Origin of the sequence: Sphingomonas sp. Leaf257, assembly GCF_001422185.1 — a bacterium.
GTDB classification, from domain to species: Bacteria; Pseudomonadota; Alphaproteobacteria; order Sphingomonadales; family Sphingomonadaceae; genus Sphingomonas; species Sphingomonas yabuuchiae.
Map to the genome: position 1 here is coordinate 55,007 of NZ_LMMH01000035.1, position 111,723 is coordinate 166,729.

Annotated in this window: 107 protein-coding genes, 1 tRNA gene and 1 pseudogene (2 of these 109 only partly in view); 55 read left to right on the forward strand and 54 right to left on the reverse strand. The window is 66.9% G+C overall.

What is annotated here, in order from left to right:
• Window positions 1-586 carry the 3' portion of a class I SAM-dependent methyltransferase gene (locus ASF14_RS18345; RefSeq protein WP_056438649.1) on the forward strand. It extends 284 nt beyond the left edge of the window, so 586 of the gene's 870 nt are visible here — the last part of the coding sequence; its start codon lies beyond the left edge, outside the window; its stop codon occupies window positions 584-586.
• A 100-nt stretch (window positions 587-686) separates the two neighbouring features.
• On the opposite strand, the gene ASF14_RS18350 is transcribed toward ASF14_RS18345, so the two are convergent.
• From ASF14_RS18350 to ASF14_RS18365, 4 genes are read right to left on the reverse strand one after another with little or no spacing between them, the layout of a single operon-like run.
• The gene (locus tag ASF14_RS18350; protein WP_056438971.1) at window positions 687-1,415 is read right to left on the reverse strand and encodes a methyltransferase; all 729 of its coding nucleotides are present in this window, start codon (window positions 1,413-1,415) and stop codon (window positions 687-689) included.
• A gap of 4 nt (window positions 1,416-1,419) precedes the next feature.
• Complete coding sequence (locus ASF14_RS18355) at window positions 1,420-2,058, reverse strand: heme exporter protein CcmB (RefSeq protein ID WP_056438652.1); 639 nt, start codon at window positions 2,056-2,058, stop codon at window positions 1,420-1,422.
• Window positions 2,059-2,066: 8 nt separating this feature from the next.
• On the reverse strand, window positions 2,067-2,657 hold the full coding sequence (ccmA, locus tag ASF14_RS18360; RefSeq protein WP_056438654.1) for a heme ABC exporter ATP-binding protein CcmA: 591 nt from the start codon (window positions 2,655-2,657) through the stop codon (window positions 2,067-2,069).
• Complete coding sequence (locus ASF14_RS18365; RefSeq protein WP_056438657.1) at window positions 2,654-3,073, reverse strand: metallopeptidase family protein; 420 nt, start codon at window positions 3,071-3,073, stop codon at window positions 2,654-2,656. The genes ccmA and ASF14_RS18365 overlap by 4 nt, the downstream gene beginning before the upstream one ends.
• Between ASF14_RS18365 and ASF14_RS18370 the strand changes: the two genes are divergently transcribed.
• On the forward strand, window positions 2,972-3,421 hold the full coding sequence (locus ASF14_RS18370; protein WP_269083257.1) for a 4a-hydroxytetrahydrobiopterin dehydratase: 450 nt from the start codon (window positions 2,972-2,974) through the stop codon (window positions 3,419-3,421). The two genes, ASF14_RS18365 and ASF14_RS18370, sit on opposite strands and share 102 nt — an antisense overlap.
• 168 nt (window positions 3,422-3,589) lie before the next feature.
• On the opposite strand, the gene ASF14_RS18375 is transcribed toward ASF14_RS18370, so the two are convergent.
• On the reverse strand, window positions 3,590-4,591 hold the full coding sequence (locus ASF14_RS18375) for a fumarylacetoacetate hydrolase family protein (protein WP_056438663.1): 1,002 nt from the start codon (window positions 4,589-4,591) through the stop codon (window positions 3,590-3,592).
• A gap of 274 nt (window positions 4,592-4,865) precedes the next feature.
• On the opposite strand from ASF14_RS18375, the gene ASF14_RS18380 reads away from it, so the two are divergent.
• On the forward strand, window positions 4,866-6,260 hold the full coding sequence (locus ASF14_RS18380) for a DEAD/DEAH box helicase (protein WP_056438975.1): 1,395 nt from the start codon (window positions 4,866-4,868) through the stop codon (window positions 6,258-6,260).
• 196 nt (window positions 6,261-6,456) lie between these two features.
• Window positions 6,457-6,723, forward strand: coding sequence for a hypothetical protein (locus ASF14_RS18385; protein ID WP_056438666.1), 267 nt, complete (start codon window positions 6,457-6,459; stop codon window positions 6,721-6,723).
• 180 nt (window positions 6,724-6,903) lie between these two features.
• Here the strand turns inward: ASF14_RS18385 and ASF14_RS18390 are convergent, their stop codons facing one another.
• Window positions 6,904-8,856 carry a potassium transporter Kup gene (locus ASF14_RS18390; RefSeq protein ID WP_056438977.1) on the reverse strand — a complete coding sequence of 651 codons (1,953 nt, stop codon included), beginning with the start codon at window positions 8,854-8,856 and terminating at the stop codon, window positions 6,904-6,906.
• 158 nt (window positions 8,857-9,014) lie between these two features.
• Here ASF14_RS18390 and pdeM point away from each other — a divergent pair, with 158 nt between their 5' ends.
• Window positions 9,015-9,677 carry a ligase-associated DNA damage response endonuclease PdeM gene (gene pdeM / locus ASF14_RS18395; protein WP_056438669.1) on the forward strand — a complete coding sequence of 221 codons (663 nt, stop codon included), beginning with the start codon at window positions 9,015-9,017 and terminating at the stop codon, window positions 9,675-9,677.
• Between the two features lie 160 nt (window positions 9,678-9,837).
• Here pdeM and ASF14_RS18400 read toward each other — a convergent pair whose 3' ends face one another.
• Entirely contained in the window at window positions 9,838-10,587 is a 750-nt protein-coding gene (locus ASF14_RS18400) for an energy transducer TonB (RefSeq protein ID WP_056438671.1), read from the reverse strand.
• Window positions 10,588-10,706: 119 nt separating this feature from the next.
• Between ASF14_RS18400 and nadB the strand changes: the two genes are divergently transcribed.
• The 4 genes from nadB to ASF14_RS18420 all read left to right on the forward strand — a co-directional run bounded on the left by nadB (window position 10,707) and on the right by ASF14_RS18420 (window position 18,477).
• Window positions 10,707-12,284, forward strand: coding sequence for an L-aspartate oxidase (nadB, locus tag ASF14_RS18405; RefSeq protein ID WP_056438674.1), 1,578 nt, complete (start codon window positions 10,707-10,709; stop codon window positions 12,282-12,284).
• 145 nt (window positions 12,285-12,429) lie between these two features.
• Complete coding sequence (locus ASF14_RS18410; protein WP_236697149.1) at window positions 12,430-13,569, forward strand: serine hydrolase; 1,140 nt, start codon at window positions 12,430-12,432, stop codon at window positions 13,567-13,569.
• Window positions 13,570-14,033: 464 nt separating this feature from the next.
• Entirely contained in the window at window positions 14,034-16,808 is a 2,775-nt protein-coding gene (polA, locus tag ASF14_RS18415) for a DNA polymerase I (RefSeq protein ID WP_056438681.1), read from the forward strand.
• 154 nt (window positions 16,809-16,962) lie between these two features.
• The gene (locus ASF14_RS18420) at window positions 16,963-18,477 is read left to right on the forward strand and encodes a lipopolysaccharide biosynthesis protein (protein ID WP_056438684.1); all 1,515 of its coding nucleotides are present in this window, start codon (window positions 16,963-16,965) and stop codon (window positions 18,475-18,477) included.
• A 128-nt stretch (window positions 18,478-18,605) separates the two neighbouring features.
• On the opposite strand, the gene purH is transcribed toward ASF14_RS18420, so the two are convergent.
• From purH to ASF14_RS18440, 4 genes are all read right to left on the reverse strand, one after another.
• Complete coding sequence (gene purH, locus ASF14_RS18425; protein ID WP_056438687.1) at window positions 18,606-20,225, reverse strand: bifunctional phosphoribosylaminoimidazolecarboxamide formyltransferase/IMP cyclohydrolase; 1,620 nt, start codon at window positions 20,223-20,225, stop codon at window positions 18,606-18,608.
• Between the two features lie 236 nt (window positions 20,226-20,461).
• Window positions 20,462-22,204 (reverse strand): heparinase II/III family protein, encoded by a 1,743-nt coding sequence (locus ASF14_RS18430; RefSeq protein ID WP_056438689.1) that lies wholly within the window; start codon window positions 22,202-22,204, stop codon window positions 20,462-20,464.
• Window positions 22,205-22,221: 17 nt separating this feature from the next.
• The gene (gene rpe, locus ASF14_RS18435; protein WP_056438692.1) at window positions 22,222-22,878 is read right to left on the reverse strand and encodes a ribulose-phosphate 3-epimerase; all 657 of its coding nucleotides are present in this window, start codon (window positions 22,876-22,878) and stop codon (window positions 22,222-22,224) included.
• A 33-nt stretch (window positions 22,879-22,911) separates the two neighbouring features.
• Window positions 22,912-24,255 carry an RsmB/NOP family class I SAM-dependent RNA methyltransferase gene (locus ASF14_RS18440; protein WP_443025832.1) on the reverse strand — a complete coding sequence of 448 codons (1,344 nt, stop codon included), beginning with the start codon at window positions 24,253-24,255 and terminating at the stop codon, window positions 22,912-22,914.
• A 68-nt stretch (window positions 24,256-24,323) separates the two neighbouring features.
• Between ASF14_RS18440 and ASF14_RS21015 the strand changes: the two genes are divergently transcribed.
• Complete coding sequence (locus tag ASF14_RS21015) at window positions 24,324-24,485, forward strand: DUF1674 domain-containing protein (RefSeq protein ID WP_076714385.1); 162 nt, start codon at window positions 24,324-24,326, stop codon at window positions 24,483-24,485.
• Window positions 24,486-24,691: 206 nt separating this feature from the next.
• Here ASF14_RS21015 and argB read toward each other — a convergent pair whose 3' ends face one another.
• Both argB and ASF14_RS18450 read right to left on the reverse strand, forming a co-directional pair.
• Entirely contained in the window at window positions 24,692-25,591 is a 900-nt protein-coding gene (gene argB / locus ASF14_RS18445; protein WP_056438695.1) for an acetylglutamate kinase, read from the reverse strand.
• 48 nt (window positions 25,592-25,639) lie between these two features.
• Window positions 25,640-26,293: a queuosine precursor transporter gene (locus ASF14_RS18450; protein WP_082442340.1), complete on the reverse strand. Its 654-nt coding sequence runs from the start codon at window positions 26,291-26,293 to the stop codon at window positions 25,640-25,642.
• Window positions 26,294-26,543: 250 nt separating this feature from the next.
• On the opposite strand from ASF14_RS18450, the gene ASF14_RS18455 reads away from it, so the two are divergent.
• Complete coding sequence (locus tag ASF14_RS18455) at window positions 26,544-27,953, forward strand: M20/M25/M40 family metallo-hydrolase (RefSeq protein WP_056438699.1); 1,410 nt, start codon at window positions 26,544-26,546, stop codon at window positions 27,951-27,953.
• 178 nt (window positions 27,954-28,131) lie between these two features.
• Here ASF14_RS18455 and ASF14_RS18460 read toward each other — a convergent pair whose 3' ends face one another.
• Window positions 28,132-28,596: a hypothetical protein gene (locus ASF14_RS18460; RefSeq protein ID WP_056438703.1), complete on the reverse strand. Its 465-nt coding sequence runs from the start codon at window positions 28,594-28,596 to the stop codon at window positions 28,132-28,134.
• 145 nt (window positions 28,597-28,741) lie between these two features.
• Here ASF14_RS18460 and ASF14_RS18465 point away from each other — a divergent pair, with 145 nt between their 5' ends.
• A complete protein-coding gene (locus ASF14_RS18465) occupies window positions 28,742-29,068 on the forward strand; it encodes a hypothetical protein (RefSeq protein ID WP_056438706.1) in 327 nt (108 codons plus the stop codon).
• 110 nt (window positions 29,069-29,178) lie between these two features.
• Here ASF14_RS18465 and rpoZ read toward each other — a convergent pair whose 3' ends face one another.
• Window positions 29,179-29,523, reverse strand: a complete 345-nt coding sequence (rpoZ, locus tag ASF14_RS18470; protein WP_042486773.1) for a DNA-directed RNA polymerase subunit omega — start codon at window positions 29,521-29,523, stop codon at window positions 29,179-29,181.
• Between the two features lie 147 nt (window positions 29,524-29,670).
• Here rpoZ and ASF14_RS18475 point away from each other — a divergent pair, with 147 nt between their 5' ends.
• Window positions 29,671-30,858, forward strand: coding sequence for a phospholipase D-like domain-containing protein (locus ASF14_RS18475; protein WP_056438987.1), 1,188 nt, complete (start codon window positions 29,671-29,673; stop codon window positions 30,856-30,858).
• 127 nt (window positions 30,859-30,985) lie between these two features.
• On the opposite strand, the gene ASF14_RS18480 is transcribed toward ASF14_RS18475, so the two are convergent.
• On the reverse strand, window positions 30,986-31,600 hold the full coding sequence (locus tag ASF14_RS18480; protein ID WP_056438713.1) for a class I SAM-dependent methyltransferase: 615 nt from the start codon (window positions 31,598-31,600) through the stop codon (window positions 30,986-30,988).
• Window positions 31,601-31,748: 148 nt separating this feature from the next.
• On the opposite strand from ASF14_RS18480, the pseudogene ASF14_RS18485 reads away from it, so the two are divergent.
• Window positions 31,749-32,066 (forward strand): annotated as a pseudogene (locus ASF14_RS18485) (antibiotic biosynthesis monooxygenase family protein).
• Window positions 32,067-32,218: 152 nt separating this feature from the next.
• On the opposite strand, the gene ASF14_RS18490 reads toward ASF14_RS18485, so the two are convergent.
• Window positions 32,219-34,510, reverse strand: a complete 2,292-nt coding sequence (locus ASF14_RS18490; RefSeq protein WP_056438718.1) for a CDC48 family AAA ATPase — start codon at window positions 34,508-34,510, stop codon at window positions 32,219-32,221.
• 262 nt (window positions 34,511-34,772) lie between these two features.
• Between ASF14_RS18490 and ASF14_RS18495 the strand changes: the two genes are divergently transcribed.
• Window positions 34,773-35,663: a LysR substrate-binding domain-containing protein gene (locus ASF14_RS18495; RefSeq protein ID WP_056438720.1), complete on the forward strand. Its 891-nt coding sequence runs from the start codon at window positions 34,773-34,775 to the stop codon at window positions 35,661-35,663.
• Between the two features lie 258 nt (window positions 35,664-35,921).
• Here the strand turns inward: ASF14_RS18495 and rpmG are convergent, their stop codons facing one another.
• Window positions 35,922-36,089, reverse strand: coding sequence for a 50S ribosomal protein L33 (gene rpmG / locus ASF14_RS18500; RefSeq protein ID WP_007407030.1), 168 nt, complete (start codon window positions 36,087-36,089; stop codon window positions 35,922-35,924).
• A 172-nt stretch (window positions 36,090-36,261) separates the two neighbouring features.
• Here rpmG and ASF14_RS18505 point away from each other — a divergent pair, with 172 nt between their 5' ends.
• The 3 genes from ASF14_RS18505 (at window position 36,262) to ASF14_RS18515 (ending at window position 37,790) form a co-directional block, all read left to right on the forward strand.
• Entirely contained in the window at window positions 36,262-36,621 is a 360-nt protein-coding gene (locus tag ASF14_RS18505) for a hypothetical protein (RefSeq protein WP_236697138.1), read from the forward strand.
• Between the two features lie 11 nt (window positions 36,622-36,632).
• Window positions 36,633-37,190 carry a hypothetical protein gene (locus tag ASF14_RS18510; RefSeq protein ID WP_168371568.1) on the forward strand — a complete coding sequence of 186 codons (558 nt, stop codon included), beginning with the start codon at window positions 36,633-36,635 and terminating at the stop codon, window positions 37,188-37,190.
• Between the two features lie 102 nt (window positions 37,191-37,292).
• A complete protein-coding gene (locus ASF14_RS18515; protein ID WP_443025833.1) occupies window positions 37,293-37,790 on the forward strand; it encodes a Dps family protein in 498 nt (165 codons plus the stop codon).
• Window positions 37,791-37,843: 53 nt separating this feature from the next.
• Here the strand turns inward: ASF14_RS18515 and ASF14_RS18520 are convergent, their stop codons facing one another.
• Window positions 37,844-38,572: a Crp/Fnr family transcriptional regulator gene (locus ASF14_RS18520; protein ID WP_056438992.1), complete on the reverse strand. Its 729-nt coding sequence runs from the start codon at window positions 38,570-38,572 to the stop codon at window positions 37,844-37,846.
• Window positions 38,573-38,755: 183 nt separating this feature from the next.
• Between ASF14_RS18520 and ASF14_RS18525 the strand changes: the two genes are divergently transcribed.
• Together ASF14_RS18525 and ASF14_RS18530 are read left to right on the forward strand one after the other, a co-directional pair.
• Complete coding sequence (locus tag ASF14_RS18525) at window positions 38,756-38,941, forward strand: DUF1328 domain-containing protein (protein WP_007407044.1); 186 nt, start codon at window positions 38,756-38,758, stop codon at window positions 38,939-38,941.
• A gap of 7 nt (window positions 38,942-38,948) precedes the next feature.
• Window positions 38,949-40,541 (forward strand): cisplatin damage response ATP-dependent DNA ligase, encoded by a 1,593-nt coding sequence (locus tag ASF14_RS18530; protein WP_056438729.1) that lies wholly within the window; start codon window positions 38,949-38,951, stop codon window positions 40,539-40,541.
• Here ASF14_RS18530 and ASF14_RS18535 read toward each other — a convergent pair.
• Entirely contained in the window at window positions 40,538-41,065 is a 528-nt protein-coding gene (locus ASF14_RS18535) for a DUF2306 domain-containing protein (RefSeq protein WP_056438732.1), read from the reverse strand. The genes ASF14_RS18530 and ASF14_RS18535 overlap by 4 nt on opposite strands.
• 152 nt (window positions 41,066-41,217) lie before the next feature.
• Here ASF14_RS18535 and ASF14_RS18540 point away from each other — a divergent pair, with 152 nt between their 5' ends.
• A complete protein-coding gene (locus ASF14_RS18540; RefSeq protein ID WP_056438735.1) occupies window positions 41,218-41,979 on the forward strand; it encodes a LytTR family DNA-binding domain-containing protein in 762 nt (253 codons plus the stop codon).
• Between the two features lie 132 nt (window positions 41,980-42,111).
• Here the strand turns inward: ASF14_RS18540 and murA are convergent, their stop codons facing one another.
• Window positions 42,112-43,392: a UDP-N-acetylglucosamine 1-carboxyvinyltransferase gene (murA, locus tag ASF14_RS18545; RefSeq protein ID WP_056438739.1), complete on the reverse strand. Its 1,281-nt coding sequence runs from the start codon at window positions 43,390-43,392 to the stop codon at window positions 42,112-42,114.
• Between the two features lie 233 nt (window positions 43,393-43,625).
• Here murA and ASF14_RS18550 point away from each other — a divergent pair, with 233 nt between their 5' ends.
• A complete protein-coding gene (locus ASF14_RS18550) occupies window positions 43,626-44,291 on the forward strand; it encodes a Crp/Fnr family transcriptional regulator (RefSeq protein ID WP_236697139.1) in 666 nt (221 codons plus the stop codon).
• Between the two features lie 31 nt (window positions 44,292-44,322).
• On the opposite strand, the gene ASF14_RS18555 is transcribed toward ASF14_RS18550, so the two are convergent.
• On the reverse strand, window positions 44,323-44,673 hold the full coding sequence (locus ASF14_RS18555) for a thiol-disulfide oxidoreductase DCC family protein (RefSeq protein ID WP_056438746.1): 351 nt from the start codon (window positions 44,671-44,673) through the stop codon (window positions 44,323-44,325).
• A 51-nt stretch (window positions 44,674-44,724) separates the two neighbouring features.
• Window positions 44,725-46,986, reverse strand: coding sequence for a catalase/peroxidase HPI (katG, locus tag ASF14_RS18560; protein WP_056438749.1), 2,262 nt, complete (start codon window positions 46,984-46,986; stop codon window positions 44,725-44,727).
• A 337-nt stretch (window positions 46,987-47,323) separates the two neighbouring features.
• Between katG and ASF14_RS18565 the strand changes: the two genes are divergently transcribed.
• Window positions 47,324-48,271, forward strand: coding sequence for an NAD(P)/FAD-dependent oxidoreductase (locus tag ASF14_RS18565; RefSeq protein WP_236697140.1), 948 nt, complete (start codon window positions 47,324-47,326; stop codon window positions 48,269-48,271).
• 32 nt (window positions 48,272-48,303) lie between these two features.
• Here the strand turns inward: ASF14_RS18565 and clpS are convergent, their stop codons facing one another.
• The 4 genes from clpS to ASF14_RS18585 all read right to left on the reverse strand — a co-directional run bounded on the left by clpS (window position 48,304) and on the right by ASF14_RS18585 (window position 54,716).
• Complete coding sequence (gene clpS / locus ASF14_RS18570; protein ID WP_056438998.1) at window positions 48,304-48,660, reverse strand: ATP-dependent Clp protease adapter ClpS; 357 nt, start codon at window positions 48,658-48,660, stop codon at window positions 48,304-48,306.
• 395 nt (window positions 48,661-49,055) lie between these two features.
• Window positions 49,056-52,349 carry an error-prone DNA polymerase gene (locus ASF14_RS18575; RefSeq protein ID WP_056438752.1) on the reverse strand — a complete coding sequence of 1,098 codons (3,294 nt, stop codon included), beginning with the start codon at window positions 52,347-52,349 and terminating at the stop codon, window positions 49,056-49,058.
• A gap of 161 nt (window positions 52,350-52,510) precedes the next feature.
• Complete coding sequence (locus ASF14_RS18580; RefSeq protein WP_236697141.1) at window positions 52,511-54,064, reverse strand: Y-family DNA polymerase; 1,554 nt, start codon at window positions 54,062-54,064, stop codon at window positions 52,511-52,513.
• Entirely contained in the window at window positions 53,955-54,716 is a 762-nt protein-coding gene (locus ASF14_RS18585) for an ImuA family protein (RefSeq protein ID WP_056438756.1), read from the reverse strand. The genes ASF14_RS18580 and ASF14_RS18585 overlap by 110 nt, the downstream gene beginning before the upstream one ends.
• A 131-nt stretch (window positions 54,717-54,847) precedes the next feature.
• On the opposite strand from ASF14_RS18585, the gene ASF14_RS18590 reads away from it, so the two are divergent.
• A tRNA-Gly gene (locus ASF14_RS18590) sits at window positions 54,848-54,922 on the forward strand.
• A gap of 117 nt (window positions 54,923-55,039) precedes the next feature.
• Here the strand turns inward: ASF14_RS18590 and ASF14_RS18595 are convergent.
• The gene (locus ASF14_RS18595; protein ID WP_056438759.1) at window positions 55,040-55,450 is read right to left on the reverse strand and encodes a diacylglycerol kinase family protein; all 411 of its coding nucleotides are present in this window, start codon (window positions 55,448-55,450) and stop codon (window positions 55,040-55,042) included.
• An 82-nt stretch (window positions 55,451-55,532) separates the two neighbouring features.
• On the opposite strand from ASF14_RS18595, the gene ASF14_RS18600 reads away from it, so the two are divergent.
• Window positions 55,533-56,012 carry a GNAT family N-acetyltransferase gene (locus ASF14_RS18600; protein ID WP_056438761.1) on the forward strand — a complete coding sequence of 160 codons (480 nt, stop codon included), beginning with the start codon at window positions 55,533-55,535 and terminating at the stop codon, window positions 56,010-56,012.
• Here the strand turns inward: ASF14_RS18600 and ASF14_RS18605 are convergent, their stop codons facing one another.
• Entirely contained in the window at window positions 56,013-56,762 is a 750-nt protein-coding gene (locus tag ASF14_RS18605) for an SDR family NAD(P)-dependent oxidoreductase (RefSeq protein ID WP_056438763.1), read from the reverse strand.
• Between the two features lie 194 nt (window positions 56,763-56,956).
• Here ASF14_RS18605 and ASF14_RS18610 point away from each other — a divergent pair, with 194 nt between their 5' ends.
• From ASF14_RS18610 to ribA, 7 genes are all read left to right on the forward strand, one after another.
• A complete protein-coding gene (locus ASF14_RS18610) occupies window positions 56,957-57,160 on the forward strand; it encodes a hypothetical protein (RefSeq protein ID WP_056438767.1) in 204 nt (67 codons plus the stop codon).
• Window positions 57,161-57,239: 79 nt separating this feature from the next.
• Window positions 57,240-57,896, forward strand: a complete 657-nt coding sequence (locus tag ASF14_RS18615; protein WP_056438771.1) for a DsbA family oxidoreductase — start codon at window positions 57,240-57,242, stop codon at window positions 57,894-57,896.
• A 22-nt stretch (window positions 57,897-57,918) separates the two neighbouring features.
• The gene (msrB, locus tag ASF14_RS18620; protein ID WP_056438774.1) at window positions 57,919-58,380 is read left to right on the forward strand and encodes a peptide-methionine (R)-S-oxide reductase MsrB; all 462 of its coding nucleotides are present in this window, start codon (window positions 57,919-57,921) and stop codon (window positions 58,378-58,380) included.
• 233 nt (window positions 58,381-58,613) lie between these two features.
• A complete protein-coding gene (locus ASF14_RS18625; RefSeq protein ID WP_236697142.1) occupies window positions 58,614-59,981 on the forward strand; it encodes a carbohydrate porin in 1,368 nt (455 codons plus the stop codon).
• 67 nt (window positions 59,982-60,048) lie between these two features.
• Window positions 60,049-60,681: a LolA family protein gene (locus ASF14_RS18630; protein WP_443025834.1), complete on the forward strand. Its 633-nt coding sequence runs from the start codon at window positions 60,049-60,051 to the stop codon at window positions 60,679-60,681.
• A 267-nt stretch (window positions 60,682-60,948) separates the two neighbouring features.
• Complete coding sequence (locus ASF14_RS18635) at window positions 60,949-61,731, forward strand: exodeoxyribonuclease III (protein ID WP_056438780.1); 783 nt, start codon at window positions 60,949-60,951, stop codon at window positions 61,729-61,731.
• Window positions 61,728-62,777 carry a GTP cyclohydrolase II gene (gene ribA, locus ASF14_RS18640; RefSeq protein WP_056438783.1) on the forward strand — a complete coding sequence of 350 codons (1,050 nt, stop codon included), beginning with the start codon at window positions 61,728-61,730 and terminating at the stop codon, window positions 62,775-62,777. Before ASF14_RS18635 ends, ribA begins: the two co-directional genes overlap by 4 nt.
• A 184-nt stretch (window positions 62,778-62,961) precedes the next feature.
• Here the strand turns inward: ribA and holA are convergent, their stop codons facing one another.
• Genes holA through ASF14_RS18660 form a run of 4 tightly spaced genes read right to left on the reverse strand, consistent with a single transcriptional unit; the run spans window position 62,962 to window position 67,467 of the window.
• Window positions 62,962-63,981: a DNA polymerase III subunit delta gene (gene holA / locus ASF14_RS18645; RefSeq protein ID WP_056439005.1), complete on the reverse strand. Its 1,020-nt coding sequence runs from the start codon at window positions 63,979-63,981 to the stop codon at window positions 62,962-62,964.
• 13 nt (window positions 63,982-63,994) lie between these two features.
• On the reverse strand, window positions 63,995-64,522 hold the full coding sequence (lptE, locus tag ASF14_RS18650; RefSeq protein ID WP_056438786.1) for an LPS assembly lipoprotein LptE: 528 nt from the start codon (window positions 64,520-64,522) through the stop codon (window positions 63,995-63,997).
• Window positions 64,519-67,020 carry a leucine--tRNA ligase gene (gene leuS, locus ASF14_RS18655; RefSeq protein WP_056438790.1) on the reverse strand — a complete coding sequence of 834 codons (2,502 nt, stop codon included), beginning with the start codon at window positions 67,018-67,020 and terminating at the stop codon, window positions 64,519-64,521. The genes lptE and leuS overlap by 4 nt, the downstream gene beginning before the upstream one ends.
• A 12-nt stretch (window positions 67,021-67,032) precedes the next feature.
• Window positions 67,033-67,467 (reverse strand): DUF3576 domain-containing protein, encoded by a 435-nt coding sequence (locus tag ASF14_RS18660; RefSeq protein WP_056439008.1) that lies wholly within the window; start codon window positions 67,465-67,467, stop codon window positions 67,033-67,035.
• Window positions 67,468-67,698: 231 nt separating this feature from the next.
• Between ASF14_RS18660 and ASF14_RS18665 the strand changes: the two genes are divergently transcribed.
• Window positions 67,699-68,409, forward strand: a complete 711-nt coding sequence (locus ASF14_RS18665; protein WP_201780624.1) for a hypothetical protein — start codon at window positions 67,699-67,701, stop codon at window positions 68,407-68,409.
• Between the two features lie 38 nt (window positions 68,410-68,447).
• Here the strand turns inward: ASF14_RS18665 and ASF14_RS18670 are convergent, their stop codons facing one another.
• Both ASF14_RS18670 and ASF14_RS21020 read right to left on the reverse strand, forming a co-directional pair.
• On the reverse strand, window positions 68,448-68,927 hold the full coding sequence (locus tag ASF14_RS18670; RefSeq protein WP_056438794.1) for a hypothetical protein: 480 nt from the start codon (window positions 68,925-68,927) through the stop codon (window positions 68,448-68,450).
• A 22-nt stretch (window positions 68,928-68,949) separates the two neighbouring features.
• Window positions 68,950-69,501 (reverse strand): thiamine phosphate synthase, encoded by a 552-nt coding sequence (locus ASF14_RS21020; protein ID WP_236697143.1) that lies wholly within the window; start codon window positions 69,499-69,501, stop codon window positions 68,950-68,952.
• 22 nt (window positions 69,502-69,523) lie between these two features.
• Here ASF14_RS21020 and ASF14_RS18675 point away from each other — a divergent pair, with 22 nt between their 5' ends.
• Complete coding sequence (locus tag ASF14_RS18675) at window positions 69,524-70,183, forward strand: YggS family pyridoxal phosphate-dependent enzyme (RefSeq protein WP_056438797.1); 660 nt, start codon at window positions 69,524-69,526, stop codon at window positions 70,181-70,183.
• Window positions 70,180-70,848 (forward strand): HAD family hydrolase, encoded by a 669-nt coding sequence (locus ASF14_RS18680; RefSeq protein ID WP_056438800.1) that lies wholly within the window; start codon window positions 70,180-70,182, stop codon window positions 70,846-70,848. The genes ASF14_RS18675 and ASF14_RS18680 overlap by 4 nt, the downstream gene beginning before the upstream one ends.
• 123 nt (window positions 70,849-70,971) lie before the next feature.
• On the opposite strand, the gene ASF14_RS18685 is transcribed toward ASF14_RS18680, so the two are convergent.
• The 6 genes from ASF14_RS18685 to ASF14_RS18710 form a co-directional block, all read right to left on the reverse strand.
• Window positions 70,972-71,898: a ParB/RepB/Spo0J family partition protein gene (locus tag ASF14_RS18685; protein ID WP_056438804.1), complete on the reverse strand. Its 927-nt coding sequence runs from the start codon at window positions 71,896-71,898 to the stop codon at window positions 70,972-70,974.
• The gene (locus tag ASF14_RS18690) at window positions 71,895-72,686 is read right to left on the reverse strand and encodes a ParA family protein (RefSeq protein WP_056438807.1); all 792 of its coding nucleotides are present in this window, start codon (window positions 72,684-72,686) and stop codon (window positions 71,895-71,897) included. Before ASF14_RS18690 ends, ASF14_RS18685 begins: the two co-directional genes overlap by 4 nt.
• The gene (gene rsmG, locus ASF14_RS18695; protein ID WP_056438811.1) at window positions 72,683-73,297 is read right to left on the reverse strand and encodes a 16S rRNA (guanine(527)-N(7))-methyltransferase RsmG; all 615 of its coding nucleotides are present in this window, start codon (window positions 73,295-73,297) and stop codon (window positions 72,683-72,685) included. The genes ASF14_RS18690 and rsmG overlap by 4 nt, the downstream gene beginning before the upstream one ends.
• The gene (mnmG, locus tag ASF14_RS18700) at window positions 73,294-75,129 is read right to left on the reverse strand and encodes a tRNA uridine-5-carboxymethylaminomethyl(34) synthesis enzyme MnmG (protein ID WP_056438813.1); all 1,836 of its coding nucleotides are present in this window, start codon (window positions 75,127-75,129) and stop codon (window positions 73,294-73,296) included. The genes rsmG and mnmG overlap by 4 nt, the downstream gene beginning before the upstream one ends.
• 81 nt (window positions 75,130-75,210) lie before the next feature.
• Window positions 75,211-76,497, reverse strand: coding sequence for a tRNA uridine-5-carboxymethylaminomethyl(34) synthesis GTPase MnmE (gene mnmE / locus ASF14_RS18705; RefSeq protein WP_056438816.1), 1,287 nt, complete (start codon window positions 76,495-76,497; stop codon window positions 75,211-75,213).
• An 8-nt stretch (window positions 76,498-76,505) separates the two neighbouring features.
• Entirely contained in the window at window positions 76,506-76,730 is a 225-nt protein-coding gene (locus tag ASF14_RS18710; protein WP_042486898.1) for a DUF6489 family protein, read from the reverse strand.
• Window positions 76,731-76,800: 70 nt separating this feature from the next.
• Here ASF14_RS18710 and ASF14_RS18715 point away from each other — a divergent pair, with 70 nt between their 5' ends.
• The gene (locus ASF14_RS18715) at window positions 76,801-77,502 is read left to right on the forward strand and encodes a dienelactone hydrolase family protein (RefSeq protein ID WP_056438819.1); all 702 of its coding nucleotides are present in this window, start codon (window positions 76,801-76,803) and stop codon (window positions 77,500-77,502) included.
• A gap of 107 nt (window positions 77,503-77,609) precedes the next feature.
• Here ASF14_RS18715 and ASF14_RS18720 read toward each other — a convergent pair whose 3' ends face one another.
• The gene (locus ASF14_RS18720) at window positions 77,610-79,184 is read right to left on the reverse strand and encodes a lysine--tRNA ligase (RefSeq protein ID WP_056438822.1); all 1,575 of its coding nucleotides are present in this window, start codon (window positions 79,182-79,184) and stop codon (window positions 77,610-77,612) included.
• Between the two features lie 332 nt (window positions 79,185-79,516).
• Here ASF14_RS18720 and ASF14_RS18725 point away from each other — a divergent pair, with 332 nt between their 5' ends.
• Window positions 79,517-82,252: an ATP-dependent DNA helicase gene (locus tag ASF14_RS18725; protein ID WP_056438824.1), complete on the forward strand. Its 2,736-nt coding sequence runs from the start codon at window positions 79,517-79,519 to the stop codon at window positions 82,250-82,252.
• Complete coding sequence (locus ASF14_RS18730) at window positions 82,249-82,782, forward strand: SixA phosphatase family protein (RefSeq protein WP_056438826.1); 534 nt, start codon at window positions 82,249-82,251, stop codon at window positions 82,780-82,782. Before ASF14_RS18725 ends, ASF14_RS18730 begins: the two co-directional genes overlap by 4 nt.
• A 72-nt stretch (window positions 82,783-82,854) precedes the next feature.
• Here ASF14_RS18730 and ASF14_RS18735 read toward each other — a convergent pair whose 3' ends face one another.
• Both ASF14_RS18735 and ASF14_RS18740 read right to left on the reverse strand, forming a co-directional pair.
• Window positions 82,855-83,382, reverse strand: a complete 528-nt coding sequence (locus tag ASF14_RS18735; protein WP_056438828.1) for a YceD family protein — start codon at window positions 83,380-83,382, stop codon at window positions 82,855-82,857.
• The gene (locus tag ASF14_RS18740; RefSeq protein ID WP_056438831.1) at window positions 83,379-83,912 is read right to left on the reverse strand and encodes a ubiquinol-cytochrome C chaperone family protein; all 534 of its coding nucleotides are present in this window, start codon (window positions 83,910-83,912) and stop codon (window positions 83,379-83,381) included. Before ASF14_RS18740 ends, ASF14_RS18735 begins: the two co-directional genes overlap by 4 nt.
• Window positions 83,913-84,059: 147 nt before the next feature.
• Here ASF14_RS18740 and ASF14_RS18745 point away from each other — a divergent pair, with 147 nt between their 5' ends.
• Window positions 84,060-84,551 (forward strand): outer membrane protein assembly factor BamE, encoded by a 492-nt coding sequence (locus ASF14_RS18745; RefSeq protein ID WP_056439014.1) that lies wholly within the window; start codon window positions 84,060-84,062, stop codon window positions 84,549-84,551.
• Window positions 84,552-84,905: 354 nt separating this feature from the next.
• Here ASF14_RS18745 and rho read toward each other — a convergent pair whose 3' ends face one another.
• The 3 genes from rho to hemE all read right to left on the reverse strand — a co-directional run bounded on the left by rho (window position 84,906) and on the right by hemE (window position 87,907).
• A complete protein-coding gene (gene rho / locus ASF14_RS18750; protein ID WP_042486922.1) occupies window positions 84,906-86,162 on the reverse strand; it encodes a transcription termination factor Rho in 1,257 nt (418 codons plus the stop codon).
• A 264-nt stretch (window positions 86,163-86,426) separates the two neighbouring features.
• The gene (locus ASF14_RS18755; RefSeq protein ID WP_056439017.1) at window positions 86,427-86,888 is read right to left on the reverse strand and encodes a CopD family protein; all 462 of its coding nucleotides are present in this window, start codon (window positions 86,886-86,888) and stop codon (window positions 86,427-86,429) included.
• Window positions 86,888-87,907: a uroporphyrinogen decarboxylase gene (hemE, locus tag ASF14_RS18760; RefSeq protein ID WP_056438833.1), complete on the reverse strand. Its 1,020-nt coding sequence runs from the start codon at window positions 87,905-87,907 to the stop codon at window positions 86,888-86,890. Before hemE ends, ASF14_RS18755 begins: the two co-directional genes overlap by 1 nt.
• A 318-nt stretch (window positions 87,908-88,225) precedes the next feature.
• Here hemE and ASF14_RS18765 point away from each other — a divergent pair, with 318 nt between their 5' ends.
• The 11 genes from ASF14_RS18765 (at window position 88,226) to ASF14_RS18815 (ending at window position 95,076) form a co-directional block, all read left to right on the forward strand.
• The gene (locus ASF14_RS18765; RefSeq protein WP_056438836.1) at window positions 88,226-89,044 is read left to right on the forward strand and encodes a pyruvate, water dikinase regulatory protein; all 819 of its coding nucleotides are present in this window, start codon (window positions 88,226-88,228) and stop codon (window positions 89,042-89,044) included.
• A complete protein-coding gene (locus ASF14_RS18770; RefSeq protein ID WP_082442343.1) occupies window positions 89,041-89,628 on the forward strand; it encodes a Maf family protein in 588 nt (195 codons plus the stop codon). Before ASF14_RS18765 ends, ASF14_RS18770 begins: the two co-directional genes overlap by 4 nt.
• Window positions 89,628-90,440, forward strand: coding sequence for a shikimate dehydrogenase (gene aroE, locus ASF14_RS18775; protein ID WP_056438839.1), 813 nt, complete (start codon window positions 89,628-89,630; stop codon window positions 90,438-90,440). The genes ASF14_RS18770 and aroE overlap by 1 nt, the downstream gene beginning before the upstream one ends.
• A gap of 10 nt (window positions 90,441-90,450) precedes the next feature.
• Window positions 90,451-91,044: a dephospho-CoA kinase gene (gene coaE / locus ASF14_RS18780; RefSeq protein WP_056438843.1), complete on the forward strand. Its 594-nt coding sequence runs from the start codon at window positions 90,451-90,453 to the stop codon at window positions 91,042-91,044.
• A gap of 7 nt (window positions 91,045-91,051) precedes the next feature.
• Entirely contained in the window at window positions 91,052-91,747 is a 696-nt protein-coding gene (gene dnaQ / locus ASF14_RS18785; protein ID WP_056438847.1) for a DNA polymerase III subunit epsilon, read from the forward strand.
• 55 nt (window positions 91,748-91,802) lie between these two features.
• Window positions 91,803-92,393 carry a ribosome hibernation-promoting factor, HPF/YfiA family gene (gene hpf, locus ASF14_RS18790; RefSeq protein WP_056438849.1) on the forward strand — a complete coding sequence of 197 codons (591 nt, stop codon included), beginning with the start codon at window positions 91,803-91,805 and terminating at the stop codon, window positions 92,391-92,393.
• A gap of 64 nt (window positions 92,394-92,457) precedes the next feature.
• Entirely contained in the window at window positions 92,458-92,928 is a 471-nt protein-coding gene (ptsN, locus tag ASF14_RS18795) for a PTS IIA-like nitrogen regulatory protein PtsN (protein ID WP_056438851.1), read from the forward strand.
• The gene (locus ASF14_RS18800; RefSeq protein ID WP_056438854.1) at window positions 92,912-93,370 is read left to right on the forward strand and encodes a PaaI family thioesterase; all 459 of its coding nucleotides are present in this window, start codon (window positions 92,912-92,914) and stop codon (window positions 93,368-93,370) included. The genes ptsN and ASF14_RS18800 overlap by 17 nt, the downstream gene beginning before the upstream one ends.
• 5 nt (window positions 93,371-93,375) lie before the next feature.
• Window positions 93,376-93,717: a DUF1491 family protein gene (locus ASF14_RS18805; RefSeq protein WP_056438857.1), complete on the forward strand. Its 342-nt coding sequence runs from the start codon at window positions 93,376-93,378 to the stop codon at window positions 93,715-93,717.
• A gap of 155 nt (window positions 93,718-93,872) precedes the next feature.
• On the forward strand, window positions 93,873-94,526 hold the full coding sequence (locus ASF14_RS18810) for a cell wall hydrolase (protein ID WP_056438860.1): 654 nt from the start codon (window positions 93,873-93,875) through the stop codon (window positions 94,524-94,526).
• A 61-nt stretch (window positions 94,527-94,587) separates the two neighbouring features.
• Window positions 94,588-95,076 carry an MmcB family DNA repair protein gene (locus ASF14_RS18815; protein WP_056438863.1) on the forward strand — a complete coding sequence of 163 codons (489 nt, stop codon included), beginning with the start codon at window positions 94,588-94,590 and terminating at the stop codon, window positions 95,074-95,076.
• Window positions 95,077-95,238: 162 nt separating this feature from the next.
• Here ASF14_RS18815 and ASF14_RS18820 read toward each other — a convergent pair whose 3' ends face one another.
• Window positions 95,239-96,738 carry a glycoside hydrolase gene (locus tag ASF14_RS18820; RefSeq protein WP_236697145.1) on the reverse strand — a complete coding sequence of 500 codons (1,500 nt, stop codon included), beginning with the start codon at window positions 96,736-96,738 and terminating at the stop codon, window positions 95,239-95,241.
• 205 nt (window positions 96,739-96,943) lie between these two features.
• On the opposite strand from ASF14_RS18820, the gene ASF14_RS18825 reads away from it, so the two are divergent.
• From ASF14_RS18825 to ASF14_RS18840, 4 genes are all read left to right on the forward strand, one after another.
• Window positions 96,944-100,138, forward strand: coding sequence for a glycoside hydrolase family 2 TIM barrel-domain containing protein (locus tag ASF14_RS18825; RefSeq protein WP_056438869.1), 3,195 nt, complete (start codon window positions 96,944-96,946; stop codon window positions 100,136-100,138).
• A gap of 56 nt (window positions 100,139-100,194) precedes the next feature.
• Window positions 100,195-101,760: an alpha-N-arabinofuranosidase gene (locus ASF14_RS18830; protein ID WP_056438872.1), complete on the forward strand. Its 1,566-nt coding sequence runs from the start codon at window positions 100,195-100,197 to the stop codon at window positions 101,758-101,760.
• Complete coding sequence (locus tag ASF14_RS18835) at window positions 101,760-103,109, forward strand: family 43 glycosylhydrolase (RefSeq protein WP_056438876.1); 1,350 nt, start codon at window positions 101,760-101,762, stop codon at window positions 103,107-103,109. Before ASF14_RS18830 ends, ASF14_RS18835 begins: the two co-directional genes overlap by 1 nt.
• Before the next feature lie 295 nt (window positions 103,110-103,404).
• The gene (locus ASF14_RS18840; protein ID WP_056438879.1) at window positions 103,405-104,382 is read left to right on the forward strand and encodes an alpha/beta fold hydrolase; all 978 of its coding nucleotides are present in this window, start codon (window positions 103,405-103,407) and stop codon (window positions 104,380-104,382) included.
• On the opposite strand, the gene ASF14_RS18845 is transcribed toward ASF14_RS18840, so the two are convergent.
• The 6 genes from ASF14_RS18845 to ASF14_RS18870 form a co-directional block, all read right to left on the reverse strand.
• The gene (locus tag ASF14_RS18845) at window positions 104,345-105,028 is read right to left on the reverse strand and encodes a GIN domain-containing protein (protein ID WP_082442344.1); all 684 of its coding nucleotides are present in this window, start codon (window positions 105,026-105,028) and stop codon (window positions 104,345-104,347) included. The two genes, ASF14_RS18840 and ASF14_RS18845, sit on opposite strands and share 38 nt — an antisense overlap.
• Before the next feature lie 38 nt (window positions 105,029-105,066).
• Complete coding sequence (locus ASF14_RS18850) at window positions 105,067-105,816, reverse strand: head GIN domain-containing protein (RefSeq protein WP_056438885.1); 750 nt, start codon at window positions 105,814-105,816, stop codon at window positions 105,067-105,069.
• A gap of 118 nt (window positions 105,817-105,934) precedes the next feature.
• Complete coding sequence (locus ASF14_RS18855) at window positions 105,935-106,468, reverse strand: CarD family transcriptional regulator (RefSeq protein ID WP_042486954.1); 534 nt, start codon at window positions 106,466-106,468, stop codon at window positions 105,935-105,937.
• A 446-nt stretch (window positions 106,469-106,914) separates the two neighbouring features.
• Window positions 106,915-107,256: a ferredoxin FdxA gene (gene fdxA, locus ASF14_RS18860; protein WP_042486955.1), complete on the reverse strand. Its 342-nt coding sequence runs from the start codon at window positions 107,254-107,256 to the stop codon at window positions 106,915-106,917.
• A gap of 29 nt (window positions 107,257-107,285) precedes the next feature.
• A complete protein-coding gene (locus ASF14_RS18865; protein WP_056438888.1) occupies window positions 107,286-107,642 on the reverse strand; it encodes a S4 domain-containing protein in 357 nt (118 codons plus the stop codon).
• 220 nt (window positions 107,643-107,862) lie between these two features.
• Window positions 107,863-110,355 carry a helicase-related protein gene (locus ASF14_RS18870; protein WP_056438891.1) on the reverse strand — a complete coding sequence of 831 codons (2,493 nt, stop codon included), beginning with the start codon at window positions 110,353-110,355 and terminating at the stop codon, window positions 107,863-107,865.
• 221 nt (window positions 110,356-110,576) lie between these two features.
• Here ASF14_RS18870 and ASF14_RS18875 point away from each other — a divergent pair, with 221 nt between their 5' ends.
• Window positions 110,577-111,723 carry the 5' portion of a M23 family metallopeptidase gene (locus ASF14_RS18875; protein WP_056438895.1) on the forward strand. It continues 323 nt past the right edge of the window, so only the first 1,147 of its 1,470 coding nucleotides appear in the window; its start codon is at window positions 110,577-110,579; its stop codon lies beyond the right edge, outside the window.

Consider the following 111,723-nt stretch of genomic DNA (forward strand, 5'->3'; position numbering starts at 1 on the left):
CCATCTGGGCTTCTTCCCTGACATGGCGCCGGTGTGGAGCTGGATGCGCGAGCAGGTCGACGGGATGGCCGAGCCCGAGTGCATGAACCTGTTCGGCTATACCGGTGTCGGCACGCTGGCGATGGCGAGTGCGGGCGCCAAGATGGTCCATGTCGACGCGTCCAAGAAATCGGTCGAGGCGGCGCGCGGCAATGCCATGCTGTCGGGTCTGGGCGATGCGCCGGTCCGCTGGATCATCGACGACGCCGCCAAGTTCGTCGCGCGCGAGGTGCGACGCGGCCGGCGCTATGACGGCATCCTGCTCGACCCACCGAAGTACGGACGCGGGCCGGAGGGCGAGGTCTGGCGGTTGGAAGAGGACCTGCCCGGCCTGATCGCCAATTGCCGCCAGCTGCTGGACGCCGATTCGCGCTTCCTGTTCCTGACGGTGTACGCCGTGCGCATGTCGGCGATGGCGATCGGCGAGATGATGCGCCAAGTCATGGCCGACCTGCCCGGCAAGGTGGAATGCGGCGAACTCGGCGTGCGCGAGGAAGCCCGCGGCCTGACCCTGCCCACCGCCATCTGGGCGCGGTGGAGCCGATAAGCAAAAACCTCCGTTCAGCCTGAGCGAAGTCGAAGGCCGCGCCAGATCATAGCGGCGGGGCATGTGCTTCGACTTCGCTCAGCATGAACGGGGCGGGGGGTTACGGGGCAGCGACCTTGATCAACGCGACCTCATAGGCCGCCACCGCCCCGCCCGCCTCGAACCGCCGGGCGATCCGCCGCATCGCGCCCGGCGGGATCGGACGGTGCCCCTCACGCGGTGTCCCCGCCCCGATCGCCCGGAGCGCGCGCATGAAGTCCGCCGCCGATTCGTGCCGCTGCTCGAACCGCCGGGTCTCGACCGGCCAGCCCAGCGCCTCGACCGACGGATAGACCGGACTCCCCGCCTCATGACCCTCCGCGCGGTGCGCCTCATGCCAGGCTGCGAAGGTCCCTTCGACCAGCGTCGTCACCAGCATCCGCCCGCCCGGCGCCAGCAACCCGGCCAGCCGCCGCAAGCCCGCTTCCAGATCGCCGAACCATTGCACCGCCAGGCTGCTGACGATCAGGTCGAACGGCGCCTCGCCCGACAGATCGGGATACTCGCCATCCATCACCCGCCCGCGCACACCCGGATGCTTGGCAAGGCCCCGCGCCAGCATGGCGGGCGCGATGTCGGTCATCAGCCAGTCGGGATTCACCAATCGCGGCAAGGTCGCAGCCGTCAGAAAGCCGGTCCCGCACCCCACTTCCAGCACGCGCGGGGCGGGTGGTGCCATCGCGACGATCCGTTCGGCCAGCCAGTCGGCGACCTGCCGCTGCACCACCGCATGCGCGTCATAGGCCGAGGCCGCGTCGAAGGCCCGCGCGATCGCTTTCGATTCGGCCATCACCTCAATCACGCACCGATCGGATCGCCGCAGCCGCGATCCACGGCGCGCCCGCGACCAGCATCAGCGAGACCGCCGCCAGCAGCTTCGGCGCACCCATGTCACCGCTCCCCGCTCCGAAGATCAGCAGCGGCAGCGCGAGCGGCAGCAGGAGCAGCCCGGCCAGCCCGCCCGCGCCGCGCAATCCGGCGGTCAGCGCCCCCGTCGCCACCGCCAGCGCCGCCAGCCCGGGCGTGCCGAGCAGCAACCCCGCCTCGACCCGCACCAGCGCCGCCGTCTCCAGTCCGAACAGCCCGGCCGCGACCAGCGCGGCCAGCATCAGCGGCGGCGCAAAGGCCAGCCAGTGGGCGACGATGCGCAGCGCCATCACCAGCGGCAGCGACAGGCCGTGGACGCGAATCTGGTCGAACCATCCCGATTCGACATCGGGCGCGACCAGCCGCTCGACCGGCAGCAGCGCGGCCAGCACCGCCGCGACCCAGATCGCCCCCGCGCCGACGCGCATCAGCACCGCCCGATCCGGCCCGATCGCAAAGGGGAACAACACCACCGCCAGCAGGAAGAAACCACACACCAGCCCCGCCCCGCCCCCGGCATAGCCGCGCCGCACGTCGCGCGCGATCAGGGTCGCCACAAGGGTCATGGCGGCGGTCATGCCGGGACGTGACCGTCCAGCGCGAGTGTCCACGCGTCCGTCAACGCCAGCGGCTGGTGCGTGGTCAGCAGCACCGCGCCGCCCCCCGCACGGTGATCCGCGATGGCCCGCTCCAGCATCGCGACACCCGCGACGTCCAGTCCATTGCCCGGCTCGTCGAGCAGCCAGAGCGGGGCCTCCGCGGCCAGCACCCGTGCCAACCCCGCGCGCCGCCGCTGCCCGGTCGAGAGCAGACGCACCGGCACATCGGCGAGCTTGCCCAGCCCGACCGTATCGAGCGCCGCGGCAGCTCGCCGATCCACCGCCGCCAGCCCGTCGAGCCGCGCCCAGAAGGACAGCGCCTCACCCAGCCGCCGCTCCGTATCGAGCGCGAGATCCTCGGTCGCCAGGGCGATCCGCCCCGACCGGGTGACACGCCCCTCGAACGGCGCGATCAATCCGGCGGCGAGACGCAGGAGGCTCGACTTTCCGATGCCGTTGGGGCCAGTGACGACCACCGCCTCGCCCGCGCCCAAGGCCAGCGACAGTTGCGTGAAGAGCAGCCGCCCGCCGCGCGCGCAGGCAACCTGGGACAGGTCGAGGATCACGCGCGGGCGTCGTCCACGGCGTCTTCCAGCGCGTGCATGTCGTCGTCGGACAGGCCGAAATGATGGCCGATCTCATGGATCGTCACATGCGCGACCAGATCGTCGAGGCGCACGCCCGTCTCGACCCATTCGTCCAGGATCGCGCGACGATACAGATGGATGCGGTCGGGCAGCGCCCCTGAATCCATGCTGCTTTTCTCGCCCACCGGCCGCCCGTGATACAGGCCGGTCAGGTCCAGCGGATGGTCGAGGCCCAGTGCGGCCAGCGTCTCGTCATCGGCGAATTCCTCGACGATCAGGACGACATCGCCCAGATGCGCGGCGAATGCGGCGGGCAGGCGCGCGATCGTATCCCGCGCGATCCGCTCGATCGCCTCGGGACCCGGTGCTTCACCAATCGCGTCTTGCCCGCCCATGGCCGCCGTCTTACCGCTGTGCCGGTCAAAAGAACAAGATACGCCAAGGGGACGATCATGGTGGAACGGCTGAGCGAGCTGGACCGGGACGAGGCGCTGGACGGCCTGACCGAATGGGACTGGGACGAATCGCGTGATGCGATCAGCCGCCGTTTCGTGTTTGCCGACTTCAACGAGGCGTTCGGCTTCATGACCCGCGTCGCCCTTCTGGCGGAAAAGGTGGATCATCATCCCGAATGGTCCAATGTCTGGAACCGGGTCGATATCGTGCTGACCACCCATGACGCAGGGGGGCTGTCGGCGCGCGATATCGACATGGCCGAGGCGATCGACGCTTTGGTGGAGTAAATCCTAGATCCTCCCCATCTCCGATGGGGAGGGGGACCGCCGGGCGTCAGCCCGGTGGTGGAGGGGCGGTGCCGGACGCCTTCGGTGATGGCGCGGCGCGGCCCTGCCCCTCCACCACCGCTTCGCGGCGGTCCCCCTCCCCAAGCACAGCTTGGGGAGGATTTGGGATTATTCGACCGTCTGTTCGATCGCGCCGAAGATCGGGTGGTGGCGGTCGTCCTCCATCCAGATGCGGACCGTGTCGCCCTTTTTCAGGAACGGCGTCACCGCCTCGCCGCCGCGGATCGTCTCGATCATGCGCAGCTCGGCCAGGCAGCTATAGCCGACGCCGCCCTCCGCCACCGGCTTGCCCGGACCGCCGTCCGAATCGCGGTTGGACACGGTGCCCGACCCGATGATCGTCCCCGCTCCCAGCGCGCGGGTCTTGGCGGCATGGGCGACCAACGTGCCGAAATCGAAGGTCATGTCCTGCCCCGCATCCGCCCGACCGAAGGGCTGGCCGTTCAGATCGACCTTCAGAACGCGGTGCAGCTTGCCGTCCTGCCACCAGTCGCCCAGCGACTCCGGCGTCACGAAGACGGGGGAGAAGGCCGAGGCGGGCTTGGACTGGAAGAAGCCGAAGCCCTTGGCCAGCTCGCCGGGGATCAGCCCGCGCAACGACACGTCGTTGGTCAGCCCGACCAGCCGGATCGCCGCCAGCGCCTCCTCGCGGCTCGCGCCTAGGGCCACGTCGCCGGTGACGACGACGACCTCGCCCTCCAGGTCGCAGCCCCAGCTTTCATCGGCCAGCGGAATGGCATCGCGCGGCCCCAGAAACCCGTCCGAGCCGCCCTGATACATCAGCGGGTCATGCCAGAAGCTCTCGGGCAGCTCGGCCCCGCGCGCCTGGCGGACGAGCGCGACGTGATTCACATAGGCCGATCCGTCCGCCCATTGATAGGCACGCGGCAAGGGCGAGGCGGCGTCATGTTCGTGGAAGCGCGCACGCGGGATCGCTTCATGATCCAGGTCGATCGCCAGATTGGCGAGCGCGGGCGCATGCGTCTCCCAATCGTCGAGCGCGGCCTGAAGCGTCGGCACGATATGCCCCGCATCCGCATACCAGGCGAGGTCGCTCGACACGACGACCAGCTTGCCGTCACGACCGTTCTTCAGACTGGCGAGTTTCATGCAGGACTCCTCTTCGCTAACTGGTATCAGATGTAACCATCCGTCCGCGCTTGTCACGCATTGCGGTGGCGATCCTGCCCGAAACTTGACTTTTGGCAATGGCCAGCGCACATGCCCGCCCGTCGAGGCGTCCACTCGCAGCGTGAACGGACCATCTGGTCCCGGCTCCGCCCCGACCCTGTCTTCAGGCTTCCCTTGTCACGCGGGGTGTCATCAACCCCGGCCCGCGCTTGCGGCCTGTCGTGACTCGCGCGCCATGATCGAAAGTAATTCCATGTCCTTTTCCGAACTCGGCCTCGCCGAGCCGCTCGTCCGTGCGCTCGAAGCCAAGGGCTATTCCGAACCCACGCCCATCCAGCGCGACTCGATCCCGACGCTGCTGGAAGGCCGCGACCTGCTCGGCATCGCGCAGACCGGCACCGGCAAGACGGCGGCCTTCGTCCTCCCCTCGATCCAGCGTCTGGTCGAGGCGAACAAGCGCGTCCTGCCGACCCATTGCCGGATGCTCGTCCTTGCGCCGACGCGCGAACTGGCCAGCCAGATCGCCGAAAATGCCAAGGGCTATGCCAAGTTTTCCAAACTGGCGGTCGCGACCGTCTTCGGCGGCACCAGCCTGAACAAGAACCGCCAGGACCTGTCGCGCGGCGTCGATATCCTGGTCGCCACGCCGGGCCGCCTGATCGACCTCGTCGAGCAGGGCTTCCTGAACCTGTCGATGATCGAGATTCTGGTGCTCGACGAAGCCGACCAGATGCTCGACCTGGGCTTCATCCACGCGCTGCGCCGGATCGTGAAGATGATCCCGCGCAAGCGCCAGACCCTGTTCTTCTCGGCCACCATGCCCGCCGCGATCCGCGACCTGGCCGACAAATTCCTCGACAATCCGGCGACCGTCACCGTGACCCCGGTGTCGACCACCGCCGAGCGCGTCGACCAGTCGGTGACCTTCGTCACGCAACAGGAGAAGCAGGCGCTGCTGACCATCCTGCTCGCCGATCCCGCGATCGAGCTGGCGCTGGTCTTCACCCGCACCAAGCATGGCGCCGACCGCGTCGTGAAGCTGCTGGCGGGCAACGGCATCGCCGCCAACGCGATCCACGGCAACAAGAGCCAGGGCCAGCGCGAGCGCGCGCTGGGCGAGTTCCGCTCGGGTCAGACCCGCGTGCTGGTGGCGACCGATATCGCCGCGCGCGGCATCGACATTCCGGGCGTCAGCCACGTCTTCAACTTCGAGCTGCCCAACGTCGCCGAACAATATGTCCATCGCATCGGCCGTACCGCACGCGCCGGTCGTTCGGGCATGGCCATCGCTTTCTGCGCCGAGGATGAGCGTCCGTATCTGAAGGATATCGAAAAGCTGACGCGGCAGAAGATCACCGTCGTGCCGCTTCCCGCCGACTTCGTGAAGCGCGCCGAGACGATCAAGTCGCAGCGCGTGAAGGCCATCGGCGCCGACCCCGCACCGCGCGTCGACCGTCCGCGTGACCCGGCCCGCCCGCGCGCCACGCATCATCCGCGTGCGACGGACTCGCGGGCCCCGCAGGGCCGCCAGCCGCGTCGTCGCGGCGGCGGTGGTGGTGCCGGTGGTCCGGGCGGCGGTCGCGGTCGTGGCGGCCAGGGTCGCCCCGGCGGCGGCGGCGGCGGTGCCGGTCGCGGCGCGCAGGGCTGAACGACTCCTTAGCCCCTCCCGCAGGCGGGAGGGGTTGGGGAGGGCAAAGGGGTCTCACCGAGACCATCGCTTGTGACATACCCTCCCCCATCCCCTCCCGTTTACGGGAGGGGCGTGCCCAGCCGCAGATGCTGGCACCATTCCCCCCTCTCCCGCGTTGAGCGCGTAACGATCCCGCGCATCAGGAGAGGTTGCCATGGATATTGCCCACACCCCCGCCGCCGAACGCATCGCACGCGTGCTGTGCGGTCAGCGGTTGAGCGCCAATGCCAAGGGCGACTCCGAATCCGCCGCCAAGCTGGTCGACGCGCAGTGGCGCGATCATATGGCCGATGCACTGGCCGTGCTGCGGACGCTGCGCGAACCCGATCAGGCGATGGCCGATGCGGGCGATCCGGCGATCTGGGAAAAGATGGTGCTGGTCGCGGTCGAGGCCGCCAAGCCGCCCAAGGTCACGCTCTAGCCCGTATTCCTCCCCATCTCCGATAGGGAGGGGGACCGCTGGGCGCCAGCCCGGTGGTGGTGGGGCAAGACCATGCGGCCTGCTCCATCACCTAAGACGGAAGCGTCGGCCCCTGCCCCTCCACCACTCGGCTATCGCCGAGCGGTCCCCCTCCCCAAGCGAGCTTGGGGAGGAATGGGGTTACACCGTCACCTGCTCGCCCAGCTCCAGTACCTTGCCCGGCGGAATCCGCAGGAACTCGGTCGGGTCGCTGGCATTGCGCTGCAGGAACATGAATAGCCGGTCCTGCCACAGCGGCATGCCCTTTTCCGCCTCGGGCTTCAGCGTGTTGCGGCCGATGAAGAAGCTGGTCTTCATCGGGTCCAGCCCGGTCGTCCTGTTCTCGATGCCCAGATCGCGCGGCAGGTCGCGCGGCACGTCCGGGGTCTCCATGAAGCCATAGGTCAGCGTGACGGTCGCGAAATTATCGTCCAGCCGCTCGACATGGGCGCGGCGCTCGGCGGGCACATAGGGGCGGTCGGCGGTGCGGATCGTCATCACCAGGTTCTGCGCATGCAGCACCTTGTTATGCTTCAGATTGTGGAGCAGCGCGCCCGGTGCCGAGGCGGGGTTGGCGGTCAGGAACACCGCCGTGCCCGGCACCCGCTCCGGCGGGCGCTTGGCCAGCGCGGCGGCCAGATCGGCGAGCGGGATCGCCTGGCGCTTCTCGAAGGCCGACACGATCCCGCGCCCGCGCACCCAGGTATAGATGACGAGGCCGACTCCCGCCCCGACCAGCAGCGGGACCCAGCCCCCTTCGATCACGCGCAGGATATTGGCGCCGAAAAAGACCAGGTCGAGCGTCAGGAAGGGCAGGATCGCCGCCAGCGCGAGCGCCCGCGACCAGCCCCAACGGTGCCGCACGACCAGATAGGCCAGGCAGGTCGTCACGACCATCGTGCCCGTCACCGCGATGCCATAGGCGGCGGCCATCGCCGAGGACGTCTTGAACTGGATCACCAGCACCAGCACGCCGAACAGCAACAGCCAGTTGATCGCGGGCAGATAGATCTGGCCCTGGAAATCGGCCGAGGTCTGACGCACCCGCAGCCGGGGCAGGAAGCCGAGCTGGATCGCCTGTTGCGTCAGCGAAAAGGCGCCGGTGATGACCGCCTGCGCCGCGATGACCGTCGCCAGCCCCGCCAGCACGATCAGCGCCGGGCGAAGCGGTTCGGGCGCCATCAGGAAGAACCAGTCCTGATTGGTGAAGGGCTTGCCGCTCGCCGCCGCCTGTTCGAGCGTGGAAAGGGCAAAGGCGCCCTGCCCCAAATAGTTGAGCGCCAGCGCGGGCAGGACCAGCGAGAACCAGCCGATGCGGATCGGCAGCCGACCGAAATGCCCCATATCGGCGGTCAGCGCCTCGGCACCCGTGACGGTCAGGAACACCGCGCCCAGCACGAACAGCCCGACGACGCCATGGCTGGCCAGGAAGCCGACGCCATAACCCGGCCACACGACCCGCGCGATCGAGGGTTCGTCGGCAATATGCCAGATGCCCAACCCGCCGATGACGAGGAACCAGAGGATACAGATCGGCCCGAACAGCTTCGACACCTGTGCCGTGCCGCGCGATTGGATGAAGAACAGCCCGACCAGGATGACGATCGTGCACATGCGGATCACGCCCTCGTCGAAGATCGACGCGGCGGCGGGAATGGTGCGCAGGCCCTCCATCGCTGACAGCACGGACAGGGCGGGCGTGATGATCGCATCGCCATAGAAGAGCGACGCTCCCGCCGCGCCCAGCACCAGCGCGATGCGCGAACGCGCGCCTGCCGCCCGGCGGGCCAGCGCGGCGAGCGCCAGCACCCCGCCCTCGCCCTGGTTGTCGGCGCGCATCAGGAAGACGACATATTTGATCGTCACGACCAGGATTAGCGACCAGAGCGCGAGGCTGAGCACACCCAGAATCTCGCCCGGGTCGATGCCGTCGCCCGCCGATTGCGCCAGCGCCTCGCGAAAGGCGTAGAGGGGGCTGGTGCCGATATCGCCGAACACGACGCCGATCGCGCCGATGGTCAGTGCCACCAGCGCGGGGTGGCGTTGCACGCCCGCGTCACCCGTGTCGGTCGATGGCGCCGAATGGCCCGTCATCTCGCCCCTCATGTCGGTTGCCGTCCCCGTCATGCCCACCGGAACCCCCTGTGCCAAAAGGACGGCGCGCTTTACGCTTATGCGCGCCTGACGCAAGGGCTTTCGGCGACCGTTCGCAAACGCTTGATATTGCCAGGCGTCAAGCGCATGGGCGTGAAATGGTTCCCTTTTCGTTCGGCGGTCATGCTTTCCAGGCGCTGGCCGATGGCGCACTCTACTGGCCTGCGCGGGGGGCGTTGCTGGTCGCCGATCTCCATCTGGAAAAAGCAAGCTGGTATGCGGGCGGCGGACAGATGCTGCCGCCGTACGACTCGCTGGCGACGCTCAGCGAACTGACCGCGATCGTCACGCGGACGGGGGCGCGGGAGGTCTGGTGCCTGGGCGACAGTTTCCATGACGTGGATGGCTGCGACCGGCTGCTGCCGGAGGCGCGGGCGATGCTGCTGGCGCTGACCGGCTCGACCGCCTGGACATGGATCACCGGCAACCACGATCCGGTGCTGCGCGATCGCTGCGGCGGCGCGGTGACCGAGGAAGCGGCGGTCGACGGCCTCGTCCTGCGCCACGAAGCCGATCCGGCCGAGACGCGGCCCGAACTGTCGGGGCATTTCCATCCCAAGCTGCGGCTGCGGGTGCGCGGCAAGCTGGTCGCGCGGCGCTGCTTCGTGGGCACGGCGAACAAGCTGATCCTGCCTGCCTTCGGGGCGCTGACCGGCGGGCTGGACGTGGACCACCCCGCCCTGCGCCAGGCCGTCGGCCGCCCCGCCGAAGCACTGGTGCCGGTGCGCGACCGGATGCTGCGCTTTCCCGTCGCGGCGTGATCGACCGGCGAATAAGAATGGTTCGCGCGGAGACGCGAAGACGCAGAGGTGGATGTCTGCTTGGCGAAGCCAGAATCTCATCAACCGCTTGAGGTCGTAGGGCCGCTGGCGCGGCAGGTTGCTCCTCTCCGCGCCTCCGCGTCTCCGCGCGAACAAAAGCTCACCGCCCCTCCGGCGGCTCGCGCTCCAGCACCCAATCCTGGCTGACGACGATGATCGAGCGCACCGGCCGCCCGTCGGCATCGCGTGACGGGTCGTAGCGATAGCGTTTCTCGATCAGGCTGCATGTCGTCTCGTCCAGCGCGCGGTTGCCGCTGCTGCGGGTCACGACGCAGCCGCTGACCCGGCCGTCGACATTGACGAAATAGCGCACCGTCACGCTGCCGCTCACCCCCGCCTCGGCGGCCTCGCGGGGATAGTCGGAGTCCTTGATGCGCCCCTTGATCCGGCGCGGCGGGGTTTCGTCGCCATAACCGTCGCCGTCGCCCGACCCGCCGCTGCCCGTGCCATTGCCGATCCCGCCCGCACCGGTGCCGGGACCGGGCTTGTCCGAGGCCCCCTGGCTGGCCTGCGAGCCGGTGCCCGCAACCGGCGCGGCGATCACCGGCGAAACGGGCGGCAGCACGACCACCGGCGGCGGTGCGACCACCTGCGTCGCCTGCGACCGGAGATTGGGCGGCGCGGCGGCACCACGCGGGCGATGGGTCTGGACCCGCTTGGGCTGGATGCGCGGCGGCGGAGGCGGTGCGGGCGGGCGCACGTCGAAGCTGTCCAGCGCCTCGGCCGGGATCGGCAGGGTCGGCGCAAAGCCCAGCCCGACGATCAGCGCATAGCCCATGCCCCCCACGATCAGCGCCGTGGGAATGGCTGCGCGCAGACGGTCGCGCCAATCGGGCCGGGCCAGCGTCATGGAAGACAGGTGGGAAGGCCCGCCCCCGCCCGCAAGCCGCTTAACCCCCTGTCCCCCGCCCCGCGTCCGTGCCACAGGACCGTCATGCAACCCCGATCCGCGCCAGAAGGAGCCCGCGCATGACCGAATCCGATATCCTGATCGTCGGATCGGGCGCGGCCGGGCTGACCGCCGCGCTGAACCTGGCCGACCGTTTCAAGGTCACGGTTCTGGCCAAGGGCAAGATGAACGAGGGCTCGACCGCCTGGGCGCAGGGGGGCATCGCCGCCGTCCTCGAACCCGGCGACACGTTCGACAGCCATATCGAGGATACGATGGTCGCGGGTGCGGGCCTGAACGACCGCGCCACCGTCGAGTTCGTCGTCGAGAACGCCCCCGCCGCGATCGAGCGGCTCCAGAAGCTGGGCGTGCCCTTCGCGACTGAGGGCAATATGCTGCACCTGACGCGCGAGGGCGGGCATTCGCATCGCCGCATCGTGCATGTCGCGGACGCGACCGGCTGGGCGGTGCTCGACGCGCTGCTGAAGGCGGCGGACGCGCATCCCAATATCACCATGGTCCCCGATCAGGTCGCGATCGACTTGGCGACCAGCCGCCACGAGATGCGCTATTCGGGGGCGGGCCATGTCTGGGGCATCTATGCCGTCGACCGGCGCACCGGCCGCGTGGTGCTGCACAAGGCGCGCGCGACGATCCTGGCCACGGGTGGCGCAGGGAGAACCTATCAATTCTCGACCGCGCCCAAGGGGGCGACCGGCGACGGCATCGCCATGGCGTGGCGGGCGGGCGCGCGTGTCTCCAACATGGAGTTCATGCAGTTCCACCCGACCTGCCTCTACAACACCCAGGTCAAGAATTTCCTGATTACCGAGGCGGTTCGCGGCGAGGGCGGACACCTGAAGATCCCCGAGACCGGGCACCGCTTCATGCCCGATCTCGATCCGCGCGCCGAACTGGCGCCGCGCGACATCGTGGCGCGCGCGATCGACCATGAGATCAAGCGGCTGGGCCTGGACTATGTCCATCTCGACATCAGCCACCAGCCGCCCGCCTTTGTCCGCGAGCATTTCCCCAACATCCACGAAAAGCTGCTTTCGCTCGGCATCGACATGACGGTGCAGCCGATCCCGGTCGTCCCCGCGCAGCATTATACCTGTGGCGGCGTCATCGTGGACCGCGACGGGCGCACCGACCTGCCCGGTCTCTATGCGGCGGGCGAGGTCACCCAGTCCGGCCTGCACGGCGCGAACCGGCTGGCCTCCAACTCGCTGCTCGAATGCTTCGTCTATGGCGAGGCATGCGCCAACCATATTGCGCAGCATTGGGACGACCTGCCCCCACCGCCCGCCATCCGCCCCTGGGACGAAAGCCGAGTCACCGATTCGGACGAGGAGGTGGTCATCAAGCAGAATTGGACCGAAATCCGCCGCTTCATGTGGAATTATGTCGGCATCGTGCGCACCACCAAGCGGCTGGAACGCGCACAGCATCGCATCCGCATGCTGACCGACGAGGTGAACGACTATTATGGCCATTTCCGCGTCACGCCCGACCTGATCGAGCTGCGCAACCTGCTCCAGACCGCCGAGCTGATCGTCAACTGCGCGCTCCATCGCAAGGAGAGTCGGGGGCTGCACTATACGCTGGATTACCCCGAGACGCTGGAGGAGGCCGTCGACACGATCCTGATTCCGTGAGGCAAGCCCCGATTCCTCCCCTTGCAGGGAGGAATTTAGAATGTTTCGCGTCTTGTCGTGCGCGTGCGGCCTTTCGTCGCAAGCCCCGGACACGGGGATTTCCCCCACCCGGTCAACACGTAAGGATACCCCTGTGTTGCGGGGTATTGCGGTGACGAAGCGAGTATCGAGCGGCGGGCTGCGTTCATGGCCTGCCGGGTTTCTTCTCTTGGGGCTCGCAGGCTGTGGGGCGGATTCACGCCCCGGCGCGACGTCCCATGCTCCCAGCGTGCCCGATCCCCAGGTGTCGGTATCGATGCCGCTCCCCCCGCCCCGCCCCAGCCGAGCGCCCGCTGCGCCTGCCGGGCTGGTGTCGACGATCAACCGCCTCTCCGCGTCGTTCGCGGGCAAGAAGGGCATTGCAGTACGCGCCGTCGATGACGGCTGGACCGTCGAGGTGGGCGGGCGCCAGCGCCTGCCGCAGCAATCCGTCTCCAAGCTATGGGTTGCGATCACCCTGCTCGACCTTCGCGACCGGGGCCGGGCCCGGTTGGACGAGCCGATCGTCGTGCGACGCGAGGACCTGACCGTCTTCCACCAGCCGATCGCGATGCTGGTCAAGGGCGACGGTTATCACACTACGGTGGGCGAGTTGCTGAACCGCGCGCTGACGATGAGCGACAATACCGCGAACGACCGGCTGCTGACCTATGTCGGCGGACCGCAGGCGGTGCGCGCGATGATCGCCGCCAAGCGGCTGGGCGATATTCGCTTCGGCCCGGGCGAGCGGCTGCTCCAGGCGAAGACGGCGGGTCTGACGTGGCAGCCCGCCTTCGCGGCGGCAGGCGCGTTCCAGGCGGCGCGCAACCGGCTCGATCCGGCGGCACGCAAGGCCGCGCTCGACGCCTATGTCAGCGATCCGCCCGACGGCGCCGCGCCCATCGCCATCGCCGACGCGCTCGCCCGGCTGGCGCGCGGCGAGTTGTTGTCCGAGACTTCGACCCGTATCCTGATCGACACGATGGAGGCCTCGCGCACTGGCCATGCCCGCCTGCGCGCCGCCGTGCCCAGCGGCTGGCAGATCGCGCACAAGACCGGCACCGGCCAGGATTTGGGCCGCCGCAATGCAGGCTTCAACGATGTTGGCCTGCTGACCGCCCCCGACGGCCGCCGCTTCACCATCGCGGTGATGATCGGCGACACGACCGAGGATATCCGCAAGCGCCAACAGCTGATCCAGAACGTCGCGGCGGCGGTGGCCAATGCGGCGGGGCCGCCAAGAGGACCGGTGGCGGTGGCGAACTGATTGCGTACAACTGTCGCAAGATGACTGGCGTTTCCCAACCTCTGACCGATTATATCCAATGGTCATCAGTGCGATAATTGAATGTGTTTGTCGAACCCGAAGAAGCAGAACGCAATCTTTGCGCAGCAATAAGGATTTTGAACAAGCAATCCCGCTAAATTACTATTATTTTGAACAAAATAACTCGATCTTGGATCATCCCTCCCCTTTAGGGGAGGGGCCGGGGGTGGGGCCTTTCCGCAGGCGCAACGCTGATGGAGAGGCCCCACCCCAACCCCTCCCCTGAAGGGGAGGGGCTTGTTTTGGTCACTGCGCCGTCATCACCCGCAAAGCTGCGTTTCTGCATCTTTACTCATGGGCCACCCACAAACCGCGCAATGGCGTGACCCATCGGCCACAGCCCCAAAAAACCGCTACCATCAGGGGCTGTTTACCCTCTCTCTGTTCCGCTAAACCGCGAGCATATGCCCCATCTCTATCTCGTCGACGGCTCCGGCTATATCTTCCGCGCCTATCACCGCCTGCCGCCGCTGACGAACAAGCATGGCGAGCCGGTGGGGGCGGTGTACGGCTATACCACCATGCTCTGGAAGCTGGTGGACGAGATCAATGCCGCCGACGGGCCGACCCATATGGCGGTGGTGCTCGACAAGTCGTCCAAGACCTTCCGCAACGAAATGTACGACCAGTATAAGGCGCACCGGCCCCCGCCCCCGCCCGATCTGGTGCCCCAGTTTCCGATGATCCGCGATGCCACCCGCGCCTTCTCGCTGCCCTGCATCGAGGAGATGGGGCTGGAGGCCGACGACCTGATCGCCTGCTATGCCCGCGCCGCGATGGCGCAGGGGTGGCAGGTCACGATCGTGTCGGGCGACAAGGATTTGATGCAGCTGGTCGAGGATGGCAGCCTCGACATGCTCGACACGATGAACAACCGGCGTCTGGGCGAGGCGTACGTCCAGGAGAAGTTCGGCGTCGGGCCGAAGCAGCTGGGCGATGTGCTCGCGCTGATGGGCGACAGCGTCGATAACGTGCCGGGCGTGCCGGGCGTCGGCCCCAAGACCGCCTCCAAGCTGATCGTCGAGCATGGCGACCTGGAATCCGTCCTCGCCGCCGCGCCCGAGATGAAGAAGGGCAAGCTGCGCGACAACCTGATCGAACATGCCGAGAATGCGCGGCTGTCAAAGCGGCTGGTCACGCTGGAGTGCAATGCGCCGTTGCCGCAGCCGCTGGAGGAACTGGCGCTGCATCCGACCATCCCGGATGCGCCGCTTCGCGCCTTTCTGGAGCATCACGGCTTCCGCTCGCTGATCGCCAAGATGGGCCAGATCACCGACGACGCCGCGCCCGCCCCCGCCGCCGGAGAAGCCGCGCCCGCCGCGCCGATGGACGATGACGAGCCGTGCAATCTCGACGGCTATACGACCGTGCAGGACCTGGCGACGCTCGACCAGTGGGTGGCCGACGCCCGCCACCAGGGCTTCGTCGCGATCGACACCGAGACCAGCTCGACCGACGCGACCCAGGCCGAACTGGTCGGGGTCAGCCTGTGCCTGGCGCCCAACAAGGCGTGCTATATCCCGCTCGGCCATGGCGGCACCGACCTGCTGGCCGAGGTGCCGGTACAGATTCCGGTCGCCGAAGCCTTGGAGCGGATCAAGGCACTGTGCGAGGATCCGTCGGTCCTGAAGATCGGCCAGAACCTGAAGTTCGACATGATCGTGCTGGGCGAGCGCGGCATCGCCGTCGCGCCGCATGACGACACCATCGTCATGAGCTTCGACCTCGACGCCGGGCTTCACGGCCATGGCATGGACGAGCTGGCCGCGACGCATCTGTCGCACACCTGCCTCGCCTTCAAGGAGGTGGTCGGCACCGGCAAGAAGCAGCTCGGCTTCCACGAGGTCGATCTCAAACTCGCCACCCGCTACGCCGCCGAGGACGCCGACGTCACGCTGCGGCTGTGGAAGCGGTTCAAGGCGCGGTTGCCGATGGAGCAGGCGACGCGCGTCTACGAGATGGTCGACCGCCCGCTCGTCCCCGTGATCGCGGGCATGGAGCGGCGCGGGATCAAGGTCGATCGCGACCGCCTCTCGCAGCTCTCGACCGAATTCGCCGGACAGATTGCCGCGCTGGAAGGCGAAATCCATGTGATGGCGGGCACTCCCTTCACCATCGGCAGCCCCAAGCAGCTCGGCGAAATCCTGTTCGACCGCCTCGGCCTGAAGGGCGGGCGCAAGGGCAAGTCGGGCGTCTATTCGACCGACGTGACCGAACTCGAACGGCTTGCCCGTGACGGCGGCGAAGCGGCGGAGATCGTGCGCAAGATCCTGGAATGGCGCCAGCTCTCCAAGCTGAAGAGCACCTATACCGACGCGCTCCAGGCGCAGATCAACCCCAAGACCGGCCGCGTCCATACCAGCTACAGCCTGACCGGCGCGCAGACCGGCCGCCTGTCCTCGACCGAGCCGAACCTGCAGAATATCCCGATCCGCACCGAGGTGGGGCGGCAGTTGCGCGAGGCGTTCATCGCCGAGGACGGCCATGTCCTGATCGCGGCCGACTATTCGCAGATCGAGTTGCGGCTGGCCGCGCATATGGCGGACGTGCCCGCCCTGCGCGATGCCTTTGCCAATGGCGACGACATCCACAGCCTGACCGCGATGGAGCTGTTCGGCGAGGTCAATCGCGATACGCGCGGGCGCGCCAAGACGATCAACTTCGCCATCCTCTACGGCATTTCGCGCTGGGGCCTAGCGGGGCGGCTCGACGTGTCGGCGGACGAGGCGCAGTCGATGATCGACCGCTATTTCGAACGTTTCCCCGGCATCAACCGCTATATCGCCGAGACGCTGTCGAGCGTGCGCGAGAAGGGGTTCACCGAAACCCTGTTCGGCCGCAAGACGCATTTCCCGCGCATCGCCTCGCGCAACCAGGGCGAGCGCCAGGGTGCCGAGCGCGCCGCGATCAACGCGCCGATCCAGGGCACCAGCGCCGACATCATCAAGCGCGCCATGGTCCGCATGGAACCCGCCCTCGCCGCCGCTGGCCTGGGCCATGTCCGGATGCTGCTGCAGGTGCATGACGAACTGGTGTTCGAGGCGCCTGAGGTGGATGCCGAGGCGGCGGGCGCGGTCATCCGCGAGGTGATGGCGGGCGCGGCCGAACCGGCGGTGTCGCTGTCGGTGCCGCTGGGCGTCGAGATCGGCTTCGGCAAGAGCTGGGGCGCGGCACATTGATCCACGCTTCCCTCACCCCCATTCCTCCCCAAGCGCCGCTTGGGGAGGGGGACCATGGCGCCAGCCATGATGGGGGGGCAGCTCGGCCCAACCTCGCGGCCGGTGACACCCCTCCGTCAGGCCTCCGGCCGATTTCGGGGCACTGCGCCCACTGATGGCCCAGACCCAGGACATCGACGCGCTGGCCAAGGGCGGGCGGACCAATATTGCGGGCTTCGTCCTGCGGCTGGCGGCGCGCATCCCCTTTCTGTTCATCGCGGGGCGCATCTATGGCCCCGATCTGGTCGGGCGCTTCGCCATTGCGGTGGTCGTCGTCGAACTGGCGGCGCTGGTCGCGACATTGGGCATGAAGCGCGGGCTGGCACAGGCACTGGCCTCCACCGATCGGCCGCATGTCCATGTGGTCTGGGACGCGATGGCGCTCGCCTTCCTCGCCTCGGTGGCGGCCAGTGCGGTGCTGTGGAGCTTTCCCGAGCTTCTCTACCCCAATAGCGCGATCACCGGGCTGGACCGGTGGCTGCCCTGCATCATCGTCGCCATCGCCTGGTCCGATGTCAGTCTGGCCGCGCTCGCCTATCGCCACAACGTCAAGGCGACCGTCACCGCACGGGCGGTGATCGAGCCCTGGACCATCTCGATCGCCGCCTGGGTCTTTTCCTTCTTCACCATCCGCGACGGCCTCGTCCTGTCCTATGTCGCGTCGATGACGGCGGCGCTGATCGCCAGCCTGGTGCCGTTCCTGCGCAGCTATGGCCTGCCACAGGGTTGGAGCCCCCGCCTTGCCCGCGTCTTCGCGTTGGCCCGCGCCAATGCGCCGCTGGCGGGGGCGGACGCGCTGGAATGGGGCACGCGCAATGTCGACCGCTTCATCCTGGGCGTGATGTTCGAACCGCGCATCGTCGGCATCTATTACATGGCGCAGCAGGTCGCCTCGCTGCCGCAGAAGCTGAAGACCAGTTTCGACCCGATCCTGGGCCCCGTCATCACCCAGAGCCTGGCCAATGGCGACATGGGCGCGATCGCGCGGCAGGTGCGGCAGGTCGCCTTCTGGATCATGGCCGCACAGGGCTGCCTGGCACTGATGGGCTCGATTCCGGGCGAAGGCGTGATGGGCGTGGTCGGCCCGCAATTCGTGTCGGGCACCGCCGCACTCGCCTTCCTGCTGTTCGCCGAGGTGCTGGCCTCGACCGGCGCGGTATGCGAATCGGCGCTGGTCTATACCGCGCGGCACCGCAACCTGATGATCTCGATCGCGATGCTGGGCGTGCAGATCGGCCTGAGCTTCGCGCTGATCCTGGGGATGCGCGCGCTCGGCTGGCCACAGACCTGGGCGGCGGCGGGCCCGGCGGTGGCGCTGGCCATGAGCGTGACCATGACCTCGGTCATCAAGGCGCGCGTGTTGTCGGGCATATTGAAGGCGCCGGTATCGCCGTTCCGCTGGCCTTTGGTTTGGGCGGCCGGTGCGGCGGTCGTGGTCGGGGGCGCGTTCACCCTGCTGCCCAAGCGGCTGGAATGGGCCGAACTGCTGTTCGGCGAGCCCGCCATCGCGGCGACCTATCTGCTGGTGCTGTGGCGCTGGGCCTTTGATCCGGCGGACCGGGCGCTGTTCGGCAAGGCGCCGAGCGCGGAGGAGGCGACGCTGCCCAATGCGGGCGGGATCACACGGTGACCCTCTCCTCCTCTGCAAGGGGAGGTGGCAGTCCGAAGGACTGACGGAGGGGTGTCACCATCGGCGGGGACACCCCTCCACCACCGCTTCGCGGCGGCCCCCCTCCCCTTACAGGGGAGGAAGTGAACTTAATGCCGGAAGTGGCGCATGCCGGTGAAGACCATCGCCAGGCCCGCTTCGTCCGCCGCCGCGATGACCTCGTCGTCGCGGATCGAGCCACCCGGCTGAATCACCGCCGTCGCGCCCGCCTCGACCGCCGCGAGCAGGCCGTCGGCGAAGGGGAAGAAGGCGTCCGACGCGACCGCCGAACCGATGGTGCGGGGTTCCGCCCAGCCCGCCTTTTCGGCGGCATCCTTGGCCTTCCATGCCGCGATGCGCGCCGATTCCAGACGGTTCATCTGGCCCGCGCCGACACCGGCGGTCGAACCGCCCTTGGCATAGACGATCGCGTTCGACTTCACATGCTTGGCCACCGTCCAGGCGAAGCGGCAATCGGCCAGTTCCTGCTCCGTCGGCGCGCGCTTGGTCACGACCTTCAGCATGTCGTCGGTCAGGCGGCCATTGTCGCGGCTCTGGACCAGCAGGCCGCCCGCGATCGACTTCATCATCAGGCCGGGACGCGCCGGGTTGGGCAGCTCGCCCGACAGCAGCAGGCGGAGATTCTTCTTCTTGGCGAAGATCTCACGCGCTTCCGGCGAAGCGTCCGGGGCCACCACCACTTCGGTGAAGATGCCCGAGATCGCTTCCGCCGTCTCGGCGTCGAGGGGGCGGTTGCAGGCGATGATGCCGCCGAACGCCGATACCGTGTCGCAGGCGAACGCCGCCTGATAGGCCTCCAGCAGCGTGTCACCGCTCGCCACGCCACACGGGTTGGCGTGCTTGACGATGACGACGGTCGGCGGACCGTCGAGGAATTCGCTGACCAGCTCCAGCGCGGCATCGGCGTCGTTGAGATTGTTGTAGCTCAGCGCCTTGCCCTGCAACTGCTCAGCCTGGGCGATGCCCTGACCGCCCTTTTGCGGCAAATAGAGCGCGGCGACCTGATGCGGGTTCTCGCCATAGCGTAGCGTTTCGGGATGCTTGGTGAAGGCGAGCGGCAGCGTTGCCGGGAACGCCTCTCCCTGGTCGACGAAGCCGAACCACTGCGCGATCGCCGAGTCATAGGCGGCGGTGGCGGCGAAGGCCTTGGCGGCCAAGCGCTGGCGGGTCTTCAACGTCGAGGCGCCGTCATTCGCGGCCAGATCGGCGAGGAAGTCGGCATAGTCGGCGGGATCGGTCAGGATCGAGACATAGCCATGATTCTTGGCCGCCGAGCGGACCATGGACGGGCCGCCAATGTCGATATTCTCGATGATTTCGGGCCGCTCCGCGCCCTTCGCGACGGTCTGCTGGAAGGGGTAGAGGTTGACCACCACGAGGTCGATCGCGCCGATGCCATGCTCGGTCATCGCGGCGGCATGGGCGGGGTCGTCGCGCACCGCGAGCAGGCCGCCATGCACCATCGGGTGCAGCGTCTTGACCCGGCCGTCCATCATCTCGGGGAAGTTGGTGACTTCGGAAATATCGCGCACCGGCAGGCCCGCATCGCGGATCGCCTTGGCGGTGCCGCCGGTCGAGACAAGATCGACCCCGCGCTCGGCCAGCGCACGGGCCAGGTCGATGACGCCGGTCTTGTCGGACACCGACAGCAGCGCGCGGCGGACCGGCACCAGATCGACGGAGGGAGCGGAGGGGAGCGAAACGGCCATCGGGCAGCGGGTCCTACATGCTGAAGGGGAGTTTGCGGACCCGATAGACTCCGATTCGCCGAAGCGCAAAATGTGATTCGGGGAAGCGTCATTCCTCCCCTGCAAGGGGAGGTGGCAGGCCGCAGGCCTGACGGAGGGGTGTCACCGATCGTTGGGGCAGTCTTCCCTCTCGAATGGGGACACCCCTCCACCATGCTTCGCATGGTCCCCCTCCCCTTGCAGGGGAGGAATATGGGTCACAACGCCCGCTTGAATGCCCAGCTGACATGCGCGCCGCCCGCGGGCGTTTCGCCGGTCACGACCAACTGCTGCGTCGCCACCGGCCGTCCGGTGCCGTCGATCCACAGCGACTCCTCGATGGTCAGCGAACCGCCGCGACAGCGGAACTGCCACAGCGCGCCGTCCTCCAGCCGCAGGATCGCCTGGCCGCTCTCGGCCGTCACCATCGCCTCCACCCCGTCGCCCAGATGGAAGCGCAGGGCGAAGACCGTGCTGCCCGCCTGCCGCTTGCGCCCCTCGGGCAGCAACGCATCCTCGCCGCGCAGTTCGCGGCCGTCGCCGGTCAGCAGCAGCTGGCGGCGATGGGTGAAGCCATAGCGACGGACATAACCGTCATGGCTCGCCTCGATCCGGCTGGCCGCGTCCGACTCCTGGCGACTGAGTTCCACCTCGGCGACGCCGCGTCCCAGCGTGCCGTCGGCATGGATGGCGGTGGAGTTGCTGTCGCCCAGCGTCATCGTCGAATGCGCCGCCGTGGTGCGCAGGCCATGGGCCAGGCTGGCGGGCACCTGCGCCACGGTGGCGCGCGCGCCGCCGCAATTGACGACGATCCGCTGCGCGCCATCCGAAAACTCGAAGGCCAGGGTCGAGGCGCAGCCGCCCTCGATCGCGCGGGCGATCGGTGGGGGTGCGGCGTCCATGACCAGCACCGCCTGCGCCGCCGCCAGCCGCTGATAGCCCCAATCGCCCGCCTGGCGCAGCGGCCGGGTGCGCACGCCCGATGCCTCGATCACGGCGGCGATCCGCTCGGGCGTTTCGGGGCCGGAGCCCTGCCAGCTCGACAGCGCCCGGTCGCCATGCATGACCCCGAGCAGCGCCGAGATCATCCGCTGCAACCGCGTCTGGAACTGTTCGGGAAAGGCCAGGCCGCGCGCGTCATAGACTTCGCGCATCATGGTCAACAGCATCACCGCGTCGAGCTGTACCGCCGGACTGCGCGCGATCACGCCGCCATCGGGAAACAGCCCGGTATCGAGCGCGCGGGCCAGCCCCGCCTCACCGAACGCCTGGCGCGGATCGCCCCCGGCCAGCAGCAGCCCGGCCGCGATCACCCCGCACCATGCCGCGATGCGCGCAACGCCCGGCGGGGCCTTGTCGGCGCCGCGATCGAGATGCCGCGCGCCTCGCGCCATCGTGTTGAGCACGCGCGAGCGATAGACGAGGTCGTCGGACGACAGGATCAGCGGCGCATGCGCGGTCCAGAACAGGATGCGCCGCCCCCAGAGATCGGGTCGCCAGGCGACGGCATCGACCGTCTCGGCAAAGGCGTCGAGCCAGCGGCCCATCAGATACTCGGCGATCGGCGCACCCTGCGCCCGGGTCGCGACGGTCGAAAGGTCGCGCAGCCAGGCAAAGCTGTGCAGATGATCGGCAAAACCCGTCGACCAGTCGGGCCGGGCGAAATCGATCGACTCGACCCCCCGCTCCTCGCCCCGCCAGTCGAGCACCCCGCCGAGCAGCGCATGACCGCGCTCGATATCGCCCAATACGGGGTCCTCGGGCACCGCCATCAGCTTTAGCGGATGCCGCCCCTTCAGCCGCAGCGAATGCAGCGGCGTGCGCCAGGTCAGCCGGTGAAGATGCTCGCTGAGCCGATCCGCGAGCGACAGGCCGCCGCTCTGGACGCGGACCAGGCGTTTGCCTTCCTCGATGCTGTCGGCGGCGATACGGGCCTCTTCGGCCCCCATGCGATCGCGCATTTGAGTCAACGGCCCGCTCAACCGCGCAGAGCGGCGATGTTCGCGGCGTAATGCTCCGGGCCACCCCGGAAGGCGGCGGTGCCCGCGACCAGCGCATCGGCCCCGGCCTCGATACAGCGCTTGGCCCAGGCCGGATCGACCCCGCCATCCACCTCCAGGTCGATGGCGCGGCCCGAATGCTCGATCATCTTGCGGATCGCCGAAATCTTCTTGAGCTGGCTCTCGATGAAGCTTTGCCCGCCGAAGCCGGGGTTCACGCTCATCACCAGGACCAGGTCGACCATGTCGATCAGGTAATCCAGCATCTTGGCGGGCGTGGCGGGGTTCAGGACGACACCGGCGCGCTTGCCCAGCCCCTTGATGTGCTGGATCGTGCGGTGGATATGCGGCCCCGCCTCCGGATGGACCGTGATCGTGTCCGCCCCGGCCTCGGCAAAGGCGTCGAGATAGGCGTCGATCGGCGAAATCATCAGATGGACGTCGAACGGCTTGGTCGTGTGCGGGCGCAACGCCTTCACCACCGCCGGGCCGATGGTGATGTTGGGCACGAAATGCCCGTCCATCACATCGATGTGGATCCAGTCGGCACCAGCGGCGTCGATGGCCCGGACTTCCTCGCCCAGTTTGGCGAAATCGGCGGACAGGATGGAGGGTGCGATACGGACGGGGAGCATGGCATTTGTCCTTAACGCCATATCGCGCCCAAGTCAGCCTTTGCGTTGCAGCCGCGCGATGAAGAACCCGTCGAGCCGCCCTTCCTTTGCGAGCATCGTCGGCAGGGTGCGGATCGTGCCCTGCTCGGTGATCCCCGGCCATTCGCCGGCGATCGGCGACAGCGCATAATCGGGGCGCTCGGCCAGGAAGGCGGCGATCTGGCGCTCGCCCTCTTCGGGCTCCAGCGAGCAGGTGGCATAGACCAAGGTCCCGCCGGGCTTCAGCCAGTCGGCGGCGCGCGCTAGGATCACGCGCTGCAACGCGGCCATCTCGGCGATGATCGCGGGGCGGACGCGGTAGAGGACGTCCGGGTGACGGCGGAAGATGCCGCTGGCGCTGCACGGCGCGTCGACCAGGATCGCATCGACCGGTTGCTTCGGGCTCCATTCGCGCAGGTCGGCGGTGACAACCTCGGCGGACTGGTTGGTGCGCTCCAGATTCTCGGCGAGTCGGGCAAGGCGCGACTCGGACTGGTCGATCGCGGTGACGGTCCAACCGGCGGCGGCGAGTTGGAGCGTCTTGCCACCCGGTGCGGCACACAGGTCGAGCACATGGCCCTTGCCCTCGCCCAGCAGCCGTGCGGGGATCGAGGCGGCGAGGTCCTGCACCCACCAGGCGCCCTCGTCGAAACCCTGCAACTCCATCACCGCGCTACCCGAAGGCAAACGCACATGACCGGGCAACAGGCTGATCCCGCCCAGCTTTTCCGCCCATTCCCCGGTCGCGGACGGATCGGCCAGCGTCAGGTCGAGCGGCGGCGGCGCGGCGATGGCATGGGCGGCGGCCTCGACCATCTCCTCGCCCCAATTCTCTTCCCAACGGGCCTCGGTCGTGTCGGGCAGAGCGGGGATTTCGGGGAGCAGCACGCCGCTCTTGGTGATGGTGCTGAACACGCCGTGGACCAGCTTGCGCGGGCCGCCATCGACCAGCGGCAGCACGGTCGAGATCGCGGCGTGCGGCGGCGTGCCCAGCGCCAGCACCTGGACGAGCGCGATGCGCAGGGCGAAGCGCGCCTTGGCATCGTCGGGCAGGCGCTGCTTGGTCGCCGAGTCGATCAGCGCGTCGAGATCGGGCAGGCGGCGCAGCGTCTCCGCCGCGATGGCGTGCGCCAGACCCCGGTCAGGCCCGCCCGGCAGCGCACGAGTCGCCGAGGCGAGTGCGGCCTCCAGCGGCTCGCCCCGACGCAGCACCGCGTCGAGCAGCCGGATGGCGGCGCGGCGGCTCGCGGTCCCCAGCGGCTCGGTCGGGCGCTGCTGCCGCCCGCGACGGTCCTCGCCCTTGGGGCCACCACGACGATCGGGACGGCCACGGGTCGGCGATTGGGAAGGACGTGTCACTTGGCAAAACTCCTGTCAGCCCCGACATGGGCTGCAATATTCCGTCCCCTTAGTCGAAAGGACCGCTCATGGGCCAGCGCCCCGACCATGTGAAGCCGCCCGCCTATCTCTCGCAGAACCCGCCCGTGCCGCAGCCCGAGGCCAAGCCGGAGCCGCAGGACGACCCGTTGGGGAAGAATCCGGTGCGCTATGGGGATTGGGAATTGAAGGGCGTGGCGGTCGATTTTTGAGGGTGAGACCTTACCCTTCTTCTTTTAAGCCCCTCCCGCAGGCGGGAGGGGKTTGGGGAGGGCACGGAGCCTCGCAGAGACCATCCCCTGTGACTTTCCCTCCCGCTTGCGGGAGGAGAGCGGCCAAAGGCCAAGTGAGCCTTACTCACCCCCGTTCAGCCTGAGCGAAGTCGAAGGCCACGCCCCGACCTCACCTCAAGCAAAAATCACCGCCGCACCAAAGTCCCCGCCCCCTGCTTGGTGAAGATCTCCAGCAGCATCCCGTGCGGCACGCGCCCGTCCAGGATCACCGCCGCGTCCACGCCCGCTTCCACCGCGTTGACGCAGGTTTCCAGCTTGGGGATCATCCCCCCCGAAATCGTCCCGTCACTGCGCAGTTCCGCGATCCTGGCCGGGTTGAGGTCGGTCATCAGCTCGCCCTGCTTGTCGAGCACGCCCGCGACATCGGTCAGGAGGAAGAAGCGCGACGCACCCAGCCGCGCGGCGATCGCGCCCGCCATGGTATCGGCGTTGATGTTATAGGTATGCCCATCCAGCCCGATGGCGACCGGCGCGATGACCGGGATGATGCCGTCGGCGCACAGGCTTTCGATCAGGCGCGGATCGACCGCGACCGGCTCGCCCACGAAGCCCAGGTCGACATGCCGCTCGATTCCCTTCAGCGGATCGGCCTCGCGGCCCTGGATCTTCTCGGCGATGACGAGGCCCGCATCCTTGCCCGAGATGCCGACCGCGCGGCCCCCGGCGGCGGAGATCCAGCTGACGATTTCCTTGTTGATCGAACCCGCCAGCACCATCTCGGCGATCTGCGCGGTTTCGCGGTCGGTGACGCGCAGGCCGTTGACGAACTGCGATTCGACGCCGAGGCGCTTCAGCATCGCGCCGATCTGCGGACCGCCGCCATGGACCACGACCGGGTTGATGCCGACCGCCTTCAGCAGCACCATGTCCTCGGCGAAGTCGCGCTGCCGCTCGGGATCGCCCATGGCGTGGCCGCCATATTTCACCACGAAGGTCTTGCCCGCGTAACGCTGAAGATAGGGCAGCGCCTCGGTCAGCGTCTCGGCCTTGGCGAGCAGGGCGGCGTCGGGATCGTGGTTGGTCATGGCGGCCCTTTATCGCGGGTCGGGAGCGGGGAAAACCGGCAATATGGGTCAGGCGCGGTCCAGCCGCCGCCCCAGCCCTACAAAGACATAGATCAACGGCGGCACCAGGATCGCCGACAGCGTGACCTTGGCGATCATCTGCCCCACGATCAGCGGGCCGACGGGAAACTCGCCGTAAAAGGCGATCGTCACGAACAGCAGCGTATCGACCACCTGGCTGAGCATGCTGGCGATCGCCGCGCGCAGCCAGAGCAGCTTGCTCCCCTCGCGTCCTTTCAGGGCTGCGAAGATGGTGACGTTCAGCGTCTGCGACACGCCGTAGGCGACGATGCCCCCCATCCAGATCCGCCAGGTCGATCCCAGCACCAGCTGGATGGCATCGCGATTGGCCGGGATCATCTCCGGCGAGGCGGGCAGCTTGTAGACGACGAAGGAGAGAACCAGCGACACCAGCAGCGGCACGAAGCCCACCCGCACCAGCCGTCCGGCGGTGGCGGGGCCGTGCAGCTCGGCCACCGCGCTCGACGTGACGACCAGCAGCAGGAAGGCGAAGATGCCCGCCTCGACCGCCAGCGGGCCGAGTGCCACCTGCTTGTTGCCCAGCACGCCCGCGATACAGACCATGCCGCCATAGAAGATCGACAGGGCAAAGAGCGAAGGCGAAATCAGGCGGGGGCGAGCGGAAATGTCGGGCTGGTCCATCGGCGACTGCTAGCGCGAAAACGATCCGGGGCAAAGGATTAGGAGCGTCTCATCCCTCCCCTGGAAGGGGAGGTGGCAGGCTGGAGGCCTGACGGAGGGGTGTCGCCCCTCTCGATAGCGGGACACCCCTCCGACGCGCTGCGCGCACCGCCTCCCCCCCTTGCAGGGGAGGAATTGGCAAGCTCAACCGCTTGCACCGCACCCCGTGACACGCTCTATTCCCCGCCGACACAGAAAAGAGGGGGATCACATGCGGTTGGCAAAATGGCTCGGCGGGGTGGCGGCGGCACTGGCGATTCCCGGGGCGATGCTGCCCGGCATCGCGGCGGCGCAAGGGAGGCCCGACCAGAAGGCGTTCTTCGACCTGTACAAGCAACTGGTCGAAACCAATACCAGCCTGTCGGTCGGCAGCTGCACCCAGGCCGCGGGCCAGATCGCCGACCGGCTGAAGGCCGCGGGCTACAAAGACTCCGACATCACCCTGTTCTCGGTGCCCGAACATCCCAAGGACGGCGGCATCGTTGCGGTCCTGCCCGGTACCGACAAGAAGCTGAAGCCGATGCTGCTGCTCGGCCATCTCGACGTGGTCGAGGCCAAGCGCGAGGACTGGACGCGCGATCCGTTCAAGCTGATCGAGGAGGACGGCTTCCTCTATGGCCGCGGCACCGTCGACGACAAGGCGATGAGCGCGGTCTGGGCCGACACGCTGATCCGCCTGAAGAAAACCCCGCCCAAGCGCACGATCAAGATGGCGCTGACCTGTGGCGAGGAAACGACCTTTGCCTTCAACGGCGCGGAATGGCTGGCCAAGAACAAGCCCGACCTGATCGCCGCCGAATTCGTCCTGAACGAGGGCGGCGGCGGGCGGCTCGACTCGGACGGCAAGCGCGAGTTGCTGGCGGTGCAGGTCGGCGAGAAGGCGGCGCAGAACTATACCTTCCTCGCCACCAATCCGGGCGGGCATAGCTCGCAGCCGACGCCGGAAAACGCGATCTACGAACTCGCCGATGCGGTGAAGGCGGTGCAGGGTTATGAGTTTCCCATCCACCTGACCGACACCACCCGGGCCTTCCTGACCGCGACCGCGCAGAAGGTCGGCGGCCAGCTTGGCGATGCGATCACCCGGCTGCTCGCCAATCCGGACGACAAGGCAGCGGATGCGATCGTCAGCCAGGACAAGGCGCTGCACTCGACGCTGCGCACCACCTGCGTCGCGACGCTCCTCCAGGCGGGCCATGCCGAAAACGCCCTGCCCCAGCGCGCGACGGCCAATATCAACTGCCGCATCTTCCCCGGCGAGACGGTCGACGGCACGCTGGCCCGGCTGAAGGAGCTGGCGGGCGCCAAGGTCACCGTCACCGCCAACCAGCCGGTGCGCCCGACCGCGATTCCGCCCAAGCTCGATCCGAAGATCATCGGCCCGATGAAGACGCTGGCGGCCAAGCATTTCCCCGGCGTGCCTTTGGTCCCGATGATGTCGACCGGGGCGACCGACGGCATCTTCTTCCAGACGATCGGCATTCCCGTTTACGGCGCGCCGGGCATCTTCATCGAGAAGGACATGTCGGGCATCCACGGCCTGAACGAGCGGATTCGGGTGACGTCTCTCTATGACGGGCGGGATTATCTCTACGATCTGGTGAAGGCTTATGCGTATTGAGTGAAACGTCGTCGCCCGTGCCCGGCGGGCGGCGGTTTTTCACATCGAGCCGGGGGATGCGCGTGCTCCCCATCCGAAAGTGCAACGGTTTGCACGTCCAGGCAGGGTCGGCATGCCCATAGGCCTGTCTTCCCCCCGCCCCTCGGATAGGGGAGAAGGGGTGGATCGCGCCGTGGCCCTAACCGGGGCGGGTCGTCGTCCAGCAGGGTTTCAGCATCGCGCGCGTCCGGTTCACCCATTCGGCCAGCGGCGTGCCGGCATTCGAATCGACCTCGACCGGAAACCCGATTTCCGAGCCGTAATGCGCCCGAAAGCGGACCCGATAGCCCACGCCGTCCAGGATCAGGTCCGCCGGGTCGCTGGGCAGTGACGGCGTCGGCATGGGGATGGATCGCAAATGGCGGACGGCTTCGGCCGCGCCGGGACATGTCCGGCTGTCGGCCCATGTGATGACGGTCGGCTTGCCGTGTCGCCGTAAGGTCATGCGCAGGATGCGGGGATCCGCCATGCTGCTGGCCTCGTCGCGAAGAAACGCGACGGTTTCCGAACTATAGGCAAGGGACGGCTCATAGGTCATGTCCGCCCAGACATCATCGGGTAACGGCCCGGCGATGCTGGCTTGCAGGATCAATGCTGCGATCATCTCGGCTCTCCCGTTCCTTCAACCGCTGGGGCGTCGCGCCCGTCGCAAGCTGCCAATTGGCTGAACGCCACCGCCATGCTTCGTTCAGATCAAATGCCTCAATATCCGCAACATACGGGAGCGAATACGTTTCGAGGAACTGGCAATGAAGATGCTCAAGACCGGATTGCTGGTGGCCCTGGCCGGTGGGGCGATGCTGACGGCCACCGCCGCCGGCGCGCAGGACTGGCGTTATGACGGCTATGCCGCCCAGCAGGCGCATCAGGATGCCCAGTATCGCGCCTATCAGGCGGGCCGGGACCAGCGCGCGGCCGACGAAGCCGCTTATTATGGCGATTACCGCGCCGCCAACGCCTATGCGCATGATGCCTCGATCCGCCGGTCGGAGGCCAAACAGGCCGCCCGCTTCGCGCATGAGGCGAAAAAGGCGCAATATTGGGATTCGTGGCGGCATCACGGCTGGGGCTGGTAAGCCCCGCCCCCGACGCGCAACGGAAAAGGGGCCGACGCTGGGTTAGCGTCGGCCCCTTTTTGCTGTGCGATACACTGGGCGATCACGCCGGGCGATCGGCCCGCAGCCGATCAGCCGTCGTAATCGGCACCCAGGTTCTGGTTGCGCGGCGGAGCGGCGGCGGTCAGGCGCAGCGCCTCGGCCGAGGCCTGCAGGCTGCCGACGTCATCCGCCTCGTCCTCGTCGTCGATCTGGACGCGCTGCAGGCTGTTGACCACGGCTTCTTCCAGATGGGTCGGACGGACCGTTTCCTCTGCGATCTCGCGCAGCGCGACGACCGGGTTTTTGTCGCGATCGCGGTCGACGGTCAGATCCGCCCCGCCCGAAATCTGACGGGCCCGCTGCGCCGCGAACAGCACCAGATCGAAACGGTTGGGAATCTTGTCGACGCAATCTTCGACGGTGACGCGCGCCATGCGTGTGTCCTTCGCAAATAATGCTGGGATGAAAGCGTGCCGCCTAGCAGCAAAGGCCACCCAAGTCAAAAGCCTTGGACTTGCAACACCCCCGCCCCCTGGGTCGTTACGTTTTCGACAGGATCACCTACCCCAAGGAGCCGCGCCATTTCCGCCCCCCATCCGACCGAGCAGCCCGGTTTCCAGGTCGATGGGCAGCGGCTGACCCTGCTCGACACAGGGCCACGGCGACTGGAGGCGGTGCTGGCGCTGATCGACGGGGCGCAGGTCTCGTTGCGCATCCTCTATTATATCTATGCCGATGACGAAACCGGGCGGCGGGTCCGCGACGCGATGATCGCGGCAGCCCGGCGCGGCGTCTCGGTGTCGGTGATCGTCGACGGCTTCGGGGCGGGCGCGGACGAGGCGTTCTTCCGCCCCCTGGTCGAGACGGGTGCGCGGCTGTCGCGGTTCGAGCCGCGCTTCGGCCGCCGCTATCTGTTGCGCAACCATCAGAAGCTGGCGCTGGCGGATGCCGGAGGGCCCTCCCCCTCGATCATCATCGGCGGCTTCAATATCGAGGATGATTATTTCGGCACCCCCGCCGACCAGAGCTGGCGCGATCTGGGCCTGTTGGTCGAGGGTTCGGCGGCGGCGCGGATGGCGGGATATTTCGATGCGCTGTTCGCCTGGACGGAAGATCCCAAGGGGCGCCTTCGCGACCTGAACAAGGCGCTGGCGCATTGGAGCGAGTCGAAGGGTAGATTGCGCTGGTTGATCGGCGGGCCGACCCGGCGGCTGTCGCCCTGGGCGCGAACCGTGCGCGACGATATGCGGCGGGGGCGACGCATCGACGTGATCGCCGCCTATTTCACGCCCAGTCCCACCATGCTCCGCCGCCTCGACCGGGCGGGGCGGCGCGAGGCCGAGGTGCGGATCGTGACGGCGGGCAAGTCCGACAACGAGGCGACGATCGCCGCCGCGCGCTTCACCTATGCGGGCCTGCTGCGCAAGGGCGTGCGGATCTTCGAATATCAGCTGACCAAGCTGCACACCAAATTATACGTGATCGACGATGCGGTGCATGTCGGCTCGGCCAATTTCGACATGCGCAGCCTGTTCGTAAATCTGGAACTGATGCTCAGGGTGGAGGACGCCGCCTTTGCGGCCCATGTCCGCGCCTATATCGACGGAGAGGTCGCGCGGTCGGAGGCGATCACCCCCGACTGGTACAAGCGGAATACCGGTTGGTTCCAGCGGCTGCGCCAGTTCGCGGCATATCTGCTGATCGCGGTGATCGATCCGTCGGTATCGCGGGGGCTGAACTTCGGGATCGAGTCGCCGGACGGGGACTAAAATTCCTCCCCTGTAAGGGGAGGTGGCAGGCCGTCAGGCCTGACGGAGGGGTGTCCCGCTATCGAGAGGGCGACACCCCTCCACCAGCTTCGCTGGTTCCCCTCCCCTTACAGGGGAGGAATGGGTGTCAGTCCTTCCAGGCCCAGTAGAGCTGCGCCGGGGGCACGTTCCACCATTCCATGTCGTGGTCGATATTCGACCAGTGCGGAACCAGGAAGTCCTTCACCTTGGGGCTGAACTGATAGACCAGGAACGCGCCGCCGGGGCGCAGCACGTCATGCGTGCCTTGCGCGATCGCCGGACCGACGCCGGGCGGCAAGGTCGAGAAGGGCAGGCCCGACAGGACATAATCGGCATGGTCGAAACCATGATCGCGCACGATCTTCTGCACGTCCGCCGCCGACCCGTTCACCGCCTTGAAGCGGGAGTCGATGATCGTGTGGCGCAGATAGTCGCAGAAATCGGCATTGGTATCGATCGCGATCAGCGTCGCGTCGGGCGCCATGCGCTCCAGAACCGGGCGGCAGAAGGTGCCGACGCCGGGGCCATATTCGACGAACAATTTGGTGTTGGCCCAATCGACGGGGGCCAGCATCTTGCGGATCAGCTTGCCCGACGACGGAATGATCGAGCCCACCATCACCGGATGCTTCAGGAACTGCTGAAAGAACATCTGGCCGGGCGACGGATAACCCGTGGCATCGGTGCGGGACTTGCGCGCGGCGGTGGTCGAGCTGGGCATCGAGTTCCTGTCGTTCGTGATCCCCGCGTAAGGGACGCGCGAGGGAAACCCCCTCGTCGCACAGGTGCCGAACGACTTTCAAGCTATTGGGTTGCGCGGGCGCGGTGCATTCCGTCGCAAAGCGGACTCGATCGACGGGGAATTTGGCATGGACCGGACAGGGCAGATCGCGGTGATTTTCGTGTCGACGCGGACGGAGAGCGATCCGGCGGGCTATGCCGCGGCGGCAGAGGCAATGGACGCCCTCGCCGCCGGGCAACCGGGTTATCGTGGCGTCGACAGTGCGCGCGGGGCGGATGGGATCGGGATCACCGTCAGTTGGTGGGCAGACGAAGCCAGCGCCTTGGCGTAGCGGGCGCACCCGGACCATGCCGCGATCCGGGACCGGGGGCGGGCGGAATGGTATTCGCGGTATGAGGTGGCCGTGGCGCAGGTTGGGCGAAGTTATGCGTGGGACCAAACTTAGCCGTTTGGAATCCAAAGCGCGCCGCAAGCACGCCCCTCCCGCAGGCGGGAGGGGATGGGGGAGGGCAAGGGGTCTCACCGAGACCATCGCTTGTGGCACAGCCCCCACCCCAAACCCCTCCCCCCTGCCGGGAGGAGGGGCTTAGGCTTCCGTTACGGCTGCTTGTCCCCTCGCGGCGTCAGCATGCCCGGCGCGATGAAGCCGATCGGCTGGATCGCCGCCGCCTCCTGCTTCAGCTTGGCGGCGATCTGTTCGTAATCGCGCTCCATTTCCGGGGTCACGCTTGCCCGCGCCTCGGTCAGCGCCTCGTCGAAGGCCGCCATATCGACCTGAGTCGCGCCCAACGACTTGCGCAGCGCGATCAGGCCCGCCCGGCGCACCACGTCACCCAGATCGGCACCGGTGAACCGGTCGGTCCGCGCCGCCACGTCATCCAGATCGACATCCTCGGCCAACGGCATCTTCGCGGTCTGGATGCCCAGGATACGCCGCCGCCCCGCCTTGTCGGGCACGCCGACATAGATGAGTTCGTCGAACCGCCCCGGGCGCAGCAGCGCGGGGTCGACCAGATTGGGCCGGTTGGTCGCGCCGATGACGACGACCGACTGCAACTCCTCCAGCCCGTCCATCTCGGCCAGAATGGTGTTGACCACCCGCTCGGTCACCTGCGGCTCACCCAGCCCGCCGCCACGCGCCGGGACCAGCGAATCCAGTTCGTCGATGAAGATCACGGTCGGCGCCACCTGCCGCGCACGGGCGAACAGCCGGGTGATCTGCTGCTCGCTCTCGCCATACCATTTGGACAGAAGGTCGCTCGACTTGGTGGCGATGAAATTGGCCTGCGCCTCGCGCGCGACCGCTTTCGCCAACAGCGTCTTGCCGGTACCGGGCGGGCCATAGAGCAGGAAACCCTTGGCGGGCCGGATGCCCAGGCGCCGAAACGCATCAGGGTCCTTCAGCGGCAGTTCGACGCCTTCCTTCAGCTTCATCTGCGCGGTGTCGAGCCCGCCGACATCCTCCCAGCGCACGGTCGGCGCCTGCACCATCACCTCGCGCATCGCCGAGGGCTGGACGCGCTTCAGCGCCTCCAGGAAATCCTCGCGCGTTACCGATAGCGTATCCAGCACTTCGGCCGGGATCGTCCGTTCCTCCAGGTTCAGGCGCGGCATGATCCGCCGCACCGCCTCGATCGCCGCCTCGCGGGTCAGCGCGGCCAAATCCGCGCCGACAAAGCCGAAGGTGGTGCGCGCCAGCTCGTTCAGATCGACCTTGTCGCCCAGCGGCATGCCGCGCGTATGGATGCCCAGAATCTCGCGCCGCCCGCGCTCGTCGGGCACGCCGACCACGATCTCGCGGTCGAACCGACCCGGCCGCCGCAGCGCCTCGTCGATCGCTTCGGGCCGGTTGGTTGCGGCGATGATGACCAGGTTCGCGCGCGCTTCCAACCCATCCATCAGCGTCAGCAGCTGCGCGACGAGCCGCTTCTCCGCCTCACCCTGCACCCGGTCGCGCTTGGGGGCGATCGAGTCGATCTCGTCGATGAAGACGATCGAGGGGGCGGACTTGGTCGCCTCCTCGAAGATCTCGCGCAGCCGCTGCTCCGACTCGCCATAGGCCGAGCCCATGATCTCAGGGCCGTTGATCAGGAAGAACTGGGCATCCGACTCATTGGCGACGGCACGGGCCAGCCGCGTCTTGCCGGTGCCGGGCGGCCCGTGGAGCAGCACGCCCTTTGGCGGCTCGACGCCCAGCCGCTCGAACAATTCGGGATAGCGTAGCGGCAGCTCGACCATCTCGCGCAGCTGGTCGATGGTCGAGGCCATGCCGCCGATATCGTCATAGGTGACGTCGGCGCGCCTCGCCTCGCGCGGCTCCTCATATTCGGGACGCAGCTCGACCTCGGTATTCTCGTCGATATGGACGACCCCCTTGGGGCTGGCCGCGACGACCGCGAGGCGGATTTCCTGCAACGCATAGGCGGGCGCGTTCATGAACTGCGCGACACCCGGCGGCATGTTGGTGACCCGTTGCTGCCCCGCCGTGGCGACCACATCGCCCTGGCAGAGCGGCCGGTTGAAGAAGGTCCGCTTCAAAGCCTGGGCCGAGCCCTGAAGCCGCAGATTCTGTTGCGCAGGGGCAAAGACGACACGGGTCGCAGGCTTCGATTCGACCTTGCGCACCTCGACGAAATCGCCCGAGCCGACGCCCGCATTGGCGCGCTGCAACCCGTCGATGCGGACGAGGTCCAGCCCTTCATCCTCGGGATAGGGGGCGACCGCGCGCGCCGGGGTGGCCTGTTTGCCGACGATCTCGACCACGTCGCCTTCGGTGATGCCCAGCGCCGCCATCAGGCTGCGCGGGACATGGGCGAGGCCCCGGCCCGAATCCTCGGGGCGGCTATTGGCCACCTGTATCTTGCGGGTCGGCGCGTCGCTGTCGGCCATGATCGTCCCTTGGCAAAGTGTCTGAAACACGAAAGCGCGGGACGTGGGGGCGGGTTCCGGCCCGCAAAAGGGCGGACGGCCGAGCCGAGGCAAAAAAAAGGGCCGATCGAAACGACCAGCCCGTGAAAGTTTTTAGGAGAGGATGCCTGAAAGGCCCGTTCCTTTTGCGGTGCGACACGTTATGTTGCAAGTGCGAAAAGCTTGGTTATGATTGCAGTTTGTGCAATCCTCTGCCCAATAGGTCAACGAGTACAGGTACGCCATGCGCAGGCTCCCCCCGCTGGGTGCGATCGAAGCATTTGTCCAGGTCGTACGCCTGGGCTCCATCAAGGCGGCGGCCGAGGAACTGGCGCTGTCGGCGCCCGCGCTCAGCCGCCGGGTGCAGACGCTGGAACGCTTTGTCGGCAAGCCGCTATTCGCCCGGCGGCACCAGGCGATGGTGCCCAATGAAGAGGGCCAGCGCCTGATGGAGCAGATCGCGCCGCTGCTCGACCAGTTGTCGGATGCGGTGGAGGCGATGACCAGCGGACAGGAAGTGTTGCGCCTGCGCCTGGGCGTGCTGCCGCTCTATGCGTCGCAGCGGCTGTTCCCGCATATGGGGCTGCTACGTGCGGCACATCCCGAACTGCATCTGGATATCGACACCGCCGGGCACGGCATCGCACGGCTGGGCGAAGGACTGGACGCGGTGATCGCGCTGGGCCGCGACATCGACCCCTCGCTCTACGCCAAGCGGCTCGACCGCAACAAAGTCTATGTCATCGGCGCCAAGCGGCTGCTCGAAGGCCCCGATCCGCTGCTCCGACCCGAGCAGATGAACGGCATGACCGCGCTGCTGCACCGCGAAATGCCCGACGCCTTCACCGCCTGGTGCCAGGTCGCAGGACTGACCGATATCAAGCCCAAGGCGATCGACTTCTTCGACTCGGGCGGCCTGATGCTGGAGGCGGTGGCGCAGGGCCTCGGCGTCGCCTTCATGCACGCCAGCCATTTCGAACATGCGCATGATCCGCGTCTGGTCCGGCTGTTCGATATCGAGGTCGACAGCCCATACAGCCACTGGTTCGTCTGCCGCCCGCGTGCGCTTCAGCTGAAGTCGGTGAAGCTGTTCCACGACTGGCTGATCGCCACGCTGTACCCGGAAGCGGCGTAAAGGCACGAATTGGCGTTCCGCCGCTCGCCACAAGCACGCCCCTCCCGCAAGCGGGAGGGGATGGGGGAGGGAAAGCCACGAGCGACGGTCTCGATGAGACTCCTAACCCTCCCCCCGACCCCCTCCCGCCTGCGGGAGGGAGAGCGCGCGTGGCGGACCTAGGCACTCAGACCAACGACAAAAAGCCGCGCGTCCTGTCGGACGGCGGCTTCACGCCTTCAAGACTTACGGGGCGACCCCGGGGCCGCCGCCCGCAAATTACTTGATCTTGGCTTCCTTGAACTCGACATGCTTGCGCACGACCGGGTCGTACTTGTTGAAGCTCAGCTTCTCGGTCTTGGTGCGCGGGTTCTTCTTCGTGACGTAAAAGAAGCCGGTATCAGCCGAGCTGACGAGCTTGATCTTGACGGTGGTCGGCTTGGCCATGACCTGGTTCCTGTATGCGTGAAAAAGCGAAAGCGGCAGCCGGAGCCGCCGCTATATAAGGGCCGCCCATGGCCCATGGGCCTGCCTGAGTCAAGCATTTCACCCGATTTAAGCCCCTCTTTACGGCCAAGGCCCTATGGAAACCGTGCTGCTTCCCGCTATCGGGGCGGGCATGAGAGGGATGACCATCACGATGGAGCCGGGCGAATCACTTCATGCGGGCATCAGCTCCACCGAGATTCGCGACCAGCTCTGGGCCCGAATCGCCGCGCTCGACGTGTCCGCCCCCTATGCGCGGGCGGCCGAGTTGATCGACGGGGTGGAAGCGATTCGCCGTATCGCCCATCGCCACGGGCTGGTCCCCGCCGTCACCGTCACCCATTTCATCGGCCGCGCGCTCATGCGGCAGGGCGAACCCGCGCCCGTCCATGGCTGGTTCGCGATCCTGAGCGACGCCATCGCCAGCGAGCGGCAGGATTGGCAGACCGCCAACGCCTTTGCAGAGGCCTGTTCGGTACGTCTGGCCAGCTGATGGATGCGCTGATGATCGTCCTGGTCGCCACGCTGGTGTCACAGGCGGGCGGGCGGCTCAGCGGTTTTGCCGAAAGGCTGGCGGAACGGACGGACAGCGCCCTGCCGGTCCTGGCGGGGGTCCTGCTGGCGCAAGGGTTGCTGGCGGCGGTGGCGATCCGCATCGGGATATTGCTGGGGCCGCAGGTGACACCTGAGGCGCGCAGCCTGTTGCTGGCGGTTGCGCTGGTGCTGGTGGGCCTCGGCATGATGGGGCGGTTGCCGCGCGCCGGTTCGCCCTTCGGCTCGGTTCGCCTAGGGGTGTTCGGCACCGCCTTGTTGGGGGCGGGCACGATCCTGTTGATGGAATCCGGGCTGGTGCTGGTCGCGGTCGCCGCCGCACGCTCTCCCCTGCCCTGGGCGGCCTGGCCGGGCGCGATGCTGGGGATGCTCGGCGCGTTGATACCGGCGATCCTGCTGGGCGCGCGTGAGTGGCGCAGGCTGGCGTGGCGACCGATCCGGATGACGGGCGGCGCAATCATGATCCTGATCGGCATCGTCATCGCGCTTTCTGCCAAGGGATTGATCTAGGCGGTCGATCAGACAGCGCAGGCTTTGTACATGGACAGCGAGGGAGCCATTGGGCCATCGGATCGTTAACGCAACGATTCCTCAGACAGCGGGAGCATGTCCATGTCCGATATCAATCCGGCGCTCGATACGCCGACCGACCTCAATCGCAACGCCACCGCCAGCGTCGCCGACGCGCTGAATGGCGCGCTGGCCGATTGCTATGCGCTTTATCTGAAGACCAAGAATTTCCACTGGCACGTCTCTGGCCCGCATTTCCGCGATTATCACCTGATGCTCGACGATCAGGCCGCGCAGATCCTGGGCGTGACCGACGCCATTGCCGAGCGCGTGCGAAAGACCGGCAACGTCACGCTGCGCTCGATCGGCGACATCGCGCGCCGTCAGACCATCGTCGACAATGACCGCGAATTCGTGTCGGCCGCCGACATGCTGGTCGAACTGCGCGACGACAATCTGAAGCTGGTCGAGCGCTTCCGCACGGTCAAGGACGCGGCCGAGGAGGCCAAGGACAACGCCACCAGCGGCATCGTCGACGAATGGACCGATCAGGCCGAGGAACGCGCCTGGTTCCTGTTCGAGGCCGGTCGGAAGGGCTGACCGCCCTCCCCGACCCGATACGAAAAGGCCCCGGTCGATACCGGGGCCTTTTTTTATAGCGGCGCGGGCAGCCATGCCGGTTCGAACTGCGGGCACCGGGGCGGCAGCGGCGAGATTTCTTGCAGGGCGGGCAGGTTCAGCAGGCGCACCCGGTGCCCCTCACGGGAGATGATCCCATCGGCTTCCATGCCCCGGATCGTACGGTTGACGTGCACCGCGGTCAGGCCGAGCAGATCGCCCAGCACCTCCTGGGTCAGCGGCAGATGGAAGCTGTCATCCTGCACCATTCCAATCGGGCTGAGCCGCGCATGGAGATCGACCAATAGCCGCGCCAGCTGTTCACGGGCCGAGGCGTTGCCGGTCACGGCCAGCACATCCATCAGCGCCAGCCGCTCCATCTGTACCGCGATGGTGAACAAGGCGGCCAGACGTGGGGCCTGGGTAAAGAGTTGACCGAAGCGTTCATAGGGCACGAAGGCCGTCACCGCCTCGGTAATCGCGGTCAGCGTGTCGGCGGCCTGGGGCAGGACCATGCTGGGCGTGCCCAATATGTCGCCGGGCAGATGAATCTTCTGGATCAGCCGATGCCCGCTGCGCAGCAGGATGGACGAGCTGATCCAGCCGCGCACATGCAAATGGAAGCCCCCCGGTGCATCGCCTTCCCGCTGGAAAGTCTCACCGCGCCGCCGCACGACCTCGGCATCGCCCAGGGTCGTCAGGTGCCGTTCTTCAGCGGGGGTCAGGCGGCACATGGCCTGAAAGCGGTGGATCGGATAGGACATGATGACCGGCCTTTCACACGGCACCGCCGCGCTTGCCAATGACTTGGGGTAAGATTGGAAATCGGTGTCGATGGGGATGACCGGCCCTGCCCCGCGTTCCGAACCGGCCCATCCGATCATCCGTAACCGGAACACCGACCCTCCCCGCCAGTTAACCCCTTATCAGGTCAGGAGGATTACCCCATGCTCAAGCTTGCCATCACCTTCCTCGTCGTCGGATTGATCCTGGGGGCGCTCGGTTTCGGGGGCATTGGCGGCGCGTTCGTCGGGATCGCCAAGATTCTGTTCTTCATCGCGATCGCGCTGTTCGTGATCTTCCTCGTACTCGGGCTGGTCGCGGGCAAGTCGGTGAAGAACGCGATCGACTGATCCCCCGATGCGCGAATTCGCGGCGTTGCTCGATGCGCTGATCTATACGCGCTCGCGCAACGCCAAGCTGAAGCTGGTCGCGGATTACCTTGCCGCCACGCCCGATCCCGACCGGGGTTGGGCGATGGCAGCGTTGACGGGCGATCTCGACCTGCCGGGCGTCAAGCCCGCGCTGATCCGCGCGCTCATCGAGCAGCGGGTGGACCCCGTGCTGTTCCGCATGAGCCGTGATTATGTCGGCGACACCGCCGAGACGGTCGCCCTGCTCTGGCCCGCGCCCGACCGGCCGCTCGATCCCGAACCGCTGTCGGTCAGCGATGTGGTCGAGCGGCTGCGGCACCTGTCGCGTTCCGACGCGCCCGCCGCGCTGGCCGATATGCTCGACCGATCGACCGCCGAGGAGCGGTTCGCGTTGCTCAAGATGGCGACGGGGGGCTTGCGCATCGGCCTGTCCGCTCGGCTTGCGAAGACCGCCTTCGCCCAACATTTCGGATTGGATGTCGAGGCGGTCGAGGAGGTCTGGCACGGCCTGTCGCCGCCTTATGCCGAGCTGTTCGCCTGGGGCGAGGGCACGGGCGCGCAGCCGACACCCGCCGATGTGCCGGTCTTCCGCCCCTTCATGCTCGCCCATCCGCTGGAGGATTTGCGGGTCGACCTGACCGACTATGCCGCCGAATGGAAATGGGACGGCATCCGGGTACAGATCGTCCATGTCGCCGGGCAGACGCGGCTCTACAGCCGGACCGGCGACGATGTGACGCACGCCTTTCCCGAGGTGGCGAGTGCCTTCGACGCGGTCGGGGCCGTGGACGGCGAGCTGCTGGTCAAGGGCGAGCATCAGGGTGGCACGCTGGAGGATGGCGGCGGCGCGGCTAGCTTCAACGCGTTGCAACAAAGGCTCGGGCGCAAGACGGTGTCGGCGAAGATGCTGGCGGAGTATCCCGCCTTCGTCCGGCTCTACGACATATTGGTCGACGGGACCGAGGATATCCGCGCTTTGCCTTGGACCGAGCGGCGCAAGAGGCTGGAGGGGTTCGCCGCAAAGCTCGACCCCGAGCGGTTCGACGTCAGCGCGGTGATCGAGGCGGAGGACTTCACCGCGCTGGAGGCTTTGCGCGCTACCGCGCGCGATGCCGCGATCGAGGGGGTGATGCTCAAGCGCCGCGATTCCCCCTATAGCGGCGGGCGGCGCGTCGGCCTGTGGTACAAATGGAAGCGCGATCCGCTGACCGCCGATTGCGTGATGATGTACGCGCAGCGCGGCAACGGCCGGCGATCGAGCTATTACAGCGATTACACCTTCGGCTGCTGGACCGAGGAGGGCGAGTTGCTGCCGGTCGGCAAGGCCTATTCGGGGATCACCGACGAGGAATTGCGCCAGCTCGACCGGTTCGTACGGGCGCATACCGTCCACCGCTTCGGTCCGGTGCGTGAGGTGGAAAAGACGCTGGTGCTCGAGATCGCGTTCGATTCGATCCACGATTCGAAGCGGCACAAGTCGGGCGTCGCCATGCGCTTCCCCCGCATCGCCCGCATCCGCACCGACAAGCCCGCCGCCGAAGCCGACCGGGTGGAGACGCTCAAGCGGCTGGTGACTTAACCGAACAGCCACGTCCCCATCACCCGGCCGGGCAGGAAGGCGAAGGAGCCCGCACCGATCAGACCGGTGAGATACAGGCTGACCATCACCTTGCGATGCGTGTCGATCCGCCCGGCCCGCGCCGCCGCGATCGCGCGCCATAGTCCGATCAGCGTGACGGGCACGAAGATATGGATGAAACTGAATTGCCCGTGATTCAGGTCACGCAGCGCCAGGGCGGAAAGGGCCGCGACCACCATCAGCACCGCCCAGAGCTTGCCCAGCATCCGGTGCCGCGCATCCCCTTTGCGCGCCAGCAGGACATAGAGCCCCAGTGGCAGGGCGGGCAGGACCGAGCCGAGATGAATCAACACCGCCACGTCATGCGTCCGCGCCAGGGTCGGCGAGAGCCCGAGCGCGCCGCGCGCCATGGCGACCACCGCCATCAGCGACAGCGTGCCCCCTGCAAGCAGGATCGCGGCGCGGGCGGCGGGCGAGCTATCGAGAGGGCGGCGGTTCGGGGTAGCGATCGAAAGGCTGGTCATCGGTCGAAATCCTGATCGAAAAAGGGTCGTCCCTTTCCTGCCGCCACATCGATCCCATGCCAGCCCGGCTGCGTGGATCGGTGGCTTCCCTTCGTGGACCGGCCGATTTGCCATTTCGCGAAGCGCCAATTGGCCATAGGCACGAGGCCGTGATGCCCCGCTCGCGCCGCATAGTGATCGATATCGCGCTGATGATCGGCGTCGGACTGCTGCTCGCGGTGCTGGGACCGTTCGGCACCTTCGACGCGCGCTTCGCCTATCGGCTGATCTATTGGATCGCGCTGATGCTGGCGGGCTATGCACTCTACAAGCCGATGATGGCGGGCTCGCTGGCCTTGGCGAAGCGGCTCCATTTCCCCGAAGTGGCGGGCTGGGCCACGGCGGCGATTCTCGCCAGCGTGCCGATGAGCGTCGTCGTCTGGTGGGTCGGACGTATGGGTCTGCCGCTGCGTTGGCCCGACGCGGATCAGGCGCTGCTGCTCTATGGCAATGTGCTGGTGATCGGGGGGTTGGCCAGCCTGTTGCTCTGGTATGGACAGAAGCGACGAAGTGTTACGTTGGAACCAGCCGTCCCCGAACCCGCCCCGCCGATCACGACGCCCCGCCCCGCGCTGCTCGACCGCCTGCCGCCCGGTTTCGGGCCGGATATCGTCGCGCTGGAGATGGAGGACCATTATCTGCGCGTCCATGGCGCCTATGGATCGGAACTGATCCTGCTGAGGATGCGTGACGCGGTGCAGGAGGTCGCGCCGCTGATCGGCGCGCAGGTGCATCGGAGCTGGTGGGTGGCGCGGAGTGCCGTTCGCGAGACGCATCGCGAGGGTCGTGGGGTGCGGCTGGTCCTGACCGGCGGGGTCGAGGCGCGGGTATCGCGCGCGATGGTACCGGTGCTGGAAGCCGAGGGCTGGTGGTAGCGGCTTTAAATTCCTCCCCTGCAAGGGGAGGTGGCAGTCCGTAGGAATGACGGAGGGGTGTCCACGCTGCTGCTGACACCCCTCCACCACCGCTTCGCGGCGGTCCCCCTCCCCGTGCCGGGGAGGATGAAATCAGTCGCCGACGCGCTCGATATCGGCGCCGACGGCCGACAGCTTCTCTTCCAGACGCTCGTAACCGCGGTCGAGATGGTACACGCGGGCCACCGACGTCTCGCCCTCGGCCGCCAGACCGGCGAGGATCAGGCTCATCGAGGCGCGCAGGTCGGTCGCCATCACCGGAGCGCCGGTCAGCTTGTTCACACCCTTCACCATCGCGGTACGACCATGGACTTGGATGTCCGCGCCCATGCGCGCCAGCTCGGGCACGTGCATGTAGCGATTCTCGAAGATCGTCTCGGTCAGGGTGCTGGTGCCCTCCGCCTTGCACAGCATCGCCATGAACTGCGCCTGCATGTCGGTGGCGAAGCCCGGATAGGGCGCGGTCGACAGGGTCAGCGGCTGGAGCGGACCATCGGCCTTCACCCGGATCGAATCCCGGCTTTCCTCGACCGTCACGCCCGCTTCGGTCAGCGCGGACAAGGTGGCGCGCATATCCTCGGCACAGGCGCCGACCAGCTCCAGGTCACCGCCGGTGATCGCGGCGGCACAGGCGTAACTGCCCGCTTCGATCCGGTCGGGCATCACCGAATAGGTGGCGCCGTGCAGCCGGTCGACACCCTCGATGGTCAGCGTCTCGGTACCGACGCCGTCGATCCGCGCGCCCATCGCGATCAGCAAGCGGCACAGGTCGACGATCTCGGGCTCGCGCGCGGCATTGCCCAGCACCGAGGTGCCCTTGGCCGTGACGGCGGCCATCAGCGCATTCTCGGTCGCGCCGACCGACACCACCGGGAAGGTGTAACGTCCGCCCGACAGGCGGCCGCCGGGCGCGCTGGCCTTGACGTAACCGGCGGTCAGTTCGATCTCAGCGCCGATCGCCTCCAGCGCCTTCAGGTGCAAATCGATCGGGCGGTTGCCGATCGCGCAGCCGCCAGGCAGCGACACCCGCGCCTCGCCCGCGCGCGCCAGAATGGGGCCGAGCACCAGGATCGACGCGCGCATCTTGCGCACGATGTCGTACGGCGCCTCGGTCGAGAAGAGCTGGCCCGCGCGGATCGTCATCACCCGGCCGAAATCTTCGGGACGTGTCCCCTCGACACGGGTCGATGCGCCGATCTGGTTCAGCAGATGGCCGAACCCGTCGACATCGGCCAGACGCGGCAGGTTGCGCAGCGTGACCGGTTCGTCGGTCAGGATCGCGCAGGGCATCAGGGTGAGCGCGGCGTTCTTCGCGCCCGAGATCTTCAGGCGGCCCGACAGCCGGTTGCCGCCGCGAATAAGGATACGGTCCATAGACCCGTCCTCCTAGCGGACGTGGCGGGCATCGCCAAGGGTCGTGCCCGTCCCCCATGGCCAAAGAGCACGAAAAGCAAAGAAAAGGGCCGGTTGATCGATATTAATGCGTGGTCGCACCCTTGATGGCTAAGGCGTTCGTCCGCTCCGGGGATGAGGTGTCAGTGTCAAATTGCGGGCTAGCTGATCGCCTGAACAAATGGGTTTCGTTGACCCCGGCCGAACGAGAGGCCTTGGCACGGCTGGAGGATCGACCAAAGACGATCCGGCGCGGTGCGGTGTTGATGGAGGAACAGGCGCGCAGCGACGAGCTGTTCGTCGTGCAGCAGGGCATGTTGATGTGCTATGTGCTGCTCGATGATGGCAGCCGCCAGGTGGTGCGCTTCCTGTTTCCCGGCGATCTCTTCGCGCTGTCGGCGCTGGTCTATGGCCGTTCGCCCGATACAGTGGTGGCAGTCTCCAATGCGGTCGTCTGTCCCTTCGACCGGGGCCAGATCGCGGGACTGGCGACCCGGCATCCCCGCCTGTTCAGCCTGATCCTGGTGCTCAACCAGATCGAGCGGGTCATCACCACCGACCGGCTGGCAGGTCTCGGCCGTACTTCGGCGCGGGTGCGGGTGGCGACGCTGTTGCTGTCGCTACGCGGCCAGATGCGCCAGGCGGGCATGGAGGTGGCCGCATCCTTCGCCCCCGGCCTGACCCAGGAGGAGATGGGCGACGCGATCGGGCTGACCGCCGTCCACGTCAACCGGATGCTGCGCCAGCTGGAGGACGATGGGCTGATCAAGCGCGAGGGCGGGCGTGTCCACCTGCTCGACGAAGCACAGCTGGTGCGCGAAGCGGGCTATATCGACCGGTTCGAGGGGCTGGACCTCAGCTGGCTGCCACCGGGGCATTGAGGCATTCCTTCCCCGAAAAGGGGAGGAATGGTCAGGGTCCCGCCCAACGTTGCAGGCGCGGTCGAACCTTCAGGAAGCGTCGATAGCCGCGCTCCAGCAACGCCAGCATCCAGGGCCAGCGTGCCGCCAGACCCAGCGGCCGGAGGAGCGGGATCGCCCGCCACATCGCGGCAAAAGCCGCCGCACCCGACAGCATCCGGCCATCCTCCCGCGCGTGAAAGCGCGCCAGCAGCCTGTCACGGTCGATCGGGCACTGGTCAGGCCCCCGCCCGCCGATCGCGACGAATTCGATCCGGCGACGCCGATCCAGCCGCCGCATCACCGCGATCTCGCGGCGACACAGCGGACAGGCGGCATCATACCAGACGGTGACGGTCGTCATGCCCTTCCCTCCGGCAAGGGCGGCCCGATCACGACCGGGCCGCCTCCACCATCAGAAAAGATCGGCGGTCATCACCTTGTTCCACACCTTCACGAAGTCGCGGACCATGCGGGGATGGCCGTCCTCGGCAGCGTAGAATTCCGCGATGTTGCGCAACTGCGAGTTGGCCCCGAAGACCAGGTCGTTGCGCGTGGCGGTGTAGCGCGGCTCGCCGCTGTCCCGGTCGTCCAGTGTGAAGCGCAAACCCGCCTCGTCCTGCTTGGTCCAGACATAGTCCATGCTGGTCAGCACGCGGAAGAAGTCGTTGCTCAGCACGCCCACCCGGTCGGTGAACAGGCCCGCCTCGCTCTCGTCCCAATTCGCCCCCAGCGCGCGCAGGCCGCCGGTCAGCACCACCCATTCGGGCGCGCTGAGCTTCAGCAGCGCCGCCTTGTCGAGGAACAGTTCCTCGGGGGCGACGCGGCCCGCCGTCACTTCCGCGAAGTGATCGTCGACATAGTTGCGGAAACCATCGACCACCGGCTTCAGCCATTCGAAGCTGTCGGCATCGGTCAGTTCGTCGGTGGTGTCGCGACGCCCGGCGGTGAAGGGCACCTCCAGCGCGATGCCCGCATCCGCCGCCGCCTTCTCGACCGCCGCCGTGCCGCCCAGCACGATCAGGTCGGCCAGCGACACGCGCTTGCCGCCGGTCGCCCCGTCGTTGAACGCGCCCATGATCTCGCGGAGCTTGGCGATGACGGGCACGGTGCGGCGATTGATCGCCCAGTCCTTTTGCGGGGCGAGGGCCAGACGCGCACCATTCGCGCCGCCGCGCTTGTCGCTGTCACGATAGGTGACGGCGGCGGAAAAGGCGGTGAAGGCCAGGTCCGACACCGACAGGCCGCTGTCCAGGATCCGCTGCTTCAACGCCCCGATGTCGGCGGCGTCGATCAGTTCGTAATCGCGCTCGGGGATCGGGTCCTGCCACAACAGGTCCGGCTCGATCGTGACCTCGGGGCCGACATAACGCTCGCGCGGCCCCATGTCGCGGTGGGTCAGCTTGTACCACGCCTTGGAGAATTGCTCGGTGAAATAGTCGAAGTCGGTCAGGAACCGCTCGCAGATGGGGCGATAGACCGGATCGACCTTTAGCGCGATGTCGCTGGTCATCATCATCAGCGCATGGCTCTTGCCCTCGATATGCGCGTCGGGGGTGCGCGGCGCGTCACCGCTGACCGGCGTCCATTGCAGCGCACCCGCCGGGCTGCGCGTCTGTTCCCATTCCAGGCCCAGCAGGTTTTCGAGATAGCTGTTGTCCCACTGGGTCGGATTCTGGGTCCAGCTGCCCTCGATACCGTTGGTCATGGTGAATTCGGCATTGCCGGTGCCCTCGGGATTGTGCCAGCCCAGCCCCATCTCCTCGATTGCGGCGATTTCGGGCGGCGCGCCGATGCGGTCGGCCTTCACCATGCCATGGCTCTTGCCGAAGGCATGGCCGCCCGCGATCAGCGCCACCGTCTCCTCGTCGTTCATCGCCATGCGGGTGAAGGTGATGCGGATGTCGCGGGCCGAGGCCATCGGATCGCCGCTGGCATAGGGGCCTTCGGGGTTCACATAGATGAGCGACTGGTGCGAGGCGGCCAGCGGCTGCTCCAGATCATAGTCCGCATCACCATTCTGCCCGCGCCAGCGCTTGTCGCGGTTGACCATCTCGTCGAACGAGTCGACCTGGGTCATGTCGAAGACCTCCGGACCCCAATAGGTCGCGTCATCGGCCTCCCATGCATCCTCGCGCCCGCCACCGAAACCATAGGTCGGCAGCCCCATGATCTCGAGCGAGCAATTGCCGGTCAGGACGATCAGGTCGGCCCAGGACAGCGCCGCACCATATTTCTGCTTGATCGGCCAGAGCAGGCGACGCGACTTGTCGACATTGCCATTGTCCCACCAGCTGTTGATCGGCGCGAAACGCTGCATCGCCTCACCCGCCCCGCCGCGCCCGTCGGCGATGCGATAGCTGCCCGCCGAGTGCCACGACATGCGGATCATCTGCGGCCCGTAATTGCCATAGTCGGACGGCCACCACGCGACCGAGCTGGTCAGGAAGCGCTTGATCTCGGCCTTCAGCGTATCGAGGTCGATCTTGGCGAAGGCGGCGCGATAGTCGAAATCCTCGCCCAGCGGATTGGCACGGGGGCCGTGGCGGTGCAGCTGCTCGACGCGCAGGCGGTTGGGATACCATTCGGCCAGCGTCGGCGGCGTGGTGAAGGCACCCCCGATCCGGTCGCCGCCAAAGGGGCACTTGCCTTCGAGTACCGTCTTATAGTCTTCCATGCCGCAAGCTCTCCGGGTTCATCTGGTAAAAAAGGCTGGGCGCGCAAAGACTTGGCAAGCCAACAGGCTTACCGGCACGCCCATCGGGCGGGGTCATGTCGCGTCTGTCATGGACATGGACGGCCTTAGGTCTTCCCCTGAGCGGAAGGGACCGCCGCTCGTCATGCCCCACAACGTCGGGCATCTCCGGTCGATCCTTGGTCGGACCACCAGGCACCCAAAAATTTTAGCATGGATCAACCCGTATACTTGGCGGAATCGGGGGGCGGTTCACCGATGAGACGGATCGATCCCCGGCCCGGGGCGTATCGTCGGATTGCACGCGATGCGGCGAATCATGAAGGAACGGGATATGGCCGGATCGGCGGCGATCGTCGGCGCGGGGATAGCGGGTCTGGCCTGCGCCTCACGCCTGACCGAGGCGGGATGGCGGGTCACGCTGTTCGACAAGGGGCGCGGCCCCGGCGGCCGCATGGCGAGCAAGGTAGTGACGGCGCAAGGTGCCTGCTTCGCCTTCGATTATGGCGCACAATATCTGACCGCGCGCGACCCGGCCTTCGTCGCGCAAGTCCGGGACTGGGAGCGGCAGGGTGTCGCCGCGCCATGGCCCGCCATGGGCGATGACGCCTGGGTCGGGGTGCCGGGGATGAATGCGCTCGTCATGCATATGGCGGCGGCGCTCGACATTCGCTGGTCGACGCATATCCGCGCGTTGCGCCGCGATGCGGACGGATGGCGGCTGGACCATGACGAGATGGCCGAGGGGCCGTTCGATGTGGCGGTCCTGGCGCTCCCCGCCGAGCAGACGGCGGGACTCGCCGCACCGATCGACCCGGCGCTGGCCGAACTGGCCCGCGCGCATCCGTCCGATCCATGCTGGACCGTGCTGCTGGGGTTCGACGCCGGCTTCTCGGCACCGGATATCCTGTCCGCCGCCGATCCCATCGACTGGGCCGCACGCAACAGCGCCAAACCGGGCCGCAAGGGCGGCGAAGCCTGGACGATCCATGCCACGGCCGACTGGTCGCGGCGCCATGTCGAAAGCGACCGCACCTCCGTCACCGCCTCACTGCTACGCGCGCTGGAAGAACGGGTGGGCACCCTGCCCGTGCCGGTCCATGCCACCGCGCATCGTTGGCGTTACGCGCGGTCGGGCAAGGCCGGTGTCGGGGCTTATCACCAGGCCGATACGGGGCTGGCGGCCTGTGGCGACTGGATGATCGCGCCACGGGTGGAAAGCGCCTGGCTCTCCGGGCGGCAGGCGGCGGATCTGGTAATGGCGTAGTCCTCCCCTTGCCGGAGAGGAGTGAACAGGAGTTACGCCTTCTCCAGCGTGCACTGAAGCGGATGCTGGTTGGCGCGGGCGAAGTCGATCACCTGCGCCACCTTGGTCTCGGCCACCTCATAGGAGAATACGCCGCACACCCCCACGCCGCGCTGATGGACGTGCAGCATGACGCGGGTCGCATCGTCCATGCTCATGCGGAAGAAACGCTGCAGGCACAGCACGACGAATTCCATCGGCGTATAGTCGTCGTTCAGCATCAGCACGCGGTACGGCGTCGGCTGCTTGGTGCGCGTCCGGGTCCGCGTCGCGACGCCCAGGCCGGTGCCCTCGTCATCGCCGTGATCGGGGCCATGATCGGGCCCTTGTCCGGGACCATTGCCGGCCATTCCCAGAGGATGGGTGAAGGTGTCGCTGTTCTGGGCCATGACGGTAAAATATGGCATGGCGGGGGGTAGGCACAAGCCCTTGGGGACAGCGTCGATCGTATAAATCGGCACTTTTGGGTGGGAATGTCCCACATCCTTCTTCTCTGCAAAACAGGGCGAGCCTACCCTTCCCTCGCCCCTCATTGAGGGGAGAGGGTTGCGCAGACTTGGTCTTTGCGGAAGCAAAGACTTAGTGGGAGCTGGGTGAGGGGTGAGCGCGCGGAAGGCGCGCGCGAGCCGGAGGCTCGCTCAACCCCTCACCCAAGCTGCGCTAGCCAGCACGCTGGCAAGCTCCGCTAACCCTCTCCCCTGTCCAGGGGAGAGGGAATGCAAAACAAGCCGAATCGCAATCGCCCCTAATGAAAGTCGCGCGAGCGGGGTAGCAGGCGGATATCGCGGGGATGAACCCCGCGCTGCGCCGTAGCCCCACGCGGATCGTGCGAGCGGGTGGCGGCGGCGGGCACGTCCTCCAGCCGGGTCAGCATCGCGCTGCGATCCTCGACCCCTGCGGTCATCAGGTGGATCACGCCCTCCTCGCTGCGCTGGACGACGCCGTGGATCAGCATCAGCCGCGAGGCCATCACCGCGCGCCGGTTCGCCTCGAAATCGCGCGCCCACATCAACGCGTTGACGATGCCCGTCTCGTCCTCGATCGTGACGAAGATGGCATTGCCCTTGCCGGGTCGCTGGCGGACCAGCACCACCCCCGCTACCTTAGCCCGCCGCCCATCGGCCAGATGGCCCAGATCGGCGGCAGACAGGATGCCTTCGCTTGCCAGCTCGCGGCGCAGGAACGCCATGGGATGGCCTTTCAGCGACAGCCGCGTCGCGCGGTAATCGGCGCTGACCTGTTCGGACAGCGGCATGGGCGGCAGCGTGACATCGGGTTCGGCAGCCATTTCGGGGGCCTCCATCGCGGCGAACAGCGGCAATTGCGCCGACTTCATCCGCCGCGCCTCCCACTGCCCCTCGCGCCGTCCGCGGCTCAGCGAGCGATAGGCGTCGGCCTGTGCCAGCAGGTCGAGCGCACGGCGTGGCAGCTGCGCCCGGATCGCGACCGACTCGATGGTCTCATAGGGGGCGTGATCCGCAATTCCCTTGCCCCAGGCCTCGCGAAAGGCATCGACCTGCCGAAAGCCCAGCCGCAGTGCGAAGGCTCCGTCCTCCCGCCGCTCCAGCCGATTGTCCCAGCCGCTGGAATTCACATCAACCGGTCGCACCTCGACCCCGCCATTCTCGCGCGCGTCGCGGACGAGCTGCGCGGGCGCGTAGAAGCCCATGGGCTGGGCGTTCAAAAGCGCACAGGTGAAGATCGCGGGCTGATGGCATTTCAGCCAGGCGGAGACATAGACCAGCCGGGCGAAGGACAGCGCATGGCTTTCGGGAAAGCCATAGGAGCCGAATCCCTCGATCTGCTTGAAGCACCGCTCGGCGAATTCGGGCTCGTACCCGCGCGCGACCATGCCGCCGATCATCTTTCGCTGGAATCCGTCCATTCCCCCGACCTTGCGGAAGGTCGCCATGGCGCGGCGAAGCTGATTGGCTTCGTCGGGGGTGAATTTGGCGGCGGTGATGGCGAGTTTCATCGCCTGTTCCTGAAATAGCGGCACGCCGTACGTCTTGCCGAGCAGGGTGCGCAGTTCGTCCGCCGGACCATGATCGGGATGCGGCGAGGGATAGGTCACCGCCTCCTTTTGTGCCCGCCGCCGCAGATAGGGATGGACCATGTCGCCCTCGATCGGCCCCGGACGCACGATCGCGACCTGCACGACCAGATCGTAGAATTCGCGGGGCTTCAGCCGGGGCAGCATGTTGATCTGCGCGCGGCTTTCCACCTGGAACACGCCGATGCTGTCGCCCCGTTGCAGCATCTTGTAGACGGCCGGGTCCTCATCCTGCGCCAGCGTGTCGAGGTCGGGACGGGCCAGGCCGTTCGCCTCCATCAGGTCGAACGCCTTGCGGATGCAGGTCAGCATGCCCAGCGCCAATATGTCGACCTTCATGATCTTCAGCTCGTCGATATCGTCCTTGTCCCATTCGATGAAGGTCCGCCCCTCCATCGCGCCGTTGTGGATCGGCACCGTCTCGTCGAGCCGCCCTTGGGTCAGCACGAAGCCGCCGACATGCTGCGACAAATGGCGGGGCGCGCCCAGCAGCCGGTCGACCAGGGTGCGCAGGCGGGCGATCTCGGGATTGTCGGGGGAGAAGCCCGTTTCGTGGAATCGCTTCTCCTCGAACTGTTTAGAAAAGCTGCCCCAGACGGTGCTGGTCAGCCTTTGCGTGACATCCTCGCTCAGCCCCAGCGCGCGACCGACCTCGCGCACCGTGCTGCGCGGGCGGTAATGGATGACGGTGGCGGCGATGGCGGCGCGGTGGCGACCATAGCGGTCATAGATATACTGGATCACCTCCTCGCGCCGTTCATGCTCGAAATCGATGTCGATATCGGGCGGCTCGCGGCGCTCCTCCGATACGAAGCGCGAGAAGAGCAGGTCATATCGCACCGGATCGACCGAGGTGACGCCCAGGACCCAGCAGACCGCCGAATTGGCCGCCGATCCGCGCCCCTGGCAAAGAATGGGCGGGTCCACCGTCCGCGCGAAGCGGACGACGTCATGCACGGTCAGGAAATAATGCGCATATCCGCACCGGCGGATCAGCCCGAGTTCCTCGTCCAGCAAGGCGCGCAGCTTGACCGGAACGCCCCCCGGATAGCGCTTCACGGCTTCGCGCCGGACCAGTTCCTCCAGCCAGTCCTGTGCGTCCCAGCCCTGCGGGATCGGCTCGTCAGGATATTGGTAGGAGATATGATCCAGACGGAAGGTAATCCGCTCCAGGATCGCCATGCTCTCCACCACCGCTTCCGGCCGGTCGGCGAACAGGCGTGCCATCTCGACACCGGGTTTCAGATGCCGCTCGGCATTGGCCGCCAGCCGCCGTCCCCCGGTGCGGACGGTCAGCCCTTCGCGGATGCAGGTCAGTATATCCTGTACCGGACGGTCCGCAGGCGAAGCGGACAGTGCATCGGTGGTGGCGAGCAGGGGCACGCCCCGCACCTCGGCCAGCGCGGCATGCGCCATCAGCCGCCGCCGGTCCGCCCCCGATCGCGGCATGGTCACGCCCAGCCACACCCGCCCCGGTGCCGCCGCCACCAGCCGGTCGAGCGTCGCCGCCAGCCCCGGATCGGCGCGCCTGGGGGGCAGCATCGCGTCCGTCATCGGCTCGCAGGGCCGCGCACTCGACTTGGGGAGCACGATCAGCAGCAGATCCTCGGCATGGCGGATCAGGTCGCCCAGTCCCAGGATACAGCCGCCCTTGCGCGCCCGCTTGTTGCCCGTCGTCAGCAACCGGGTCAGCCGCCCCCAGGCCGTCCGGTCGATCGGATAGGCGACGATATCCGGCGTGCCATCGGCAAAGACGAGGCGCGCGCCGACGACCAGTTCGAAAGGCCGCATCCGGTCACCGAGCGTCTCGCGGATTTCCCGCAGCGCCCGGTAGGCCCGCACCACCCCCGCCACCGTGTTGCGGTCGGCAATGCCGATTCCGTCCAGCCCCAGCACGATCGCCTGCTGAACCATCGCCTCCGCCGAGCTTGCGCCGTCGAGGAAGGAATAATGCGTCGCCGCGACCAGTTCGGCGAAGTCGGACATTTACCCTTTTCCCCCCCTGCAAGGGGAGGTGGCAGTCCGAAGGACTGACGGAGGGGTGTCACCATCGGAGAGGATGGATGCCCTCGCAACCGGTGACACCCCTCCACCATGCTGCGCATGGTCCCCCTCCCCTTGCAGGGGAGGAATATCGGCCCGTCCCCTCACGCGAACAGCCCATGCACATACCAGCGCGGCCGCTCGGTCTCGGTGTAAAGGCCATGGCGGAAGATCCAGAAGCGCCGCCCGCGCACATCCTCGACCCGGTAATAGTCCCGTGTCGGCGGCGCCATGTCAGCGCGGCGCCACCATTCGCCCGCGATCCGCTCCGGTCCTTCCGCGCGCGCCACGTCGTGCATCTTGCGCCGCCAGCGAAACCGCGCCGGTGGGCCATCCGGCGTCTCGGCAGCGAGCGATTCGATCGGCTGGGGCGGGTCGAACAGGTGAATCGGCCGCAAGGGCGGCTCGCCCGGCTCGGGCCGGGTCCATTCGGCCTTGGGCGCGGGATCGGTCGCGGGCAGCAGCAATTCGGCCTGTTCGGGCATATGGCTGTCGCGGGGATGGATCCGCCGCACCCGCTCGCGCCCCAGCCGCGTGCCCAGCCGATCGATCAGCGCCGCCACCGCCTCCGACTTGGCCTCGCCGCCCTCCAGCCGAAGTTGCACCGCGTCCAGCTTCTCGGCCAGCCCGACATCCAGCCGCATCAGGTCATATCCGAAACCGGGGTCGAGCGGATCGGCCAGCGCCTCGATCCGCTCGCGGAACAACCGCAGCAGCACGGCCGGATCGCGGGTCGGCTGCCCCGTCTCGACCCGCAGATGCTGCACCTCGCCATCCGAACGGAACAGCCGCGCGTCCCAGCGTCGCCCGCCCTCGTGCCGCTCCTCCAGCACGCGCGCCGCCTCTCCCGTCAGTTCCTCCAGCACGCCCAGCATATGCTCGGTCCGCGCCACCGGCTCGGCAAAGCGCCGCTCCACCCCGATCGGCGCGGCGACGGTGCGGGGGGTCAGCGGGCTGTCCTCCTCCCCGGTCAACCGCCGCAGTGCCGTCGCCGCCTCCCGCCCGAAGCGCGCCGCGATCGTCGCCATCGGTCGCGCCAGTACGTCGCCGACCGACTTCAGCCCCGCCGCGATCAGCGCCGCGCCGGCATCCTCATCCAGTTCCAGCGCCGCGACGGGCAGGCGACGGATCGCCCCCATCTCGTCGGGCGCCGGTGCCCCCGCATGCCGCGCCAGCGCGCGCGCCGCCTCGGGCGTATCGCCATAGGCCAGCCGCACGGTCAGTCCCCGCCGCGCCATCCGCGTCTCGATATCCTCGGCAAGGCCCCGCTCGCCGCCAAACAGATGATCCGCCCCGCCCGAATCGAGCACCAGCCCTTGCGGCGGATCGAGCGCCACCGCCGGGCTGTAGCGTCGCGCCCCCTCGGCCAGCCGCTCCAGCCAGTCGGCATCGGCGGCGGGGTCGTGCGGGAATATCTCGACCTCGGGCACCCGCGCGCGCGCATCGGCCAGCGTCAGCCCGACCGACAGCCCCGCCGCCGCCGCCTGGGCGTTCAGCGCCGCCAGGCGAATCGCGCCGCCGACCGATTCGGCAAAGGCGATCGGCGCCTCATCCCGCGCCACGAACAGGTGCGGGCGCCGGGCCCGCAACCGCTCGATCGGCAACCAGGGGAAGACGAGCGCCAGATAGCGGCGCGGGGTCGAAGCTTTGCGTGTCACGGTTCCACTCCACGCGCCACCGGGCGCCCGCGGGCCCTCCCCTTCGGCGCAGCAATTCCAGATCATAGGCCGGTGCCCCCGGTGCCTCCGCCGCCAGCGCCCGCGAGGGGGCCGACGCGACCGACCAGCGGGTCGCTGCCGCGCTGGGCACGACCTGACCGCCGACGCGCAGCACCAGCATCAACACACCCGAGGCTTCGGCCGCCAGCATCAGCCGCCGCGACGCGGTCAGGTCCAGCCCGCGCATCGCCCCCCAGCCTTCCGCGATGACCGTGCCCAGCCCCGGACAGCGCGCGCCATCGGCGGCGGCACGCAGCAGCGCGGCATCGTCGGCCACCACCACCACGACCAGATCGGCGGGGTCGAGTCCCATCGCGACCAGCCCCGGCCCATGGAGTCGCCCGCCCTGCCGCTCGGCCGCCTCGGTGCGCAGCCACAGGATCGGCCGCGCCCCCACCGTCAACGCACAGCCCAGCGCCAGCCCAGCGCCGCTCGCCGCTTCGCCTTCCGAAAGCGCATGGATCTCATGGAGTTGCGCAACCGCCAGCCGAACCTCGAAGCCCCGTCCCGAGTCCATCCCGCCATCATCGCCCGGCACCACCAGAGCGGCGGCGCGGCGCAGACGGTCGATCAGGGCAAAGGGCTCCTCCATATATGTTCTTGTAATGTTCTATGGCCGGAGTCGCCAGCCGTAAAAAAATTGAAAAAAGTGCTTGCCGGATTCGAAACCCACATCTAATAGCCCGCCTCACCCCAGCCGGTCAGCCGGTTCGGAACGCCAGAGCGGGCGTAGCTCAGGGGTAGAGCACAACCTTGCCAAGGTTGGGGTCGAGGGTTCGAATCCCTTCGCCCGCTCCAGCGATCTCTTGTGAGAGATCGCCTTCGTCGCCAAGCGACGTCTTCCCAAATTGACCCGATTGATGCTGATAGGCATGGCGCCATCGCATCTTCAAACCGGCTCACAGCCGGATTTTGCTATTCTCTGATTATGCGACTCAGCAAGATCGGACCGAACGTCAGCAGACCAATCACGATCGCCGCCATCGAGGCTATCAGTACCCCTCCCGCTGCCAAATCCTTCACGCGCCCAATCGCCGGATCGAAATCAGGGTTCAGATGGTCACAGAGATCCTCAATCGCGGTATTGATGGCCTCAGCGATCCAGACCAATGCCATCGCCAGCACAATCCATCGCCAATCCTCCAATGATATGCGCAGGGTAAATCCCAGGACGATGACGATCACAGAAGCGGCAAAGTGCAACCAGGCATTATGCTCGTCCCACACCAACCAGCGCAGTCCGCGACCAGCATAGACAAAGCTTTTGAGACGGGCCCGCACATTGAAACCTGTTGGGGCGCAAGGCGGCTCATGAGGATTCAGCATAGCCAATATGTTGCACCATCCCAAAATGGCTGCAATCCAAGTCCGCCTCGTAGCCCTGTCACCCGGTCCTGACGTTCATTCCATGATTCGCCCCGCCCTTCCCGAAGACGCTCTCGCCATCGCCGCGATCGTCCTGCCGGTAATCCGGGCAGGTGAGACCTATGCGCTCGACCCGGCAATGTCGGAGGACGCCGCACTCGCCTATTGGTTCGGCGGCGACAAGACGGTCTTCGTGTTCGAAGAGGACGGCGCCGTCCTCGGCTCCTATTACCTCCGCGCCAATCAGGCGGGTGGCGGGGATCATGTCGCCAATGCGGGCTATATGACCGGCCCCGCCGCGCGCGGGCGCGGGGTGGCGCGGGCGATGGCGCTGCATTCCTTCGACGAAGCGCGGGCGCGGGGCTTTGCCGCGATGCAGTTCAACTTCGTGGTCGCCAGCAATGAGGCCGCCGTGCATCTGTGGACGGCGCTGGGCTTCGCCACGGTCGGAAGGGTGCCGGAGGCGTTCCGGCACCCAATTTTGGGCCTCGTCGATGCCTTGGTGATGCACCGCCCCCTATGATCAGCCCGCCCGCGCGACCTGGAACCCTGCAAAGGACTGGCTGACCGGCATCAGCTCCAGCCGGTTGATGTTGAGGTGCGGCGGCAGTTCGGCGACCCAGAGCAACGTCGCGGCGATATCCTCGGCGGTCATCGGGTCGGAACCCGCATAGAGCGCGTCCGACGCCGCCTGATCGCCGCCGGTGCGGATGGTGGTGAACTCGGTCTCGACCATGCCCGGCTCGATCGAGGTGACGCGCACCCCCTTGCCGTGCAGATCCGCGCGCAGGTTGAGCGAGAATTGCTTCACGAACGCCTTGGTGCCGCCATAGACGTTGCCGCCGGTATAGGGATAGTTCGCCGCCACCGAGGACAGGTTGATGATCGCCCCGCGCCGCGCGATCAGGCGAGGCAGCAGCCGATGGGTGATGGTGATCAGCCCGTCGATATTGGTCGCGATCATCGTCCGCCACTGGGCCAGATCGCTGTCCTGGGCGGTCTTGGTGCCGAGCGCGAGGCCCGCATTGTTGATGAGCAGGTCGATCTCGGCGAATTCCGGCGGCAGGCCGCCCAGCGCGGCGTCGAGCGCCTCCTCGTCGGTGATATCGAAGGCCAGCGGATGAAAGGCCGCACCCAGCTCGTCGGCCAGCGCCTGGAGCCGGTCGGCGCGGCGGCCCGTCCCGATCACCCGCCATCCGGCCGCGACAAAGGCACGCGCGGTGCCCGCACCGATTCCGGCGGTCGCCCCCGTCACCAGAACTGTCTTCGTCATCCGTCCAACTCCCTCTCAAGCGGTTTGCCTGCTGGTATCCGGCGGGGCCGGACATGGCAAAGCGTACGCGGTGCACAAGGCGGCAAGACCGGCCTCTGTTCCCGCTCCTTATCCAAGCACCCGAAATACCGGGCTTTTCCCGGATGGCCGGGATATCTGGATGGCGGCATGATCGGCCCCGGGAGAAGACAGGCATGGACTATCGACCAGGCCAGCCGCGACGAATCGCCAGTGACCGTTCGCGCGGCCCCTTCCCCCGTGCACAGGGCGGACAGTGTGATTTCCGGCCCGCGCTGACCGGCGCAGCGACCGAGGCGGATGGCGCCATGACGGTTCGCGCCATCTATCCTTGCCCGGAAGACGAGGCGGTGGACGGCTGGGTCCGGGTCCGTTGGTAGCACCACGGTTGCGGGGGCCGGATCGCCCTCCCACATAAGCGGGGCGGCCGCCTTGGGGTCGCATCAGCCAGGACTCCCCATGCCCCGCCGCCTTCGTATCGATTTCGTCTCTGACATTTCCTGCCCCTGGTGCATTATCGGACTGCGCGGGCTGGAGATCGCGCTGGAGCGAGTGGGCGATACGGTCGAGGCGGACATCCATTTCCAGCCCTTCGAGCTGAACCCCGCCATGGCGCCCGAGGGCGAGAATATCGTCGAGCATATTGGCCGCAAATATGGCGCGACGCCCGAACAGTCGGCCGCCAACCGCGCCAATATCCGCGAGCGGGCGGCCTCGGTCGGCTTCACCATGGCGATGGCCGATGATGCGCGCATCTATAACAGCTTCGACGCGCACCGGCTGCTCCACTGGGCGGAGATGGAGGGGCGGCAGGCGGCGCTGAAGCACGCGCTGTTCGACAGCTATTTCACGCGTGGCGAGGATATCTCGAACCATGACGTGCTGATCGCCGCCGTGAGCCGCGCCGGGCTGGACACCGACGAGGCCCGCGCGATCCTGTCGTCCGACCGCTATGCGACCGAGGTGCGCGAGGCGGAGCGGCTGTGGCAGGGACGCGGCATCCAGTCGGTGCCCGCCATCGTGATCGACAATCGCTATCTCATCTCGGGCGGACAGCCGCCCGAATCCTTCGAGCAGGCGCTGCGCCAGATCGCCGCCGAACCTGCTGCTGCCTGATTTTACGGAAAGGACAGTCCCCATGGCCGACACCCGTTATGCCAAGACCGAGGAAGCGCTCGCGAAGCTGACTCCCGAACAATATTATGTGACGCAAGAGAGCGGCACCGAGCGCCCCGGCACCGGCGAATATCTCCACACCCGCGAGCCGGGTCTGTATGTCGACATCGTCTCGGGCGAGCCGCTGTTCGCCTCGGCCGACAAGTTCGATTCGCATTGCGGCTGGCCCAGCTTCACCCGGCCGATCGAGCCCGCCCATGTCAACGAACTGCGCGACACCACGCACGGCATGGTCCGTACCGAGGTCCGCTCGGCGCATGGTGACAGCCATCTGGGCCATGTCTTCCCCGACGGCCCGCGCGATCGCGGCGGTTTGCGCTATTGCATCAATTCCGCCTCGCTGCGCTTCGTGCCGCTCGGGGATATGGAGGCGCAAGGATATGGCGATTATGTCGACCAGGTCCGCGCCGCCGAGCAGGGCTAAAATTCCTCCCCTGCAAGGGGAGGGGTGTCACCGCTGGCGAGGTTCGCCCACCTCACCGACCGGGACACCCCTCCGTCGGTCCTACGGACTGCCACCTCTCCTTTCAGGGGAGGAATCCGCATTGACGTTTACGGCACCTTTTGCCCGTCCGATCGTTTGGCCTCCGCAACGATAAGGTTCGGGAAACAGGGGCAATGTTGGCGACGATGATCTGGGGTTGGGCTCCGCTATTGATGGCGGCACCATTGGCGCCCCAGCAGACCACCGATCCCGTCCCCACCGCCGCCCGCATCACCCCCGATGCCGCAGAGGGCGATACGCAGCGCACGCCCACCCGCCGCCGCCCGGTCCGCCCCTCCGACAGTGCGCCTTCGGCGATCACCGCCGACACGAGGCGCACGCCGCCGCCGGGGATCATCGGCGACTGGCACGACATCCGCACCCGCCTGAACGAGCGCGGCATCACCGTCACCGCGCGTTACGCCTCGGAAAGCGCCGCCAACGTCACCGGCGGGCGCAAGACGCTGTTCCGCGAGACGGGCCAGTTCGACGCGGGCGCGCTGTTCGATCTGGAAAAGGTGATGGGGCTGAAGGGCGGGGCATTCCAGGCCACCCTCACCTATCGCCGGGGCCGTAACCTGAGCGACGACGCGAATCTCGGCACGCTGCAACAGGTGCAGGAGGTCTATGGTCGTGGCCAGACGCTGCGCCTGACGCAATTCTGGTATGAACAGCGGATCGGCGAGCGGTTCGAGCTGAAGCTGGGCCGCACCAATCCGGGCGAGGATTTCGCGATCTTTTCCTGCCACTTCATGAACTTGAGTTTCTGCGGCGCGCAACCGGGCAATCTGGTCGGCGACTATTGGCAGAACTGGCCGGTCAGCCAATGGGGTGCCCGGCTGCGCTACGAACCGCGCGACGACCTGTATGTTCAGGGCGCGGTCTATGAGATCAATCCGCGCAACCTCGACAATGATTTCTTCATCGGCCACTTCAAGGGCGCGACCGGCGTGCTGGTCCCCGCCGAAATCGGCTGGATCCGCAATGCCAGTGCCGGTCGGATCGGGTCGTACAAGCTGGGCGGCTGGATCGCGACGGCCGATGCGCCGGACGTGTTCCTCGACATGAACCGCAGACCCGTGGCGATCACTGGCCTGGCCCCGCTGGAACGCAGCAGCCGCTACGGCGTGTACGTCAACATCCAGCAGCAGCTCACCGGCAAGACCAAGGACGGCAAGGCGGAAAACGGCCTCAGCGTCTTCCTGAACGCCACCCAGGCCGACCGCGCGACCAGCATCACCGACAACCAGGTCGCAGCCGGGCTGTTCTACAAGGGGCTGGTCCCCGCCGTGCCCGGCGATGTGCTGGGCTTCGGCGTGGCGCGGACCCATGTGAACGGGCGCGTCGCGGACGGACAGCGGCTCGATCCCACCCGACCCGCCGTGCAGGGCTCCGAATATGCCGCCGAAGTCTATTACAGCATCCATCCGGCGGAGTGGCTGGAGATGCGGCCCAACCTCCAGTTCGTCCACCATCCCGGCGGCTATGCGCAGGCGGATGACGTCACCATATTGGGGCTGAAGGCCGCCTTCACCCTGTAACGCCCCTGATTCACGACCCGTTCAATAGGCGGCGCGCAAGGACAGGCGTGCCCAAAGGAGTGATTTGATGATCCGTTCGATGATGGCGTCCGCCCTGCTGGCGCCGACCGCCATGGCGATGGTCGCCGCCCCCGTGCCCGCCCTGGCGCAGGCCAGTGGCGATCTGGCGGCGGTGCAGCGTCACCTGCAATCGGTGCAGACGATGACCGCCGACTTCACCCAGACCGACCGCGCGGGCAAGGTGCTGACCGGCACGCTGACCATGAAGAAGCCGGGCAAGATTCGGTTCCAGTATGAAAAGGGCGTGCCCCTGTTGATCGTCGCCGATGGCGGCGCGCTGACCTTCATCGATTATTCGGTCAAGCAGGTGCAGCGCTGGCCGATCAAGAACTCGCCGCTGGGCGTGCTGCTCGACCCCAGCCGCGACATCGGTCGTTATGCCAAGGTCGTGCCCAGCGCCGACCCGCGCCTGCTCTCGGTCGAGGCGAACGATCCCAAGCATCCCGAATATGGCAAGATCACCCTGGTCTTCGCCCGCGATGCCGCCGCGCCGGGCGGGCTGATGATGCAGGGCTGGGTCGCGCTCGACAGCCAGAACAACCGCACGACGATTCGCCTGTCCAACCAGCGTTTCGGCGTGCCGGTGGACGACAAGGCGTTCCGATTCAACGATCCCCGGAGGACGGCGGCGCGTAACTGAACGCTGGCGGACCGTTTCATTCATCCGGGCGACAGGTTCGCTGCCCTATCAAGGCGTTGCGGTTGAGGGGCCTTCGAGATTCCCCCCTGTTGCTCGGACGAGCACCCTCATCCCGCCTGCGTGACGAACGCTAGGTCGGCCCTCGCTCCATGCCCCCGGAGCGGGGGCCTTTCCGTTTCTGGACTCCCATCATTCCTTCCCTGCAAGGGGAGGAATGCGGGGCAGGTAATCTTGTCTCACTCCCCTGCCCCCGCTACATCGCATCCCGTGAAAATCGCCTCCTGGAACATCAACTCGGTGCGTTTCCGCGCCGCGATCGTCGAGCAATTCCTGAAGGAAGCCGCGCCCGATGTGCTGTGTCTTCAGGAGACGAAGGTCGTCGATGACGACTTCCCGTTCGAGCTGTTCCGCTCGCTCGGCTATGATCACATCATCATCCATGGCCAGCGGATGCACCACGGCGTTGCGATCGTCGCGCGCGTGCCCATCGCCGAAGACGACCGCCTCGACTGGCAGGCCAATGCCGAGGCGCGGCATGTCGGCATCCGCCTGCCGAACGGCGTGCGGCTGGAGAATGTCTATATCCCGGCGGGCGGCGACGTGCCCGACCGTGAGGTGAATCCGAAATTCGGCCAGAAGCTCGATTTCCTCGGTCGTATGATCGAATGGTCGGGCAAGCTCGACTGCCCGACGATCCTGACCGGCGACTTCAATATCGCCCCGCTCGAATCGGACGTGTGGAGCCATAGGCAATTGCTCGACGTGGTCAGCCATACCCCCATCGAGGTGGAGACGCTGGCGAGGTTGCAGGCGTCGAACGACTGGGTCGATCTGGGCCGCCACTTCATCCCCGCGCCGCAGCGGCTCTATACCTGGTGGAGCTACCGCGCGAAGGACTGGGCGGCGTCGGATCGCGGGCGGCGGCTCGACCATATGTGGGCGACGCGTGACGTGGCCGACAAGGCGGTGGCGCATCAGGTGTTTGAGCCGTGCCGCAGCTGGCTGAAACCCTCCGACCATATCCCGATCATGACGGAATTCGATTTTTGAGCGCCGATCCCAAAGCGGCGGCCCGCGCGATCGATGCGCTGCGCCGCGGCTGGCCGATCGCGATTGCGGGCCAGCCGCTGCTGGCGGTCGAGACGGCCGATCCGCTGCGCCTCGCTGCCTTCGATCCGGAGGGCCAGGCGCCCGTCCTGATCTCGGCGGGGCGCGCGGCGACGTTGAAGCTGACCAACCAGCTGGACGCGGCCGATCCCGACGCCGCCGTGCTGGTCGAGCGTGCACCCTGGGTCGACTTCGCCGCCGCGACCGCCCTGGCCGATCCGCAATTCGATCTGGCGACCCCGCTGAAAGGCCCGTTCCGCGCCCTCCCTTTGCCCGACCCGGCGGTCGCGGCGGCGGCGATCCGGTTCGCGCGGATCGCCGGGATGCTGCCCGCCTTCTTCCTCGGCGGTACCGGTGTCGAGGCGGAGATTTCGCTCGCCGACATCGCCGCGCATGAAAATGCCGAGGCGCTCGCTATCGCCACCCGCGCCCGCTTGCCCGTGGCGGGAGCGGAGGATGCCGAGATCGTCGCTTTCCGCTCGCCCCATGCGGCGGGCGAGCATGTCGCGCTGCTGATCGGCCAGCCCAACGGCCAGCCGCCGCTCGTCCGACTGCACAGCGAATGCCTGACCGGCGATGTGCTGGGCAGCCTGAAATGCGATTGCGGGCCGCAGCTTCATGCCGCGATCCATGCCATTGCGACATCGGGCTGGGGCATATTGCTCTATCTGCGGCAGGAGGGGCGCGGGATAGGGCTGGTCAACAAATTGCGCGCCTATCAGCTTCAAGATCAGGGCTTCGACACGGTCGACGCCAACACGCGTCTAGGCTTCGCGATCGATGCGCGGGACTTCGGCGTGGCGGCGCGGATGCTGACCCTGATGGGGCAGGACAAGGTGCGGCTGTTGACCAACAATCCGGCCAAGGTTGCGGGACTGGGAGCCGCAGGGGTGCAGGTGATCGAGCGGGTCGCGCACAGCCTGCCGCCCAATCCGCATAACGAACGCTATCTCGCGACCAAGCGCGATCGGACGGGACACCAGCTTTAAGGAGCGCGTCGCGCTCTTTCAGAAGAATGGTTCGCGCAGAGGCGCGGAGGCGCGGAGATGAATCGCTCGCGGTTAAATGAAACTGCTTTCACTGCGGTTGCGATGAGAGGGCCGCTGTCGCGGCAAGCCAGACACCTCTGCGTTCTCCGCGCCCCCGCGCGAACATCATATCTTCTTCTAAACCTTACCCCCGCCGCGCGATCCCTTGGGCGATGATCGTCGCCTCCGCCTCGGCCAGCACCGATCCGGCATTGCCCGGCGCCATTACCGCGCGTTCGGCCGCCCGGATTCGCGCCATCGCGCGGGCCAGCATCGCGGGGGTCCAGCGACGCAGCGCACGCGCGGTCTTCGCCTCGTCGCGGAAGAAGACGCGGTGGCGCTTCATCACCGCGTCGACCGGCTCGCCCGCATCGACATCGGCTCGCATCTCGGCCAGCCCGACCAGCCGCCGGGCCAGCGCACGCAGCCAGGGAATGGGCGAGGCCCCGCCCTCGTCGAGCAGCGCCAGTTCGCCGCCCAGATCGCCCACGCGTCCCTCGACCACCGCCTCGACCGCGTCGCCCATCTCGACCTCGCCCAGATCGGCGCCGATCGCATCCATCGCCGCGTGATCGACCTCGCGCGGGCGATCCGGCGCGGCGTCGAGGTAAAGCGCCAGCTTCTCCAACTCGCGCATCATCACCGAACGGTCGGCGGCCGCCGCTTCGACCAGTCGCGCCGGTACGCCCGCCGCCAGCCGCAAGCCCATCTCGCCCCCGATCGTCGTCGCCAGTCGCTCCGCATCGGCGGCGGTGGGCGCATAGCAGCCGAACGCCATCGCGCGCGGCGAGTCGAGCGCCAATTTAACGATCTTGGCGGTCGTCTTGACCGTGGGGGCGATGGCGACGACCGGATTGCCCGCCGACTCGGCCTCCAGCAGCGCGGTAAACGCCGCCAGCCCTTCCTCGCCGACGCTGGCGATACGGATATGGCGCGGGCCGCCGAACAGCGACATGGCCGCCGCTTCGTCGGTCAGGCGGGCAGGATCGCTTTTCAGCGTGGCCGAATCCAGGTCGATCCGCTCGGCATCCTGCCCCATCGCCTTGGCAAGGATCCGCGCCAGTTCGCCCGCCCCCGCCTCGTCGGGGCCATGGAGCAGGTAGAGGCGGATATCGGCGGAAGGACGCCCCAGCGCCTGTCGGATCTGGTTGGCGTTAGCCTTCACGACCGATGCGCTTTCACGGGCGGGCGGGTACCATCGCCTCGCCGGGCCGCGACCGGGCATAGGTAGCCAGCCGCGCGACGATCTCGTCCGCAACGATCACCGACAGCCGCTCCAGCGCGGTGTTTTCCGCCGCGATGGTCGCATATTCGGAGCGGACCACATCGATCCCGGCATCCGATCCGGCAGTGGAGTCGACGAGCACCGCGTTGCTCGTCTGGTCGACCAGCTGATAGCGCGCGCGCAGGATACGCCGTTCGCGCACCACCGAGTCGTCGCGCCGCACGCCAAGCCCACGAATCTGGTCGTCCAGCTTCACGTCCAGCCGGTAACGCGCGGTCCCCGTCTTGCCGCCCAGCCGGTCGTTCAGCGCATTGGCCATCAGCCAGCCCGCCTTCCCCTGAATCGGCGCGACCTCGATCTGCGACAGGGCATTCGCGACCGGACCGGAACCGCCGCCCGCATAGAGCGGATGCAGCCCACAGCCCGACAGACCCAGCGTCAGCGCCAGACCGGCAGCGATCAGGGGAAACGTGCGGTTCATGCGACGATGTTCACCAGACGGTCGGGCACCACGATCACCTTTTTCGGGGTCGCGCCATCGAGCGCGCGGACGATCTTCTCGGACGCCAGCGCGGTGGCCTCCAACTGATCCTTGGGCAACCCCTTGGCGACGGTCAGCGTGTCGCGCAGCTTGCCGTTGACCTGCACCGCGACGGTGACTTCGTCCTCGACCAGCAGGCTCTCGTCGACCGACGGCCAGGCGGCGTCGGCGATCAGGCCATCCTGCCCCATGCCCGCCCAGGCTTCCTCGGCCATGTGCGGGACCATCGGCGCGACCAGCAGCATGGTGGTGCGGATCGCATCGTTGCGGGCCGCCGACGGCTTGGCCTTTTCGATGGCGTTGACCAGCTCGTACAGCTTGGCGACCGCCTTGTTGAAGGCCAGCGCCTCGATATCCGCCGCGACGCCTGCGATGGTCTGGTGCAGCTTGCGCGAGAGCGCCTTGTCCTCGCCCTCGGCCACTTCCGAACCGTCGAACAGACGCCACAGACGCTGGACGAAACGCCACGAACCCTCGATGCCCGATTCCGACCAGGGCAGGTCGCGCTCGGGCGGGCTGTCGGACAGCATGAACCAGCGTACCGCGTCCGCGCCGTACTGATCCACGATCGGCTCGGGATCGACAGTGTTCTTCTTGGACTTGGACATCTTCTCGACGCGGCCGACCGTGATCGGCTGGCCGGTCGCGATCTCGATGCCGTCGCGAATCTCGCCGGGTGCGAGCCAGCGGCCGTCCGAGGACTTGTAGCTCTCGTGCGTGACCATGCCTTGGGTGAACAGGCCCGCAAAGGGCTCCGCCACGTCGATCAGGCCGATATGCTTGAGCGCGCGCGTCCAGAAGCGGGCATAGAGCAGGTGCAGGATCGCATGCTCGACGCCGCCGATATATTGCCCGACCGGCAGCCACTGCTTCACCACCTCGGGATCGAACGGACGATCCTTGGGCTGGCTGGCGAAGCGGATGAAATACCAGGACGAATCGACGAAGGTGTCGAGCGTGTCGGTCTCGCGTCGGGCGGGCTTGCCGCAGCTCGGGCAGTCGACATGCTTCCACGTCGCATGGCGATCGAGCGGGTTGCCGGGGACGTCGAAGGTCACATCCTCGGGCAGGGTGACGGGCAACTGGTCCTTCGGCACCGGCACCGCACCGCAATCCTCGCAATGGATGATCGGGATCGGCGTGCCCCAGTAACGCTGGCGGCTGACGCCCCAGTCGCGCAGGCGGTACACGGTTTGGCCCTGGCCCCAGCCTTCGCCCTCGGCACGGGCGATGACGGCGGCCTTGGCGGCCTCGACATCCATGCCATCGAGCGGACCGGAGTTCACCAGACGCCCGGTACCGGTGAAGGCGGTGTCGCCTTCGAACACCGGCGCGGTGACATCGCCATCGGCGACGACGCGGGTGACGCTCAGGCCGTACTTTCGTGCGAAGTCCAGGTCGCGCTGGTCATGCGCGGGCACGCCCATGACGGCGCCCGTGCCGTAATCCATCAGCACGAAGTTCGCGATATAGACGGGCAAGGTGATGCCGTCGTCCATCGGATGCTGCATCCGATAACCGGTGTCGAAGCCGAGCTTTTCCTGGGTTTCCAGTTCGGCTGCCGTCGTGCCGCCCGCCTTGCAACGTTCGATGAAAGCGGCGGCCTCGGCATTGGTCTCGGCCAGTTCGCGCGCGATCGGATGGTCCGCGGCGATCGCGACGAAGCTCGCCCCGAAGATGGTGTCGGGACGAGTCGAATAGACCTCGATCGGCGTCGCGAAGGGCGCGACGGGGGCGAAGCGGAACTGGAGCCCCTTGCTGCGGCCGATCCAGTTCTCCTGCATCAGCTTCACCTTGTCGGGCCAATGCTCGAGCGTCGTCAGACCCTCCAGCAGCTCGTCGGCGAAGTCGGTGATCTTCAGGAACCACTGGTTCAGCTTGCGCTTCTCGACCAGCGCGCCCGAGCGCCAGCCGCGCCCGTCGATCACCTGCTCATTGGCCAGCACGGTCATGTCGACCGGGTCCCAGTTGACCGCCGATTCCTTGCGATAGACCAGCCCGCCTGCATACAGGTCGAGGAACAGCGCCTGCTCATGCCCGTAATAATCGGGCTCGCAGGTCGCGATCTCACGCGTCCAGTCGAGCGCGAAGCCCAGCCGCTTCAGCTGCGCCTTCATCGTCGCGATATTGTCGCGGGTCCAGCCGCCCGGATGGACGCCCTTTTCCATCGCGGCATTCTCGGCGGGCATGCCGAACGCGTCCCAGCCCATCGGGTGGAGCACCTCATGCCCGATCATCCGGCGATAGCGCGCCAGCACGTCGCCCATCGTATAGTTGCGGACATGCCCCATATGGATGCGCCCCGACGGATAGGGAAACATCTCAAGGACATAGGACCGGGGCTTGGGGCTGTGGTCGTCGGCGGCGAAGGTGCGCCGTTCTTCCCAGATCCGCTGCCAGGTCGAATCCGATTTCAGGGCATTGTAACGCGAGGCCATTCGGGTCGTCTTTTACTTCGTGATCGAGGCGCGGCGCAGGTCGCGCGCCTTGGTGAGGATGATGTCTTCCAGCTTCTGGATGGTGGCCGCCTGCACCGGCGCCTCCACCCACTGGCCGCCGCGATTGACTTCGCGCAGGGCGGTCACGCGCAGCGCATCGGCGCGCAGATCCTGGTCGAGGATGGTGACGGTGACCTTCATCCGCTCGGTCGGGACCTGCGGATTGACGTACCAGTCGGTGACGATGACGCCGCCGTTGGAGTCGGTCTCGGCCAGCGGCATGAAGCTCAGCGTGTCGAGGCTGGCGCGCCACAGATAGGAATTGACGCCGATCGTGGTAATCTTCGACGCGGCCAGATCGCCCTGCGGGCGCTCCTTCTTGCCGGCACAGGCGCCGAGCGACAAAGCGGCGATTACCGCGAACGCGGTGGCGGAACGGCGAAGCATCGGCATTATCCTGACTGCGATGAAGGACGGGAATAAGGGTTGCCTATAGCCTCTACAGGGGTGCCGACACCCCGGCAAGCGCCGGGACGCCATGGACGATACGACCGATTCTGTGGAAGTTGCGCAACACTCGGACAAGATTCGCGACGGCGAGCGTAACAATGGGATCGCTCACGCTCGATTCCATGTTAGGAGCAATCTTGCAAAAGGGTCTTATAAAAGGGGTGGACCGTGTCGTTCGGGCGTATCGTGATCGGAATCGCAATCGGGGCGCTCGCCGCCACGACCGCGATGGTCGCGCCCGCCATCGGTGCGGTCGACCAGAATAAGCATCCGGTCAAGTCACGGGGATTCAGCCTGCTCGGCCGTGGCGGTTTTACCCCGTCCGCTGCAGACCCCCGACTCGCCGCCATCTTCGCCAAGAGCGGACTCGATGCGGGTGACCTGCGCTTCACCCCGGCGGAGAGCCAGCGCGGCGTCAACCGCCCCGTGACCGTCGCGGTGCGCGCGCAGAGCAGCCGCACCAACGAGGAACGCGTCGCCGCCAACACCGCGCCGACCGTCGGCTTGGCCCCGATCTCCTATAATCTGGGCGTGTCGGTCGGCTGGAAGCGTGTCGCGCTGTCGGGCGATATCGCGCGTGTCGATCTGGCCGGGCTGCCGGGCAGCCGCGAGAGCGCCGATGTGGCGGTCAGCTATACCGCGAGTCGCTTCACTGGCCGCGTAAAGGCCTCGACCGACCGCCCGATCGACGGCGCACCGAAGATGATTGACATGCCGTCCAGCTACTCGCTCGACATGGGCGGCTCCTATTCGCTGACCCGCAATCTCGATGTGACGGCGGGTGTCCGCTATCGCTCGGATCGTGAGCGTCTGGCCCGGATCGACGACGATCGCCGCAACAGCCAGGCAGTCTATCTGGGAACGGCCTTCCGCTTCTAACTCCTGCTGTTCATCGCGGACCCGGGATGGATTTCCCGTCAGTCTAATTTGACGTCGATCACGGTTACCCCCGCTGGCTCTTGCCCCTTCAAACGTCGGGTAGGCGCGACGCTGGGATTGGTCGGATAGCTTTTCCCATCGAAGCGCAAACGCAGGCGATAGCCGGGCAGGATGCCACCGCCGCTGACCAGCACGCTCAGATCATGCCAACCCTTCGTACCACTGTTCAGAACGCGGATGGGCGGACGCGTGATGCTGATATCGGATATAGCGTGATAGCCGGTCGGCGTCAGTGTCAGGATCGTCAGATCGCACCCACCCGAGCCACATAAGCTGACGTCCTGGTCATCCTCGCGTGCTTGCCTGGCATAGACTAACGCCTCGGGTCGGCCGTCACCGTTCAGATCGCGGAGCGAATAATCATACCGGGTGAGTTTCTGGTCGCGGACATAGGCGGCCAGCCCAGCAGAAATCGGCGTCGGCTCGGCCAAGGCGGCCAGAACCAGCAAAACCATCATGACGTTTCTCCTCGCTCGACCATCATCGCGTGTCTGCACGACCGTTTAATGACGAGCACATGGGATGGGACGAACTCCAGGCATCGATCGCGGCCCAGCCCTGAAACACCCCGCGCAACCGGCGGAAGCGCTGCGCATTCATCCCGCCCAATGCGATTCGCGGCAGACCGAGCCCGCGTCCGATCCACATGGCTCTTGCTAAGCCCAATGCCGGAGCACCCGGATGCGAGCGCGTAGGAAAGACTGGCGAGACGAACAAAAGGTCGGCCCCGGCCTTCCATCCCGCCACCGCTTCCGCCCGGTCATGCGCAGGCCAGCTTCGCAGCCCCCTGCCCCGCCTTGCCTTATGCACACCATCGCCGGGCAAACCCCCTCCCGCGATCAGCAGAACCAGCCCCCGCGCTTTGGCGATTCGCCGGACCCGGCAATGAATCGCACGCCGCTCGGCCGGGGGCGTCGCGTGGTGACGGAACACCACCCCCGATCCGGGCGGCAGCCTGCGCAGCGCGGTCCAAAGCCCCTCCCCCAGCCGCTCGTCGGTCATCAGCCATGTCACGGGGTATCGGTCGGCCATCGGGGGCATTATAGCGCCGGGCATGACCGACGACAGCGTTTCCCGCCTTGCCACCGTCTCCGCCCAGCTTCAGCACGCCGCGAAGCTCGGACAGCACGCGACCCCGACCCTGATCGCGGTGTCGAAGACGCATGATGCCGACACGATCCGCCCGCTGCTGGAGGCCGGACACCGCGTCTTCGGCGAAAACCGGGTGCAGGAGGCCGCCGCCAAATGGCCCGACCTTCGCGCGGCCTATCCGGGCGTCGCGCTTCACCTGATCGGCCAGCTTCAATCGAACAAGGCGGCCGATGCGGTCGCGTTGTTCGATGTGATCCACACGGTCGACCGCCCCTCGCTGATCGCTGCGCTGGCCGAGGCGATGGACAAGAGCGGAAAGCGGCCCGACTGTTTCCTTCAGGTCAATATCGGCGAAGAGGACCAGAAGGGCGGCTGTGCCATCGCCGAGGCCCCTGCGATGCTGGAGGCGGCCCGCAGCGCTGGCCTTCCCATCATCGGCCTGATGGCGATCCCGCCGCATGGGGTGGACGCCGCCCCCTATTTCGCCTTGCTCGCCAAGATGGCGCACGAACTGGGGCTGGCGAAGCTCAGCATGGGCATGTCCGAGGATTATGAGGTCGCCGCGATGCTCGGTGCCAGCCATGTCCGCATCGGCAGCGCCTTGTTCGGAGCGCGCGCATGAGCCGCTTTGCCGCCCTTTTGTTCGATTTCGACGGTGTCCTGATCGACAGCGAATATGAAGGCAATCGCCACCTCGCCGAATGGCTGACCGCCAACGGCCACCCGCATTCTCCACAGGAAGCGATGCACCATTATATGGGGCTGGCGGGCAAGGACTTCATCGCGACGATCGAGGGGCGTATCGGCCACACCCTGCCTGAGAGTTTTTACGAAGCACGCCGGGCCGAGGATGTTCGCGCCATGGCCGAGGGCGTGGCGGCGATCGGCGGCGCGGTGGCGTTCGTGAAGTCGCTCCCCGCCGATTTTCCCAAGGCGATCGTCTCATCCAGCCCGACCGTCTGGATCGACCAGCATCTGCGCCATATCGGCCTGCGCGACCTCTTCGGCGAGCATATCTATAGCGGCCGCGAGCATGTCACACGCGGCAAGCCCGCCCCCGACCTCTATCTCCATGCGGCCGAGCAGCTGGGCGTCCGGATCGAGGATTGCGCGATCCTGGAGGACTCCCCCGTCGGTGCGACCGGCGCGGTGGCCAGCGGCGGCCATGTCATCGGCATGTGTATGGGCACGCATTGCGCCATCGGCCATGACCAGAGATTGCGCGACATCGGCGTCGCTGCGATCGCGCAGGATTATGAGGACGTCCGCCGCGAACTGGGGTTCTGAAGCCCCTCCTCATCCTTCCGTTCACCCTGAGCGGAAGTTGGGGAGTGGGTTCAGGCGGAACCCACTCCCTCAAAAATCAAAGGAAAATTGCGCCGGTCCTAAAAGGATGCTGGCGTATCCCTTTCAAATACCCTCACCTGTCAGGCGCTGGCATACCATGTCCAGCTGATCGAGCGTCGAATAGCTGAGGGTCAGCGTGCCCCCCTTCTCGCCATGCGCGATACGCACCGACAGGCCGAGCAGATCGGCAAGCTGTCCCTCCAGGGCGGCGATATCGGCATCCGCCGCGTCCTGCCCCGGCGGCAGCTTGGCGGCGCCCTTCTCGCCCTCGTCCGACCCCTTACGACCACCACCCTTGGCTTCGCGGGTCAGCTTCTCGGTCTCACGAACGCTCAGGCCGCGCGCGATGACCTGATCGGCCAGCGCCTCGACCTCGTTCGCGCCCAGCAGCGCACGGGCATGGCCCATCGACAGCGCGCCGCTGACCACCTGCCCCTGCACCGTATCGGGCAGTTCGAGCAGGCGCAGCAGATTGGCGACATGGCTGCGCGACTTGTGGACGATCTTGGCCAGCGCCTCCTGGGTATGACCGAACTCGCCCGCCAGCCGCTGATAGGCCTGCGCTTCTTCGATCGCGTTCAGGTCCTGCCGTTGGATATTCTCGATCAGCGCGACTTCGAGCGTCTGGGCATCGTCGAAGTCCCGGACGACGACCGGCACCTCGTGCAACCGCGCGCGCTGGGCCGCACGCCAACGGCGTTCGCCCGCGACGATCTGATAGTCCTTGCCGTGCGGGCGCACGACGATCGGCTGGATCAGCCCGCGCGCCGCGATCGAGGCGGCGAGTTCGTCGAGCGCCGCTTCCTCGAAATGGCGGCGCGGCTGATCGGGATGCGGCTGCAAAGAGCCAACGGGCAGCATCCGCACGCCCCCCTGCGTCGGCTGATCGCCCGGCCGGATCGGCGCTTCGCGCGCGATATCGCCGAGCAAGGCTCCCAGACCGCGGCCCAGACCGGGACGCGGACGCTTTGCCGTGGTCTCGCTGCTCATGCCGCCGCCGCTCCCGGCTGGTGGCCCAGTGGCAGGCGCGCGATCAGCTCGCGGGCCAACGCGATATAGGCCTGGCTGCCGACGCAGCGATGGTCATAGATCAACGCGGGCAGGCCATGGCTGGGCGCCTCCGACAGCCGGACGTTGCGCGGAATCACCGTATCGAACACTACACCCCCCAAAACGGCGCGCACATCGGCCGACACCTGGTCGGTCAGCCGGTTGCGCCGGTCATACATCGTCAAGGCCACGCCCAGGATCGCGAGCCCCGGATTGAATCGCGCGCGAATCCGTTCGACCGTGGTCAGCAGCTGCGACAGCCCCTCCAGCGCAAAGAACTCGCATTGCAGCGGCACGAACAGCGAATCGGACGCCACCATGGCGTTGATCGTCAACAGTCCCAGCGAGGGCGGGCAATCGACCAGCACGATATCCCAATTGCCCTGCGTCCGCCGCAGTGCATGGTCCAGCCGGTGCGTGCGATTTTCGAAATCGACCAGCTCCAGCTCGGCGCCTGACAGGTCGACCGTGGCAGGTACGACGTCCAGACGCGGCACCTGGCTATGCACCACCGCATCGTCGATCCGCGCCTCACCCAGCAGTACGTGATAGCTGGAGAACATCCGCTGGCTGTTGGGAATACCCAGCCCCGTCGAGGCATTACCCTGTGGATCGAGATCGATCAGCAGGACGTTCAGCCCCGTCGCCGCCAGCGCGGTGGCAAGATTGATGGCGCTGGTGGTCTTGCCCACCCCACCCTTCTGGTTCGCGATGGCAACGCAGATCATCGGGCCTCTACTCGGTCGAGGATCACGATCGACGATTCCGCCGAGGTGATACTATGTTCCACGTGAAACACGAAGCGCCATTGCCGCTTAAGGGTCTTGATTTCGCGCTCGTCCAGGCGGCCGCGCGGGAGCAGCCACCGCGTTTCCTGTTTGCCGCAGTGGGCGGCTGCGCGCAAAAGATTTTCGACTGTCGCCACCGCGCGAGCAGAAATAATGTCGGCCCGAAGCGGTACTGTTTGGATCTTCGAAGCATGGACCGTCACCCGGTCCCCCATGCCCAGCCCGTCGACGCATTCCTGTAGGAACTCCGCCCGCTTCTTGCGCGGCTCGACCAGTGCGACCCGCCCAGGCCAGGTGATAGCGACGATCATGCCGGGAAAGCCGCCGCCCGTACCGATATCGATCCACTGGCCATCAGCCCGATCGGCCAGAGGAATCAGCTGTGCCGAGTCGACCGCATGGCGACTCCAGATCGTGCCCATGGTCGAAGGTGAGATGAGGTTCTGCTGATCGTTCTCCACAACCACACGGTCGAGGAACCAGTCGATCCGCGCCGCCGCATCCTCCCCGAACCGCTGTACAGCCCAGTCGCGGGCCTGATCCTCGTTCATGCGGCGACCTTTCGAGCGTAGAGAAGCACTGCCGACAGGGCAGCAGGCGTGATGCCGCGAATACGCGATGCCGCCGCCAAGGAGGCAGGGCGCGCGAGGCTGAGCCGGTCGATCATCTCCTGCGACAGACCGGGGATGGCGGCATAGTCGAGCGCAGGCGACAACAGGATTTGCTCATCGGCACGAAGCCTCGCGACCTCTTCCGCCTGTCGTTCGACATAGGGCGCGTAACGCGCATCCTCCAGCGTCTCGGCCACCACCGCCGGGTCGCAACCCTCCGCTGCGTCGGGCGCAACATGCGCCAGTGTCACACCGTCGAAACGCAGCCATTCATAAGCCGTCCGACGCGCGCCATCCTGCGCGATCCCGGCACCGCTGCGCGACAGATCGGACGCGGTACGCGCCACGGACAACCGCTCGCGCAACGTTGCCTGCTGTTCCTGTCGCTGCCGCCGATGGGCCAGCCGCTCTTTGGAGAGACACCCGGCCGCTTCGGCGATGCCGCCCAGCCGCGTCTCGGCATTGTCCGCCCGCAACGAAAGGCGGTACTCGGCGCGCGCGGTCAGCATGCGATAGGGCTCGGTCACGCCCTGCAACACCAGATCGTCGATCATCACGCCAAGATAGCTCGATGCCCGGTCGAGGATGACAGGTGACAGATCACAGGCGTGTGCCGCGGCGTTCAGCCCGGCGATCAGCCCCTGCCCCGCCGCTTCCTCATAGCCGGTCGTGCCGTTGATCTGACCGGCGCAAAATACCCCCGCCAAAGCACCGAGTGCCAGTCGCGAATCGAGGGCACGCGGGTCGATATGGTCATACTCCACCGCATAACCTGGCAGCGTGATCACCGCCCTTTCCAGCCCCGGCATGGAGGCGATCATCGCTTCCTGCACATCGGTCGGTAGCGAGGTCGACAGGCCGTTCGGATAGACCAAAGGATCGTCCAGCCCCTCCGGCTCCAGAAAGATCTGGTGGCTGTCGCGGTCGGCGAAGCGTTTGATCTTGTCCTCGATCGACGGGCAATAGCGCGGACCGTTCGCCTCGATCGCGCCCGTGAACAGTGGCGAGCGGTGGAAGGCCGCCGCGATGATCGCATGAGTCTGCTCGGTCGTCCGCGTGATCGCGCAGGCGATCTGGGGCAGCGGCCGGGCCGCCGTCATTGGCGACATGGTCCAGGGATCGGTATCTGAAGGCTGCTCGTCCAGCTTGGCCCAGTCGATAGTGCGGCCATCGAGACGCGGTGGGGTGCCGGTCTTCATCCGTGCCATCGGCAAGCCCAGCGCGCGCAACTGCTCGGCCATGCGAGTGGCAGCGCGTTCACCGATGCGACCGCCCAGATGCCGCTCCTCGCCCCGGAACAGTCGTCCGCCCAGGAAGGTCCCGGTCGCCAGCACCACCGCACGAGTAGACAGGATCGTGCCGTCGGCCAGCTGCACACCCGCGACCCGATCGCCGTCGAGAACAAGGGCCTCGGCTTCACCCTCGACGATGGTCAAATTGGGTTGCGCCACGAGCATCGCCTGGATCGCCCCGGCATAACGCCGCCGGTCCGCCTGCACCCGTGGCCCCTGGACGGCGGTGCCCTTGCTGCGGTTGAGCATGCGGTAATGGATCGCGCCCATATCCGCCGCGCGACCGATCAGCCCATCAAAGGCATCGACCTCGCGCACGATATGGCCCTTCCCCAATCCGCCGATAGCGGGATTGCAGGACATGGCGCCCAGGCCATGACGATCGAAGGACAAAAGGGCCGTCCGCGCACCCCGGCGCGCAGCCGCCGCAGCGGCCTCGGTTCCCGCGTGACCACCACCGATCACTACGACATCAAACATGCCCCCGCCCTACCGGAAGGACCGGGCAGCGTCAAAGCGATCCCCACCAACATTCTATGCTTAACGTTCCACGTGGAACAATCACTTGCCGAGGCAGAAGCGCCCGAACAGGGCATCGAGCATCGTCTCGGTCGCACTGACGCCCAGCACTTCCGCCAGCGCCTGTCGCGCGACCCGCAGTTCCTCCGCCATCAGCAGGATATCGTCAGTCGGTGCCGCAATCAGCGCATTGGCGGCGCGGCGGCATTGGTCCTGCTGATGCCGCTTGAATCCGATCGCATCTTCGCGCGGCAGCAGTCCGGTGGCGGTGTCCGCAATTGCGTCCCAGACGCTGGCCACACTGCTCCCCTCATCACGCCGTACGGCCAGCCGCCGCCCCTCAGGCAGTTCTTCCCTCCCCGGCAGATCGGCGCGTGAATGGAGCCAGATCGCATCGCCGCGCGGCGGTGGCGTGTCGGCCATCCACAACAGGATATCCGCCTGAAGGATCGCCTCTTGCGCACGGGTCACGCCGATCGCCTCGATCACGTCATCGGTATCCTCGGCCAGTCCGGCAGTATCGGTCAGCACATAGGCGACCCCGGCGCGCACCACGCTCGCCTCGATCCGGTCACGGGTCGTGCCGGCGATCGGCGAGACGATCGCCGCCTCGCGTTCGACGAGCAGGTTGAGCAAGGTCGACTTGCCGCTATTGGGCGGCCCGGCCAGCACCACGCGGATACCGTCGTGAAGCCGGTCGACCGGCGGCCGCTCGACCACCTCCAGCATGGCGATGGCCAGATCGTGCATCTCGCTTTTGATCCGCGCCACCGCCGCCTGATCGAGCGGCACGTCATCCTCTTCGGCGAAATCGAGCATCGCCTCGATCATCGCCGACAGCATGGCCAGCCGATCCATCCAGCCACGCACCGCCTGGCTCACCCGCCCCTCGACCGCACCGATCGCGGCGCGGCGCTGGCGTTCGGTCTGTGCTTCCAGCAGATCGGCCAGCCCTTCCGCCTCGGCCAGGTCGATCCGGCCATTCAGCAAAGCGCGACGGGTAAACTCCCCCGGCTCGGCACGGCGAACGCCCGGCTGTTCGGCCAAGGCCCGCTCTACCGCCGCGACCACGGCACGACCGCCATGGCAATGCAGTTCGACCAGATCCTCGCCGGTCGCCGTCGCTGGGCCGAGGAAGCACAGCAGCAGCGCCGAATCCAGCACCGCTCCCGCCCCATCCTTTAACGTTCGCAGGCTCACGCGACGGGCCTCGGGCAACCGTCCGCCCAGCCGCTCGGCGGCTGCGAAGGCGGCCGGGCCGCTCACGCGGATCACCGCGATGGCGGCGGGCGGCTGTCCGCTGGAGACGGCGAAGATCGTGTCGGTCATGCTCAGGGTCAGCCCTTCTGCCCCTCGAACATCCGGCGCCACATGGTCATGCTCGCCTCGCCCATCGGTGCCCAATTGCGCATCATCGCCTCGATCATCTCGGGCTTCACGCCGGACTGCATCGTGTCGAGCATCATCTGGACATAGCGTTCGTGGATCGGCGTCAGGTCGGGCAGGCCCATGGCGCGGCGCGCCTCTTCGGGCGTGCAGTCGATTTCCACATTCACTTTCATGCGCCATCCTCCATCACGCGACCAAGAATGGCATAAGGCGTTATCGTCGCGACGACCACAGGAGACCCGCATGACTGCCACCAAGACCATCGCCGCCACCCACGGCGAAGGCCAGTTCAACGCCTATTATGCCGAGCCGGAAGGTCAGCCGACCGCCGCGATCATCGTCATCCAGGAAATCTTCGGCGTGAATGCGGGCATCCGCCGCAAATGCGACACGCTGGCCGAGGCGGGCTATCTGGCCGTCGCCCCCGATCTTTTCCACAAGATCGCCCCCGGCATCGAACTGGACCCCGACGTCCCCAACGAGATGCAACAGGCACTCGACCTGATGGGCCAGTTCGACCAGGACGGCGGCATTCGCGATATCGAGGCGACGATCAAGGCGATCCGCGACGAGCATGGCGCGGACTTCAAGGTCGGCGTCGTCGGCTATTGCCTGGGCGGGCGACTGGCCTTCATGACCGCCACGCGCACCGATGTGGATGCCAGTGTCGGCTATTATGGCGTCGGCATCGACGGCCTGCTGGGCGAGAAGCACGCCATTGCCAAGCCGGTCCTGCTCCACATTCCGCAGGAGGATCACTTCGTCGACAAGGACGCGCAAGCGCGGATGCATGAGGGGCTGGACGATCACCCCAAGGTCACGCTGTATGATTATGCCGGTGAGGATCACGGCTTCGCGACCGAGTTTGGTCAGCGTCGGTCGGATGAGTCCGCCAAGCTGGCGGACGAACGCACCATGGCGTTCTTCGCGGAGCATCTCCGCTAAATAGGAACCACCCTCACCCTTCCCACCCGCGCTGCGGGTGGGCCCCTTCCCTCTCCCATTGGGAGAGGGAGGGAGGCGCGAAGCGCCGGAAGGGTGAGGGTGTATCTTTACGCCGCCTTGGCCAGCGCCTCGGCGATCAGTTTGCGGCTGTTGTCCACACCGTAAAGCGCGATGAAGCTGCCCATGCGCGGTCCTTGCGCCGATCCCAGCAGCGTCTCGTACAGTGCCTTGAACCAGTCGCGCAGCGACGGGAAGGCGTCGGTCTTGCCGATCTCATAGACGATGTTCTGGATGTCCTCGGCGGTCGCCCCCTCGGGCAATGCGGCCAACTGCGCATCCAGCTGGCGCAGCGCCTCCGCCTCATGCGGCTCGGGCGCGCGGCGCTGGAGCGTGGGCGCGACGAAATCGCGGGCATAGGCCAGCGCATGGTCGATCAGCCGGTCGAGCTCGGGATATTTCTCCGCCGACGCTTCCGGAACGTAATTGGCGAGATAGCCCCAGACCTGTTCCTTGGTGGCCTCACCCATCACGCCGACAAGGTTGAGCAGCAGCCCGAACGTCACCGGCAGCTCACCCTCGGGCAGCTTGCCGTCATGGATATGGTGAACCGGATTGCCCAGCTGCTCCTTAAGCGACTGGTTGGGATAGTTGACCCGGAACTGCCAATATTCGTCCACAGCCCGCGGGATGACGCCCATGTGCAGCTGCTTGGCCTTTTTAGGCTCGCGATAGGCGAAGAAGGCCAGGCTCTCTTCCGGCCCATAGGTCAGCCACTGGTCGAGGCTGAGGCCGTTGCCCTTGGACTTGGAAATCTTCTCGCCATGCTCGTCGAGGAACATCTCATAGTTGAAGCCCTCCGGCGGACGGCCGCCGAGGACGCGCGCGATCTTGGACGACTGGGTGACCGAGTCGATCAGGTCCTTGCCCGCCATCTCGTAATCCACGCCCAGCGCGACCCAGCGCATCGCCCAGTCGACCTTCCATTGCAGCTTGGACAGGCCGCCCAGCGCCGACTGGACGATCCGCTCGCCCTCTTCCTCGAAGGCGATCAGGCCTGCCTCGGCGTCGATCACCTCGACCGGCACCTGCAACACGATGCCCGACTTGGGGCTGATCGGCAGGACCGGCGAATAGGTGGCGCGGCGCTCGGCACGCAGCGTCGGGAGCATCACGTCCTGGATGCCCTGGAAATGCTTGAGCACCAGCCGCAGCGCATCGTCGAACCGGCCGGACGTGTAGTACTCCGTCGACGAGGCGAATTCGTAATCGAAGCCATAGCGGTCGAGAAACTGGCGCAGCAGCGCGTTGTTGTGCGCAGCGAAGCTGTCGAACTTCTCGAACGGATCGGGCACCTGGGTCAGCGGCTTGCCGAGATGCTCGCGCAGCATTTCTTGGTTCGGCACATTGTCCGGCACCTTGCGCAGGCCGTCCATATCGTCCGAAAAGGCAATCAGCCGAGTCTTTTGATCCGAAAGCGCGTGGAAGGCATTACGGACCATAGTGGTGCGCAGTACTTCGTTGAACGTGCCGATATGCGGCAGACCCGAGGGGCCATAGCCGGTTTCGAACAGGATCGGCGCACCGCCCGGCTTGCCGTCGGGATAGCGTTTGAGGAGCTTGCGAGCCTCCTCATAGGGCCAGGCCTTGGACTCGAGAGCGGTGGAGCGGAGTTCGTCTGTCATGCTTTTGCCTCTGGCAAGCCGGGGCGTGATGCACAATGTATTTTGCGATTTCCACGGACTGCTCGCCGCTCATGCACAGAGTTATCCACAGGGTGAGTTTGTTCCACGTGGAACAGAGAGGGTGGTATTGCTTGGCCTTCCCTCCCCCATTCCCTCCCGCCTGCGGGAGGGGAGTGCCTAGTTGAAAAGACAAGCGCGCCTCACCCGGTAAGCCCCTCCCGCAGGCGGGAGGGGTTTGGGGAGGGCATCGCCGAGAGCTATTTGCTCAATGGGCCGCTTCAAATTCCCCGAACCCCGTTGCCAACCTGTTCCCACTCCCCCACATCGAAAACGTGACTTCACTCCCCCACCCCGCCCTTCATGCCAGCCATAGCGGTGTGTGGATCTCCACCGGGGGACAGACCCGCGCCGTCTCACGCGGCGAGGCGATCGGGCTGGCGTCCGAAACGCCGGTGATCCTGCTCAACGCGCCGTTGATCGGCCAGCGACTGGGCTATGCCGAACTGTCCGGGCTCGACATCCTCGAACTCTTCGCCTTTCTGCGCCCCGCGCAATTCGCGGTTCCGACGCCGCACGGTCTCGCCCGCGCCTGTGGATTGGAGCCACCGGAAAGCGATGCGGACGTGGCCGCCTTTCTGCTTCAGGCGACCGAAAAGCTGCTCGCCATGCCGGACGGAGCCTGGCCCGAGCGCGAGGGTGCGTGGACCGCTGCACAGAGCCTTGCCCGGCTCCGCTGGCCCTGGGCGCCGCTGATCGGCCCGCGCCTCACCCGGCCGGAGCGCAACGAGCGCTGGCTGTTCAGCGCGCTGCCCGAATGGGAGGAGGACGCCCCCCGCCCCGCCCCGCGCACCATCGACCTGCCGCCGCAGGATTCGGAGGAGCGGCTGCGACGCCTGACCGGCGACGGGGCCGAGGAGCGCCCCGGCCAGCGCGCCTATGCGGCCGCCGTCACCGCCGCCTTCGCACCGCGCGCCGTTCGCGACACGCCCAATATGGTGCTGGCCGAGGCGGGGACCGGTATTGGCAAGACGCTCGGCTATCTCGCCCCCGCCAGCCTCTGGGCCGAGCGGGCGGGCGGCGCGGTGTGGATTTCGACCTATACCAAGGCGCTGCAACGCCAGTTGAGCGGCGAGACCGCGCGCATCTTCCCGGATGCCGTGCTGCGCAAGGAACGCGTCGTCACCCGCAAGGGCCGCGAGAACTACCTGTGCCTGCTCAATCTGGAGGATGCGCTGCAAGGCGGGTTTGCCGGACGCGCGGCGGTGCTGGCGCAGCTGGTCGCGCGCTGGGCGGCCTATAGCGCCGATGGCGACATGGTCGGGGGCGACCTGCCCGGCTGGCTGACCACCTTGTTCCGTCGCAACGGCTCGGCCGCGCTGACCGACCGGCGCGGCGAGTGCGTCTATGCGGGCTGCCCGCATTACCGGAAATGCTTCATTGAGCATGCGGCGCGCGCCTCGGTGCAGGCGGACATCGTCATCGCCAATCACGCACTGGTCATGGTCAACGCCGCACGTGGTCGCGAAACGCAGACGCGGCCAACGCGCTACGTCTTCGACGAGGGTCATCACCTGTTCGACGCGGCGGACTCGATGTTCGCCACCGCGCTGACCGGGTCCGAGACGATCGAGCTACGCCGCTGGATACTTGGCCCCGAAGCCGGATCGCGGGGGCGTCGCCGGGGCCTCGCCGCGCGACTGTCCGATGTCGCCAGCTATGACGAGGGCGGCAACCGCGCGATCGGCGATGCGGTGCAGGCGGCGCACGCGCTGGCGAGCGAAGGCTGGCTGGGACGACTGGCGGAGGGCCAGCCCTTCGGCCCGATCGAGACGTTGCTCGCGGCGGTACGTGGGCTTGCCTTTGCCCGCGCCGAGCAACCGGGCGATGCGGGTTATGGCCTGGAGACCGAACTGGCCGATCCCTCGCCCGCGCTGATCGAGGCCGCCGGGCCCGCCGCCCATGCGCTCGACGCCCTGCTGCGGCCACTCGTGACCTTGGGCCAGCGGCTGGAGGCGGTGTTGCAGGAAGCCCCCGACTGGCTCGACGGGCAAGCGCGCGCCCGGGTGGAAGGCGCCATCGCCTCGATCGCATGGCGCGCGGAAACGGTCGCCGCCTGGCTGTCGTTGCTCGCGCGGATCGGCGGGCCGGTCGATCCCGATTTCGTCGACTGGCTGGCGGTCGATCGGGTCGAGGGGCGTGAATATGATATCGGCCTGCATCGCCACTGGCTCGACCCCACCCGCCCCTTTGCCGAGATCGTGCTGAAGCCTGCGCATGGCGCACTCGTCACCTCGGCGACCTTGCGGGCCGGGGGAAATTGGGACGTGGCGGAGGCCAGGACAGGCGCGCCGCACCTGGCGCGTGGCCCCGCCCATTTCGTCGCGGAGAGCCCGTTCGATTATCCGAACCGTGCCGAAGTGCTGATCGTCACCGATGTGAAGCGTGGTGATATTCCACAACTCGCCAATGCCTATTCCCGGCTGATCGCGGCCGCCAAGGGCGGGACGCTGGGGCTGTTCACCGCGATCCGGCGGTTGCGCGGTGTGCATGGCCGGATCGCCGACCGGCTGGCGCGCGACGGGCTGGCGCTGCACGCGCAGCATGTCGATCCGATCGACACCGGCACGCTTGTGGATATCTTTCGCGACGATCCATCGGCGTCGCTGCTCGGCACCGATGCGTTGCGCGACGGGGTGGACGTGCCCGGCTCGTCCCTCCGGCTGGTGGTGATGGAGGGCGTGCCCTGGCCCAAGCCCACCGTGCTGCACGCCGCGCGCAAGCTGGCGGGCGGCGGCAGCGCCTATGACGACCGGATCGTCCGCGCGCGGCTGGCGCAGGCGTTCGGACGACTGATCCGGCGCGCCGATGATCGCGGGGCGTTCGTGCTGCTGTCCGCCGCCATGCCGTCGCGGCTGCTCGACGCCTTTCCACCGGGTGTCGCGATTTCCCGCGTGACCCTCGACGAAGCGGTCGCGCGGGTCGCGGGGCGGCTTTCCTCCGACGCGCCGATAGGGCATGGGGATAGCCAAATCCTGCCAGCCGCCGCGACGGAGTTTCCGGATCGATGAAGACGCTGACGCTCCTTCGCCATGCCAAGTCGAGCTGGGACGATCCCGTCGCCCGCGATTTCGATCGTCCGCTCAATGCCAAGGGACGGCGCGCGGCGGCGATGATCGGGCGGCATCTGAAGGCCGAAGGGTTCGCGTTCGACCATGTCCTCGCCTCCCCCGCCGTGCGGGTGATCGAAACGCTGGACGAGGTGTGGAGCGGTTATGGCGAAAAGCTGGAGCCGGTCTGGAACAAGGCGATGTACCTGGCCTCCGCCCCCAGCCTGCTCGATCTGGTCCAGGCGATGCCCGACGCAGCGGACCATGTGTTGATGGTCGGGCATAATCCGGGGCTGGAGGATCTGGTCCTCGACCTGACGCTCGACGGTGAATTGCGCGAGCGGGTGGAGGACAAATACCCGACCGCGACGGTAGCGCAGATGACCTTGCCGGTCGATCGCTGGGCCGAGGTCCGGGCGCATAGTGCGACGCTGGTGGCGTTCATCCGGCCACGCGATCTGGACCCGACGCTGGGGCCGGATACGCCGTAGCCCGCCTTCCCCTCCACCACCGGGCCGACGCCCGGCGGTCCCCCTCCCCAAGCGAGCTTGGGGAGGAATTGGTTACCCCTTCCCTTCCAGTTTCGCCTTCAGTCCAGCCAGCGCGCCGAATGGCCCGGCTTCGTCCTCGCTGATCACGCCCGCTTCCTTGAGAGTTGCCGCCGCGTTCGGGCTGCGCGGGAAGGGATCGAGCGACAGGGCCATGGTTTCGGCCGCCGCCTCGCCCAGGTCGATCGTGCCGCCCTCGATCTCGATCGTGTCGAGCGAATCCTCGGACAGTTCGATTTCCTCGTCGGCACCGTGCCCGGTGGGCTCGACGAAACGCAGCGCCACCGGCTCGTCGACCTTGGCCGGGACCGGGTCGCCCGTCACCGAACAGGGCTGAACCACCGACCCGCGCACCGTGCCGGTGACCAGGATGCCCGCCGCATCGCGCCGCACGACCAGATCGGCCGACAGTGCTTCGACCGCGAGCAGCCCGAACCGCCCGGCCAGCGCCCGGCGTTCGTCCGCAGTCGTGTCGATCGAGACGGGCTTTTCGCGCTCACCGATCGTGTCGATCTTTTCGGGGCGGCTCCATTCGGGGGTCACGGCAGGTCTCCAAGGGTCAATCGGGCGAGCGAAACGGCCGCCAATTGCTCATGTAGGGTGCGAAGCGCGTCACGAACATGGGCAACGGCATCCGTATCCGCAGGCGCCGCGCCGCGATACAGGTTGCGGACCAAGGCGGCGTCCATCACCGCCTTATCCCCGGCCAGCCCCTCGCGATAGGCGGTCAGGCGCCCTCCCAGCATCGCCATCATCTTGCCGATATGCTTGCCGACCACGATGTCGCCGATGCCGAGTTCGCGAAGCTGTCCGTCCATGTCGGTGACGAAGCGCTCGGTCAGCCGCGCGGCGGGCGCTACGCCCTCGGGCTCGGCCTCCAGCCGGATCAGCACCACCGACAGGACCGCCGCGATCATGTCGAACCGGCCATCGACCGTATCGGGCACCGCCCCGTCCAGATACCAATGTTCGGCCCGCGCGCGCAGCACGACGGCGTTGTACAGCGGCAGCGCCGCATCCGCGTCACGCCCGAAATAGCGGGCGATCCCCTGCTTGAGCCAGCCCCAGGCCATGTGCCCCTCCCCTTGCTGCCGCACGACCGGTTGCGCGCGAATTGCTTGTATGCGCCTTTCCCTTGGCATATCGAGGGGGTGACGGTCGAGCGGATCGACCGCCTGTATAGCTGCCTGTGCGGCCGATCGTCCGGCCCGGAGATAATGATGAGCGTTTCTTCCACCCGCGCCCTCGGGCTGGGCCTGATCATGGCCCTGGCGGCGTCGGCCTGTACGCCGCTGCGGTCGCATCAGGGTTATGTGGTCGATGTCGATCTCGTCAACTCGATCCAGCCGGGCGTCGACAACCGCCAGTCGGTGCTCCAGACACTGGGCACGCCGACCATCTCCAGCCAGTTCGGCGGTGGCGATTGGTATTATGTCGCCCGCGACAGCCGCAACCTGGGCTATACCCTGCCCAAGCCCGTCTCGCAGATCACGTTGCAGATCAGCTTCGACCAGGCGGGCAACGTCGCGACGATCCGCCGCGCCGGCGTCGATCAGGTCGCCGACATCTCGCCCTATGGCAAGACCACCCCGACCCTGGGTCGCCAGCGCGGCTTCTTCCAGGATCTATTCGGCAATATCGGCGCGGTCGGTGCGCCGGGCGCCGGTGGCGGCCAGGGCGGCGGCATGGGTGGCGGGCGTACCCGGCCGTAAGGGGCCTGGGGCACCTTTCCTCAATTCCCAACATCCGTTCAGCCTGAGCGAAGTCGAAGGCCACGGGAATCCTTTGGCCAGCGATGGGGCGTGCACTTCGACTTCGCTCAGTGCGAACGGACGTTGGTGTGGCTGGGTTTGGGAGTTGCTCTGATGCTCTCTTCACCCCCGTTTGGCCGCGTCGCGTGTTAAGCAACGACGCGGCCGTGCCGTGCTTGGACCGGCACGATCCCGAAAGGGGGTGGGATCGGGCCTGCTAACGCCCCAAAACGAAAATGGGTTCGCAAGCGGGCCTGTTTGCCGCCAGCGAACCCATCAAACCGTAGCGTCGGTGGGGGACTGAGCCCCCAACCCTTACTGGTTCATCGAGTCGAAGAAATCCTCGTTGGTCTTCGAGTTCTTCATCTTGTCGAGCAGGAACTCCATCGAGTCGATCGTGCCCATCTGCATCAGGATGCGGCGCAGCACCCACATTTTGGACAGCTTGTCCTTCTCGACCAGCAGCTCTTCCTTGCGGGTGCCCGACTTGCCGACGTCCATCGCCGGGAAGATGCGCTTGTCCGCCACCTTGCGGTCGAGGACGATTTCCGAGTTGCCGGTGCCCTTGAACTCTTCGAAGATGACCTCGTCCATGCGGCTGCCCGTGTCGATCAGCGCGGTGGCGATGATCGAGAGCGAACCGCCCTCCTCGATATTGCGCGCTGCACCGAAGAAGCGCTTGGGCCGCTGGAGCGCATTGGCGTCGACACCGCCGGTCAGCACCTTGCCCGAGGACGGGACGACGGTGTTGTAGGCGCGGCCCAGACGCGTGATCGAGTCGAGCAGGATGACGACATCCTTCTTGTGCTCGACCAGGCGCTTGGCCTTTTCGATCACCATCTCGGCGACCTGGACGTGGCGCTGTGCCGGTTCGTCGAAGGTCGAGGAGACGACCTCGCCGCGCACCGAGCGCTGCATGTCGGTGACTTCTTCCGGACGCTCGTCGATAAGGAGGACGATCAGGAAGACTTCGGGATGGTTGTCGGTGATCGCCTTGGCGATGTTCTGCAGCATCACCGTCTTACCCACGCGCGGGGGCGCGACGATCAGCGTGCGCTGGCCCTTGCCCTGCGGCGAGACGATATCGATGACACGCGCCGACTTGTCCTTCTGGGTCGGGTCGGCGGGGTCGAGGATCAGCTTCTGCTCGGGATAGAGCGGCGTCAGATTGTCGAAATTGACGCGGTGGCGGACCGCCTCCGGATCGTCGAAATTGACGCTGGTCAGCTTGGTCAGCGCGAAATAGCGCTCGCCGTCCTTGGGCGCGCGGATCTCGCCTTCCACCGTATCGCCGGTGCGCAGGCCGTGCTTGCGGACCTGGTTGGGCGAGACATAGATGTCGTCCGGCCCGGCGAGGTAATTCGCCTCCGGCGAGCGCAGGAAGCCGAAACCGTCGGGCAGCACCTCGATCGTGCCCAGGCCCATGATCTGGTCGCCCTTCTCCGCCTGCTCCTTCAGGATGGCGAACAGCAGGTCCTGCTTGCGCAGCGTGGACGCGCTCTCGACCCCCAATTCCTCGGCCAGCTGCACGAGGTCGGCGGGGGTTTTCTTCTTGAGGTCTTTCAGATGCATGATCGGTCCGGATGGTCGGAGGGCGTCGGTCGGCGAGGATCGCGGCGAAACGAGGCTGTCGATAAGGAAGCGTACCCGACGCGAGGACCGCGCCGTACGGGGGAGGAGTTAGGATTGGGGGTGCCCCAAGTCAATGGGGAAAGCCGTCTAAAGCCCCTCCCGCAGGCGGGAGGGGTTTGGGGAGGGCAAAGAGTCTCACCGAGACCAGTGCCTGTGGCTTTTCCCTCCCCCAACCCCTCCCGCCTCAAGAAGGGGGAGAGGAGTTCAGAACGGCTTGATCACCACCAGCACGACGATGATCGTCGCGGCGAGCGCAGGTACTTCGTTGATCATGCGCAACTGCTTGCCGCTCAGCTTCATCTCACCCCGCGCCAGTGTTTTGGAGTAGCCAACCATCCAGCCATGATAGCCGCTGAGCAGCAGCACGAAGAACAGCTTGGCATGGAGCCATCCCAGCCCCGGCACGCCCGAGAACAGCCCCAGCGAGCCCGCCAGCAGCAGCCCCAGCACCCAGACCACGATCATCGCCGGGGTCAGGATGATCTTGCGCAGCTTGCCCTCGCGCTCGACCCAGCGCGCGGCGTCGGTGGCGTCGCCCGCGACCAGCGCCTCCTGATGATAGACCAGATAGCGCGGCATCATGAACAGCCCGGCCATCCAGAAGATCACGAAGATGATATGCGCCGCCTTCACCCATTCATAGGCGGCCCCCAACAGTCCGATCATCATGCGCTCCGTACGCGGGCGATTAGCCGCTCGACATGCGCGATCGGCGTGTCGGGCAGGATGCCATGGCCCAGGTTGAAGATATGCGGCCGTTCGGTGAAGGCCGCCAGGATATGATCCACCGCCCCGTCCAGCGCCTCGCCCCCGGCGATCAGCGCCAGGGGATCGAGATTGCCCTGCACCGGCAAACCCTTGGGCAGATAGGTGTCGGCCCAGACCGGATCGACCGTCTCGTCCAGTCCGACCGCGTCCACGCCGGTCTCCCGCGCATAAGCGGGCAGCTTGCCCCCGGCGCCCTTGGGGAAGCCGATCACCGGCACGCCGGGACAGCGCGCCCGGAAACCCTCGACGATCGCGGCATTGGGCGCGATCACCCAGCGCTCGAATTGCGCGGGGGACAGCGAGCCCGCCCAGCTGTCGAACAGCTGCACCGCCTCGACCCCGTTTTCGACCTGTCCCGCCAGATAGTCGATGGTCATGGTCACGATCGCATCGATGATCGCCCCGAACCCCGCCGGGTCGGCATAGGCGAAACGCCGCGTCTCGCCCTGATCCTTCGACCCCTGCCCCGCCACCATATAGGTCGCGACCGTCCAGGGAGAGCCCGCAAAGCCGAGGAAGCTGGTCTGTGGAGGCAATTGCGCCTTCACCCCCGCCACGGTGGCATAGACCGGATCGAGCCGCTCAGGGACACGCTCCAGGGCATTCAGCGCATGATCGACCAGCGCGGGCGCCAGACGTGGCCCCTCCCCCGCCCCGAAGCTGAGGTCCTGCCCCAGCGCCCAGGGGACCATCAGGATGTCGGAGAACAGGATCGCGCCGTCGAACCCGAAGCGACGGATCGGTTGCACCGTCACCTCGGCCGCCGCCGCCGGATCGGTGGCCAAAGCCAGGAAGCCCCCCTTCTCCGCCCGTAGCGCGCGATACTCCGGCAGATAGCGTCCGGCCTGTCGCATGAGCCACATCGGCGGTGTCGCCTGCCGCTCTCCGTTCAGCACGGCGAGCAGGGGCTTTTGAATCGCAACGTCGGTCAGGAGACCCCCCTTCTTCTATTAAAGAAGATTCTAAGAATGGATTGTTGAAGTGGTTGGCACGTTGGTTGTCGGGATTATGCGGCTCTCCCCGATATGCCAACACGTTGACTCATGGGGAATCGCCGATTCAACGGGATTCGGATTCATGACCCCCGTAACTCACAGGCTGTGGAAAAGAATCGGACCTGTGAGATTCATTGTGGACGAATCGGTCGTTATCCACCGCCGGTCCGCCGCTTGGCCGGTCGGCGAAGTTACGCTACCGATTCTTCCCATGTTATCCACAGAGTCATTAGGTCGGTCATGAAGACGCGGCTCCACCTGCACCTCCTGTCCGATTCCACCGGCGAAACGCTGGAGAACATCGCGAAGGCGGCGCTTGCCCAATATGACGATGTGGAAACCGTCCGGCACTTCTGGCCGATGGTGCGCACCGAGAGTCACTTGGAGCGCATCCTGCAGGAGATCGCGCAGAATCCGGGGCTGGTGATCTATACGCTGGTCAACCCGACGACGCGGCGTGTGCTGGAAAGCCGCTGCCATGCGCTGGGCCTGCCGACGGTCGCACCGCTCGATCCGGTCAATGCCGCGCTGTCGGGCTTGCTGGGCGTGCAGGCCAAGATGCGGCCCGGCCGCCAGCATGTGCTCGACGCCGCCTATTTCGCGCGGGTCGATGCCATCCAGTTCACCATCGCGCATGACGACGGCATCGCGTGGGAGGAATGGGAAGAGGCCGATATCGTGCTGGCGGGTGTCAGCCGTTCGTCCAAGACGCCGACTTCCATCTATCTGGCCAATCGCGGCTACAAGACCGCCAACATCCCGATCGTGGTCGAAAGCCCCCCGCCCCCCTTCCTCTTCACGCTGAAAAAGCCGCTGGTCGTGGGCCTGACCACCAGCGCCGATCGGCTGATCGCGATCCGGCGCAACCGGCTGCTCTCGCTCAACCAGGCGCCCGACACCGATTATGTCGAGCAGGAGGCGGTAAACCGCGAACTCACCTTCGCCAGGCGGATGTTCGCCGACAATGACTGGCCGGTGATCGACGTCACCCGCCGCTCGATCGAGGAAACGGCGGCGGCGATCATCTCCCTCGTGAACCAGAGAAAGTCCGACGCATGATCATCCTCGCCTCGCAAAGCGCCTCGCGCCGGGCGATGCTCGACGCGGCGGGCGTGGCCTATGAAGCGTTGCCTGCGCGGGTGGACGAAGCCGGGGTCAAGGCGGCGATGGCTGGGGCTTCCCCACGCGACCTGTCCGATGCGCTGGCCGAGATGAAGGCGGTAAAGGTTTCCGCCAATGCCGGGCCGGTGCCGGTGCTGGGGTCCGATTCCATCGTCGCGCTCGCCGACGGCACGCTGCTCGACAAGCCGGAGAGCCGCGAGGAGGCGGCCGAGCATCTGGCGCGGATGAGCGGCGGGAGCCATGAGCTGTGGAGCGCCGCCGTCATCGCCGAGCATGGCCGTCCCGTGTGGCGGCATGTCGAGCGCGCCAAGCTCCATGTCCGCCCGCTCTCGGGTGCGTTCATCGACCGCTATCTGGATCAGGAATGGCCCGCCATTTCGGGCTGCGTCGGCTGTTTCCGGATCGAGGGGCCGGGGGTGCAGCTCTTCTCGCGGATCGAGGGCAGCCATTTCACCATTCTCGGCATGCCGCTGCTTCCCGTGCTGGGCTATTTGCGCGAACGCGGCTGGATGCCCGCCTGATGGCCCTTCCTTATGCGGAGGTGATCGGCGACCCGATTGCCCATAGCAAATCCCCGAAAATCCACGGTTTCTGGCTAAAGGCGCTGGGGATCGAGGCGGCGTATCGCGCCACCCATGTCACGCCGGATGCGCTGCCCGCCTATTTCGCCGAGCGGAAGGCCGATCCGGACTGGCGCGGCTGCAACATCACCGTGCCGCACAAGATTGCCGCGCTGGAGCATGTCGAGGATCGTGAGGATATACGTACCGCGATCGGGGCGACCAACACGGCGTTTCGCGATGCGGACGGCGCTTTGGTTGGCACCAACACCGATGCGGCGGGTTTTGCCGCGCCGCTCAAAGCCTTCGATCTGGCGGGCAAGCCGGTGACGGTGATCGGGGCAGGGGGGGCCGGGCGGGCGGTCCTATATGCCCTGGCAGGGATCGGCGTCGGGCCGGTGACGCTGTTCAATCGCAATGTGGACAAGGGGGCGGCGCTATTGTCCTCCTTCGGACTGGAGGGGCAGGCGCTGCCGATCGGTGACGCCGTGCCGCCCAGCGCCCTGGTCGTCAACGCGACCAGCCTGGGCATGACCGGCCAGCCGCCGCTCGACCTCGACCTGTCCGCCCTGCCGGAGGACGCGGTCGTCTATGACATCGTCTATGCGCCGCTCGAAACCGCGCTGCTGGCGGCGGCGCGGGCGAGGGGGCTGGCGACGATCGACGGGCTGGAGATGCTGATCGGACAGGCAGCGGTGGCGTTCGAGCGGTTCTTCGGCATCCCCCCGCCGCGCGACCGGGACGGCGAGCTGCGCGAGATCCTGCTGCGATGACCGTGCGGCTATGATCGTTTTGGGGCTGACCGGCTCGATCGGCATGGGCAAGTCGACCGTCGCGCAGATGTTTCGCGACGAAGGAGTGCCGGTGTTTGACGCCGATGCCTGCGTTCACCGCTTGCAGGGGCCAGGTGGAACATTGGTCGCGACGATTGAGTCGGCCTTTTCCGGCACCACCGGACCCGATGGCGTGAATCGCGCCGCGCTGGGGCAGGCGGTGCTGGGCGATGATTCGGCGATGCGCCGACTCGAGGCGATCGTGCATCCCGCCGTGCAGGCCGAACGCGCGGCCTTTCTGGCGGCGCATGCCGGGGCTCCGCTGGTGGTGGTCGACGTGCCGTTGCTGTTCGAAACCGGCGGTGACAAGGCTGTGGATAAGGTGTTGGTGGTTTCGGCAAAACCCGAAATCCAGGAGGCGCGGGTGTTGGCAAGGCCGGGAATGACCCGGGCCAAATTCGATGCCATTCTGAAGCGTCAATGGCCCGATCGGGATAAGCGTGCGCGCGCCGATCATGTCGTCGCGACCGACATTCCATTGGCCGAAACCCGCGAAAAAGTGCGGTCTTTGATCGCTTGCATCACCGCATCCGAAGGCCGATAGTCGGGTCATGAGAGAGATCGTTTTCGACACCGAAACGACAGGGTTCAAATTTTCGGAAGGCGACCGGCTGGTCGAAATCGGCTGTGTCGAACTGGTCAACCGGGTCGAGACCGGGCGCACCTATCACGCCTATTTTAATCCCGAACGGTCGATGCCGGCCGAGGCGCAGGCGGTCCACGGATTGTCTGACGCGTTCCTGAAGGACAAGCCGGTCTTTTCGGCCGGGGTGGCCGATTTTCTGGACTTCATCGGCGACGCGCCGCTGATCGCGCACAACGCGACCTTCGACTTCGGCTTCATCAATGGCGAGCTGGGCGCGCTGGGCTTCCCGCCGGTCTGCGAGAAGACGCGGATGGTCGACACGCTGGCGATCGCGCGCAGCAAGCATCCCGGGGCCAAGCATACGCTCGACGCGCTCTGCTCGCGTTATGGCATCGACCGCTCGCACCGTGTGCTGCACGGCGCGCTGCTCGACGCGCAGCTGCTGGCGCAGGTCTATGTCGAGTTGATGGGCGGGCGGCAGATCGGCCTGGGCCTGCTCGCCGAGGCGAGCGCGGACACCGGCCCGGTGATCGTCGCCCGCGCGCCCGCAAAAGTCCGCCCGCCGCGCATCTTCCGGCCGAGCGAGGCGGAACTTGCCGCCCATGCGGCGTTTCTAAAGGGCATAACCGATCCGGTTTGGGGGGCCGAGGCGTCCGGTTGACGCCACGGGACAGGCCAAAAGGACCGTCCCATCAGAGTGCATCAAGGAGAAGACGATGGATATCCGGATTTCTGGTCATCAGGTCGAAACGGGCGACGCGCTGCGGACCCATGTGACGGACCGGCTTCAGGGTATCGCCGAGAAATATTTCGCCCGCGCCATCTCGTCCGAGGTGACGTTCGGCAAGGGGCCGCATGACGTCGGCTTCAAATGCGATATCGTGATGCACGTCACCCGCGGCCTGGTGCTCAAAGGCCGTCACGAAGCCCAGGACGCGCACCTCGCCTTTGACGGCGCCGCGACCAAGATCGAAAAGCAGCTGCGCCGTTATTCGCGCCGCCTGAAGGACCGCAATGCGGGGCAGGCGATCGAACTGGCCGAGGCCGGGGCCTATGATGCGGGCTACACCCTCTTTGCCGAACAGGTGGATGAGGACGAGGCGGGCGATGCACCCCTGATCATCGCCGAAACCCGCGTCGATATCCCCGACGCCAGTGTCTCCGATGCGGTCATGATGCTCGATCTGCGCAATACTGCGGCCCTGTTGTTCAAGAATTCGGGCACGGGATCGTATAACATGGTCTATCGCCGTGGTGACGGAACCATCGGCTGGGTCGAGCCGCAACGCGGCGGCACGGCCGGATAAGCTCTATCGTTCTTCCGCGTGGCCCGTTATTAGGCGGGCCGCGCGGGGGCGCACCGGAAAGACCATGAACGACTTCAGCGATCTGTTGCGCCACGATACGGTGCTGGCGGGCGTCAGCGCCGCCAACAAGAAGACCCTGTTCCAGGCGCTGGCGGCGGCTGCCGCCGGGCCTGCGGGGCAGGATGCCAAGCTGCTGGCCGATGTGCTGCTCGAACGCGAGAAGCTGGGGTCGACCGGTTTCGGCGGGGGCGTCGCCATCCCGCACGGCAAGCTGCCCGGACTGACCCAGATCGTCGGTGTCTTTGCGCGTCTGGCACAGCCGGTCGATTTCCAGGCGGTCGACGACATGCCGGTCGATCTGGTCTTTGCGATGTTCTCGCCCGCCGATGCGGGATCCGCGCATCTGAAGGCGCTGGCCCGGATTTCGCGGCGGCTGCGCGACAAGGGCTTCGTCGCCAAGCTGCGCGGGGCGGGGTCGCCCGATGCGATCTGGGCGCTGCTCACCCAGGACGAGGCGCGTGACGCCGCGGCCTGAGGGCGAGGCCGCGCATTTCCGGGCGCTCGAGACGCTCTATGCCGAAGCCCCGATCAATCGCCTGTTCGACTCGACGCTGGAGATTACCGAGCCGGGCGTCGCGCGCATCCGCTTTCGGGTGGACGAGCGGCATTATCACGCGGCCGGCGCGGCGCATGGCACCAGCTATTTCAAGATGCTCGACGATGCGGCCTTTTATGCCTGCAACAGCCTGGTCACCGACCGCTTCCTGCTGACCACCCAGTTCAACCTGCTGCTGACCCGCCCGATCAAGGCGGGGGAGGTCGTGGCCGAGGGCCGCTGGGTCAGCGGGCGGCGACGGGTGTTCGTCGCCGATGCACGGCTGATCGATGCCAGCGGCGAAGAGGTCGCGCGCGGCACCGGCACTTTCATGCGCTCGCAGATCGCGCTGGCGGGCCTGCCCGGCTATCGGACGGTCTGAGCGCGATGGACAGCCGTCTGCCGAGCGGAATGCTGGTCACCGCCCTGTTGCGCCGGATGAATGACAGCGGCGGCATGGGCATGGTGCTGGCCAAGGGCGATCCGCAGGCCGGGGGCATGTTGGTGATCGTCATCGATACCGACCCCGTCACGTCGCACCGGCGCGAACGGGTGCTAGAGCGGGGTATCGGTCCCGATGGCAAGACCGCGCTGATCGAATCGACGCCTGCAAACGATATTTTAAGCTATTGGCGGCGCCGCCGGGCGCGCGATCCGGACCTGTGGGTCCTGGAACTGGATGGCGCTGCGGCGGAACGCTTCACCGCTGAAACGATCCTGCAACATTGACGAACGCGGCCGGATCGGCCACGAGCCCCCCATCGTAATTTCGCGTTGTGCTTATCGGGTGCGATCCGGTGGGTTACGCAGTCGGGGGGAAGCCCGGACGAGCGCCCTTGGGCAATGCTCGGGTCCGTGATCCAACCGCATGTCTGTTTGAGTGAATGACCGTTTTCAAGCGAGTCGCGGCGTCCGCTGCCATGGCTCTATCTCTGGCGGGTCTTCTCGCCACCAGCACCCCCAGCCTCGCGACCAACGTTGCCGGTGTTGCTGCCACTCCAGTCAGTGCGATGACTGTTTCCGGGATCAACGTCGCCGATGTCGCGATGGTTCCCCAGAGCGCCCGGGCCACCATGTCCGCGCTCCCCGATTTTTCCCAGGTTTCTGAAGGCGATGAGGACGGCGACTATGACTCGCTGGCCGACGCCGTGGCCGATCAGGACGAGATCGCGTCGAGCGAAGAGCTCCGCTGTCTGGCCGGTGCCATCTATTTCGAAGGTCGCGGCGAACCGCTCGCAGGCCAGCTCGCTGTGGCGCAGGTCATCCTGAACCGCACCAAGTCGGGTCGTTTCCCCACCGGCGTCTGCGACGTCATCAAGCAGCGCGGCCAGTTCAGCTTCGTGCGCCGTGGTGAAATTCCGTCGGTCAGCCCGTCGCACACCGCCTATCGCACCGCCGTCGCCGTCGCCAAGGTCGCGCTGGCCCAGGCATGGGACAGCACCGCAGGCAAGGCGCTGTACTTCAACACCCCCGGCAACCGTCCGGGCGTGCGGGTGCAGAAGGTCGCCGCGATCGGCAACCACATCTTCTATCGTTGATATTCAAGGCCCCGTTTCAGGGGCTTTTGCATTTGTTCGTCAAATGTTCTAAGCGGGTGGCATGTTGGACATGCCGCCCGCTTCGTGCGTCGACGATCCGCTGTCTCCGCTCTGCGCCGCCGATGTCGCGCGGGGCGTGACCCGGATGCTGCTCCGCCACGACCTGATCACCATTCCCGAAGTCCCGCTGGAGGGCGGCCGCCGCGCCGACCTGATGGCGCTCGACGTGCGGGGGAATGTCGTCGTCGTCGAGATCAAGGTGTCGCGCGCCGACATGCTGGGCGACGGCAAATGGCCCGATTATCTGGCGCATTGCGACCGCTTCTACTGGGCGGTGCCCGCCGGGTTCGACTGGTCGCCGCTGGAAAGCGCGGCGTTCCTGCCCGAGCGGACGGGGATCATCGTCGCCGATCGTTACGACGCCGCGATCGTGCGCGAGGCGCATAGCGTGCCGCTGCCGGCGCATGTGCGGAAGAAGGCGACGCTGAATTTCGCGCGCAGGGCAGGGCGGCGGATGATCGGGTTGACCGATCCGGATGCGGGGATGTGAGGCCGGTGGGCCCGGCAGGACTCGGACCCGCAACCTAGCGGTTCAGTGTGGAGAGTGTTTCCCCTGGCCTTCGACTACGCTCAGGCGGAACGGAGGTTGGGGGGAGGGGGCTTGCTACTCCCTCCGTTCAGCCTGAGCGTAGTCGAAGGCCACGCTCTACCGTCAACGCGTCAATATCAACGTCACCACCGAGCGCGGCGGCGCGATATCCCCTGTGATATCCACGGACTTATGCACAGCGTCGGTCACGATCATCCGCCGCTGCCACCGCCCCGGCACCGCCACGTTCAGCGGTCTCGGAGACAGGCCTGGATTGACATGGACCAGCACCAGCCGCCGTCCGTCGGGTGACAGCGCGCCGACCGTGTCCATATCGTCCACCGGAACCAACCGGTCGCCCGGCCGGATATAGCGGCTGAACTGCGCCATCGCCCAATATTTGCCCGTCACATGGATCGCATGGGGCTGGTCCGCCGCGCCCATCAGGTCGGCCTTGACGATACCCCAGTTCGATCCCTTCTCGCCCTTGCGGGTGCTGAGGTCCTCGACCGCCTGCCAGAAGACCCAGGCGGCGGGCTCCAGCCGCTTGAGATCGCCGACGACATGCTCGGCAAAGGCCAGCGGTGTCGCCATGCCGGTCAGGTCCTCGGGATCGCCCGACAGCGGCGTGTCGTTCTCGCTCATCCACATCTTGATGCCCGAGGCGCGGGCGATGTCGCGCACGGCAGTCTGATGGACCGTGCCATAGCTGTGGACGTTCAACTGTCCGATCGCGGCGCGGGTGGCGGGCGGATAGGCGGCCCAGTCCTGTACGAACAGATGCGAGGCGGTTTCGTCGGGGGCGGCGATGACGGTGGACAGCCGCTTGGCCTTCAGCGCGGTGGCGGTCGCGTCGATCATCTGCGCCTGACGGGCGGGGCTCCAATGCGCGCCTTCCTGGGTGTTGGCGGCGAACCAGTAATTGGTGTTGGGCTCGTTGACCGGCGACAGGGTGCGGAAGGTCAGATGGTGCCGCCGCTGCAATTCGTCGGTGACGCGGACCAGATAGGTGGCGAAGGCGGCTTCCTGACCGGGGCGAAGATTGTCGTCCGTCCCCTTTTCCGCGCCCGATACCCGGCCACTGACCGTCATGAACCAGGGCGGCGAGTTGGAGAAGGCCTCGAAGATCGGCTGCTTCACCCGCGCGGTGATGGCATCGAGCCACCAGCGCTGGTTGGCGTCCTGCCCCCAGTCCCACATGGCGGGATCGTCGGCGCGCCACCAGTCCTTGCCCGTCATCCCCGCCGGTTGCCGCCAGAAACCCGGAACCGCGCGTCCGACCTTCATATAGGGGGGCGTATCCGCCGCGTTGCCGCCACCGATATTGTAGCGCGCGATCGTCCAGCCGAGGCCTTGCGGCCCGTAGAACAGATCGGCCAGCCGCGTGCGTTCCGCCTCGGGCCAGCCGCCGGTGACATGCGCGAACCAGGCGAGCGCGGTGCCCCAGCCCTCGAACACCGTCGACGGGCGGTCGATCGCGGGGCGCAGGGTCACGGGCACCGGACGGTCGGCGGGCGGCGGGGCGGCCTGTCCCTGCGCCGCCTGGGCCGCCCCCGGACCCAGGATCAGCGCCAGCGCGGCGGCCGCCAGACGGCTTTTGCGAAGGATCGTCACGTTCTTCACCCTGGCGTCTCCCCAACGCATATCCGATCAAACGTCAGACTATAGCCGGAGGCGCAGCGGGTCCGTCAACCTGCGTCGGATCGGGGATGCGCTGGCGGTCCCGAGGTCCTTTTTCCTTGTCGAGATGACAAAGCCGTCATAAAAATCAGACAAATATAGGCGCGATCCGGTCAGGGAATCGCGGGAAGTGACAAAGGGGAGTGGTATGAAGTGGCGTTTGGCGGCCGGTGTGGCCGTGGTGGCTCTGGCGAGCCCGGCTTTTGCACAAAACGGCCCGCAGGTCGCCGCCGTCCAGGTCGACCCCAGCCGCCCCGATTGGGAAAATCCCGCCGTCAACGCGCGCGGCACCCGCCCCGCCAGCGCCACCGCCTTTCCCTATGAAAGCCGCGACCTGGCACTGGCGGGCGACCGGACCCGATCCAGCCGCTTCATGAGCCTCGACGGCGACTGGTCCTTCGCCTTCTCCCCCTCTGTCGACGGCGCGCCCAAGGGGTTCGAGCGGCCCGGTTACGACGTGTCCAAGTGGAAGACGATAAAGGTCCCCGCGATGTGGCAGGCCGAAGGATATGGTCAGCCCAAATACAACAACATCACCTATCCCTTCCCCGCCAACCGGCCCTTGGTGCCGCATGACGATAACGAGACGGGATCGTACCGCCGCGACTTCATCCTGCCGGATGGCTGGCGCGGGCAGGACGTGATCCTTCAGATCGGCGCGGCGGGATCGGCCTATCAGCTATGGATCAACGGGCAGGACGCCGGATATTCCGAGGACTCCAAGCTCCCCACCGAATATGACGTCACCCGGTTCCTCAAGCCCGGCCGCAACGTCGTGGCGATCCGCGTGCATCGCTGGTCGGACGGCAGCTATCTGGAGGATCAGGATTTCTGGCGGGTCTCGGGGATCGAGCGTTCAGTATATCTGCGGGCGGTGCCGAAAGCGCGGATCGACGACCTGTTCGTCCATGCCGGGCTCGACAAGAATTACCGCGACGGCACCCTGTCGACCGAGTTGACGCTGCCCGCGCTGCCCCAGGCGATGACCGCGCGCATGACGCTGCTCGACGGCGAGCGGGCAGTGGTGACGCGAGAGGTAGCACTGGCCCAGGGTGCCACCTCGGCCAAGCTGGATGCCGCCGTGCCCGGCGTGCGGAGCTGGTCGGCAGAGACGCCCCATCTCTACACGCTGCTGGTCGAACTGGTCGATGCGAACGGCCAGGTGGTGCAGGCCACGCCGCAGCGGATCGGCTTCCGCACCGTCGAGATCAAGGACGGGCAGGTCATGGTCAATGGCCGCCGCATCGTCATCCGTGGCGTCAACCGGCACGAGCATGACCCCGAGACCTTCCACGTCATCTCCGAAGCGTCGATGCGCCGCGACCTGGAGCTGATGAAGCGCAACAATTTCAACGCCATCCGCACCTCGCACTACCCCAACGACCCGCGTTTCCTGGCGCTGGCGGACGAGTATGGCTTCTACCTGATGGACGAGGCCAATATCGAGAGCCACGCCTATATGGAGCAGGGCAACCGCCATGGCGGGGAGCGGGACAAATATCAGATCGGCTTCGACCCCGCCTGGGAGGGCGCGCATGTCTCGCGCGTGATGAACATGGTCGAGCGGGACAAGAACCACCCCTCGATCATCTTCTGGTCGCTGGGCAATGAGGCGGGCATCGGCCCCAATTTCGAGAAGGCGGCGGCGGCGATCCGGCGGCGCGATCCGGCACGGCTGATCTCCTATCTCGGCTGGGGGACGCTCGACTGGAGCCATCAGCCGAACAACTATGTCGATATCTATGCGCCCATGTATGACGACATCGAAAAGATGGTCGACTGGGCCGAGGACCCGACGCGGACCCAGCCGATGATCCAGTGCGAATATGCCCATATGCAGGGCAATTCGGGCGGCAATTTCAAGGATTACTGGGACACCATCTACGCGCACCGCAAGCTGCAGGGCGGTTTCATCTGGGATTGGGTCGACCAGTCCATGTACCGCTATACCAAGGACGGGCGGCGTTACTGGGGTGACGGCGGCGAGTACGGCCCCAATCCGGGCGGCGACATCGAGTTTGGCGACGGGCTGAACCAGCCCGACCGGACGCCCAATCCGCAACTCTATGAGGTGCAGAAGGTCCAGTCGCCGATCCGCTTCGACGGTTACGATGCAAAGACCGGACGGCTGACTGTACATAACCGTCATGACTTTATCGATCTGTCGGGTTTCACCTTCGACTGGGTGGTCGAGAAGAACGGCGTCGCGGTGGCGAGCGGCCAGCTACCCGCGCTGACCATAGCGGCCGGACAGGTGCAGACGGTGGCGCTCGCCCCCAAATTCGCGCGCGAGGCCGGAGCGGAATATGTCCTGACCGTCCGCGCCCATGCCAAGGACGGCACGATCCGCGCGGTTCCGGCCAATTACGTGGTCGGCTGGGAACAGTTCGCGCTCACCGACGCCCCCGCCATGCCGGTGGCGGCCAGAGGGCAGGTCGCGGTCGCCGATAATGCCGACAGCGTCACCCTGTCGGCGAACGGCGCGGAGCTGCTCATCGACCGCAAGACCGGACTCGTAACGCGTTATGCGGCGGGCGGTCGCGTGCTGGCCAAGGGCGGTCAGCCCAATTTCGTTCGTGCCGAAACCGACAACGACACCGCCAACGGCACCGTCGCCCAGCAATCGCCCTGGTTCACGATGAACGGCCGCTATCAGGTGCGGAGTGTCTCGATCGGTCCCGACCAGAGCGTGACCGTCGACCACGAGATGGGGGCGGGCGCGGCGCGTTTCGTCACCCGCTACAAGATGGCAGGCGACGGTGCGGTCGATGTCGACGGGCAGTTCGTACCGCTGAAGGCCGACCTGCCGCCGCCGGTCCGTATCGGCCTGTGGTACACCATGCCCACCACCATGAAGACGGTCGAATGGTATGGTCGGGGACCGCATGAAAGCTATGTCGATCGCAAGAGTTCGGCGGCGATCGGGCTGTGGCGAGGGAGCATCGCCGAGCAGAACCACGATTACATGCGGCCGCAGGATACCGGCAACAAGGTCGATGTCCGCTGGATGGAGCTTTCGGGCGAGGGGGCGGGTATGCGTGTTCGTGCATCCAAGCCGCTGATGATGCAGGCGCTCGCCTTCCCCTATGGCGACCTGTACCGCCGTGCGCCGGGGACGTGGAAGTCGACCGATATCGTGCCGCATGGCGAGACGACGCTGATCATCGATGCCGCGCAATGGGGTGTCGGCGGCGACACGACGTGGAGCCATGTCGGTCAGCCGCATCAGCAATATCGCACCGTCCTCGCGCCGACGCGCGTCGCCTTCCGCCTGGAGCCCTTCAGCGGCGATGGCACCACCCCCGACAAAGCGAAGCCCGCTCGCGCGACAGAGGTGCAATAGGGCTGTTCTTTACTCGGACAATAAGCCATCATGCCGCATCAGGCAGAGGAGAATCCATGAAAAGGGCAACGAAATTCCTGTTCGCGGCGGCGGTCGCCACGCTGTTCGCGGGCACCGCAACGGCACAAACCGCGCCCGCCGGTACCGCCGACACGGTCGAAGTGCATGCCGACCGTCCGGGTCCGGTCTATAACCGCCGCCTGTTCGGCCAGTTCGCCGAGCATCTGGGCACCGGCATCTATGGCGGTATCTGGGTCGGCAAGGGCAGCAAGATTCCCAACGTCAATGGCTATCGCCGCGACGTGCTCGACGCGCTGAAGGCGATCCGGGTGCCGGTGATCCGCTGGCCGGGCGGCTGCTATGCGGACGAATATCACTGGCGCGAAGGTGTCGGCCCGCAGGCCAAGCGCCTGACCAAGGTCAACACCAACTGGGGCGGCGTGACCGAGGACAACAGCTTCGGTACGCATGAATTCATGAACTATAGCGAGATGGTCGGCGCCGAGGCCTATGTCTCGGGCAATGTCGGCTCGGCCTCGCCGTCGGAAATGGCCGAGTGGGTCGAATATATGACCTTCCCGTCCAAATCGACCTATGCCGAGGAGCGCCGCAAGAACGGCCGCGACCGCCCATGGAAGCTGGCCATGTTCGGCATCGGCAACGAGCTATGGGGTTGCGGCGGCAACATGCGTCCCGAATATGCCGCCGACGTGACGCGCCGTTATTCGACCTTCCTGAAGGTCCCGGCGGGCGAAAAGCTTCAGAAGATCGCCAGCGGCGCCAACAGCGACGATTACAATTGGACCGAAGTGATGATGCGGGACGCGGGCGGCGCGTTCGACGGCATCGGCGTCCATTACTATACGATTCCGGGCAATTGGGACAAGAAGGGCGCGGCCACCGGCTTCGACGAGGAAAGCTGGGCGCGCACCCTGTCCAAGACGCTGAAGATGGAGGAGTTGCTTACCCGTCACTCGGCGATCATGGACAAGTACGATCCGAACAAGCGGGTCGCGCTGCTCGTCGACGAATGGGGCACCTGGTATGATGTCGAACCCGGCACCAATCCGGGCTTCCTGTACCAGCAGAACTCGCTTCGCGACGCGATGGTGACGAGCCTGAACCTCGACATCTTCGCCCGTCACGCCGACCGCGTGCGGGGCGCCAACATCGCCCAGATGATCAACGTCCTCCAGGCGATGATCCTGACCGACGGCGCGCGCATGGTGAAGACGCCCACCTATTGGGTGTTCGACATGTACAAGGACTATCAGGACGCGACCGTCCTGCCGGTCGATGTCCAGTCGCGCTGGTACAACAAGAACCAGTGGGTGATGAAGGCGGTCAGCGCCTCGGCCGTTCGCGACAAGGCGGGCGTGGTGCATGTCGGCCTGACCAATGTCGATCCCAACCAGCCCGCGACCGTCTCGGTCAAGCTGGACGGCGTGACCGCGGCGCAGGTGTCGGGCCGGGTTCTGACCGGCGCGACGATGGACGCGCACAACAGCTTCGACGCGCCGAACCAGGTCGCGCCGCAGCCGTTCAACGGCGCGACGCTGTCGGGCGGCACGCTGACCGTGCAGGTGCCCGCCAAGTCGGTCGTCATGCTGGACCTGCGCTGATGAAGGCCCGCGCCGGAGCGCTGCTCGCCGCCGTCCTTCTTGCCGGGGCGGCGGGGTCCGCTGTGCCCCGGCGCGATGTTCCATGGAATAGTCCGGGGGCGGGTAATCCGCTGCTCCCCGGCTATTTCGCCGACCCCTCCATCGTTCGCGATGGGGGGCGTTGGTATATCTTCGCCACGATCGATCCGTGGGGCGATGATCATCTGGGGCTGTGGACCTCGGACAATGGCCGCGACTGGCGCTTCTCGCAGCCGAACTGGCCGACCAAGCAGGCCGCGACCAGCCCGACCTCGGGCGATGCCAAGGTCTGGGCCCCCTCGGTCGTCAAGGCACCGAACGGCCGCTGGTATATGTATGTCTCGGTGGGCAGCGAGGTGTGGGTTGGCTCTGCCCCATCCCCGGCGGGGCCATGGGCCGATGCCAATGGCGGCAAGCCGCTGATCGCGCGGGACTTCGCGCCCCAATATCACATGATCGACGCCGAGGCGTTCGTCGATGATGACGGCCAGGCCTATCTCTATTGGGGATCGGGGCTGAACTGGGTCAACGGGCATTGCTTCGTCGTGAAGCTGAAGCCCGACATGGTCCATTTCGACGGCGCGCCGAAGGATGTGACCCCGGCGAATTACTTCGAAGGCCCCTTCATGGTGAAAGAGAAGGGGCGTTACCTGCTGACCTATAGCGACGGCAACACCACCAAGGACACGTACAAGGTCCGTTATGCGGTCGGCAGATCGCCGATGGGACCGTTCATCGAAGCGACGAACAGCCCGCTCCTCGAAACCGATGCCGCGCGGCAGATCATCAGCCCCGGCCATCACGCGATCTTCGCCGACAAGGGCAAGTCGTACATCCTCTATCACCGTCAGGCGTTGCCCTTCGTGATGGGTGGCGAGCGCGTGCTGCGGCAGGTGTCGGTCGACCCGCTGACCGTACGGGCGGACGGCACGTTCGAGAAGGTTCGGCCCACCCATGATCCGGTGATCCCGGCCTTTGCGGCAAAGCGCGATCGCGGGCTGCGCTGGATGGGCAAGGGCGTGGACGCGCTGGCCGCGGACGACAATTACGCGACCGCGTGGCGGCCTGAAGCCGGGCAGGCGCCGGTGGTGACCGCCGATCTGGGCGGATTGCGGGACATACGCGAAAGCCGGGTCCGTCCGGCCTTTGCGATCCAGCCGCAGGATCTGCGGATCGAGGCTTCGCCGGACGGCAAAAGCTGGCGCGACGTGGCGGCCGAGACGGGCGTGAGCGGTTCGCCGATCACGCTGCGCCATCCGGGCAAGGCCCGCTTCCTGCGCATGACGGTGACGGCGAAGGAACCTGCGATCCTGGAGTGGTCGATCTTCTGATCTTGAGCCCCTCCCGCAGGCGAGTTTCAGGTCGGTCATGCCCCCGGCATGACCTAAACGATGCGGGGCATCGTTTACCTGAAACTGGGTTTGGGGAGGGGAGGGCCGCGAGCGATGGTCTCTATGAGACCCCTTGCCCTCCCCCATCCCCTCCCGCCTGCGGGAGGGGCGTGCCTGGGGCGAGCGGATCGTACCCCAAACCCCCGTTCAGCCTGAGCGAAGTCGAAGGCCAAGGGCAGACCTTTCCCCAAACCCCACAACAACCGTAACACAGGGCGTGCTAGGACGGACCTGCATGGCGACACACACATCGAACCCGATGGAAGGCCCCCTCACGCCCTTCCTGTCGCACTGGACGGCCCCCGATGGCTGGGTCCATCGCCGCTATGACCGCCCGCACGAACCGGGCACCGCGCGGCGGGGCCGGTTGCTGTTCCAGACTGGTCGTGCCGACATGATCGAGAAATATGGCGATGCGATCGATCATTTCCGCGCACAGGGCTGGGACGTTACGGCCTTCGACTGGCGCGGGCAGGGTGGGTCGGGACGGCTGACGGGTGACGGGACCGGGCATATCGATCGGCTCGACCGGCTGGGCGAGGATCTGGCCGCCTTTTATGCCGGGTGGGTACGACCGGGCGAGGGGCCGCATGTCGTGCTGGGCCATTCGATGGGCGGGTTCGCCACCCTGTCGGCGCTGGCCGGGGGCGGGATCGCGCCCGATGCGGTGGTGCTGGTCGCACCGATGCTGGCGCTGCGCTCACCGGTCGGCCAATGGGCAGGCGCACGCTTTGCCCGCTGGCAGGTCGGGCGCGGCGATCCGCTACGCCCCGCCTGGCGACGGCTGGAGACACCCGCCGCCGCCACCGCGCGGCAGAAAAGGCTGACCCATGACCTGACCCGCTTTGCCGACCAGCAGGCGTTTCGACAGGCGCAGCCCGAGCTGTGTCTGGGATCGCCCAGCTGGCATTGGGTGGCGGAGGCCTTTCGCGCCACGGCGGCATTGCGCGACGATCCGGCGCTGGCGCGGATCGAAACGCCGGTGCTGATGCTGGTCGCGCTCGCCGATCGGCTGGTCGATGCACGCGCGGCGGCGCGGGTGGCGCAGCGTCTGCCGCAGGGCGAGCTGGTCGCCTTCGGTCGCGGCTGTGCGCATGAAATCCTGCGCGAGGCCGATCCGGTCCGCGCCAACGCCTTTGCCGCCATCGCCGCGTTTCTCGACCGGCGTGCGCCGGTTACTTCGCCCCGCAGCGAACCGGACCACCGCCCGTAATCCGGCATTTGGGGGTGCCCGCCACCGTCACCTTGCCCAGCCCGCTATTGGCGACCGCCGCCGTATAGCGCGCCCGTGCGGCAATCTCGCCAGGGCCGTCGAGCGTGACGCTCAGATCGCCCGCCTCCAGCGCATCGGCCGCAATGCTCGCAGGCCCATTGGCCGCCAGCCGCACCTTGCCGACCCGGCCGCCTTCGATGGTCAGCCTCGCGGGGCCGAACAGCATCGCGGTCAGCTGATCGCCATCCGCCCGACCGACCCGCACCTCGCCCGTGCCCGTGACCGACAGGGTAAGCGCGCTGCCCTTCATCGCCTGCACCGTCACCTGCGCGCCACCGATGACGGTGATGCCGGAGAGCGGCGGCGCGGCGAGGGCCAGCGTCACTGGTGCGTCGCCCCCGCCCGAGCGTCGCACGACCAGCGTGCTGCCCATCACCTGCGCCTCGACGTGGCGCAGCGCTGCGCCGTCACCGGACAGGGTGCCGCGTGGCGAGGGAGCGGTGGTCATGGTGACGCGGAACGGCCCCTCGACCCGCAATTTGTCGAAGCTGCTCAGATCGACGCGCCGCTCGGCGGCAAAAGCAGGCGCCGCAATGAGCATGGAACACAGAATAGCGGAAGCGGCGCGGATCAACATCGGCGTCATCCTCGCACCGCCCCGTCGGCGTCGCAAGCAGGTCCCCGTTACAGCGTCCGTCCGCAACGCGCCGTGCCCGAGCCGCCCTTGTGCACGGTGCAGATCGAGTTCGGCCCCAGATCGGCATCGCCCGATCCGCCCAGCGACACCTTGGCCGGGCCATCGACCTGGACCGCGACGCGGCCCGATCCGGCGATCCCGACCTCGGCGCGTTTCGCATGGAGGCCGCTCCCCAGCACATTGCCCGAACCGGCGATCCCGATCTTCAGCGCGTCGGCCGTGCCGCTGGCATTCACCGAGCCGGAGCCGGCCACGCCCAAATCCGCTTGTCGAACCCGCATGGCGCCGATCGTCAGGTCACCCGATCCGGCGATCCCGCCCTTGAAGCTGTCGCCCTCCACCCGGTCGATGCGCATCTGCCCCGATCCCGCGACACCCGCCCCGGTCAGGCGGGGCAGCGTCACCAGGATGCGGACGTTGCGGCGACTGCCCCAATGCACGCCCTTCTTCATGCCGATCCGCAGCGTGTCGCCATCGCGTGCGATCCGCAGCTGGTCGAGGTCGGCCGCCGCCCCTTGCGCGCGTACCGAGAAATCGCCGCCGACCCGGATATCGACCGGATCGCTGCCGTTGCTCGACACGGTGGTAAAGCCCCGCACCGCATAGCTGCGCGTGTCGCCAGAACCTTGCGCGGGAACTTCCTGTCCCTTGGCGTCGCTTTCGAACGAACAGGCGGCGGTGGGGATGGCCAGTACCATCAGGCCGAGAAGCGTGGAAAGCGTGACGGACTTGGGCATGAGCGACCTCCTGTGTATTGAATGAATAATACACATGCTCGGGTTGTCCGTGCAAATGAAAAGGGGCGGCCCCGCCTGGGACCGCCCCTTGTTCGTATCGGCAAAGACCGACCGCAGGTCAGGCGGCGGGCTTTTCCTTGTTGTAGATGGCGGCGGCAGCGCGCAGGATTTCCAGGATCTTTTCCTGGGCGCGCGGCTCGTCCACCTCTTCCATCGCGGCGAGTTCGCGGGCGAGGCGGCTGGTGGCCGCTTCGAAGATCTGCCGCTCGGAATAGCTCTGCTCGGGCTGGTCGTCGGCGCGGAACAGGTCGCGGACCACTTCGGCGATCGACACCAGGTCGCCCGAGTTGATCTTCGCTTCATATTCCTGGGCACGGCGCGACCACATGGTGCGCTTGACCTTGGGCTTGCCCTTCAGCGTTTCCATCGCCTCGCGCATGGTCTTGTCCGAGGACAGCTTGCGCATGCCGACCGACTCGGCCTTGTTGGTGGGAACGCGGAGCGTCATGCGCTCCTTTTCGAACCGCAGCACATAGAGTTCGAGCTGCATCCCTGCGATTTCCTGCTTTTGCAGCTCGATAACGCGGCCCACGCCATGTTTGGGATACACGACATAGTCACCGACGTCGAAGTGGAGCGCCTTGGCAGCCATTGGGGGCCTTTCCGGATCAGGGCCTTCGCACGAGCGCCGAACAAGCGGAAATGGGTCCACTGATCAAGTCGGCCTCGGGAAGGAAGGGTCGAACACATCAAAGGCGGGCGGTCGCGGAAACAGCTATGCCCGTCGCGAAACCATATAGCATGGTCGCAAGAAAATTACCAGCATATGTGCAGGGTAGCGGAACCATCCGGTGCGGGCGGCCTACGCATCCCCATTCCATCTTTCCTCCCCTGTAAGGGGAGGGGGACCATGCGCAGCATGGTGGAGGGGTGTCCCGCCATCGAAAGGGGGGTACACCCCTCCGTCAGGCCTTCGGCCTGCTACCTCCCCTGAAAGGGGAGGAATGATCGGGATCAGTCGCCCTTGCCGGGCGCGTCCCGGTTAGTCGCCCTTGCCGGGCGCGTCCCGGTTAGTCGCCCTTCCCGGGCGCGTCCCAGTTAGTCGCCCTTCCCGGGCTCCGGGCTGAAGAACTGGTCGTACTTGTTCTCGACACCCTTCATCGCATCCGCATCGGGCGGCGTCTGGTCCAGCTTGCGGGTGACGTTGGGCCACTGGGCGGAGAAGGTGTTGTTCAGCTCCAGCCACTGTTCCAACCCGCTCTCGGTATCGGGCAGGATCGCCTCGGCCGGGCATTCGGGCTCGCACACGCCGCAATCGATGCATTCGGACGGGTTGATGACGAGCATGTTCTCGCCCTCATAGAAGCAGTCGACGGGACACACCTCGACACAGTCCATATACTTGCAGCGAATGCAGGCATCGGTGACGACGTAGGTCATGACAACTCCCAAGGTACGAACGCGTGCTGCTATGCCGCATGCGGCGATCCGTCAACGCTTGAAACCGTATCAGGGCCCGAAACCATATTGGGGCTAGAGACCGGCGAGGTGACCAGATCGCAGTAACAGGCGCGCCCCTCGGCGGGCGGCCCGCGCCGGACGGGCAGCGATTCCACCCGCAGCACGCGCACCTGGCCATGATGCGCAAAGGTCAGGATGCTGCCGATCCGCACCGGCGCATGGGCCCGGTCGATCGCCCGGCCGTCCATGCGGAAATGCCCATCGCACGCCATCGCCTGCGCCGTCTCCCGCGACTTGGCGATCCGCGCCCACCAGAGGAAACGGTCGAGCCGCATCGACTCGAGGGCAGGGGCGCGGGTGCTCATGGGGTGGGGCGGTCCTTTCTGTGGGTCATGGAAGGCGCGGGCAAGCCCATTCCTCCCCAAGCTATGCTTGGGGAGGGGGACCATCCGCAGGATGGTGGAGGGGCAGGGGCTTGGCGATGACTTTCGCGGCCTGGCGCGAGCCGCAGGACATTGCCCCTCCACCACTGCTTCGCGGTGGTCCCCCTCCCCATCAAAGATGGGGAGGAACGGAGGCGTGTCGTCACGGCGTACGCCCCCAGTCGGCGAGGGCGGCGAAGGCGTTGCCTGGGCTGGCGGTGACACGCGGGGCAGGGCGGGCAGGCGGACGGCCGCGCCAGATCCAGCGGGCGGGTTCATTCTCCCCGCCTCGTATCTTGCGGAACCCCAGATCGCCCATCAGCCGGTCGAGCGTCACCGCCTCCAGCCCGATCGAGGTCGCCAACGAGGCGTCGGGGGTGAAGGGTCCACGCCCCTCGCGCGCGTCATGGGCGGCGCGGGCGATGCGCTCGACCAAGTCGATCCGCACCGCCTGTTCGCCGAGCGGCCGATAGCCCGAGGCGACGCCGCGTCCCGGCTCGTCGCGGCGCAGGATGGTGGCACCCGGCCGGGCGAGGTCGGGCGTCTGGCCCCATAGCGTCATCAGCGTACGCCGCCACGTCGCGGCACCGGGCTTGAGCAATCGCGGATCGAACACGTCCAGCGTGCCGATCGTGATCCCCATGCCGCGCAGCCGCCGCCGCTCGTCGGGCGACAGGGCATCGATCATCAGGCGCAGCGGCTGGCGCGGCGCGATGCCGCCCGCATCCTCCAGCGCGGCGGCGACGGCGCGGATCGCGGGCGACGCCTTGGCCTCGCGCGCCAGCCCCGCCAGCCGGACGAGCGCGGGCAGTTGCCGGTCGAGCGACCGCACCAGCCAGGCGTCCAGCCGGGCCTTCACCTGCTCGCGCTGCAACGGGGCCAGACAATCGAGATCGCGTTCCAGCCGCAGCACCGGCCGCCCCAGCGACGGCCCCGCTATCAGCCGCGCCACGCCATGGCCGTCCCAGACCAGCCGGTCCTCGACCAGCGCGATCGCGTCATGCTCGGCGGCGATCAGCGCCTCGGCGCGGCGCGACCGCTCGGCGCCCAGCCGCTTTTCCGCCGCCGCCAGCAACAGGCGCTTGTCGTTCGCCCGTGCCCCCGCCTCGACGGTGAAGCGGAATCCCTCCAGCCGACCGATCGGGTGATCCTCGACCAGCACCTCGCCCTCCGGCCCGATGGTGACGGGCAACGCACCCGCATCGGCGCCGATGCGGCGGATCAGCGCGGTGGTGCGCTTGTCGACGAAACGCTGGGTCAGGCTGGCATGGAGGCCGTCGGACAGTCGCTCCTCGATCTCGCGTGTCCGTTCGGCCCAGTGTGTGGGATCGGCCAGCCAGTCGGCGCGCTGGGCGATATAGGCCCAGCTGCGGATGGCGGACAGGCGGCCCGCCAGCGTCTCGACATCGCCCGCCATATTGTTGAGCCGCGCAATCTCGTCGGCGAACCACTGGTGCGGGACATGACCCAGCCCTTCGGACAAATGGCCGAACACGCGCGAGACGAAGCGGGCATGGGGATCGATGCCCACCTTGCGGAAATCGGGAATGCCGCACGCCGCCCAGAGCCGCGCGACCATGGCGGGCCGCCGCACCCGGTCGCGGACCCAGGGTTCGTCGGCCAGCCGCTTGAGCACCTGAAGATCGGTGGCGAGCGGGGCTGCGCGCAGCACGCCGGGGGCGGGCTTGCGCTCCAGGCTGGCGATCAGTGCGTCGATGCTCGACAGGTCGGGATCGCCCTCCCGCCAGTAAAGATGGTCGAGCCGGGGGAAGCGATGCTCCTCGATCGCCAGCACCTCTTCGGGCAGGAACGAGTCCGGCCCCTCCTCGGCCAGTGCCCCGAAACTGCCGTCGCGGTGATGCCGCCCGGCGCGCCCCGCGATCTGCGCCATCTCGGCGACCGTCAGGCGGCGACGACGACGCCCGTCGAACTTGTGCAGCCCCGCAAAGGCGACATGCGCGACATCCATGTTCAGGCCCATGCCGATCGCATCGGTGGCGACGAGATAATCGACCTCGCCCGCCTGGAACATCTCGACCTGCGCGTTGCGGGTGCGCGGGGACAGCGCGCCCATCACCACCGCGGCGCCGCCACGCAAACGGCGCAGCATCTCGGCCACCGCATAGACCTCCTCGGCCGAGAAGGCGACGATGGCGGAGCGTTTGGGCAAACGGCTGATCTTCTTGGCGCCCGCATAGGTGAGCGTCGAGAAGCGGGGACGGGCGATGATCTCGGCATCCGGCACCAGCGCGCGGATCATGGGCTTAAGCGCCTCGGACCCCAGGATCATCGTCTCGTCCCGACCACGCCGGTGTAGCAACCGATCGGTAAAGACATGACCGCGCTCCAGGTCCGCGCCCAGCTGCGCCTCGTCCAGCGCCATGAAGGCGACGTCGCGGTCGGGCATGGACTCGGCGGTGCACAGGAACCAGCGCGCATCGGGCGGCACGATCTTTTCCTCGCCCGTGACCAGCGCGACCTGGCCCGGTCCCTTCAACGCCACGACCCGGTCATAGACCTCGCGGGCGAGCAGGCGGAGGGGAAAGCCGATGATGCCGCTGCTATGCGCGCACATCCGCTCTATCGCGAGGTGCGTCTTGCCGGTGTTGGTCGGCCCGAGAACGGCCGTCACGGCGCCCGATACGCGGCTTGTCATACGCCCTACATCGGGCTTCGCAGGCGCGGTTGCAACGGCATGGAGCAAGATCGTCGTACGCAGGCAGGATTCGGCCCGGTCCGGCCACGTCTTGCCGCAGCATCGGGGCGGCGGGACGCAGCGGCTTTGACTTTGCACGCTGCTGCCCACACCGCAAAATCCTGTGCGCCGGGGGGGATCGGCGACGCTGTCGACGATTTCACGGAAACGCAAAGCTTCTCATGTTCCTTGCCACCGACGAAGCCCTGATCCTGTCCGGGGGAACCGCCACGCGCCCCATGGGCCGCGTGGCCCCGCCGCCCATGGGACGCCTCGCCCGGTGGCGCATCGCCGCCCGCGAGATCGACTGGGTGCCCGATCTGGGAACCCAGATCGGCAGCCGCGACTGGTGGCGGGGGCTGGCGACCTGTTCGGCGCTTTGTGCCGCGACCATCGCCATGGCACCGGGCTTTCACCGCCCCATCGTCGGGCAGGCCCCTGCTCCCCTGACCGGCGAGGCGCGGAGCCATGAGCGGGCGCAGGCCATCGCACCGCTGGCGCTGGGTGCGGACAGCGGGCAACGGCTGGCCGCCAACGAACTCGTCATGCATCTGGCCGAAGCGCCCGAGCGGCCGATGATGGAATTGTCCGCCACCATCGGTTCGGGCGACCGTCTCGACCACGTGCTGCAACGTGCGGGCGTGTCCCGGGATCAGGCGCGCGCCGCCGCCGCCCTGATCGAGCCGGTGACGGAGGGCGAGGCGATCCCGTCGGGCACGCGCATCGCGCTGACCCTGGGACGGCGACCGAGCCGATCGGTCGCGCGACCGCTGGAGACGATGAAGCTGCGCGCGCGCTTCGACCTGGCCGTCACGCTGACCCGCACGCCGCAGGGGTTCGAGATGACGCAGGCGCCGATCGCGATCGACCGCATGCCGCTGCGCCTGCAAGGACTGGCGGGATCGAGCCTGTACCGTTCGGTCCGCGCGGCGGGGGCCCCTGCCAAGGTGGTCGAGGCCTATATCAAGGCGCTGGCGTCGCGCATGTCGGTTGGCCGCGACGTGAAGCGTTCGGACAGTTTCGACCTGATCATCGAGCGCGAGCGCGCCGCGACCGGCGAGACCCGGCTCGGCAAGCTGCTGCTCGCCGGGCTCGACCATGGCGGGCGCAAGGTGCAGCTGGCGCGGCTGGCCGATGACGAGGACGGCCAATGGTATGACGTCAACGGCCAGAGCGAGAAGCGCGGCGCGATGGGGATGCCGGTCGCCGGGCGCGTCACCTCGTCATACGGCAAGCGGGTCCACCCGATCCTGGGCCTGATGCGGATGCACAAGGGCACCGATATCGGTGCGCCCTATGGCACGCCGATCCATGCGATGATGGACGGGG

What these genes read in the sequence shown, in the direction of transcription:
- ASF14_RS18575 (WP_056438752.1), bottom strand. Translation starts at nt 52,349, where the DNA reads ATGTCCGACTTCGCCGAACTGGTCGCGGCGACGCATTATTCCTTCCTC.
- ASF14_RS18745 (WP_056439014.1), top strand. Translation starts at nt 84,060, where the DNA reads ATGAGCGTTTCTTCCACCCGCGCCCTCGGGCTGGGCCTGATCATGGCC.
- ASF14_RS18615 (WP_056438771.1), top strand. Translation starts at nt 57,240, where the DNA reads ATGCCCCGCCGCCTTCGTATCGATTTCGTCTCTGACATTTCCTGCCCC.
- ASF14_RS18455 (WP_056438699.1), top strand. Translation starts at nt 26,544, where the DNA reads ATGCGGTTGGCAAAATGGCTCGGCGGGGTGGCGGCGGCACTGGCGATT.
- ASF14_RS18610 (WP_056438767.1), top strand. Translation starts at nt 56,957, where the DNA reads ATGGACTATCGACCAGGCCAGCCGCGACGAATCGCCAGTGACCGTTCG.
- ASF14_RS18755 (WP_056439017.1), bottom strand. Translation starts at nt 86,888, where the DNA reads ATGATCGGACTGTTGGGGGCCGCCTATGAATGGGTGAAGGCGGCGCAT.
- ASF14_RS18855 (WP_042486954.1), bottom strand. Translation starts at nt 106,468, where the DNA reads ATGGCTGCCAAGGCGCTCCACTTCGACGTCGGTGACTATGTCGTGTAT.
- rpmG (WP_007407030.1), bottom strand. Translation starts at nt 36,089, where the DNA reads ATGGCCAAGCCGACCACCGTCAAGATCAAGCTCGTCAGCTCGGCTGAT.
- ASF14_RS18365 (WP_056438657.1), bottom strand. Translation starts at nt 3,073, where the DNA reads ATGGGCGGGCAAGACGCGATTGGTGAAGCACCGGGTCCCGAGGCGATC.
- rho (WP_042486922.1), bottom strand. Translation starts at nt 86,162, where the DNA reads ATGCATCTGAAAGACCTCAAGAAGAAAACCCCCGCCGACCTCGTGCAG.
- ASF14_RS18450 (WP_082442340.1), bottom strand. Translation starts at nt 26,293, where the DNA reads ATGGACCAGCCCGACATTTCCGCTCGCCCCCGCCTGATTTCGCCTTCG.
- mnmG (WP_056438813.1), bottom strand. Translation starts at nt 75,129, where the DNA reads ATGTTTGATGTCGTAGTGATCGGTGGTGGTCACGCGGGAACCGAGGCC.
- ASF14_RS18730 (WP_056438826.1), top strand. Translation starts at nt 82,249, where the DNA reads ATGAAGACGCTGACGCTCCTTCGCCATGCCAAGTCGAGCTGGGACGAT.
- leuS (WP_056438790.1), bottom strand. Translation starts at nt 67,020, where the DNA reads ATGGCCTCGCGTTACAATGCCCTGAAATCGGATTCGACCTGGCAGCGG.
- purH (WP_056438687.1), bottom strand. Translation starts at nt 20,225, where the DNA reads ATGGCCGTTTCGCTCCCCTCCGCTCCCTCCGTCGATCTGGTGCCGGTC.
- aroE (WP_056438839.1), top strand. Translation starts at nt 89,628, where the DNA reads ATGGCCCTTCCTTATGCGGAGGTGATCGGCGACCCGATTGCCCATAGC.
- ASF14_RS18480 (WP_056438713.1), bottom strand. Translation starts at nt 31,600, where the DNA reads ATGCCCAGCTCGACCACCGCCGCGCGCAAGTCCCGCACCGATGCCACG.
- ASF14_RS18830 (WP_056438872.1), top strand. Translation starts at nt 100,195, where the DNA reads ATGAAAAGGGCAACGAAATTCCTGTTCGCGGCGGCGGTCGCCACGCTG.
- ASF14_RS18625 (WP_236697142.1), top strand. Translation starts at nt 58,614, where the DNA reads ATGGCGGCACCATTGGCGCCCCAGCAGACCACCGATCCCGTCCCCACC.
- ASF14_RS18770 (WP_082442343.1), top strand. Translation starts at nt 89,041, where the DNA reads ATGATCATCCTCGCCTCGCAAAGCGCCTCGCGCCGGGCGATGCTCGAC.
- ASF14_RS18400 (WP_056438671.1), bottom strand. Translation starts at nt 10,587, where the DNA reads ATGACGCTGGCCCGGCCCGATTGGCGCGACCGTCTGCGCGCAGCCATT.
- dnaQ (WP_056438847.1), top strand. Translation starts at nt 91,052, where the DNA reads ATGAGAGAGATCGTTTTCGACACCGAAACGACAGGGTTCAAATTTTCG.
- ASF14_RS18530 (WP_056438729.1), top strand. Translation starts at nt 38,949, where the DNA reads ATGCGCGAATTCGCGGCGTTGCTCGATGCGCTGATCTATACGCGCTCG.
- ASF14_RS18420 (WP_056438684.1), top strand. Translation starts at nt 16,963, where the DNA reads ATGGCCCAGACCCAGGACATCGACGCGCTGGCCAAGGGCGGGCGGACC.
- ASF14_RS18765 (WP_056438836.1), top strand. Translation starts at nt 88,226, where the DNA reads ATGAAGACGCGGCTCCACCTGCACCTCCTGTCCGATTCCACCGGCGAA.
- ASF14_RS18380 (WP_056438975.1), top strand. Translation starts at nt 4,866, where the DNA reads ATGTCCTTTTCCGAACTCGGCCTCGCCGAGCCGCTCGTCCGTGCGCTC.
- ASF14_RS18495 (WP_056438720.1), top strand. Translation starts at nt 34,773, where the DNA reads ATGCGCAGGCTCCCCCCGCTGGGTGCGATCGAAGCATTTGTCCAGGTC.
- ASF14_RS18375 (WP_056438663.1), bottom strand. Translation starts at nt 4,591, where the DNA reads ATGAAACTCGCCAGTCTGAAGAACGGTCGTGACGGCAAGCTGGTCGTC.
- fdxA (WP_042486955.1), bottom strand. Translation starts at nt 107,256, where the DNA reads ATGACCTACGTCGTCACCGATGCCTGCATTCGCTGCAAGTATATGGAC.
- ASF14_RS21020 (WP_236697143.1), bottom strand. Translation starts at nt 69,501, where the DNA reads ATGGCCGACCGATACCCCGTGACATGGCTGATGACCGACGAGCGGCTG.
- ASF14_RS18540 (WP_056438735.1), top strand. Translation starts at nt 41,218, where the DNA reads ATGCCCCGCTCGCGCCGCATAGTGATCGATATCGCGCTGATGATCGGC.
- ASF14_RS18565 (WP_236697140.1), top strand. Translation starts at nt 47,324, where the DNA reads ATGAAGGAACGGGATATGGCCGGATCGGCGGCGATCGTCGGCGCGGGG.
- ASF14_RS18685 (WP_056438804.1), bottom strand. Translation starts at nt 71,898, where the DNA reads ATGAGCAGCGAGACCACGGCAAAGCGTCCGCGTCCCGGTCTGGGCCGC.
- ASF14_RS18720 (WP_056438822.1), bottom strand. Translation starts at nt 79,184, where the DNA reads ATGACAGACGAACTCCGCTCCACCGCTCTCGAGTCCAAGGCCTGGCCC.
- ASF14_RS21015 (WP_076714385.1), top strand. Translation starts at nt 24,324, where the DNA reads ATGGGCCAGCGCCCCGACCATGTGAAGCCGCCCGCCTATCTCTCGCAG.
- ASF14_RS18600 (WP_056438761.1), top strand. Translation starts at nt 55,533, where the DNA reads ATGATTCGCCCCGCCCTTCCCGAAGACGCTCTCGCCATCGCCGCGATC.
- ASF14_RS18840 (WP_056438879.1), top strand. Translation starts at nt 103,405, where the DNA reads ATGGCGACACACACATCGAACCCGATGGAAGGCCCCCTCACGCCCTTC.
- ASF14_RS18675 (WP_056438797.1), top strand. Translation starts at nt 69,524, where the DNA reads ATGACCGACGACAGCGTTTCCCGCCTTGCCACCGTCTCCGCCCAGCTT.
- ASF14_RS18430 (WP_056438689.1), bottom strand. Translation starts at nt 22,204, where the DNA reads ATGCGCGATCGCATGGGGGCCGAAGAGGCCCGTATCGCCGCCGACAGC.
- ASF14_RS18535 (WP_056438732.1), bottom strand. Translation starts at nt 41,065, where the DNA reads ATGACCAGCCTTTCGATCGCTACCCCGAACCGCCGCCCTCTCGATAGC.
- ASF14_RS18815 (WP_056438863.1), top strand. Translation starts at nt 94,588, where the DNA reads ATGTTGGACATGCCGCCCGCTTCGTGCGTCGACGATCCGCTGTCTCCG.
- ASF14_RS18355 (WP_056438652.1), bottom strand. Translation starts at nt 2,058, where the DNA reads ATGACCCTTGTGGCGACCCTGATCGCGCGCGACGTGCGGCGCGGCTAT.
- ASF14_RS18370 (WP_269083257.1), top strand. Translation starts at nt 2,972, where the DNA reads ATGCGCGGCGAATGCGGCGGGCAGGCGCGCGATCGTATCCCGCGCGAT.
- mnmE (WP_056438816.1), bottom strand. Translation starts at nt 76,497, where the DNA reads ATGACCGACACGATCTTCGCCGTCTCCAGCGGACAGCCGCCCGCCGCC.
- msrB (WP_056438774.1), top strand. Translation starts at nt 57,919, where the DNA reads ATGGCCGACACCCGTTATGCCAAGACCGAGGAAGCGCTCGCGAAGCTG.
- ASF14_RS18385 (WP_056438666.1), top strand. Translation starts at nt 6,457, where the DNA reads ATGGATATTGCCCACACCCCCGCCGCCGAACGCATCGCACGCGTGCTG.
- lptE (WP_056438786.1), bottom strand. Translation starts at nt 64,522, where the DNA reads ATGAACCGCACGTTTCCCCTGATCGCTGCCGGTCTGGCGCTGACGCTG.
- ASF14_RS18670 (WP_056438794.1), bottom strand. Translation starts at nt 68,927, where the DNA reads ATGATGGTTTTGCTGGTTCTGGCCGCCTTGGCCGAGCCGACGCCGATT.
- ASF14_RS18630 (WP_443025834.1), top strand. Translation starts at nt 60,049, where the DNA reads ATGATCCGTTCGATGATGGCGTCCGCCCTGCTGGCGCCGACCGCCATG.
- ASF14_RS18605 (WP_056438763.1), bottom strand. Translation starts at nt 56,762, where the DNA reads ATGACGAAGACAGTTCTGGTGACGGGGGCGACCGCCGGAATCGGTGCG.
- ASF14_RS18660 (WP_056439008.1), bottom strand. Translation starts at nt 67,467, where the DNA reads ATGCTTCGCCGTTCCGCCACCGCGTTCGCGGTAATCGCCGCTTTGTCG.
- ASF14_RS18825 (WP_056438869.1), top strand. Translation starts at nt 96,944, where the DNA reads ATGAAGTGGCGTTTGGCGGCCGGTGTGGCCGTGGTGGCTCTGGCGAGC.
- pdeM (WP_056438669.1), top strand. Translation starts at nt 9,015, where the DNA reads ATGGTTCCCTTTTCGTTCGGCGGTCATGCTTTCCAGGCGCTGGCCGAT.
- ASF14_RS18680 (WP_056438800.1), top strand. Translation starts at nt 70,180, where the DNA reads ATGAGCCGCTTTGCCGCCCTTTTGTTCGATTTCGACGGTGTCCTGATC.
- ASF14_RS18460 (WP_056438703.1), bottom strand. Translation starts at nt 28,596, where the DNA reads ATGATCGCAGCATTGATCCTGCAAGCCAGCATCGCCGGGCCGTTACCC.
- rpe (WP_056438692.1), bottom strand. Translation starts at nt 22,878, where the DNA reads ATGCTCCCCGTCCGTATCGCACCCTCCATCCTGTCCGCCGATTTCGCC.
- ASF14_RS18870 (WP_056438891.1), bottom strand. Translation starts at nt 110,355, where the DNA reads ATGACAAGCCGCGTATCGGGCGCCGTGACGGCCGTTCTCGGGCCGACC.
- argB (WP_056438695.1), bottom strand. Translation starts at nt 25,591, where the DNA reads ATGACCAACCACGATCCCGACGCCGCCCTGCTCGCCAAGGCCGAGACG.
- murA (WP_056438739.1), bottom strand. Translation starts at nt 43,392, where the DNA reads ATGGACCGTATCCTTATTCGCGGCGGCAACCGGCTGTCGGGCCGCCTG.
- ASF14_RS18835 (WP_056438876.1), top strand. Translation starts at nt 101,760, where the DNA reads ATGAAGGCCCGCGCCGGAGCGCTGCTCGCCGCCGTCCTTCTTGCCGGG.
- nadB (WP_056438674.1), top strand. Translation starts at nt 10,707, where the DNA reads ATGACCGAATCCGATATCCTGATCGTCGGATCGGGCGCGGCCGGGCTG.
- ptsN (WP_056438851.1), top strand. Translation starts at nt 92,458, where the DNA reads ATGAACGACTTCAGCGATCTGTTGCGCCACGATACGGTGCTGGCGGGC.
- ASF14_RS18710 (WP_042486898.1), bottom strand. Translation starts at nt 76,730, where the DNA reads ATGAAAGTGAATGTGGAAATCGACTGCACGCCCGAAGAGGCGCGCCGC.
- ASF14_RS18845 (WP_082442344.1), bottom strand. Translation starts at nt 105,028, where the DNA reads ATGACGCCGATGTTGATCCGCGCCGCTTCCGCTATTCTGTGTTCCATG.
- ASF14_RS18490 (WP_056438718.1), bottom strand. Translation starts at nt 34,510, where the DNA reads ATGGCCGACAGCGACGCGCCGACCCGCAAGATACAGGTGGCCAATAGC.
- ASF14_RS18690 (WP_056438807.1), bottom strand. Translation starts at nt 72,686, where the DNA reads ATGATCTGCGTTGCCATCGCGAACCAGAAGGGTGGGGTGGGCAAGACC.
- ASF14_RS18505 (WP_236697138.1), top strand. Translation starts at nt 36,262, where the DNA reads ATGAGAGGGATGACCATCACGATGGAGCCGGGCGAATCACTTCATGCG.
- ASF14_RS18510 (WP_168371568.1), top strand. Translation starts at nt 36,633, where the DNA reads ATGATCGTCCTGGTCGCCACGCTGGTGTCACAGGCGGGCGGGCGGCTC.
- ASF14_RS18520 (WP_056438992.1), bottom strand. Translation starts at nt 38,572, where the DNA reads ATGTCCTATCCGATCCACCGCTTTCAGGCCATGTGCCGCCTGACCCCC.
- ASF14_RS18350 (WP_056438971.1), bottom strand. Translation starts at nt 1,415, where the DNA reads ATGGCCGAATCGAAAGCGATCGCGCGGGCCTTCGACGCGGCCTCGGCC.
- ASF14_RS18805 (WP_056438857.1), top strand. Translation starts at nt 93,376, where the DNA reads ATGGACAGCCGTCTGCCGAGCGGAATGCTGGTCACCGCCCTGTTGCGC.
- ASF14_RS18390 (WP_056438977.1), bottom strand. Translation starts at nt 8,856, where the DNA reads ATGACGGGCCATTCGGCGCCATCGACCGACACGGGTGACGCGGGCGTG.
- ASF14_RS18555 (WP_056438746.1), bottom strand. Translation starts at nt 44,673, where the DNA reads ATGACGACCGTCACCGTCTGGTATGATGCCGCCTGTCCGCTGTGTCGC.
- ASF14_RS18585 (WP_056438756.1), bottom strand. Translation starts at nt 54,716, where the DNA reads ATGGAGGAGCCCTTTGCCCTGATCGACCGTCTGCGCCGCGCCGCCGCT.
- ASF14_RS18525 (WP_007407044.1), top strand. Translation starts at nt 38,756, where the DNA reads ATGCTCAAGCTTGCCATCACCTTCCTCGTCGTCGGATTGATCCTGGGG.
- ASF14_RS18715 (WP_056438819.1), top strand. Translation starts at nt 76,801, where the DNA reads ATGACTGCCACCAAGACCATCGCCGCCACCCACGGCGAAGGCCAGTTC.
- ASF14_RS18740 (WP_056438831.1), bottom strand. Translation starts at nt 83,912, where the DNA reads ATGGCCTGGGGCTGGCTCAAGCAGGGGATCGCCCGCTATTTCGGGCGT.
- rpoZ (WP_042486773.1), bottom strand. Translation starts at nt 29,523, where the DNA reads ATGGCGCGCGTCACCGTCGAAGATTGCGTCGACAAGATTCCCAACCGT.
- coaE (WP_056438843.1), top strand. Translation starts at nt 90,451, where the DNA reads ATGATCGTTTTGGGGCTGACCGGCTCGATCGGCATGGGCAAGTCGACC.
- polA (WP_056438681.1), top strand. Translation starts at nt 14,034, where the DNA reads ATGCCCCATCTCTATCTCGTCGACGGCTCCGGCTATATCTTCCGCGCC.
- katG (WP_056438749.1), bottom strand. Translation starts at nt 46,986, where the DNA reads ATGGAAGACTATAAGACGGTACTCGAAGGCAAGTGCCCCTTTGGCGGC.
- ASF14_RS18865 (WP_056438888.1), bottom strand. Translation starts at nt 107,642, where the DNA reads ATGAGCACCCGCGCCCCTGCCCTCGAGTCGATGCGGCTCGACCGTTTC.
- ASF14_RS18810 (WP_056438860.1), top strand. Translation starts at nt 93,873, where the DNA reads ATGACCGTTTTCAAGCGAGTCGCGGCGTCCGCTGCCATGGCTCTATCT.
- ASF14_RS18465 (WP_056438706.1), top strand. Translation starts at nt 28,742, where the DNA reads ATGAAGATGCTCAAGACCGGATTGCTGGTGGCCCTGGCCGGTGGGGCG.
- rsmG (WP_056438811.1), bottom strand. Translation starts at nt 73,297, where the DNA reads ATGAACGAGGATCAGGCCCGCGACTGGGCTGTACAGCGGTTCGGGGAG.
- hpf (WP_056438849.1), top strand. Translation starts at nt 91,803, where the DNA reads ATGGATATCCGGATTTCTGGTCATCAGGTCGAAACGGGCGACGCGCTG.
- ASF14_RS18595 (WP_056438759.1), bottom strand. Translation starts at nt 55,450, where the DNA reads ATGCTGAATCCTCATGAGCCGCCTTGCGCCCCAACAGGTTTCAATGTG.
- clpS (WP_056438998.1), bottom strand. Translation starts at nt 48,660, where the DNA reads ATGGCCGGCAATGGTCCCGGACAAGGGCCCGATCATGGCCCCGATCAC.
- ASF14_RS18515 (WP_443025833.1), top strand. Translation starts at nt 37,293, where the DNA reads ATGTCCGATATCAATCCGGCGCTCGATACGCCGACCGACCTCAATCGC.
- ASF14_RS18850 (WP_056438885.1), bottom strand. Translation starts at nt 105,816, where the DNA reads ATGCCCAAGTCCGTCACGCTTTCCACGCTTCTCGGCCTGATGGTACTG.